Here is a 115,343-nt window from a genome sequence, read left to right on the forward strand (position 1 = left end):
GCCTTCACCCTGGGCCTGACCGCGATCGCCGACCTGATCGTCGTCTTTATGTTCACCCACCCGACCCTGCAGGTGCTGGCCCGGACCAAGTTCTTCGGTGAGGGGCACAAGTTCTCGGGCCTGGACCCGAAGCGGCTCGGCGCCGTTCCCCTGTACCGGGGTGCCGGACGGATCCGCACGCCGGAAGACAAGCCCGTTCCGGCGCCGCGCGCCAAGAACACCGGTGCTGCGGCCGAGGCCGAACGCCGGATGACCATTGCAGAACGACGCCTCGCGGAAAAGCAGGAGCAGCTTGCTGGCTCCTCCAAGAGCGCGTCCAAGGAAGGCAAGTAAATGGCCAGCTTCGCCACTTTCGGTAACGACCTCTACACGGGCAAGCGCTCCTACGACTTCGTCGGTTCCAAGAAAATCTGGTTCCTGATCGCCGCCGTCGCCGTCGCGCTGTCCATCCTGCTGCCGGTCGCCAAAGGCGGGTTCAACCTCGGCATCGAGTTCCGCGGCGGCTCCGAGTTCACGGTGTCCAACGTCAAGGACCGTGATGCCGGACTCGGCGAGAAGGCCGTCCAGGACGTCGTCTCCGGCAGCCTGCCGCGCGTCGCGAACGTCGCCGGCAACACCATGCGGATCCAGACGGACAAGCTCAACGACGAAGAGGTACTCAAAGTCAAGGAGGGCCTCACCAAGGCCTACGGCGTGACCGACAACGAGGTGACCTCGACGTTCGTCGGCCCGACCTGGGGCGCGGACGTGACCAAGCAGGCCCTGCTGGGCCTTGCGATCTTCGTCGGCCTTGCCGCGGTGCTGATGGCGCTGTACTTCCGGACCTGGAAGATGTCGCTGTCCGCCCTCGCCGGCATGGCCGCGACGATGTTCGTCACCGCCGGGGTGTATTCGCTCAGCGACTTCGAAGTGACACCGTCGGCCATCATCGGGTTCCTCACCGTGCTCAGCTACTCGCTGTACGACACGGTGGTGGTCTTCGACAAGATCCGTGAAAACACCTCCGAGCTGCAGTCGTCCACCCGGCGTACCTTTGCCGAGGAGGTCAACCTCGCCGTCAACCAGACCCTGGTGCGGTCCATCAACACCATGATGGTCGCCATCCTGCCGGTTGGCGCCATCCTCTTCATAGGCGCCGGACTGCTGGGCGCGGGTACGCTTCGGGACCTCTCGCTGGCACTGTTCGTGGGTATCCTGATCGGCACGGCGGCGACCATCTTCGTCGCCGCCCCGCTGTACGCCTGGCTGCGCCAGGGCGAGCCTGACCTGGTCAAGCAGGCCAAGCGCGTCGAGCAGCGGCGCGCCGACAACGCCGCCAAGGCGGCCCCGGCCCCGGCCTAGCCGCCACGGCCTGCCCTATGCGCCCGACGGGCCGGAGGACGTCCCCGACGTTCCCCGGCCCGTCGGGCGTTGGGCGCCGGTTACAAAAGTATCCTGCCGCGGGAATAGACTTGAATAATTAACGGGTCGTGAGAGGTGCTTCATTGGAAGAACGTTCGACGCCGGTGCCTGCAGCTCCGGCGGATAAGGCTGCCGGCCAGGGGTCGCAAACTGGCTTGGCGGCTCCCGGACGCCCTGACGCGGCCGTGCCCGTGGACAACTCCGGAACCCGCCCCACCTTCCCGGGGCGCCGGGAACGCACCCGCTCCAGGCTCGCGCGCCTGACCGGCCGCGGAACGCCCTCCTATTCGCCCATCCTGGAGCCGCTGCTGCGCACCGTGCGCGCCAATAACCCCAAGGACGACTTCGAGCTCATCCAGCGCGCGTTTGTGGTAGCGGAACGCTGCCACCGCGGACAAAAGCGCAAGAGCGGCGATCCCTACATCACGCACCCGGTAGCTGTCGCCACCATCCTGGCCGAGCTGGGCCTGAGCGGGACGACGCTGGCCGCGGCGCTGCTGCACGACACCGTGGAGGACACCTCGTACACACTCGAGGACCTGAAGGGCGAGTTCGGCCCCGAAGTCGCCATGCTGGTGGACGGCGTCACGAAGCTGGACAAGGTCAGTTTCGGCGAGGCGGCCCAGTCCGAGACCGTCCGCAAGATGGTCGTGGCCATGGCCAAGGACATCCGCGTCCTGATGGTCAAGCTCGCCGACCGGCTGCACAACGCGCGCACCTGGCGCTTCGTCTCTGCCGAATCCTCGGCCCGCAAGGCGCGGGAAACCCTGGAGATCTTCGCCCCGCTCGCCCACCGGCTGGGCATGAACACGATCAAGTGGGAACTCGAAGACCTCTCCTTCGCCGCGTTGTACCCCAAGGTGTACGAGGAAATCGTGCGGATGGTGGGGGACCGGACGCCGGAGCGGGAAAAGAACCTCGCCGTCATCCGCAACCAGATCACCGATGACCTGCGGGCGGCCAAGATCAAGGCGACCATCACCGGCCGGCCCAAGCACTATTACTCGATCTACCAGAAGATGATCGTCCGCGATAAGGACTTCGACGACATCAACGACCTGATGGGCGTGCGCGTGCTCGTCGACTCGGTCCGGGACTGCTACGCCGCGCTGGGTGCCATGCACTCACGCTGGAACCCGCTTCCGGGCCGGTTCAAGGACTACATCGCGATGCCGAAGTTCAACATGTACCAGTCGCTGCACACGACGGTGATCGGCCCGGGCGGCAAGCCGGTGGAAATCCAGATCCGGACCCATGAGATGCACCGCCGCGCCGAGTACGGCGTCGCGGCGCACTGGAAGTACAAGGACCAGCCCAACCGGACCGCAGCCGGGCCGGGAAGTCCGCGCGACGGCGATATGGGCTGGCTGCGGTCGCTCGTGGACTGGCAGCAGGAAACCTCCGACCCGGGTGAGTTCCTCGATTCGCTGCGCTTCGAGATCAACGCGCGGGAGGTCTTTGTCTTCACCCCCAAGGGCGAGGTGATGGCCCTTCCCGCAGGATCCACGCCGGTGGACTTCGCCTATGCGGTCCACACCGAGGTGGGGCACCGGACCATCGGTGCACGCGTCAACGGCAAGCTGGTTCCGCTCAACAGTGAACTGAACCACGGCGACTGGGTGGAGATCTTCACCTCGAAGGCCGAGGGCGCCGGTCCCAGCCAGGACTGGCAGCACTTCGTCAAGAGCGCCCGGGCCCGCAACAAGATCCGGCAGTGGTTCAGCAAGGAACGCCGCGAAGAGGCCATCGACCGGGGCAAGGAACTGCTGACCAAGGCGATGCGTAAGCAGAATCTTCCGCTGCAGCGCCTGATGACCCACGACGCCCTCGCGGCGGTTGCCGAGGACTTCAAGTACACGGACATCTCCGGGCTCTATGCCGGGGTGGGCGACGGGCACACCTCGGCCCAGTCCGTGATGGAACGGCTGGTCGAGAGCCTCGGCGGCAATGACACGCCCGAGGACGACCTGACAGAGGTCTCGATCCCCACCCAGGTCACCAAGACCAGATACTCCGACTCGGGTGTTGTGGTCCGCGGCGTCGACGACGTCTGGGTGAAACTGGCACGCTGCTGCACCCCGGTGCCGCCGGACCCGATCCTGGGCTTCGTGACCCGCGGCTCCGGAGTCTCGGTGCACCGGACCGACTGCACCAACGTCTCCGGCCTGATGGACCAGCCGGACCGGATCGTCGAGGTCGAGTGGGCGCCGACGCAGTCCAGCGTGTTCCTGGTGGAAATCCAGGTCGAAGCGCTGGACCGCAAGTCGCTGCTCTCCGACGTCACCCGCGTCTTGTCGGAAAACCACGTGAACATTCTGGCCGCGAGCGTACACACCTCCACGGACCGGGTGGCGATCTCCAAGTTCGCCTTCGAGATGGGCGATCCGAAGTACCTCAGCCACGTGCTCAGCGCCGTGCGGCGCATTGACGGCGTTTTCGACGTCTACCGCACCACCGGCAACCGCCGCCGCAGCTAGCCGCGCCCCGCGGCGTGGCGGCCCGGCCCGGCCGGCAGGGCCGCAAGCTTGGCAAGTGCCGCCTTCTTGAACGGCATCCGCGGAGTCGCTTCGACAGCCCGGACGAGCAGCCGCAGCGGCACGTCGAGCTCCGGTGCGGCCAGGAGGGCTCCCAAGGCGGGCAGGGCGCGCTCGGGATCCACATGCAGGGCAATGTCCACCGCCGTCCGCAGCGGACTGGACACCATGAGCCCGCCGAGGCTGACGACGTCGAACGGTCCCAGCCTCACTTCGTGGAAGCTGCAGCCTCGGGTGGCCCGGAGGCTGGAGACCCGCCGGCTTGCGTCCACCAGCAAAGCGATCCGGTCCGGCTCCGGGGCGCACCCGTAGATCCAGGCTGCCGTCATCCGTCCGGCGACAACCCGTTGCCTGATTGGCGGCGGGATGGTGGAGGCCGCGGCCCGGGCCCGCAGTTGAGGAGTGGACGCGGCGCCGGGCGGGAGATAGCCGCGCTGCGAGAGCCGCGTCAGCACGCCGTCGGCAGCCATGGCCTGGAGCTCGGCCCAGGAGAACAGCGACCCGGGGGAGTAGAGCACCTCCGGCGGCGATCCGGTGGGCTCGTGCGAAGGCTGGCGGGCAGCGGGTCCGGACGCAGAGAGGCCGGACCCAGGGAGACCGGAAGCGGGGTAGCCGGGCAGGGGGACCATCCAGCCATCGTGCCGCTTTGTTCGGAAAGCGGAACAGGCCCCGCCCCGGTCATGTGGATAACCGGGGCGGGGCCTGTTCCGGCCGGCCGTGAAGGCCGGCGGCAGATGCTCTGCGGCTGGGGCTAGGAGAGCTCGCTGGCGGAGCGCTCGAGCTGCTCCAGCCAGGCCTGGCGTGCCTCGAGGGCCTCCTTGGCCGCCTTGATCTTGCGCTCGTCGCCGGCCTTCTCCGCCTTGGCCAGGTCTTCCTTCAACCCGGTGATGGCCGACTCCAGCTGCGACAGGGCACTGTTGGTGCGTGCCTTCGTTTCCGGGTTCGAACGCTTCCAGTTCTCATCCTCGGCGTGGCGGACCGCGTCCTCCACCTTCCGCAGGCCGGCCTCAATCCGGCCCATGTCGGCGCGGGGAACCTTGCCGGCTTCCTCCCAGCGGTCGCGGATGGATTGCAGCGCCTTCTTGGCGGCGGCGAGGTCCTTGATGGGGAGCAGCTCGTTGGCTTCCACCAGCAGGGCTTCCTTCACCACGAGGTTCGCACCGTACTCCTGGTCGATCTCCTCGTTGGCTGCCTGCCGGTTCGTGAAGAAGACGTCCTGCGCGGCCCGGAACCGGGCCCAGAGCGCGTCGTCGTCCTTACGGCTGGCGCGGGGGGAAGCCTTCCACTGGTCCATCAGGCGGCGGTACTCGCCGGCGGCGTAGCCCCAGTCGGTCGAGGACGACAGGGCCTCGGCCTCGGTGATCAGCTTCTCCTTGGCGGCCTTGGCGGCGGAGTTGTTGCTGTCCAGCTGGGAGAAGTAGGCGCGGCGGTGGCGGTCGAAGACCGTGCGGGCGGCGCGGAACCGCTTCCACAGCGCGTCCTCGTTGCTGCGGCCGAGCCGGACACCGCTCTTCTGCGCGGTCTTCCAGCTCTCGAAGAGCTCGTTCATCCGGGCGCTGGAGGTCTTCCACTGGATCTGCGCCGGGTCGTGCCCGGCGATCTCCTCGGCCTCGGCGACGATCGCCTCGCGGGCGGCCAGTTCGGCGGCCCGCACGGCGTCGTGCTCGGCCTTTTCGGCCTTTTCCAGTTCGGTGATCTGGCCGGACAGCGTGTCCAGGCGGCCCTCGGCGGCACGGAGGTCGCCCACCATGTTCCGTTCGGCCAGCTGCTCGCGCAGGTGCGTCACGGTCTTCTGCATGTCCGCGGCCGGGGCCTTGGAGGCCACGCGCTGTTCGAGCAGGACGATCTGCGCCAGGACGTCGTCGTACTTGCGGGCGAAGTAGCCCAGCGCCTCGTCATCACTGACGCCCGGGTACTGGCCGACGGCGTGCTCCTCGCCGTCAATGGTCAGGAACACCTGGCCATCGCCCTCCACCCGGCCCCAACGTGCAGCCTCGGCAAGCGACGCCGCGCTGGAGGCGGGCGTGGCGGCCGGCGCGGCGACGGACGGTGATGCCTTCGGCCGGGCCGCAAAAGCAGCGGGCGACGGCGCCGGACGCGGCGCAGGTGCCGGCGCCGGTGCAGGCGAAGATGCCGGTGCGACGGCGGGCTCCGCGGCAGGAGCGGACGGCGCCTCGAGCTCGGCCGTAGCCTCGACCTCGGCCGTAGCCTCGACCTCAGCCGGGGCGGCCGCCGGGTCCTGCTCGGCTGCGGGCTCGGCTGCGGGCTCCGCGGCCGGGATCGCCTCGTTGGCCGCTTCGGTCACCGCAACCTCGGCTTCGGTCTCGTTGGCAGCTGCTGCCACTGTTTCGTCGGATTTCTGACTGTCTGTCACCGCTAGAAGTCTTTCGCTTGGAGGGAAATACCGGCACCGCGGCCGCGAGGGCCCCGGCAGGTTACTTCAGAGAGAACGAGTCTATCGTGACTGGTTCCACAGGTGCGCCGTCGGTGGCGCTGGCTCCCGGTTTAACGCCGGCCGCCGCGATCTTGCCCACCACGTCCAGCCCGGACGTGACCTTGCCGACCACCGTATAGCCGCCGGCGGCATCCGCCGGGATCACGGTGTCCTTGTAGACGATGAAGAACTGGGTTCCGTTGCCGTAGGCGTTGCCGCCGGTCCGTGCGACGGCGATGGTGCCGGCCGGGTATTTGTTATCGGCGGGGGTGTTCTCCAGCGGACCCCAGGTGAACGCGGGATCACTGTTGCCGTCCCCGGACTTGGAGCCGCACTGCAGCACACCGAACGAGTCGGCGGTCGTGAGCCGGTGGCAGTTGACGCCGTTGAAGAAGTTCTGGTCTGCGAGCGATTTGAAGACCGCGGCCGCCTGCGGGGCCTTGGTACCGTCAAGTTCGACGCCGACGGTGCCCCGGTTGAGCGCAAGCTCGCCGGTGAAGGTCTTTCCCGCCGCCGTTTCCGGTTTCGGAATGTTCGGGCCGTTGCTGGCGCTGGCGGACGGCGTGGCGGACGCCGACGGGCTCTTCAGCCCGGCCTCCGCCGCCTTGAACTCGTCCTCGGTCGGGTTGCCGGAAAACACCGTCAGCTGCAGCACGATCGCCAGGACCAGGGCGGCGGCGCCGCCGGCGGTAGCGAGGACATTGTCGCGCTTCCGGCGTTTGTCCTGCTCCCGGCGCAGCTCGCGCTTTGCCTCCATCTGCTGGACGCGCCGCTTGGCTTCGCGGGCGCTCCTTGAACTGGCCGCCAAAGGTCCTCCTGGGTATAGGGCCGCACCCCGGACGCGCGCCTGGGGCGCCGTCCGCTGTGCAGCGCGCAAGCTGCCGGCAGCCCCGCCGGCAGCAGCCGCTTCAAAGGTGCGCATTAGAGATGCGCGCGGCAAAAAGCATAAACTGACTGCCGCACACAGTTTATGCACGACTGGCCGGTCTGCGCGCGACGCCGCGGCCGTTGTATCCGCCGTCGTAATCAGAGGAGAAAATTCCACCATGGCACGCACCGCCTCCCTGTCCGGATTCCCCGAGTGGCTTCCCGAGGAACGGCTGGTGGAGCTGCATGTGCTGGACACCCTGCGGCGGACCTTTGAACTGCACGGCTTTTCCTCGATTGAGACACGCGCGGTGGAGACTGTCGGGCAGTTGCTCCGCAAAGGCGAAATCGACAAAGAGGTCTATGGACTGAGCCGGCTGCAGGACGATGAGGGCGCAGAGTCCCCGTCGCACAAGGCCGACCCGCACGCCCTTGCCCTGCACTTCGACCTCACCGTGCCGTTCGCCCGCTACGTGGTGGAGAACGCCGGCTACCTGGCCTTTCCGTTCCGCCGCTACCAGATCCAGAAGGTCTGGCGGGGCGAGCGTCCGCAGGAAGGCCGCGCCCGCGAGTTCACCCAGGCGGACATCGACATCGTCGGCGACGGCGAACTGCCGTTTCGGTACGACGTTGAAATCGCGCTGGTGATCGCCGAGGCCCTCAGCGCCCTGCCGATCCCGGACTTCCTGCTCCGGATCAACAACCGCAAGCTGGCCGAGGGCTTCTACAACGGCGTCGGCCTGGGCGACACCGCCGGGGTGCTGCGCAGCATCGACAAGCTCGAAAAGATCGGCCCCGCCAAGGTGGCGGAACTGCTCAAGACCGAGCTCGGAGCCACCGAGGAACAGGCGCAGGCTGCGCTCAAGCTGGCCGCGATCCGCACCGGGGACACCTCGTTCGTGCAGCAGGTCCGTGCCCTCGGCGTGAGCAACGAGTTGCTGGAGGAAGGCCTGAACGAGCTGGAGCAAGTCATTGCCGCCGCCGTCCAGCGCGCCCCGGGCAAGGTGGTCGCCGACCTCAGCATCGCCCGCGGCCTGGACTACTACACCGGCACCGTGGTGGAAACCGTGCTCGTGGGCCACGAACAGCTTGGCTCGATCTGCTCCGGCGGCCGCTACGACGCGCTGGCCAGCAAGGGCAACCGCAGGTTCCCCGGCGTCGGACTGTCGATCGGCGTGACCAGGCTGGTCTCCCGCATCCTCAGCCAGGAGCTGGCCAAGGCGTCCCGCGCGGTGCCCACCGCCGTGCTGGTGGCCCTTAGCAGCGATGACAGCTGGGGCGCCGCGCAGGATGTCGCCGCGCAGCTGCGCGCCCGCGGCATCTCCACGGAGGTGGCGGCGAAGGCCGAGAAGTTCGGCAAGCAGATTAAGTTCGCTGACCGCCGCGGCATCCCCTTCGTCTGGTTCACCGACGACGACGGCAAGCACCAGGTCAAGGACATCCGCAGCGGGGAGCAGGTCGACGCCGACCCGGCAACCTGGGCACCGGCCGAGGAAGACCTGCACGTCCGGGTCCTGAAGGCTTAGCCGCCGGCTCTCCTACCCCGCCGAGGCGCTCCTGCGCCGCAGCACAAGGAACCGGGCCGCGATCCCCGCCGCGAGCACGGCGGCCATGCCCAGCGCCGAGGCCGGCGGCAGGGTCACCGCCAGCAGCAGGCAACCGAGGAACCCCAGCACATTGAGCCAGCGCGGGGCATGCCACGGGCGCGAGGTCAGGGTGAAGGCGGCGGCATTGGTCACTGCGTAATAGACCAGAACGCCGAAACTGGAGAAGCCCACCACGGTCAGGACGTTGGTGGTCAGCAGCAGCACGATGACCGAGGCCGCGACGGTCAGTTCGGCCGTGATCGGAACGGTGTGTGCCCCGCCCACCCGGGCCAGGGGTGCGGGCAGGTCCCGTTCCCGGGCCATCGCCATCGCCGTCCGGCCCACGCCCGTAATCAGGGCCAGGAGGGCTCCGAGGCACGCCGCCGCCGCCCCGGCCTGGACCAGCGGAGCGCCGGGGCTGAGCCGTGAGCTGCTGACGGCGTCGAGCAGCGGCGCCGTCGAGCCGGCCAGTTGGGCCGCGGGAAGGTGCCACTGCAAGAGAGCCGCGAGTCCCAGGTAGATCACGAAGGCCCCGCCGAGGGCGGCGAGGATGGCCCGGGGGATGGTGCGGCCGGGATCCTTGACCTCCTCGCCCAGCGTGGCGATCCGGGCGTACCCCGCAAAGGCGAAGAAGATCAGCCCGGCGGCCGGCAGCACGCCCCACACGTTCTGGCCGTCGGCGCTTCCGGCAGCCGCGGCGCCGGCCGCCGGGTGCGGGCCGGTCAGGGCTGCCGCCGCCACGAACGCGATCGTGGCAAGCACCATGGCGAGCAGGACCTTGGTCAGCAGCGCCGTGCGGGTAATGCCAAGCAGGTTCACTCCGGTCAGCACGACGACGGCGGCAACCGCCACCGGGGTGGCGAAGCCGGGTGCGAGGTAGTGTCCGAAAGTGAGCGCCATCGCCGCGCAGGACGCCGTCTTGCCCGTGACGAAACCCCAGCCGGCGATGAAGCCCGGCCATTCGCCCAGCTGCCGGCGGCCATAGACGTAGGTCCCGCCGCTGGAGGGGTACTTGGCGGCCAACTGTGCCGACGCGACGGCGTTGCAGTAAGCCACCACGCCGGCCACGGCCACCGCGAGCGTCAACAGCGGACCGGCCAGGGCCGCGGCGGGGGAGAACACCACGAACACGCCGGCGCCCAGCATCGAGCCCAGCCCGATCGCGGTGGAATCGACCACACCAAGGCGGCGCTGCAGCTGTCCGGGCGGGGGTGGAGGCTTTGCCATGGCGGGTGGGGCCTTTCCTACGGGTAAACTCGAACGGGACCGTTCCCGTAGCGGTCCCATTTAACACCACCCTGTTTTCCTTCTGAAAGGCGAGCTGTGCTGCGCACCCACGACCTCGGATCCCTTCGCTCCGAGCACATTGGACAAACCGTAACCCTCGCCGGCTGGGTCGGCCGGCGTCGTGACCACGGTGGTGTCGCATTCGTGGACCTGCGCGACGCTTCGGGCGTCGCCCAGGTGGTCGTCCGCGAAGAGGAGGTCTTCCACGGCCTCCGCAACGAGTTCGTGCTGCAGGTCATCGGCACCGTCGCCAAGCGCCCCGAAGGCAACGAGAACCCGGCGCTGGCCACCGGCGAAATCGAGGTCATGGCGGAGAAGGTCACCATCCTCAACACCTCCGATCCGCTGCCGTTCCAGATCGACGAGCACGTTGAAGTGGGCGAGGAAGCCCGCCTCAAGCACCGCTACCTGGACCTGCGCCGCCCCGGCCCGGCCCGCAACCTGCGCCTGCGCTCCGAGGCCAACCGGGTGGCCCGCGAACTGCTGCACCAGGACGGTTACGTCGAGATCGAGACGCCCACGCTGACGCGCTCGACGCCGGAAGGTGCCCGCGACTTCGTCGTTCCCGCCCGCCTGGCGCCGGGATCCTGGTACGCGCTCCCGCAGTCCCCGCAGCTGTTCAAGCAGCTCCTGCAGGTGGGCGGCTTCGAGAAGTACTACCAGATTGCCCGCTGCTACCGCGACGAGGACTTCCGCGCCGACCGCCAGCCGGAGTTCACCCAGCTCGACATCGAAGCCAGCTTCGTCGAGCAGGATGACATCATCACGCTCGGCGAAAGCATCGTGAAGGCGCTGTGGAAGCTGATCGACGTCGAGATCCCCACCCCGATCCAGCGCATCACCTACAACGACGCGATGGCCCGCTACGGCTCGGACAAGCCCGACCTGCGCTTCGGCCTGGAGCTCACCGAGCTGACCGAGTTCTTCAAGGACACCAACTTCGGCGTCTTCAAGGCGCCCTACGTCGGCGCCGTCGTTATGCCCGGCGGCGCCTCGCAGGCCCGCCGCGCCCTGGACGCCTGGCAGGAATGGGCCAAGCAGCGCGGCGCCAAGGGTCTGGCCTACGTCCTGTTCAAGGAAGACGGCGAACTTGCCGGCCCGGTGGCCAAGAACCTGACCGAGACCGAGCGTGCAGGCCTGGCCGACGCCGTCGGCGCCAAGCCCGGCGACTGCATCTTCTTTGCCGCCGGCGAGAAGACCCCGTCCCGCGCACTGCTTGGCGCGGCCCGCGTCGAGATCGGCCACCGCACCGGCCTGATCAACCCGAGCGACTGGGCCTTCTGCTGGGTCGTCGACGCGCCGATGTTCGAACCGGCGGCAGCCGCCGTCGCGTCCGGCGACGTGGCCGTCGGCGGCGGCAAGTGGACGGCAGTGCACCACGCCTTCACCTCGCCCAAGCCCGAATTCATGGACAGCTTCGACACCGATCCGGAAACCGCGCTGGCGTACGCCTATGACATCGTGTGCAACGGCAACGAAATTGGCGGCGGCTCCATCCGTATCCACCAGGGTGACATCCAGGAGCGCGTCTTCAAGGTCATGGGCCTCTCGCACGAGGACGCCCAGGAGAAGTTCGGCTTCCTGCTCGAGGGCTTCAAGTTCGGCGCGCCCCCGCACGGCGGCATCGCGTTTGGCTGGGACCGCGTGGTTTCGCTGCTCGCCGGCGTCGACTCGATCCGCGACGTCATCGCGTTCCCGAAGTCCGGCGGCGGCTACGACCCGCTGACCCAGGCGCCGGCGCCCATCACGGCGCAGCAGCGCAAGGAGGCCGGCGTCGACTTCAAACCGCAGGACAAGAAGGACGACGGCACCAAGTAGCCGGACGTGCTCCGCAGCAAAGGCTCTCCGGCATTCCGGGGGGCCTTTGCTGTCGGCTGAAAACTCACGATCAGTAGCAGGAAGGGACACCCTGGTGGAACCGCCATCCGGACCCGCGTTGGAGGCGCTGATAGACGCGGCGTGGCCCGCCGCCGACCGGGAGGAGACCGGCGGCTGGCTGCTCCGCGCCGCCTCGGGCGTGACACAGCGGGCCAACTCGGTGTGGCCCCGTGAACCGGGAGCCGACGCCCACGCACAGCTCGCGGCGCTCCGGGCTGCCCGGCTCTGGTACCGGGCGCGACGCCTGCCGCTGATCTTCCAGGTATTCGACCACCCGCGCTACGCGCCGCTCAACGCCGTGCTCGACGCCGAGGGGTTCACCCACCAGTCCGAAACCCTGGTCCTGGTCCGGGACGGCGTTGGTCCTCCCGCGGCGGCCGACCGCGGCGTCGAGATCTCCACGGAGCCCTCGAGCGAATGGCTGCGGCTCTGGTGGAGTGTTGACGGCCGCGGCGACGACGCCGCCCTTGAGGTGGCCAGCGGCATCCTGACGGGCTGCCCCTCGCTGTACGCCCTCGTGCGGGACGACGACGGGAACCCGGCCGCCGTCGGACGGCTCGCTGTTCCGCACGGCGGGGCGGCCGGCGCCCGCCAACCCTGGGGCGGCCTGTACTGCATGGCAACCCGTCCCGATGCCCGGCGGAGCGGCCATGCCAGCGCGGTGCTGCATGCCCTGCTGGGGGAGGGGGCGAGACTGGGCCTTGCCGGCTACTGGCTGCTCGTGACGGCGGCCAACACCGGGGCGCGGGAACTGTACGCCCGGGCCGGCTTCGAGGAATCGGGCCGGTACCTGTACCGACAGGAACGGCCCAAGCGGCACCTGACCGGCTGCTGAGCTGCTGCTGACGATGCCCGCCGGTTCGACGGTTCCCTGCGCCCTAGACGTTCACCCGCATCGACCGGGCACGGAACCGTCTAAATGGCGCGGATCCTATGCCGGGGGATCAGTGACAACGATCCGCACCGCACAGGCGTCGGCGGCGGCCTTTTTCAAAACCGACGCCCGCGGGTCAGGGACGTCCAGGAACGGCAGCCGCACCAGCGCCGTGTAGCCCTTCAGCACGGGTTCGGCGAGGACCTGTTCGGCCAGGGTGCGGTCACCGCCGGGCACGAGGTATTCGACGCTCTGGTCGGCAAAAATCCGGGCGGCGTGTCCGGCCACGGCCTCCACCAAGGCGTCCGCCTGGTTGGCGCGACGCCGGGCGAAGCGCTGCTGGGACCAGCCGCCGGCCGCCGTTCGGGACTGCACGTGCCGGGTTCCGGTCTTGGCCGCGAGGACCCGGCCCTCGGCCACCACCGCGACGGAGTACCCGCCGCGGCGCACCAGGACCAGGCCGAGCCGCCGCGGCTGGGCGGCCAGGGACGCCAGCCGGGCTACGGAATCCGCGCCGCGGCCCGGACGCCCGCCGTCCGGCCAGGGCGGCAGCAGCAGGGCAGTGGCGCCGTCGGCCGCCAGGAACCGCAGGCCGCCGTCGTCCGGCACCTCATGTAGCTCCCCGTGGCTGGCGCCGAACCGTTCCACCCAGCCCGGCAGGTGGTCGCCGGAGATGAACGCCACACGGGTGTCGGGGCTGGCCATGGCGCGGATCTCCGTTGTGAGGCGATGGGGGATTGCCGCCGTGTCAGGGCGGGCGGGGAACTAGAAGTAGCCTATCTATGTGGATGATCTCTTTGGCGCAGGGCAGGACAACGCGTCCGCAAACGACGACGGCGACGCCGAAGAGTCGGGCGTCGGCAGCTCTCCGGGCGGCACCGCGGGACGTTCCGCGCCGCGCAGTCCGCTCGCCGTCCGGATGCGGCCGCGCAGCCTGGATGACGTCGTGGGCCAGCAGCACCTCCTCGGCCAGGGTTCGCCGCTGCGGCAGCTCGCGGCCGGCAGCGATGCCACCGGGCCGGCCGGGCCGAGCTCACTGATTCTCTGGGGACCTCCCGGCACCGGCAAGACCACCCTCGCGCATGTCATCGCCAAGGGCCCGGGCCGCAAGTTCGTCGAGCTCTCCGCCATCACCGCCGGGGTGAAGGACGTCCGGCGTGTGATGGACGAGGCCCTCACCGCACGCGACCTGTACAAGACCACGACCGTGCTGTTCCTGGACGAGATCCACCGCTTCAACAAGGCCCAGCAGGACGCGCTGCTGCCCGGCGTCGAGAACCGCTGGGTGGTCCTGGTCGCGGCCACCACGGAAAACCCCTCCTTCTCGGTCGTCTCCCCGCTGTTGTCCCGCTCGCTGCTGCTGACGCTGAAGCCGCTGACCGACGCCGACGTCGAAGGGCTGCTGCGGCGGGCCGCGACGGATCCGCGCGGCCTGGGCGGGAAGGTGGAGCTGGGCGACGAGGCCCTGGCCCACCTGGTCCGGCTCTCCGGCGGCGACGCGCGCCGTGCCCTGACGGCACTGGAGGCCGCGGCGGGCGTCGCGTTCGGGGACGCGGACGACGGGCCCGCCGGGGAAACTCCCGTGACGATCGAACTCAAGCACACCGAACGCGCCCTCGACGTCGCCTCGGTGCGCTACGACCGCGCCGGAGACCAGCACTACGACGTCGCCAGCGCGTTCATCAAATCCATCCGCGGATCCGACGTCGACGCCGCGCTGCACTATCTCGCCCGGATGCTGGAGGCGGGGGAGGACCCCCGGTTCGTGGCCCGCCGGATCGTGATCTCCGCGGCCGAGGACGTCGGCATGGCCGACCCCACGGCACTGCAGACCGCGGTCGCCGCGGCCCAGGCCGTGCAGCTGATCGGCATGCCGGAGGGGCGCATCATCCTGGCCGAGGCCGTTGTCCACCTCGCCACCGCACCCAAGTCCAACGCCGCGTACATGGGGATCAACCAGGCGATCGCCGACGTCCGCGCCGGCCTCGGCAACGGCATCCCGGCGCACCTGCGCGACGCCCACTATCCCGGGTCCAAGCAACTGGGGCACGGCAAGGGCTACAAGTACGCGCACGACGCGCCCCACGCCGTGGCCACCCAGCAGTACCCGCCGGACGACCTCGTGGGCCGCAACTACTACGAACCCACCGGCAACGGCGCCGAACGCGATATCTCGACCCGGCTGGAACGGCTGCGGAGGATCATCCGGGGCAAGTGATCCTCTGGTAGGATGGATCGTTGTCTGGCAAGGCACGGACGCACAATCCACCAGTTTTCGGCAGTTCCTGCTGATGTGAGGGGTTTGCCCTGTGCCCAGTAGCAAAAGGCAGCGGTTGGCCGATGCTCTCCATCGTGGAGGCCAGTAACACTGACACACCGCAGATATTGGAAGGACACAAGTGGCTAACAACACTCGTGCTCGCCGCACCGCACGCCTCTCGCGTGCACTCGGCATCGCTCTGACCCCCAAGGCCGCCAAGTACATGGAGCGCCGCCCGTACGGCCCCGGTGAGCATGGCCGTGCCCGCAAGAAGCAGGACTCCGACTACGCCGTACGTCTGCGCGAAAAGCAGCGTCTGCGCGCCCAGTACGGCATCCGCGAAGCCCAGATGACCCGTGCCTTCGAAGAAGCACGCCGCACCAAGGGCCTGACCGGTGAAAACCTGATCGAACTGCTCGAAATGCGTCTCGACGCCCTCGTGCTGCGTGCCGGCTTCGCCCGCACCATCGCCCAGGCCCGCCAGCTGGTTGTGCACCGCCACATCCTCGTTGACGGCATCCGCGTTGACCGCCCGTCTTTCCGCGTCGGTGAGGGCCAGCTGGTCCACGTCCACAGCCGCAGCGAGACCATGCCTCCGTTCCAGGTGGCAGCAGCCGGCGCACACCGCGACGTACTGCCGATGGTTCCGGCCTACCTGGACGTCAAGCTCGACGCCCTGCAGGCACGCCTGGTCCGTCGCCCCAAGCGCTCCGAAATCCCCGTGACCTGCGAAGAGCAGCTCGTCGTGGAATTCTACGCACGCTAGATCCAGCGCGACACCTTACAAAGAAGCCCGTGGCAAGCGCCGCGGGCTTCTTTGTATGTAAGGTACTTGGGGGAGTTCTCCGTGTGCCGCGCCCGGCAGCCGGAGGACCATGCAGGAATCCACGTAGTTTCAAGGAGATGAACGTCTATGTCTGGTGGCGATATTGCCGGCCTGATCGCGGCCGCTGTGTTTGCACTGCTGGTCCTGCTGCTCGCCGTGCCCATCCTCAAGCTCGGCGGAGTGTTCGACGAGGTGCGCAGCAGCATCCGCTCGATCAGCGACGGCGCCACCCCGCTCATGGATGAAGTCATCGCCACCGTCTCCACCACCAACCAGCAGCTGAAGAAGGTTGACGGGATCGCGTCCAACGTCTCCGACGCCTCGGCGAACATCTCGGCGCTCTCCTCGCTCGTCGCCGCGACCGTCGGCTCCCCGCTGATCAAGGTCGCCGCGTTCAGCTACGGTGTGCGGTCCGCCTTCTCCGCCCGCAAAAAGCCCGCCACCGGCCGCCGCAGCCGCTGAGCACCCTGACAGGAACTGACATGAACAGAATCATCTGGATGGGCATCGGCGTCGCGATCGGCGTTATCGCATTCCGCAAGCTCACCGAAGCGCAGTCCACGCTCGGCCCCGAAGGCCTGAACCGGGCGGTCGGCCGGCTCGCCGACGGAGTCTACGACTTCGCCGATGCCGTCCGCGTCGGCATGCGGGAGCGGGAGACTGAACTCCGCTCCGCCCTCGGCATCGACACTGACGTCGAGACGGGCGTCGCAGGCCGGGATGTAGTCCGGCGCTAGCCGGGGGACAATTGAGGAGAAGGCGGTGCCCATGACGGCCCGCCCACACGGCCGCAGGCCGCAACCAGACCGTTCCGCGGAGACGCGCGAACCGATAACGCAGTGAACGTAAGCACAGTGAACGTAAACACAGTGAACGTAAACACAGTGAACTTAAGCACAGTGAATGTAAACGCAGTGAACATAAGCAACACAGTGAATATTGAAGGGTAAGAAACCAGGTTATGAAGTCGCAGGAGATCACCAAGCGCTGGATCGACTTTTTCGTCAGCAAGGGCCACACGGCGGTTCCCTCCGCCTCCCTGGTCTCCAGCGACCCGTCCCTGCTGTTCACCGTGGCCGGCATGGTGCCGTTCATCCCGTACCTGACCGCGCGTGAGGAAGCCCCGTACAACCGGGCGACCAGCGTGCAGAAGTGCATCCGCACCGGCGACATCGAGGAAGTCGGCAAGACCGCCCGGCACGGCACGTTCTTCCAGATGTGCGGCAACTTCTCCTTTGGCGATTACTTCAAGGAAGACGCCATCAAGTTCGCCTGGGAACTGCTCACCACCAGCGTCGACGACGGCGGCTACGGCCTGCCGCCCGAGCGGCTCTGGGTCACTGTCTACGAAGAGGACGACGAGGCCAAGGAACTCTGGCTGAAGAACACCGGCGTCCCGGCCGAGCGGATCCAGCGGATGGGCAAGGCGGACAACTACTGGTCCACCGGCCAGCCGGGCCCCGCCGGACCCTGCTCGGAGATCTACTACGACCGCGGACCCGCCTACGGCATCGAGGGCGGTCCGCTGGCCGACGAGACCCGGTACATCGAAATCTGGAACCTCGTGTTCATGCAGTACCAGATCGACAACGTGCGCTCCAAGGTGGACTTCGACATCACTGGGGAACTGCCGAAGAAGAACATCGACACCGGCCTCGGCATGGAACGCCTTGCGATGATCCTGCAGGGCGTCGAGAACATGTACGAGACTGACCAGGTCCGCCCTGTGATCGACAAGGCCGCCGCGCTCTCCGGCAAGGAGTACACCTCCGCCGAGACCCCCGAGGACCCGCACCACACGGACGACGTCCGGATGCGCGTCGTGGCCGACCACATCCGCTCGGCCCTGATGCTGATCGCCGACGGCGTCACCCCCTCCAACGAGGGCCGGGGCTACGTGCTGCGCCGCCTGATCCGCCGCGCCGTGCGCTCCATGCGCCTGCTCGGCGTCGAGAAGGCCTGCCTGCCCGAACTGCTGCCCGCCTCCCGTGACGCCATGAAGGGCGTCTACCCGGTGGTGGAGACCGATTTCGACCGGATCAGCCGGATCGCGTACGCCGAGGAGAAGGCGTTCCTGCGCACCATCGCTTCCGGCACCGCGCGCCTCGAGGACGCCGTCAAGGAATCCAAGGCCGCCGGCCAGCCGCTTTCCGGCGCCGATGCCTTCGCCCTGCATGACACCTACGGCTTCCCGATCGACCTCACGCTGGAAATGGCCGAGGAAGCCGGGCTCAAGGTCGATGAGCCCGAGTTCCGCAAACTCATGCTGGAACAGCGCCAGCGTGCGCAGGCCGATGCCAAGGGCAAGAAGGGCGCACACGCGGACCTCAGTGCCTTCCAGGAGCTGCTGGCCGCGGGTGAGACGGTCTTCACCGGCTACACCGAGCTCGCAGGCGAGTCCAAGGTCCGCGGCATCCTGGCCGGCGGCCGGAAGGTCTCCCAGGCGTCCACCGGCGAGGAAATCGAACTCGTCCTCGCCGAGACCCCGTTCTACGCCGAGGCCGGCGGGCAGGCGGCAGACACCGGCCTGATCACCGGTGACGGCTTCGTCGTCGAGGTCCTGGACGTCCAGCGCCCCATCAAGGGACTGAGCGTGCACAAGGCCATCGTCCGCGAAGGCGAAATCGGTGTCGACTCGCTGGTTTTGGCCGCCGTGGACCGGGAACGTCGGCACGCCGCCGAGCAGGCGCACACCGGCACGCACATCGTGCACGCCGCCCTGCACCAGATCCTCGGCCCGGAAGCCCTGCAGCGCGGTTCCTTCAACAAGGCCGGCTACCTCCGCTTCGACTTCGCCTGGGGCGAGGGCCTCAGCGCCGCGACCCGCTCCGAAATCGAAGAAGTCTCCAACATCGCCATCCGCAATAACTTCCAGGTGCAAACCAAGGTGATGGGACTGGCCGAAGCCAAGGCCCTCGGTGCCATGGCACTGTTCGGCGAGAACTACGGCAACGAGGTTCGCGTCGTGGAGATCGACGGCGCGTGGTCGCGCGAACTCTGCGGCGGCACGCACGTGTCCAACACCTCGCTAATCGGCAGCCTGTCCCTGCTCGGCGAGCAGTCCGTCGGGTCGGGAAACCGCCGCGTCGAGGCCTTCGTCGGTATGGACGCGTTCCGCCACCTCGCCGCCGAGCGGGCCCTCGTGACCGAACTCACCGAGATGCTCAAGGTTCCCTCCGGCCTGCTCACCGAGCGGATCGCCGGGACCCTGGCGAAGCTCAAGGCGGCCGAGAAGGAGCTTGAGCGGCTGCGTAAGGAACAGCTCACCGCCGCAGCCGCCCAGCTGGTGGGCACGGCCAAGGACGCTGCCGGCGTCAAGGTCATCGCCCACGACGCCGGTGCGGTCAGTGGCGCCGATGACCTCCGCGGCCTCGCCCTGGACCTGCGGACCCGGCTCGGCTCGGAGGCCGCCGCCGTGGCGGTGGCCGGCGTCAGCAACGACCGTCCCGTCATCCTGATCGCCACCAACGAGGCCGCCCGCGCCGCGGGTGTTAAGGCCGGCGCCTTGGTCCGCCTCGCAGCTGGCATCCTCGGCGGCGGCGGCGGCGGCAAAGACGACGTGGCCCAGGGCGGCGGCACGGACGCGTCCAAGGTCGGCGCGGCCCTCGCGGCTGTCGTGGACGCCATCACCAAGCGCTAGCCCGCGAATGACTGACTCTGCCGTGCCCGGCGCCTACCCCCAGGGTGTGAAACTTGGGGTAGACGTCGGCACCGTGCGGGTGGGCGTCGCGGTCTGTGACCGGGACGGCATCCTCGCCACGCCGCTGCGGACGCTGGACCGCAACGCGAAGAAAAACACCGATGTGGCGATCCTCGCAAAGCTGGCCGTCGAGCTGGGCGCGGTGGAGATTTTTGTCGGCCTGCCGCGCACGATGAAAGGCGAGGAGCACGCTTCCGCACGAATGGCCACCGAGTATGCCAAGCTACTGATCGGTAAACTATTCGAGGCCGGATCCGAGGTGCCCGTGAGGTTGGTTGACGAGCGGCTGAGCTCCGTGACAGCCCACCGCAACCTGCACCAAGCTGGCATGAGCAGCAGGGACCACCGTAAAGTAGTGGATCAGGTTGCGGCAGCAGGTATCCTGCAGCATGCGATCGATATGCAAAAGGCCAGGGGAACGGATGTAGGTAGCCGCGTCAGCGCGGACCTCCCTCCGGGGCCGACCGGAAGCGGCGACCAAGCCGCCCCGGCAGTAAACACGCATTCTGCACAACGCATTCTGCACAAAACGGAAGGCTACAGTGAGCCCGGTCAACAATGACAACTCCTCTGGTGTTGCCAACAGCGGAGCCGGCCGTCCGCTGACGCGCAAGGAAATCAGGGCGCAGGAAAAGTCCCTGGCGACTCAGGGCCAGGACGTCATCCCGCCCCAGGCCTTCGAGACCGGCCGCGAAGCGCCCGAGGCGCAGGCTTCCCAGGCCCACGACGGCGGCCGGGAAACCGCCGCCGCCAGCCCGGAACTGCCGGAGGCCGCTCCGACGGTCCACGAACCGGTGCACGAACCGGTGCGCGAGGAACCCCTCCTCGAAGAGCCCGTCCGCCAGCCGGTGTACCAGGAACCCGTCCCCGCGGCCGCCCACGAGGAGCCGGCCCACGAGGCCGCCGAGGAGCCTGTCCACCACGAGCCCGCGCACGAGGAGCTCGTCCACGAATATTCCGGCGGGATGTCCCGCGAAGAAACCCTGCGCCGCGCCGACGAACTGCAGTACGGCTACGATTCCCACCACCCGGCCGACTACGCCCCGGCCTACGCTGCGCACCCCGACGACGAGGGCCACCACGCGTACGACGACGACGCAGACCACACACCGCTGGCCGGAGCCGCCTCCATCCCCACCGCCAAGGGTCCGTCCAAGAAGGTCCGCCGGCGCCGCCGCTTCCTCGCCCTGGTCCTGACCCTGGCCGTCTTTGTGGTCGCGATCGTCGTCGGCGCCCAGTTCATCAAGCCCCTGCTCGGCGGCGACACCGTTGCCGACTACCCGGGCCCGGGCACCGGCGAAGTGACCATCACCGTCCCGGCGGGTGCCGGCCCCAAGTCCGTCGCCGCCGACCTGCAGTCCAAGAAGGTCATTGCCAACTCGGATTCCTTCCTGAAGCAGTTCGCTTCCTCCGGCGGGGCGCTTAGCCCGGGGACGTTCACGATGCGCAAGGAAATGAACAACGCGGACGCCGTGGCCGCCCTGCTGAGCAAGGACCAGGGCAAGATCATGTACTTCGCGCTGAGCGCCGGCATGCGCATCGGAGAATCGCTGCAGGCCATTTCGGCGGGCACCGGGGTCTCGGTGTCGGAACTGAAGGCGCTCAGCGATTCGCCGGCCCAGTTCGGCGTTCCGGCCAAGGCCAAGAACCTCGAAGGCTTCCTGTTCCCCGGCGAATACCGGTTCCCGGTCGGGACCACCGGCAAGGAGGTGCTGACGAAGCTCGTCGGAAGCACGCTCGACGAGCTCAAGTCCCAGGGGGTCACCGATCCCGCCAAGCAGTACGACGTCGTCACGGTGGCCAGCATTGTTCAGGCCGAGGGCGGCCAGGCCGAATACGGGGACGTGGCCGGTGCCATCTACAACCGGCTCAAGCCCAACAACACCGAGACCAACGGCCTGATCCAGTCCGACGCCACGGTGACCTACGGGCTGGGAATCCGGAGCTTCCACATTGACGAGAAGCAGAAGGCGGACAAGGCCAACCCGTACAACACGTACGCAAACGTCGGCTTGCCGGCGGGACCTATCGGTTCGCCGGGCAAGACGGCCATCGACGCTGCCGCCAAGCCTAAGACCAACGACTACCTCTACTGGGTGACCATCAACCTGGACACCAAGGAGACGAAGTTCGCGAAGACCCTGGCGGAGCACAACGTCAATGTGGCCAAGTACAACGCCTGGTGTGACGCCAACCCCAACCGCTGCGTATGACCTTGCGGGCTGCCGTCCTCGGCCATCCCATCATCCACTCGAAGTCCCCGGCCCTGCACCGTGCCGCCTATGCCGAGCTCGGCGCCGATCTGGCGTATGAGGCCATCGACGTGACCGTCGACGCGCTCCCCGGCTTTATGGCCGGGGTGCGCGGGGACGGACGCTGGCGCGGGCTGTCCGTGACCATGCCGCTTAAGAGCGCGATGGCCGCCGAGGTGGACGAGATCCGCGGCGTGGCCCGCCAACTGGGCGTCATCAACACCGTCGCCTTCGAATCCGGCCCGGCCACGGCCCGGCTGATCGGCTACAACACCGACGTCGCGGGGATCGTGAACGCCCTCCGGTACGCCGGAGTGCCCGCGGAGCCGTCCGCCGCCATCCTCGGCGGCGGCGGAACCGCGGCGGCCGCCGTGGCCGCCCTGAAGGAACTCGGCGCCCCGGCCGCAGCGGTCTTCGTCCGGGACGTCGGCCGTGCCGTCGAAGCCCGCGCCGCGGCCGCCGCCGTCGGGCTCGACCTGCAGGTGTTGCCGCTGGCCGCTGCGGCGCCGGCGCTTGCGGCCGCCGACGTCGTGGTCAGTACCTTCCCGCCCCGTGCCGCGGACCCGCTGGCAGCGGAGCTCGCCGCAGCATTGGCCGCTAACAGCGGCACGGCCGGCAGGGTGCTCCTGGATGTCGCCTACGATCCGTGGCCCAGCCGGATCGCGGCGGCCTGGACGGAAGCGGGCGGAAGAGTGGTGCCTGGCCTCGAGATGCTGCTCTACCAGGCGGTCGAGCAGGTGCGCCTCTTCACCGGCTTCGCAGGCCCCCTCCCGGCCGAAGTCATAGATGTGATGTGTGACGCAGTCGGGGCGCCCCGACGGGTGTTCTAAGTGCCATGCATGGCAGGATGGATCGTATGTTGCGTTGGTTGACTGCCGGAGAATCCCATGGCCCGGCCCTGGTCGGAATTATCGAAGGCGTCCCCGCCGGTGTTGAGCTCACCAGCACCCGGATCGTCGAGGCGCTGGCCCGCCGGCGGCTCGGCTACGGCCGTGGTGCCCGGATGAAGTTTGAACAAGACGTCGTCACGGTGCTCGGCGGCGTCCGCCACGGGCTGACCCAGGGCGGCCCCGTCGCTATCCAGGTCGGAAACACCGAATGGCCCAAATGGGAGCAGATCATGTCTGCCGACCCGGTGGACCCCGAGGTCCTCGCCGACCAGGCCCGCAACGCTCCTCTCACCCGCCCGCGCCCGGGCCACGCCGACTTCACCGGCATGCAGAAGTACGGCTTCGACGAGGCCAGGCCGGTCCTGGAGCGCGCCAGCGCCCGGGAAACCGCCACCCGCGTCGCCCTCGGGGCCGTCGCCGCCGCCTTCCTCGAGCAGCTCGGCATCAAACTCGTCTCCCACACGGTCGCCATCGCCAGCGTGTCCGTCCCGGAAGGCCGGCCGTTGCCGGTACCGGACAACGTGCTGGCCCTCGACGCCGACCCGCTCCGCTGCTTCGACCGCGAAACCTCCGATGCCATGGTCGCCGAAGTGGACGTGGCGCACAAGGAAGGCGAAACCCTCGGCGGGGTCGTCGAAGTCCTCGCCTACGGGCTGCCCCCGGGACTGGGCAGCTACGTCCACTGGGACCGGCGCCTCGACTCGCGCCTGGCCGCTGCGCTGATGGGCATCCAGGCGATCAAGGGCGTGGAAGTCGGGGACGGCTTCCTCACCGCCGCGCGCCGCGGCTCCGCCGCCCACGACGAAATCGTCAAGGACGCTGACGGCCGGATCATCCGCACGTCGAACCGCGCCGGCGGGATCGAGGGCGGCATGAGCATCGGCGATGTGCTCCGCGTCCGCGCGGCCATGAAGCCCATCGCGACGGTGCCGCGTGCGCTCAAGACGGTTGACGTCAGCACCGGGGAGGCCGCCAAGGCCCACCACCAGCGCTCGGATGTCTGTGCGGTGCCGGCCGCCGGCGTCGTGGCCGAGGCGATGGTGGCACTGGTCCTCGCCGAGGCGGTCACGGAAAAGTTCGGCGGCGACTCCGTGCAGGAGACCGCCCGCAATATCAAGGGTTACCTGGACAACATTCCGGCGTCCCTGGACTCGATAGGGCACTAGTGCCACCGCACAAAAACAGGCGTAAGCCACAGAACCGTCCGGTTGTGCTGATCGGCCCGATGGCGGTCGGCAAGTCCGCGATCGGGCAGCAACTGGCCCAGCACCTCGGCGCCCGCTTCGTGGACACCGACGCAGAGGTCGTGGCCCAGCACGGGACCATCGCGGAGATTTTCGCCGGCCGGGGGGAGTGTGCCTTCCGCGAGCTGGAGGCCCGGGCCGTAGCGCACGCCATCGAGGAGGCGGCCGGCACCAACGCCGCAGGCACCAACGCCGCAGGCAGCAACGCCGCAGGCAGCAACGCCGCAGGCACCAACACAGTCATCTCCCTTGGCGGCGGGGCGGTGCTGGACTCGGGAACCCAGCAGCTGCTCGCCGGCTGCACCGTGGTTTACCTCGAATGCGATGCCGACACCGTCTCCGAACGGATCGCCCGGAACTCCGGGCGCCCGCTCCTGGCCGGGGATGCGATGGAGCGCTGGCGCGCGCTTTTCGCCACCCGCCAGCCGATCTACGAACGGCTCGCCGACCTGGTGCTCGACGTCCGGAGCGGTTCCGTCGCGGACCTCGCGCACCGGCTTGAAGATGCGCTGGAGCAGCTCGCTGCCGCACACGCCGCACCTGCACCCGCCCCAGCAGCGACAAAGGAAGTTGAAAAGTGAACAACGAATCAACCGTCATCAAAGTCACCGGACAGACCCCGGGGGAGAACTACGACGTCGTCGTGGGCCGCGGGCTGCTGGCCGGACTTCCCGGTCTGCTGGGCGAGCGCGTCAAGCGCGTCCTGGTCATCCACCCGCGCGCGCTGCGGCTCACCGGCGACGCAGTCCGGGAAGAACTGTCCACCGCCGGTTTCACGGCACTGACGGCCGAAATCCCCGACGCCGAAGAGGGCAAGCACATCGAGGTGGCCTCGTTCTGCTGGCAGGTACTGGGCCAGAACGATTTCACCCGCTCCGACGCGATCGTCGCCGTTGGCGGGGGAGCGGTGACCGACCTTGCCGGCTTCGTGGCCGCGACCTGGCTGCGCGGCGTCAAGGTCATCCACATGCCCACGAGCCTGCTCGGCATGGTGGACGCGGCCGTCGGCGGCAAGACCGGCATCAACACGGCCGAGGGCAAAAACCTTGTGGGCGTCTTCCACCCGCCGGCCGGCGTCCTCGCGGACCTGGACACACTGGACACGCTGCCGAAGAACGAAATGATCTCCGGCATGGCCGAGGTCATCAAGTGCGGTTTCATCGCGGACCCGGCCATCCTCGAGCTCATCGAGAAGGACCCCGCCGCCGTGTCCGATCCCCGCTCGGACACCCTGCGGGAACTGATCGAACGCGCCATCGCAGTTAAGGCCCGGGTGGTCTCCGAGGACCTGAAGGAAACCGGGCAGCGGGAGATCCTCAATTACGGCCACACGCTGGGCCACGCGATCGAACTCGCTGAACGCTACTCATGGCGCCACGGCGCCGCCGTCTCGGTGGGCATGATGTTCGCGGCCGAACTGGCCCGCAGCGTGGGCCGGCTCAGCGACGCCGACGCCGACCGGCACCGGGACATCCTGGAAAGCCTCGGCCTGCCCATCAGTTACCGCCGTGACCGCTGGCAGGCCCTGCTGGACGGCATGCGGCGGGACAAGAAGTCCCGCGGCGACCTGCTGCGCTTTGTGGTCCTCGACGGCGTCGGGCGCCCGGGCATCCTGGACGTCCCGGACACTTCGCTGCTGTTCGCGGCCTACCAGGAGATCGCGTCCTGATGGCCAGCGACAGCGCCGGCACCAGCGAGTGGCCCGACGGCGGGTTCCCCGGCATCCGGATCAACCCGAAGACCCTCATGCCGCAGCTCGTCAATGAGGAAGCCTGCGCCGCCGCGCTGGCCGCCTCCACCGATCCCACGGACCGGATCTTCGTGCGCCTCGTGGAGGGCCACCCGGGCGAAGCCGCCGAACTGCTGGCCGAGGCCCGGTACAAGGACCCCGACTCCTTCCGGCTGCGGATGTTCGAGGCCGAGGTCCTGCGCGTATCGCACCGCTTCGACCGCGCCGTCGAGCTCTACCGCCAGCTCCTCGCCGAGGCGCTGGGCACTCCGGAGGAGGCAACCGTGCGGCAGCATCTGGGCCGCTCGCACTTCGCCGCCGGCAACATTGCCGCCGCCGTCGAATCCTTCGCCAAGGCCCTGGACCTACGCGTGGCCGGCGCCGCGGACGCGTCGCTGATCTACTCGTCGACGGTGGCGCTGCAGCGCGCCCGGGACGTGCTGGACCTGGCCTGCTAGCCGCCCGTACGGCAGCAGCCCGGCAAAACCGGTAGAATAGTTCTTGGATTTTTGATAAATACGCGCTGGCAGGCCCGATCGGCAGGCCTGCCTGGCATAAGCGGCTGGCAGCTAGAACCAGTCCACGAGGAAACCTGAGGATACTGTGGCAACGACTAACGACATCAAGAACGGAACCGTGCTGAAGCTTGAGGGCCAGCTCTGGAACATCATCGAGTTCCAGCACGTCAAGCCCGGCAAGGGTGGCGCGTTCGTTCGGACCAAGATGCGCAACGTGATGTCCGGCAAGGTCGTTGACAAGACCTTCAACGCCGGACTCAAGATCGAGACCGCCACTGTTGACCGCCGCGACTACCAGTACCTGTACCAGGACGGCGCCGACTACGTGTTCATGGACACCTCGGACTTCGACCAGCTCACCGTGCCCGCCGCCACCGTCGGCGACGCCACCAACTTCATGCTCGAGAACCAGATGGTCAACATCGCCATCCACGAGGGCAACCCGCTCTACATCGAACTGCCGCCGAGCGTCGTGCTGGAAATCACCTACACCGAGCCGGGCCTGCAAGGTGACCGCTCCTCCGCCGGCACCAAGCCCGCCACGCTCGAGACCGGCTACGAGATCCAGGTGCCGCTGTTCGTCGAGAACAACACCAAGGTCAAGGTCGACACCCGCGACGGCAGCTACCTTGGCCGGGTCAACGACTAGTGAGCGCACGCGGTAAGGCCCGTAACCGGGCCCTGGATGTTCTCTTCGAAGCGGAGCAGCGCTCCACTTCGGCATTCGATGTGCTGCGTTCCCGTCGCGAACAGACGGACCAGATCATCAACCCGTACACCTTGGAAATCGTCGAGGGCGTCGTGTCCCACCAGGCGGCCATCGACGAGTTCCTGGAAACCTACTCGCAGGGCTGGTCGCTGGAGCGGATGCCGTCCGTGGACCGCATCATCCTGCGGATCGGCACCTGGGAACTGCTCTACAACGATGACGTCCCGGACGGCGTGGCGGTGAGCGAGGCCGTGGCACTGGCCAAGACGCTCTCGACGGACGAGTCGCCGCAGTTCATCAACGGCCTGCTGGGCCGCCTGCAGCAGCTCAAGCCGTCGCTGCTGGCCTGACAACCGGCTGGCTGCACGAACCACAACCAAGGGCCGGTGCCCGCCGCGAGGCGGGCACCGGCCCTTGGCGTTTCCGGCCTCAAATTCGGGCCGCCGCGGCGTCGACGGTCTCAGCGCAGCACAGCGTCGCGCAGGGCGCGGATCTCCGCGAGCTGCTGCTGCTCATCGAGTTGGTGCGCCGGAACGTCCCGTCCGCTGAGGATCCGCTGGCGGATAAAGGCCAGCCGGGTGGCGGCGTGCAGGAACGCCTTCATCTGCGGGGCCCGGCCAATCGACCTGGCCCAGCGCCGTGCCGAGCGGCGCCCCGCAGGGGTCGCCAGCATGGCCACCTCCGGTCCGGTGAACCAGCCGGCCGCGGCATACTCCTGGAGCCGTTGACGGGTCAGCCGGCGCTCTGCGACGCGCAACAGGACGACAACCAGCACCGCGAGCAGGAAGATCGGCACCTGGACCAGGAGGTACTGCGCGAGGAAATCCTGTCCCATGGAGTTCCAGCCGCTGTGCAGGAGCATGGCCGGGACCAGCCCCACCGGAAACGCGACGAGCGTCAGCCCGGAGTGCCAGCGGCGGGCGGCCAGGCCCAGGATGAGGCCGGTGCTCCCGGTGAAGATGGCGTGCGCGAAGGGCGACATCACCCCGCGGAGGAAAAAGACGACGGCCAGATCGGTGCCCGGGGTGCTGGACTCGGCGATGGCCCGGCCGAAATACAGGATGTTCTCGGTGAAGGCGAAACCGCCGGCAATGGTGAGTGCGAAAACGACGCCGTCAACCGGCCCGTCGAACTGCTTCCGGGCGAAGACCAGCAGCAGCAACAGCCCGAGCGATTTGGCGAACTCCTCCACCACTGGCGCCTGGACGGTGACGGCGAACGTCCGGTAATCCAGTCCGGACGCCGGGCCCGCGGCGAGCGAGAAGAACGGCTGGATCAGCATCGTCACGGCAACCGAGACGAGCGCGCCCCAGGCGAAGGCGAAGAACAGCAGGCGCTTGGGCTCGGGTTCCCAGCGGTCGATGTAGCGGACGGCCAGCAGGACCGAGCCGAGCGGCAGCAGCGAGGCGAGGAACCCCACCACGAAGCCGCCCGGCCCGGTGTTCTCCAGCAGATAGGGCAGCACCAGGAACAGGCTCACGAAGGCGAGGACGCCGCCCCCCAGCACCAACGCCGCCACCCCGGCCGAGGCGCGTGCCCGCGGCGCGGTGGCCGCCGGCGGCAGCACCGGCTGCGCCCGCGTGAAACCGTCCGGCCGGTTGCCCGGGGGCAGCTGCAGTGGTGCGTGGCCGAGGCCGGGCGCCGGCCGGTAGTCCTGCGGCTGGACCTGGCCGAGCCAACTGGGGTTTGCCTGCTGCGGGGGCGGGCCGTCCGGGGCCCGCCGGCCCGGCGGGGGGTCGAAGCTCGTCATGGCACGAGCCTATGGGGTTGGCGCCGGGGGGCCCAAGACGCGGGGCCGCGGATGTGACGCACGCCGCCCCGTCCGGGGCCGGGCGGCGGCTGCCCGTGTGGTAATTTGAAAGAGCAAATGATCCTTTTTTAATTCCGTCCCGTGAGGCGGGGAAAGGGGAGACGAGCGTTGACTTCTGTTCCAGAAGCACCGGTTCCGGCCAAGGTCCAGCTCAGCAGGGTTGTCCTCAACCAGGCTGACATCGACCGTGCACTCACTCGTATCGCCCATGAGATTCTTGAGTCCAACAAGGGCTCCCAGGACCTGGTCCTGCTGGGCATCCCGCGGCGGGGTTACCCGCTCGCCGTGCGTCTCGCCGCCAAGATCGCCGCCGCAGATCCCAGTGTGGACCCGGCCGCCATCGTCGGCCAGCTGGATGTCACCATGTTCCGCGACGACCTCTCGCACCAGCCCACCAGGCCGCCGTACCCCACCCAGTTGCCCCGCACCGGAATCGACAACAAAGTCGTGGTGCTGATCGACGACGTCCTGTACTCCGGCCGCACCATCCGCGCCGCGCTGGACGCGATCATCGACCTTGGACGGCCCCGGATCGTCCGGCTCGCCGTCCTGATCGACCGCGGCCACCGGGAGCTGCCGATCCGCGCAGACCACGTCGGCAAGAACCTCCCCACCTCCTCCGCGGAGAAGGTCCGGGTCCGGCTCGAGGAAACCGATTCCGCGGCCGGGGCCGACGGTGCCGCCGTGGACGAGGTCGTCATCGAGGCCACCGCATGAGGCACCTGCTCTCCACCGAGGACCTCGGCCGCGCCAACGCCATCCGCATCCTCGACACCGCCGAAGAGATGGCTGCCGTGGGGGAGCGCGAGGTCAAGAAGCTCCCGGCTCTGCGCGGCCGCACCGTGGTCAACCTGTTCTTCGAGGACTCCACCCGCACCCGCATCTCCTTCGAGGCGGCCGCCAAGCGGCTCTCGGCGGACGTCATCAACTTCGCCGCGAAGGGTTCCTCCGTCTCCAAAGGCGAATCGCTCAAGGACACGGCCCAGACGCTCGCCGCGATGGGGGCCGACGCCGTCGTCATCCGGCACTGGGCCTCCGGCGCGCCGCACCGGCTGGCGGCGACCGACTGGATCGACGCCGCCGTGATCAACGCCGGCGACGGCACCCACGAGCACCCCACCCAGGCCCTGCTGGACGCTTTCACCATGCGGCGGCACTGGTCCAAACTCGCCGGCACCCCCTCCGCCGGGGCGGACCTGACGGGCATGCGCGTCGCGATCGCCGGGGACGTGCTGCACTCCCGCGTGGCCCGCTCCAACGTCTGGCTGCTCCGGACCCTGGGCGCGGAAGTGACCCTCGTGGCACCGCCCACCCTGCTGCCCGTCGGCGTCGAACAGTGGCCCTGCACCATCAGCTACGACCTGGACGAGACCCTCGCCGGCGGCGTGGACGCGATGATGATGCTCCGCGTGCAGGGCGAGCGGATGAACGCCTCGTTTTTCCCGACCACCCGCGAGTACTCGCGGCGCTGGGGTTTTGATGACAACCGGCTCCGGGCCCTCGACAGCCTGGGGCTCAAGGACACCATCATCATGCACCCCGGCCCGATGAACCGCGGGCTGGAAATTTCCTCGGCCGCCGCCGACTCGCCCCGTTCCACCGTGCTGGCACAGGTGCGCAACGGCGTGTCCGTCCGGATGGCCGCCCTCTACCTGCTGCTCTCCGGTGACACCCGCGAACCAGCAACCTCACCCGCCGCCTACTCCAAGGAGAGCCACTGATGGCATCACAGCAACAGGACCAAGGCAGCGCCGGCGCCTACCTCATCCGGGGCGCCGCCATCCTCGGCGGAGCACCCGAGGACCTGCTGATCCGCGACGGCGTCATCGCGGCCCGCGGGCAGGACCTCGACGCGGACGGGGCCACCGTCATTGAGGCCGCCGGCCTCGTGGCCCTGCCCGGCATGGTGGACATCCACACCCACCTGCGCGAACCCGGCCGCGAAGACGCCGAGACGGTCGAGACCGGCACCCGTGCCGCGGCGCTGGGCGGCTACACCGCGGTGCACGCGATGGCCAACAGCACCCCGGTGGCGGACACCGCCGGCGTCGTCGAGCAGGTCCTCACCCTCGGCCGCACGGCCGGCTGGGTGGACGTCCGCCCGGTGGGCGCCGTCACCGTCGGCCTGGCCGGCGAGCAACTCGCCGAACTCGGCGCCATGGCCGACTCCCGCGCCCGGGTCCGGGTCTTCTCCGACGACGGCATCTGCGTCAGCGACCCCGTGCTGATGCGCCGCGCGCTGGAATACGTCAAGGCATTCGACGGCGTCGTCGCCCAGCACGCGCAGGAACCCCGGCTCACCGCCGGCGCGCAAATGAACGAGGGCGTGGTCTCCGCCGTGCTCGGGCTCACCGGCTGGCCCGCCGTCGCCGAGGAAAGCATCATCGCCCGCGACGTCCTGCTGGCCCAGCACGTCGGATCCCGGCTGCACGTCTGCCACGTCTCCACTGCGGGCTCCGTGGAAATCGTGCGCTGGGCCAAGTCGCGAGGCATCAATGTCACGGCCGAGGTCACGCCGCACCACCTGTGGCTGACCGACGAGCTGGTCCGCAGCTACGACCCGGTCTACAAAGTCAACCCGCCGCTGCGCACCGACGAGGATGTCCAGGCCCTGCGTGCCGCGCTGGCGGACGGCACGATCGACGTCGTCGGCACCGACCACGCCCCGCACCCCAGCGAGCACAAGGAATGCGAGTGGGCGCAGGCGGCGATGGGCATGACCGGGCTGGAAACCGCGCTCTCCGTGGTGCAGCACACCATGATCGAGACCGGGCTGATGGGCTGGGCGGACTTCGCCCGCGTGACCTCCACCACGCCCGCCGCGATCGGCCGGCTGGAGGACCAGGGCAGGCCGCTGGAGGCCGGCGAACCCGCCAACGTCACACTCGTGGACCCGGCTGCGCGCTGGACCGTGGACCCTTCTAAGATGGCAACCATGGGCCGTAACTCTCCGTTTGCCGGCCGGGAACTCCCGGGCAAGGTGGTGGCCACCTTCTTCAAGGGACATCCCACGGTCCTGAACGGCGAACTCAACACGCCGTACCGGTACCCGGCAGAGACCACCGACACCGCGGCAGCGGGCCGCCCCTGATGGTCAAGGAACTCTCCCTCCTGTTCACGCTGGTCCTGATCGGCGTCGCGCTGGTCCTGATCTGGCTCGGCTGGCGGAACCGGCTCCGGCGCCAGGCCGACGTCGAACCCCTGCCCGCGGTTCCCGCCGGGCTGGGCGGGCCGCTGGCCGCCGCCGACGGCCAGTACGTGGCCACCACCACCGCCGGCGACTGGCTGGACCGGATCGCCGTCCACCAGCTCGGCCTGCGCACCAACGCCGGGCTCAGCGTCCACCCCGAAGGCGTGCTCTTCGACCGTTCCGGGGCCGGCCCGGTCTTCATTCCCGCCGGCCGGCTCACCGGAGTCCGGCAGGAAAGCGGCATGGCCGGGAAGTTCGTCGAAAAAGACGGGCTCCTGGTGCTCAGCTGGATGCTCGGTGCCAAGGAGCTGGACACCGGCTTCCGGACCCGACGGGCCGAGGACAAGGCCCTCCTCCTGGCCACCCTCCAAGATTTGATCTCCGCAGCCCCTCAGGCAGAAGCCGATAGTGGAAAGTAACGACGTGACGGATCTCAACGAAGTGTCAGAAGAATCAGTGTCAGAAACAGCAGTGTCAGAAGAAACAGTGATCGAAAAAACAGTGACAGCAAACGCATCCACCCCCGCCGTGCTCGTCCTCGAGGACGGCCGGATCTTCCGCGGACGCAGCTACGGCGCCACCGGCACCACGCTCGGCGAAGCGGTCTTCGCGACTGGCATGACCGGTTACCAGGAGACCATCACCGACCCCTCCTACGCCCGCCAGCTCGTGGTGCAGACCGCCCCGCACATCGGCAACACCGGCGTGAACAAGGACGACGCCGAGTCCCGGCGCATCTGGGTGGCCGGCTACATCGTTCGCGACGCGGCCCGCCGGCCCTCCAACTGGCGCTCGGAACGCAGCCTGGACGAAGAGCTCGTCGACCAGGGCATCGTGGGTATCCAGGGCGTTGACACCCGTGCCATCACCCGGCACCTGCGCGAACACAAGACCATGCGCGCCGGGATCTTCTCCGGCGACGCCGCAGCCGCCACCGACAAGGAACTGGTGGACGCCGTGCTGGCCAGCGCGCCGATGGAAGGCTCCCGGCTCGCCGAGGAAGTCAGCGTCGACACTGCCTACACTGTCGAACCCGCTGATTGGGGCTGGGAGGGCGAGCCGCGGTTCAGCATCGCCGCGATCGACCTTGGCATCAAGCGCATGACCCCGATCCGCTTCGCCGAACGCGGCGTCCGGGTCCACGTCCTGCCTGCCACCGCCACGCTCGAGGACGTCCAAGCCGTCAACCCGGACGGCGTCTTCATGTCCAACGGTCCCGGCGACCCCGCCACCGCCGACAGCCAGGTCAACCTGCTCCGCTCCGTGCTGGACGCCAAGCTGCCCTACTTCGGCATCTGCTTCGGCAACCAGATCCTGGGCCGTGCCCTGGGCTTCGGAACCTACAAGCTCCGCTACGGCCACCGCGGCATCAACCAGCCCGTGATGGACCGCCGCACCGGCAAGGTCGAAATCACCTCGCAGAACCACGGCTTCGCCGTCGACGCCCCGCTCGAGGGCGCCACGCAGGCCCCGGAGGAGCGCTTCGGCCGCGTCGAGGTCAGCCACGTGAGCCTCAACGACGACGTCGTCGAGGGCCTGTCCTGCCTGGACATCCCCGCCTTCTCGGTCCAGTACCACCCCGAGGCTGCCGCCGGCCCCCACGACGCCGCCTACCTCTTCGACCGCTTCATCGAGCTGATGGCGGACACCAAGACAGCGGACATCAAGACTTCCACCGACTCCAAGACTGAGGACAAGAAGTAATGCCCAAGAGAACTGACCTTAAGAGCGTCCTGGTCATCGGTTCCGGCCCGATCGTGATCGGCCAGGCGGCCGAATTCGACTACTCCGGCACGCAGGCACTGCGCGTCCTCAAGGAGGAAGGCCTGCGCGTCATCCTCGTCAACTCCAACCCGGCCACCATCATGACCGACCCGGAGTTCGCCGACGCCACCTACATCGAACCGATCACCCCCGAGGTGGTTGAGAAGATCATCGCCAAGGAACGCCCCGACGCGCTGCTGCCCACCCTGGGTGGCCAGACCGCGCTGAACACGGCGATCGCGCTGGACAAGAACGGTGTGCTGGAGAAGTACAACGTGGAGCTGATCGGCGCCAACATCGCCGCGATCGAACTCGGCGAGGACCGCGAGAAGTTCAAGGGCGTGGTGGAGCGCTGCGGCGCCGAATCGGCACGCAGCCACATCATCCACAGCATGGACGAGGCCCTCACCGCGGCCGAGGACCTTGGCTACCCGATGGTCGTGCGGCCCTCCTTCACGATGGGCGGCCTCGGCTCGGGCCTGGCCTACAACGAGGGGGACCTGCGCCGGATCGTCGGCCAGGGCCTGCAGTACAGCCCGACCTCCGAGGTGCTGCTCGAAGAGAGCATCCTCGGCTGGAAGGAATACGAGCTCGAGATGATGCGGGACAAGAACGACAACGTCGTGGTGGTCTGCTCGATCGAGAACTTCGACCCGGTGGGCGTGCACACCGGCGACTCCATCACGGTCGCCCCGGCGCTAACCCTGACAGACCGCGAGTACCAGCGGCTGCGCGACATCTCGATCGCCGTGATCCGCGAAGTCGGCGTCGACACCGGCGGCTGCAACATCCAGTTCGCCGTCGAGCCGGACACCGGCCGCGTCGTGGTGATTGAGATGAACCCCCGCGTCTCCCGCTCCTCGGCGCTGGCCTCCAAGGCCACCGGCTTCGCGATCGCTAAGATCGCCACCAAACTCTCGCTCGGCTACACCCTGGACGAGATCCCGAACGACATCACGCAGAAGACCCCGGCCTCCTTCGAGCCGACCCTCGACTACGTCGTCGTCAAGGTCCCGCGCTTCGCCTTCGAGAAGTTCCCGGCCGCTGACTCCACCCTGACCACCACCATGAAGTCGGTGGGCGAGGCCATGGCAATGGGCCGGAACTTCACCGAGGCCCTCCAGAAGGCGCTCCGGTCGTTGGAGCAGAAGGGCTCGCAGCTGGACTTCAGCCCGGTCCCGGAATGGGAAGTCCCGGAACTGATCGAGAAGGCCAAGCGCCCCAGCACCGAACGCCTGCACCAGGTCCAGCGTGCGCTGCTTGGCGGCGCCACCGTGGAGCAGCTGTTTGAGGCCTCCAAGATCGACCCCTGGTACCTGGACCAGCTCCAGCTGCTGAACGAGATCTCGCAGGAGATCCGCCACTCCACCGCCCTGACCCAGGAGATGCTCCAGCGCGCCAAGCGGCACGGCTTCTCCGACGCGCAGATCGGCTCCCTGACGCACAACTCCGAGGACGTCGTCCGCGGCGTCCGGCAGGCCCTGGGCATCCGCCCGGTCTACAAGACCGTGGACACCTGCGCCGCCGAGTTCGCCGCGTACACCCCGTACCACTACTCCTCCTACGACGAAGAGGACGAGGTGGCGCTGCACGCCAAACCGTCCATCATCATCCTCGGCTCCGGGCCGAACCGGATCGGCCAGGGCATCGAGTTCGACTACTCCTGCGTGCACGCCTCGATGGCGCTGCGCAAGGCCGGCTATGAGACCGTGATGGTCAACTGCAACCCGGAGACCGTCTCCACGGACTACGACGTATCCACCCGGCTCTACTTCGAACCGCTCACCCTGGAGGACGTCCTCGAGGTCATCGCCGCCGAAGAACGCACCGGCGGTGTGATGGGCGTGTTCGTACAGCTCGGCGGCCAGACCCCGCTCAAGCTCGCCCAGCAGCTCGCCGACGCCGGCGTGCCGATCCTCGGCACCTCCCCGGAGGCCATCGACCTGGCCGAGCACCGCGGCGCCTTCTCCCGGGTGCTCGACGAGGCCGGACTGATCTCCCCGAAGAACGGCACCGCCGTCTCCTTCGAGGACGCCAAGAAGATCGCCGACGAGATCGGCTACCCGGTCCTGGTCCGGCCCTCCTACGTCCTGGGCGGCCGCGGCATGGAGATCGTCTACGACGAGCCCAACCTCTCCCGCTACATCGCCAACGCCACCGAAATCACCCCGGACCACCCGGTGCTGATCGACCGCTTCCTGGAGGACGCCGTTGAGATCGACGTCGACGCCCTCTACGACGGAAAGGATCTGTACCTCGGCGGCATCATGGAGCACATCGAGGAAGCAGGCATCCACTCCGGCGACTCGGCCTGCGTGCTGCCCCCGATCACCCTCGGCAACAACGTGATCGACCGCGTCCGGACCGCCACGCGGGCCATCGCCGAAGGCGTCGGCGTCCGCGGACTGATCAACATCCAGTTCGCCCTCGCCTCCGACGTACTGTACGTCCTCGAAGCGAACCCCCGCGCCTCCCGCACGGTGCCGTTCGTCTCCAAGGCCACCGGCGTCCAGATGGCCAAGGCCGCCGCCCTGATCGGCACCGGCGTCACCATCAACCAGCTCCGTACCGCCTACAAGATGCTGCCGGAATCCGGGGACGGCTCGACCCTGCCCCTGGACGCCCCCGTGGCGGTCAAGGAGGCCGTGTTGCCGTTCAGCCGGTTCCGCACCCTCGAGGGCAAGGTCGTCGACTCCCTCCTCGGCCCGGAAATGCGGTCCACCGGCGAGGTCATGGGCATCGACAAGCACTTTGACACCGCCTTCGCCAAGAGCCAGGCCGCGGCGAACAACGCGCTGCCCACCGAGGGCAAGGTCTTCGTCTCCGTCGCGAACCGGGACAAGCGCGCCGTCATCATGGCTGTCAAGCGCCTCTCGGACCTCGGGTTCGAGATCGTGTCCACCGGCGGCACCGCCGACGTGCTGCGCCGCAACGGCCTGCAGGCCACCACGGTCCGCAAGGTCGCGGAGGGCTCCAGCGCCGAGGGCGAGGGCACCATCGCGGACCTGATCGTCGCCGGCGAGATCGACATGGTGTTCAACACCCCGTCCGGCGGCGAAGCCCGCGGCGACGGCTACGAAATCCGTGCCGCCGCCACGTCGATCGGCATCCCCTGCATCACGACGGTTGCCGAGTTCAACGCCGCCGTCCAGGCCATCGAGGCCATGCGGACCTACGAGTGGTCCGTCACGAGCCTGCAGGAGCACGCCGCGGCACTGTTCGCTTCACAGGCACGGGTTGCGCAGGAAGCGAACACCGGTGCCTGAGGCTGCCGCTGACACGGCCGGCCGGGAGTCCTTCGGCTCCCGGCTGGGCCGGGCCATGGCGGAGCGCGGCCCGCTCTGCGTGGGCGTCGACCCGCATCCGGCGCTGCTGCAGCGCTGGGGCCTGGCCGACGACGCCCGCGGGCTGGAGCGCTTTTCGCTGACCGCCCTCGACGCCGTCGCCTCGCTCGCTGCCGCGGTGAAGCCGCAGGTGGCGCTCTTTGAGCGGCACGGCTCGGCCGGCATGGCAGTGCTGGAACGGGTCCTTGCGGCGGCCGCGGAGGCGGGGGTGCTCAGCATCGCCGACGCCAAGCGCGGCGACATCGGCTCCACCATGGCCGCTTACGCGGACGCGTGGCTGCGGGACGGCTCGGCCCTGGCCGCGGACTCGGTGACGCTGAGCCCGTACCTGGGCTTCGAATCGCTCCGCCCGGCCCTTGACCTCGCGGCGGAGGCCGGGAGGGGCGTGTTCGTCCTGGCCCTGACCTCAAACCCCGAGGGGGCGTCCGTGCAGCACGTCGGCGGCGCGGACTCCGTGGCCCGGCGCATTGTCCGGGCCGCCGCCGCGGAGAACAAGCGGTACGTCGTTGACCAGGACGCCGGGGACCTCGGTTCCGTCGGACTCGTCGTCGGCGCGACCGTCGGTTCGGCGCTGACCGACCTGGACCTGGACCTCGCGGCGGTCCGCGGCCCGATTCTGGCGCCGGGCCTGGGCGCCCAGGGCGCCACCGCCGCGGACCTGCGCCGGACGTTCGGCAGCGCCTACGGCCAGGTGCTTGGCACATCGAGCCGGGACATCCTCGGCGCCGGGCCGGGGATCCGGGAGCTTCGGGACGCCGCGCAGCGCACCCTCGACGAACTCCGCGGAGCGTAGCCGCCCCTCGGTTCGACCCTTGGGCCCGGTGGCGGGTCCACCAGTTGACGCAGGTGGCCGCTGTGGGCGCCAGTCTTCCGGCCATCTGCGGCAAACTGGCGCAGCAATCATCCATTGATTTCAGCCTGTGCCAGAAGGTAGGTTCAGGAGAAGTCCGTGGTCCGAGCCGGGGTGCTGTACGGTTCGCCCGGGCAGCGCTTTTGTTTGGGCCGTCCGACTATGCAGGGAGGACCTCAGTGAGCTTGCGACCCCTTACGCCGCAGGAGCGTGCCGATGCCTTGCATAAGGCCGCCGCGGCCCGGGCGGTTCGGGCGGCGGCGAAAGAACGGCTGAAGGCGGGGGAACTGTCCATCGCCGAGCTGCTGGGCACGGGGGAGACGGACGAGGCGATCGCCCGGATGCGGGTCGTGGAGCTGCTGGAGGCGCTGCCGGGCATCGGGCACGTGCGAGCCGCCGCGATCATGGACCGGCTCGGCATCGCGGCTTCCCGGCGGGTGCGGGGCCTGGGAATCCACCAGCGCCGGGCGCTGATAGATTTTATAGACGAGAAATAGCCCGGCCCGCCGAGCTTCCACCACCGCCCAAAGGAATACGTGAGCAAGAAACCCGGACTGACAGTCCTCGCCGGCCCGACGGCCGTCGGCAAAGGAACCGTGTCCACCTACATTCGGGACAACTATCCCGAAGTCTGGCTTTCAGTGTCCGCAACCACCCGCCCGCCGCGGCCGGGTGAGATCGACGGGGTGCATTACTACTTCAAGTCCAAGGAGGAGTTCGACGCCCTCGTCGCGGCAGGAGAACTGCTGGAGTGGGCTGTGGTGCACGGACAAAACACCTACGGCACCCTCAAGAGCACGGTCGACGCGGCAATTGCCGAGGGCCGGTCGGTGCTGCTGGAGATTGACCTGCAGGGCGCGCGCCAGGTGAAGAAGGCCGTTCCGGACGCGCAGTTCGTCTTCCTCGCCCCGCCCAGCTGGGAAGAATTGGTGCGCCGCCTGGTGGGGCGCGGCACTGAATCCGCCGAGGAACAGCAGCGGCGGCTGGAAACCGGTAAAGTAGAACTAGCCGCTGAACCGGAGTTCGATCACACGGTCATCAATGATGACGTGCGTCGGGCAGCGGATGAGCTTGTTTCACTCATGGGGCTAACGCCGCACCCGCACTAACCGCAGGGTCGGATTGGCCCGTTAGAATTTGGAGAATTCGTGTCCACGAACCTTGAAGGCATCATCAACCCGCCGATCGACGAGCTGCTGAAGGCCGCCGACTCGAAGTACGGACTGGTGATTTTCGGTGCCAAGCGCGCCCGCCAGATCAACGCGTACTACGCCCAGCTGCACGAGGGCCTGTTCGAGTACGTCGGCCCGCTCGTCGACACCAAGCTGAACGAGAAGTCGCTGTCCATCGCCCTGCGCGAAATCAACGAAGGCAAGCTCGTTTCCACGCCGATCGAAGCCGCAGCAGAGTAACTTCGCAGCTGCCTGACGGAGGTCACGTGCGCATAGTCCTCGGAGTCGGGGGAGGGATAGCCGCCTACAAGGTGGCGTCGCTCCTCCGGCTTTTTACCGAAGCCGGCCATGACGTCACCGTCATCCCCACGGAGGCTGCCACCCGGTTCGTTGGCGTCGCCACCTGGGAGGCACTGTCCGGGCACCCGGTCAGTAACAGCGTCTTCGACGAGGTACACACCGTCAACCATGTCCGGCTGGGACACGAGGCGGAGCTGATCGTCGTCGCCCCGGCGACCGCGGACCTGCTGGCCCGTGCCGCCACCGGCCAAGCCAACGACCTGCTCACCAACACGCTGCTGATGGCGGGCGGCCCGGTCCTGATGGCCCCGGCCATGCACACCGAAATGTGGCGCCACCCGGCAACCCAAGCCAACGTCGAAACCCTCCGCAGCCGGGGCATCACCGTCCTTGAGCCCGCCACCGGCCGGCTGACCGGCACGGACTCCGGTCCCGGCCGACTGCCCGAACCGGAGGCGATCTTCGCCGCCGCGCTGGCCCTGGCCGGCGCGCCCGCGGTCCCCAACGCACCGGACCTGACGACGTCGGACGAACACGCCTCGGGTGCAGCCCCCGCCGGCGGGCCGCTGGCCGGCCTCACCGTGACGATCAGCGCCGGCGGCACCCGGGAGCCCCTCGACCCGGTCCGTTTCCTGGGCAACCGCTCCTCCGGCAAGCAGGGCGTCGCGCTGGCCGTCGCCGCCCGCGAGGCCGGTGCCCGCGTCCGGCTGCTTGCGGCCCACATGGACGTCCCGGCGCCCGGCGGCGTTGAGGTGGTGCGGGTCGAAACCGCCCTGGAACTCCGCAAGGCCGCCCTGCATGCCGCCGCGGACTCCGACGTCGTGATCATGGCCGCCGCCGTCGCGGACTTCCGCCCCGCGGATGTCTCGGGAACCAAAATCAAGAAACGGGACGACAGCGCCGATCCCGTGATTTCTCTGGTCCGCAACCCGGACATCCTCCGCGAGCTCGTCGAGGTCCGCGACGCGGCCTCACGGAACCAGCTGATCGTCGGTTTCGCGGCCGAGACCGGCGACGCCGACGGGGACGTCCTGGAGTACGCCGCCGCCAAGTTGCGCCGCAAGGCCTGCGACCTGCTGGTGGTCAACCACGTGGGGCAGGACAAGGTCTTCGGCGAGGACACGAACGAGGTAGTCATCCTTTCGCGGTCCGGCTCCGAACCCCAAGAGGCGTCGGGTTCCAAATCCGACGTTGCGGCTGCCGTGATTGACCGCATCAGCGCCGAGTTGATCCGGGTTGTCCCGCCCGCTTGAGCGCTGGCGTAATCAAGGTCTCCTCAGCAGGGGGACACACGCCGCCGGACGCCCGTTTCCCAACCAGTAAGGTAGTTGAGTGACTTTACCGCTGCACATCCCAGACTTCCACGGGTCCACGCCCGCCTCGCTCCGGCTCTTCACGTCCGAGTCGGTGACCGAGGGACACCCCGACAAGATCTGTGACCAGATCAGCGATGCGATCCTCGACGCCCTGCTGACCAAAGACCCGGAGTCCCGCGTCGCCGTGGAAACCCTGGCGACCACCGGACTGGTCCACGTTGCCGGCGAAGTTACCACGGACGCCTACGTTGAGATCCCGCAGATCGTCCGCCAGACCATCCTCGGGATCGGCTACGACTCCTCCGCGAACGGCTTCGACGGCGCCCGCTGCGGGGTCTCGGTTTCCATCGGCCAGCAGTCCAACGACATCGCCGGCGGCGTGTTCAACTCCCTCGAAGCCCGCGAGGGCCGCCAGGAAGACGATTACGACCTCCAGGGCGCCGGCGACCAGGGCCTCATGTTCGGCTACGCCAGCGACGAAACCCCCTCCTACATGCCGGTCCCGATCTGGCTCGCGCACCGGCTGAGCGAGCGCCTCACCGAGGTCCGCAAGTCCGGCCTGCTGGAGTACCTGCGCCCCGACGGCAAGACCCAGGTCACCGTAGGCTACGACGGGGACCGCCCCGTGTCCGTCGAGACCGTCGTGATCTCCAGCCAGCACGCCGAAGGAGCCAGCCTCGACCAGCTCCGGGCCGACCTCGCCGAGCACGTCGTCAACCCGGTCATGGCGCTGTCCAACTTGGACACCTCCCGGTCCCGCAACATCCTCAACCCCGCCGGCGCCTTCGTGATCGGCGGCCCGGTGGGTGACGCCGGCCTGACCGGCCGCAAGATCATCGTTGACACCTACGGCGGCATGGCACGGCACGGCGGCGGCGCCTTCTCCGGCAAGGACCCGTCGAAGGTGGACCGATCGGCTGCCTACGCGATGCGCTGGGTCGCCAAGAACGTGGTGGCAGCCGGCCTCGCGAAGCGCGCCGAGATCCAGATCGCGTACGCGATCGGCCAGGCACGCCCCGTCGGAACCTACGTGGAGACCTTCGGGACCGAAACCGTGGACCCGGCCAGGATCAGCGCCGCCATCGCCGAGATCTTCGACCTGCGCCCGCGCGCCATCATCGACTCGCTCGACCTGAAGCGCCCGATCTACGCCAAGACGGCCGCCCACGGCCACTTCGGCCGCGACGAGCCTGACTTCACCTGGGAACGCCTCGACCGGGTCGACGAGCTGAAGGCATTCTTCAACGCCTGAGGCCCGGCCTCGCGGCTCCAGAGGCTATGAACGCCAGCTTTTGGATGCCAGCTTCTTGAATGTCTTAGCCCTGTGATGTGCTGTAGCCAGGCCGCCGAACGGCGGCCTGGCTACGTGCTTAACGGTCTTGCTCATCGCACTTGTCCGCGACCAGCCGCTGAAGGGAGGCAGGCACCATGACCCCAGCCCGGGGCGGCGCAACAGCGCCGGACGAACCACTGCAGCTCTCCTTGCTGCACGGCTTCCCCGCCTCCGCGGCGGCGGCCGGACCGGCCCTTGCCGCCGAACTGCCGGTTGCCCGGGTGCTGCTGGAGTCATCCCTCCCGCACCTGGACCGGCCGTTCGATTACAGCGTGCCGGCCGAACTGGACGCAGCAGCCCGGCCAGGCGTCCGGGTCAGGGTCAAATTCAGCGGCCAGGAGCTGGGCGGCTACCTCCTCGAACGAGCTGCGGCCTCCGATGCCGGCCACCCCCTGGTGCCGCTGTTCAAGGTCGTGTCCCCGGTGCCGGTGCTCACACCCGCGGTAGCCGAACTGGCCGGACGGGTGGCGGCACGCTACGCCGGGACCGTCAGCGACGTGCTGCGTGTCGCCGTCCCGCCCCGGATGGCGAAACTGGACAAGGAGTTCGCACCTGGCGGGCTGCTGGACCCTGCACTTTTCGCCGCAGACTCCGCCGCCGCGAACGCCGCTCCCGCAGCGCCGGAGGCCCCCGTACCGTCCGGCTGGGCGGAGTACCACAACGGTCCGGCGTTCCTGCAGCACCTCGGAGCGGGGGAGTCACCCCGTGCCGCGCTGAGTGCCCTCCAGGGGTTCGGCCCGGGCGGGTGGCCCCGCATGATTGCCGAAGCCGTTGCCGCTGTCCGCCGCTCCGGCCGGGGCGCCGTCGTCGTGGTCCCCGATTACCGGGACCTTGACCGCGTAGAAGGCGCGCTGCTGGAGCTGCTTCCGGCCGGTGATGTCGCCAGGCTCACCGCCGACGACGGCCCAACCCCCCGGTACCGCAGCTTCCTGCGGGTGCTCAGCGGCGCGGCCGGGGTCGCGGTGGGGACACGCTCCGCCGCGTACGCCCCGGTCCACAAGCTTGGCCTGGTGGTCTGCTGGGACGACGGCGACGACCTGCACATCGAACAGCGGTCCCCGTATGCCCACGCCCGCGAAGTCCTCCTGCTCCGGGCAGCGCACGAAGGGGCCGCCTGCCTCCTCGCGGGCCATGCACGCAGCACCGAGACGCAACGGCTGGTGGAATCCGGCTGGGCCCGCCCGGTCGAGGCGGAACGGACCGTGGCGCGCCGCACCGTGCCGCGCGTCCTCAACACCGCCGACAGTTTCGAGCAGGAGCGAGACCCGCTGGCCCGGATCGCACGGCTGCCCGGCGCCGCCTGGCGGGCCGCGAAGGAAGGCCTGGAGCGCGGCCCCGTCCTCGTCCAGGTCGCCAGGGCCGGCTACGCGCCGTCCCTGGCCTGTGAATGCTGCCGCGAGCCGGCACGGTGCACCGCCTGCAACGGCCCGCTGGCGATTGCCGGGCCCGGCGGCAACGCAGCCGTGCCCGTCTGCCGCTGGTGTTCCGCGGCCGCCCCGGAATGGCGTTGTGTGCACTGCAACGGGGTCCGGCTCCGCCGGGGAGCGACGGGCGCGTTGCGGACCGCGGAGGAACTGGGCCGGGCCTTTCCGGGCAAGCCCGTGGTCACCTCCTCCGGGGACCGTGTCCTGGCCACGGTCCCGGACTCCAAGGCCCTGGTGGTAGCCACGGTCGGGGCGGAGCCGGTTGCGGCCCGGGGGTATGCCGCCGCGCTGCTGCTGGACGGCGACTCGCTGCTGCGCCGCGAAAACCTCCGGGCGGGCGAGGACGCCGTCCGGCGCTGGTTCAACGCCGCAGCCCTGGTTAGGCCCGCGGCCGCGGGCGGCCTGGTGGTCATCACCGCCGAGGACACCGCCGGGGTGGGTGCGCTGCTGCGCTGGGACCCGGCAGGCTACGCCGGGCGGGAGCTCGCCCTGCGGCAGGAGCTCTCGCTGCCGCCCGCGGTCCGTATTGCGTCCGTCACCGGAGGCCGGACCGCCGTCGGGCATTTCACCCACGCCATCGAGGCCGCCCTGGCCAAGCAGCGCATCGTACTCAGGTCCGCCGGACCCGCGCCGCTGCAAGGCATCGGCGGTCCCGGGCCGGCAGCGTCACCGCCGGGCGCAGAGAGGCACGGCGGCGAGGAGGTCCGGACCCTGCTGTTCATTCCCTACGCCCAGGCCGCCGAAGCCACCAGGGCGATGCGCGCGGTCAAGGCCGCGGCGGCCGCCAAACGTACCGACGATCCGGTGCAGCTGCGGCTCGACGGCGTCGACGTCCTCTAACGGGGGCCCTTTCGACGATTCCCTGCGCATTAGACGTCCGTGCGCGTCGAATGGGCGCGGAACCAGCGAAACGGCGGCGCTTAGCGGCGCTTGCGTGCGCGCAGGGCCACGGCCTCCTCGGCGGCGGCCAGCAGGCGCTGCGCGGAGGCGTCCCAGCTGAACTCGGCCGCGCGCTGCACCGCACGGCCCGAACGGTCCTTCCACCGGTCCGGCTCCTCAAGGGCGCGGACGGCCGCGGCAAAGGCCGACGGGGAATCCGGATCCACGTAGCTGACCGCGTCCCCACCGACCTCGCGGAAGATCGGGATATCGCTGGCGATGACCGGCGTGCCGTGCGACATGGCCTCCACCAAGGGCAGGCCGTAGCCTTCCGCCTTGGAAAGGCTGACCAAGGCGGTGGTTCGGGCCAGCAGCTCCTCGTACTCGGCATCCGTCACCCCGTTGTGGAACACAATGTCGGCGCCGGCCGGGGCCAGGGCCTCCAGCTCCGCCCTGCGTTCGGGCGTGATCCGGCTCAGCAGGTGCAGGGTCATGTCCGGGAGCTCCGCCATGCCCCTGACCATGGTTTCCACGTTCTTGTAGGGCATAAAGGAGCCCATGTAGAGCAACGTCTCATCGGCGCCGGCCCCGGGATCCCGCGGCGTGAGCCCCGGCTGCGGGGCGTTGCCGACGATCCGCACCGGCCGCTTCGTCAGGCGGTACTTGGCCATCAGGGCTTCCGTGGTGGAGCTGATGGTGGCGACGACGTCCGCCCGGTTCAGCAAGACCCGCTGCGGCCAGAACGCCGTGTGGTACAGCCGCCACAGCACCCGGACTGGTGCGGGGAGGAACCCGGGAGGTGCCGGGTGTTCGTAGTAGATCAGGTCGTGCAGGGTCAGGACCAGGGCGTATTTCCGGCCCCAGCTGCCCATGGTCTGCATCGGGCACACCACCACGTCGGCCCCCAGCGGATTGACCTTGGCTGCGACGAAGAGCTCGGCCGGTGAGAGCGGGCTGTTGATCAGGGTGTAGGGGACGTCTGGCAGCAGCGCCAGCTGGCGCGTGTCGCTGATCAGCATGGAGACGTCCGCGATCTTGGCGGTCGCGGCAATGAGACTGGCACCGTAGCGGCTGATGCCATCGTGGTGGTCGAGCCTGGTGAAGCGGGCGTCAATGAGGATTTTCACGCGGCGTGGTCCTTCAGGAAGCGTCGGATGAAGCCCGCGGCGGGCGCCGGGGTTTCGTAGTGGATCAGGTGCCCGACGCCGGGAATGACTTCGAGAGTTCCGTCCGGCAGCAGCGGCAACAGCTTGTGCTGGTCCGGGAGGGTCGCGATCTCGTCCTTCTCGCCGGCCACCAGCAGTACGGGCAACGCGAGGCGCGGCGCCACCTCGGCGACGTTGCTGCTGACCGAGGCCTTGAAGGCTTCGAGAAGGCTGTCGCGGTCGGCGAAGGCGGAAAAGTACGCGCTGTGCTGGTCGTGGACGAACTGCCGCACCACCGGGTCCTTGGTCTTGGCCATGGTCTCGCTCATCACCCGGACGATCAGCTGGTTGCGCAGCAGGGCGTTTCCGAGGCGGCGGGGGAGCCGGGCGGCGGCCTCGTAGTACAGCACCGCAGCCTTGGTCATGAGTCCCTTGGGCCCCTCAAGGGCGGGCGCGGCGATGGGGTTGATCAGGATGAGTTCGGCGACCGCGCCGGGGTTGTCGGCCACAAAGTGGCTGGTGACGATTGAACCAAAGGAGTGGCCGAGCAGTACGGTGTCCGGGCCGAGCCCCAGGGCTGCCATGAAGTCCTTGATGAACCTGCCGTAGCCCTCGACGCTGTGGCCGCCGGCGCGGAAGGCGCCGGAGGCCCCGAACCCCGGCAGGTCCGGCATGATCAGGCGCATGTCGGGCAGTTGGTCGACCACGCGGAGCAGGCCGTGGTGATCGCCGCGGAACCCGTGGATCACCAGGATGGTCCGGGTCGCCGCGGTTTCGCGGACCGGCTCGTAGGTCCAGTAGGCGACCCTGGTGCCGCCCAGGTCCACGGCGGAGGCGCTGCTGCGGGACTCGAGTTCGGCGCTAAGCAGGGGAGGTGCGGGGGAGGATTCGGTGGCCACGTGTTCCATTCGATCGGATCCTAAATGACGTCGTCGGGGTTCGAGCCGGTGCGGAAGCCCCGCTCCAGGCCGGCCAGGGCGTCCAGGTCCGCGGTGCCGAGGCTGAAACCGAAGATGTCGTGGTTCTCGCGGATCCGGCTGTAAGAGCTGGCCTTGGGAATGACGACGTTGCCCAGTTCCAGGTGCCAGCGCAGGATGATCTGCGCCGCCGTGCGCCGGTGCGCGGCGGCGAGCTCCAGAACCACCGGGTCCTGCAGCACCTGGCCGCGGCCCAGCGGGCTCCACGCTTCGGTGGTGATGCCGAGCGAGGCGTGCAGGGCCCGCAGTTCGGCCTGCTGCAGCCACGGGTGGAGCTCGATCTGGTTGACTGCGGGCACCACTTCAGCCGTCTGGAGCAGGTGCTCCAGGTGCGCGGGCTGGAAGTTGGACACCCCGACGGCGCGGACCCGGCCTTCGCGGTAAAGCGTTTCGAGGGCGCGGTAGCTCTCGGTGTAGAGCCCGCGCCGGGCGCAGGGCCAGTGGATCAGGTACAGGTCCACGTATTCCAGGCCCAGCTTGGCGATGGAGGTGTCGAAGGCCCGGAGCGTGGCGTCGTAGCCCTGGTCGTCATTCCAGAGCTTCGTGGTCACGAAGAGGTCTTCCCGGGCGAGCGGGGGGTGCAGCTCGCCGGAGCCGCCGGCGGAGCCGTCGAAGGCTGACAGGGCGCCGATCGCCTTCCCGACGCCGGTCTCGTTCCCGTACATGGCAGCCGTGTCGAAGTGCCGGTATCCGGCCTCCAGCGCCATGGTGACGAGCCCGGCGGCGTCGGCGGGTGGAACCTTGTAGAGCCCGAACCCTAGGCGGTCCATCAACACACCGTTGTTCAGCGTCAGCCGGGGGGAAATTCTCATAGCACCGACTCTACCCATTCCGGCGGCCCGGCCGGCGCCGGCCGGCCGTCAGCTCGGGCCTTCGGTACCGACCAGCCGCCGGGCGGTGGCCTCGTCGAGGATCAGGTCCGTGGCCAGGCCGGCGGCCAGCGCCCCGCGCAGCCCGTTGATCTTGGACGCCCCGGACACGACACAGATCCGTCGCCGGACTTGCCGGAGCTGGGCCAGGTCCGGCCCGGTGGAACGCTCGTTGAGGGTGATGCCGTCGGAGGAGCCGTCGGCGCGGAAGAAGACGGTGGCAACGTCCCCCACGACGTCGGAATTGGCCAGGACGTTCAGGTCGTCCTCGTCCAGGTAGCCGCCGGCGTAGACGTGGCTGGGGTAGTCGGCGTCGACCGATCCCACCCCGAAGATTGCGATGCTCATCCGGGACTGCAGCCGCAGGATGCGCTGAACACTGCGTTCATTCCACATGGCTTTCTTGGTGGCCGCGTGGTCAAAGAACGCCGGCACCGGGAACTGTTCCACCCGCGCACCGTAGGCGCTGCCGAAGCGCCGCATGATGTCCGAGGCGTAGGTGATGCCGGTTGTCTGCATGTTTCCCGCCCCGTTGAGCTGGACGATGATGCTGTCGTGGGTGATCTTCCGGGTCAGGTGCCGGCTGACTGCGCTCAACGTGGAGCCCCACGCCACCCCGATGATGGCGTTCGAGTCCACGAGCGGGCCGATGGTGCGTGCAGCCTGCATCGCCACCCGGTCCAGCGTTTCCGCCTCGTTGAGTGTGTCCACCACAGGGACGACGTGCACATCGACCTTGTACTCGGCCCGGATCATGCTCTCGAGTTCGGGGCCGGTGTCGAGCGGGCTGCGGATCTGGACCTGCACCAGGCCGGATTCCCGGGCCGCGGAGAGGAGCCGGGAAACAGTCGAACGGGAGGTGCGGAGCTCACGGGCGATCGCGTCCATGGTCAGGTCCTGGAGGTAATACAGCTGGGCGGCCCGGAGGGCGTCGGACTGGCGGCTGGGCGACATTCCATTTCCAATCTGCACGTTTGTGCATAGTGCTTGACTCCATTTTCCATTAGTCCAAAGAATAGTGTTGAACGGCGACGTGCCAGACGGCGCGCCGCGCAGTACCAAGCCCCAAGGAGCAGTTTTGGGAAACAAGGTTTCATCCGGCCATCCGGCGTCGAACAGCCAGCGCACATCGGTGCAGCAGCTGCGGAACCGGCCGCACGCGCAGGTGCTGATCATCGGCGGCGGAATCAACGGAGTCGGGACCTTCCGTGACCTGGCCCTCCAGGGCGTAGACGTGGCCCTCGTCGAACGGGGCGACTTCTGCCAGGGCGCCAGCGGCGCCTCCTCGCACATGATCCATGGCGGCATCAGGTACCTCGAAAACGGCGAATTCCGCCTCGTCCAGGAGTCCGTGGTCGAACGCAACCGACTCCTGCACATCGCGCCTCACTACGTGAAGCCGCTGCAGACCACCATCCCGATCTTCAGCACGTTCTCGGGCATCCTCGCGGCGCCGCTGCGGTTCCTGACCCACAAGCAGCAGGGCGCACCCAAGGAGCGCGGCGCCTTCCTGATCAAGCTGGGCCTGAGCATGTACGACTTCTTCTCCCGCGACGGCGGCACCGTCCCGCGCCACCAGTTCCGCGGCCGGAAGCGCGCCCTGGCCGAGTTGCCGCGGCTGCACCCGGGCATCAAGTACGCTGCGACCTACTTCGACGCTTCCGTGCACAACCCGGAGCGGCTCACCCTGGACGTCCTCCAGGACGGCGAGAAGGCCGGCGAGGCGAGCGGCAACGGCGCCCGCGCCAGCAACTACCTTTCCCTCGTCTCCATGGACGCGGCGACGGAAGCCGGCGGACGGTCCGGCACGGTCCAGCTCCGTGACGAACTGACCGGCGAGGTCTTCGATTTCAGTGCCGACGTGGTGGTCAACACCACCGGCGCCTGGGTCGACCTGACCAACCAGGCCATGGGCGCCGCCTCGGCCTTTATGGGTGGCACCAAGGGCTCGCACATCGTGCTGGACCACCCGGAGCTGCTTGAGGCCTGCCAGGGCCGGGAGATCTTCTTCGAGCACACGGACGGCAGGATCGTGCTGATCTACCCGATGGGTGACCGCGTCCTGGTCGGCACCACCGACGTCGACGCCGACATGGCCGAGGACGCGGTCTGCACCGAAGCCGAGATTGACTACTTCTTCGACCTCATCGGGCATGTCTTCCCGGACGTGGCGGTGGACAGGGAACAGATCGTGTATACCTTCTCCGGTGTCCGCCCGCTGCCCCGGCACGACGCCACGCAGCCCGGCTTCGTCAGCCGCGACTACCGGATCGAACGCCGCGGCCCGGCCAGAAACGGCCAGCGGAGTGGCGGCGACCGGCAGCAGGCCGACGGCGGCGCCGTCGTGCTCAGTCTGGTGGGCGGAAAGTGGACCACCTTCCGGGCCCTGGCCGAGCACCTCAGCAACGACGTCCTGGCCGAACTCGGCCTGGAACGGAAAGTCTCCACCGCGAAACTCGCCATCGGCGGCGGTGCCGGTTTCCCCGCCACCGAGGACGGCGTCCAGCGCTGGATCAAGGCGCACATGGACGCCGGCCGTGGTGCGGACCGGACAGCGGGCCTGCTGACCCGCTACGGCACGCGCGCGGTGGACGTGATGGCCTACCTCGACGCCGGGCCCGACCGGCTGCTGCACTCCACCCGCGAACTGAGTGTGCGTGAACTGGAGTACATGGCGGAGAACGAACAGATCGGGCACCTGATCGACGTGCTGGTCCGCCGCACCTCGCTCGCGTTCCGCGGGCTGGTGACCGGGGAGCTGCTGAACGAAGCCGCCGAGATCCTGTCCGGCCCGCTGGGCTGGGACACCGCGGCCCGGGCTGCAGAAATCAACCACGCCCAGGAGGTGCTCGAACGGTTCCACGGAGTCCAGGTCCACAGCCTGGTCGCCTGATGCTTGCGTGCCCGGACGGGTTTGTCCGGGCGCAAAGACTGCAGGGTCCCTCGTGGGCCCGGCAGTGGCTGGCCGGCAGCGCGAAACCGCTGCTGGCCCAACGGCCCTTCAAACTCGCGAAGGGCTGACAACAGAAAATAGAGGAGTCAAAGATGTCTCTTGGAATAGTTTTCCTGTCCGAAGTATTCGGCACCGCAATGCTGACCCTGCTGGGTTGCGGCGTTGTGGCCAACGTCGCGCTCAAAGGCACCAAGGGCAACAACGGCGGGTTCCTGATGGTCACCTGGGGATGGGGCATTGCCGTCTTCTGTGGTGTCTTCGTTGCCGCCAAGTCGGGCGCGCACCTGAACCCTGCCGTAACCTTCGGCTTGCTGCTCAACGGCAAGAAGGAGTACGCCCCCGGTGTCGCGGTCGACTTCGGCTCCACCCTGACCTACTTCGGCGGTGAACTGCTCGGTGCGTTCCTGGGCGCCGTCGTGATGTGGCTGGCGCACAAGCAGCACTTCGACGCCGAACCCGAGCCCGCCAGCAAGCTGGGCGTCTTCTCCACCGGACCGGCCATCCGCTCCACCCCGTGGAACCTGATCACCGAAATCATCGGCACCTTTGTCCTCGTCTTCGTCATCCTGACCCTGGGCGGCACGCCCTCAGGGCTTGGCCCGCTGGCCGTGGCGCTGTTGGTTGTCGGCATCGGTGTTTCCCTTGGCGGCCCCACCGGCTACGCCATCAACCCCGCCCGTGACCTTGGCCCGCGCATCGCCCACGCCCTGCTGCCCATCAAGGGCAAGGGCTCCTCGGACTGGAGCTACTCGTGGATCCCGGTGGTCGGACCTCTCGTCGGCGGCGGACTCGCCGGCATTGTCGCTGCAGTAGTGCCGATCATCGCTACCGCCGCCGCTTCCTAGGAATCCCAGCCGTACGCATCAATTTCAACTGCAGGCCCAACCGACAAGGACGTCAGCATGAACCAGTATGTAATCGCCATTGACCAGGGAACCACGAGCACCCGCGCCATCGTGTTCGACCACAGCGGCAATATCGTTTCCTCCGGCCAGATGGAACACGAGCAGATCTTCCCGCAGGCCGGGTGGGTGGAGCACGACCCCGCCGAGATCTGGAACAACACCCGCGAGGTCATCGCCTCCGCACTGTCCAAGGCCAACCTGACCCGCCACGACATTGCCGCCGTCGGCATCACCAACCAGCGTGAAACCGCGGTGGTCTGGGACAAGACCACCGGCAAGGCGGTCTACAACGCAATCGTCTGGCAGGACACCCGGACGCAGCCGATCGTCGACGAGCTCGCCAAGGATGGCGGCCCGGAACGCTTCAAGCAGAAGGTGGGCCTGCCGCTGGCGACCTACTTCTCCGGCACCAAGATCAAGTGGATCCTGGACAACGTCGAGGGCGCCCGCGCCAAGGCGGAATCCGGGGACCTGGTCTTCGGCAACACCGACTGCTGGGTGCTTTGGAACCTCACCGGCGGGACCGACGGCGGCGTCCATGTCACGGACGTCACCAACGCCTCGAGGACCATGTTCATGGACCTCGAGACGCTGTCCTGGGACCAGGAAATCCTGGACGCCTTCGGTGTCCCGGCCTCCATGATGCCTGCCATCAAGTCCTCCTCCGAGGTCTACGGCACGGTCCACACGTCCCAGCTGCTGCGCGAGGTGCCGGTTGCCGGCATCCTCGGCGACCAGCAGGCGGCGACGTTCGGCCAGGCCGCCTTCGACGCCGGCGAGGCCAAGAACACCTACGGCACCGGCTGTTTCCTAATCTTCAATACCGGTGAGGAGATCGTCCACTCCAAGAACGGCCTGCTGACGACTGTCGGCTACAAGCTGGGCGACGCCAAGCCGCACTACGCCCTGGAAGGCTCCATCGCCGTCACCGGCTCGCTGGTGCAGTGGTTGCGCGACAACCTCGGCATGATCGGCAGTGCCCCGGAAGTGGAGACCCTGGCTGCTGCGGTCGAGGACAACGGCGGCGTCTATATCGTGCCGGCGTTCTCCGGCCTCTTCGCTCCGTACTGGCGTTCCGACGCCCGCGGCGCGATTGTCGGCCTGACCCGGTTCGTGAACAAGAACCACATTGCCCGCGCGGCGCTGGAGGCCACCGCCTTCCAGACCCGCGAGGTGCTCGACGCGGTCAACGCCGACTCCGGGGTGCCCCTGACGGAGCTCAAGGTCGACGGCGGCATGGTTGCCAACGATGCGCTGATGCAGTTCCAGGCCGACATCCTGGGTGTCCCGGTGATCCGGCCGAAGGTGGTCGAGACGACCTCGCTGGGCGCCGCCTACGCAGCCGGACTCGCCGTCGGCTTCTGGAAGGACCTGGGCGAATGCTCCGCCAACTGGGCCGAGGACAAGCGCTGGGAGCCGAAGATGGACCAGGCCGAACGCGAGCGCCAGATGCGTCTCTGGAAGAAGGCCGTCACCAAGTCCATGGACTGGGTCGACGAGGACGTGAAGTAGCCTTCACCCCGGGCGGTCAGCCGCACCGCGGAAGAGCTCCGGTCAGCCAGGCTGACCGGAGCTCTTCTGTGTGGGACGGGGCCACAGGCCGCGCCGGGGGCGGTCCCGCGCCCGTCAGGAGCCGGAACGCGGATACGCCACCACGGCGCGCGGCGTCTTGGCGTAGACGTCCTCGCTGACGGTGTAGCCGCGCCGGTCCAGTTTGAGCGCTTCGGCGTTCACGTGCTCCAGTTCGGAACGGTTCAGCTTCTTGATCTTGGCGAGGTCCATGAACTCCCGGCTGTCGCCGCCGGAAGCCGTGACCTTCACCAGACCGGTGCCTGGCGAGTAGTACTTCCGCTGATGGCCCGCGCTGGGCGGATCCAGCGGGTTGAACTCGTCGATCACCATCACATCGTTGTAGCAGCCCGTCGGGACGCAGACCCGCAGGTTCTTGTACAGCACGTCCCCGCAGTCCAGGAAGTCCACCTTGGGTGCGTAAGCCTGCACGTAGGCGGGGGTGTTCCGGTGCGGTTCGGCTTGCATGGCGATTCCTGCCCGTGCCCTGTCGATGCCGCTGATGAAGGTGCTCGGCGCACCGATGAGTTTTCCGTTCTCGTATACCTCGGGGTACTCGCCGAACAGCCAGACATCACCCTTGTCCGACTGGGCAAAGAAGGCGAGTTCGGACTCGGTGAGCACCCCGTCGGAGTAGTCCCGGTCCCACATCACGAGGGTTTTGACGCCGTCGATCACCTTGGTCAGGCCGGTGACGGTGTGGACCACCGAGTGGGCACGGGTGCCATCGGCGTCCGTGACCCTTCCGGCCGTCGTGAACTGCATGCCGGGCGTCAACGGGAACCACTTGTTGTCGATCCGCGGTGACGACGGATAGTCATCCCGGTCAAACCGGATCGCCGACCCTGGCCCGCAGAGCTCCTGGCGCGACGGCGCGGCGGCGGCCGCCGGCACCGACGTCGCGGTGAACGTCGCCAGCACCAGCAGGGCCGCCGAACCGTAGGCGGTGAACCGCCTTCGTCGCTGAAACATGAAACACACCTCTCTTTGGGGTTGTTTGCCGCGGCTAGCCAGCGGTGGCCGGCCGGGCCGCATGGTTCCCGTGCTCGCGTTCCGCGCGGCCCTTGGCGAACCGGAGGTAGAGCGAGGGGACGATGAACAGGTTCACCAGTGTCGAGGTGACCAGGCCGCCGAGGATGACGACGGCCATGGGGTGCTCGATCTCATGCCCCGGAATGTTGCCCATGACCACCAGCGGCACGAGGGCCAGGGCGGTGGCCAGGGTGGTCATCAGGATCGGGGACAACCGTTCGGCCTCCCCGCGGAGCACCAGTCCGGGGCCGAACCGCACGCCTTCGAACTGTTCGAGGTGCTGGCAGTGGTTGATGAGCAGGATGCCGTTGCGGGCGGCAATGCCCATCACGGTGAGGAAACCGACCAACGAGCCCAAGGACAGGATCCCACCGCTGAGGTGCGCGGCCAGGACACCGCCCACGAGCGCCGCCGGCAGGGTCAGGATGACCAGGGTCGCCAGCCGCCAGCTGCGGAATGCCGCCTGGAGCAGCAGGAAGATCACCGCGATTGCGCCTACCGCGAAGACAAGCAGGCGCTGTGAGGCCGCCTGCCGTTCCGCGTACTCGCCGAGGACGTCGGCGTGGTAGCCGGTGGGGAACTCCAGCGTCTCCAGGTTGCCCTTGAGTTCCTCCACGACTTTCACCAGGTCGCCTTCCTTGACGTTGGCGCTGACGTCGAGCCGGCGCGAGCCTTCCGAACGCTCAATAACGTTCGGGGTCGGCTTGACCGAGATCTTGGCCACGTCGGCCAGCTTGATTCGCTGCCCGCTCGGCGTGTCCATCTGAAGGTTCTCGATGCTGGTGACGCTGGTGCGCGTCTCCGGCGGGCTCCAGACCTGCACGTCGTACGCCTTCCCGTCGCGGTACACGTCGCCGACCTCCTCGCCGGCAACCAGCGTGGCCGCGGCCCGCCGCACGTCGCCGGGCTTGAGGCCATACTGGCTGGCCGCGGCCAGGTTCACCTCGACGTCGATCTGCGGCACGTCCACCTGCAGGGCAATCTTCGCGCCGATGGCGCCTTCGATGCCGCCGAGGATCTTCTTGACCTTGTCCGCCTCCTTCCGGAGGACCGCGAGGTCATCGCCGTACACGCGGACAACAATGGCGTAGCCGGTGCCCGTGAGCACTTCCCTGACGCGTTCCTTGAGGTAGGTCTGGACGTCCCGGTGGATGCCGGGGTAGCCGTCGACCAGTTCCTGGACCGAGGCCAGGGTCTTGTCGTAGTTCGCCGCGGGATCGATGCTGATCCAGTTTTCGCCGAAGTTGACGCCGACCACCTCGTCCGCAGCAAACGCCTGACCGATGTGGGATCCGCAGTTGCGCACCCCGGGCACCGTCATCAGCTCCTTGCAGGCCAGCTGGCTGACCCGGACCTCCTCGGCATTGGATGTGCCCGGCTGGGTGACCCAGTGCATCAGGAAGTCGCGTTCCTTGAAGGACGGCAGCAGCGACTGGCCCAGAAGGGGTGCGGCCACAATGCCCACCACACCAAGAGCGGCCAGCGACAGGTAGCCCGGGAGCGGGCGGCGGACCATCGGCCGCAGCCCGGCGCCGTACCAGCGCTTAAGGACCCGGACCAGGGGCGGGTCGCGGTCCTCGAGCTTCGCGTTGCGCAGGAAGATGTAGGCCATGGCCGGGGTAACGGTCAGGGCCACCAGCATGGACGCGAACACTGCCAGGGTGTAGGAGATGGCCAGCGGCCGGAAGAAGGATCCGGTCAGGCCGTCCAGGTAGAAGATCGGCACGGTGGCGGCCACGATGATCAGGGTCGCGTAGACGATCGGGCCGCGGACCTCCAGGGAGGCGTTGACCACCACCCGCGCTGCGCTGTCGGTGCCGCCGGCCGCCCGGTGCCGGCGGAGCCGGCGGACGATGTTTTCGACGTCGATAATGGCATCGTCCACCACCACCCCGACGGCGATCACCAATCCCGCAAGCACCATCGTGTTGACTGTTCCTCCTGTCCAGTAGAGGACGAGGGCCGCCGTCAGCAGCGAGAGCGGGATCGCCGCGACACTGACCAGGGCGGTGCGCCACTGGAACAGGAACACGCTGAGCACCAAAATCACCAGCAGGCAGCCCAGGAGCAGTGCCACGCTGAGGTTGCCCAGCGACTCCTCAATGAAGGTCGCCGGCCGGAACAAGGTGGTGTCCACCGCGATGCCGGTCAGCCCCGGCTGGAGCTGTTTCAGGGCCTCCTCGACGCCGCGGGTGACCTCCAGGGTGTTGCCCCACGGCAGCTTCTCCACGATCAGCATCAGGCCCGGGCCGCCGTTGATGACGGCGTCGCCGATCAGCTGCTGGTGATCCTCGAGTACGGTGGCGACGTCGGCGAGCCGCAACGGCTCCTGACCCTCACGCTGCTCCAGCGCAACCTGGGCCAGCTGCTGCGGACCGGTGATCGGCTGGACGTGGCGGATGCTCATGGTCTGGCTCGGCGTCTCGAGGGCGCCCCCGGTGCCGATCAAGGCGCCGGGGGAGTACTTCAGCAATCCGGCGTCCAAGGCGTCCGAGGTGGAATTCATCACGTTTTCCAGCGTGACGTTGTTGGCAGCCAGCTTCGCCGGATCCACCTGGACCTGCAGCATCTGGAGGCGTTCGCCCCAGATTGCCACGTTGGCCACGCCCGGCACCCGCAGCAGGTGGGCCCGGATGTTCCAATAGGAGATCATCGACATTTCGATCAGGGAACGGGTCTCCGAGGACAACCCGATCTTCATGACGCGGCTCGTCGAGGACAGCGGCTGGAGCATCACCGGTGGTGCGGCCCAGGTGGGCAGTGTCGGGATGACCGTCGCCATCCGCTCGGACACCATCTGCCGGGCGTTCAGGACGTCGGTCCCGGGCTTGAACTCGAGCACGATGGAGGAGAGCTGCGACACCGACTTGGACCGCATGTGGTCGAGGCCGTCGATGCCGTTGAACGCCTCCTCCATCGGAACAGAGACGAGTTCCTCGACCTCGGACGCCGTCAGGCCCAGGCAGGCGGTCTGCACCTCGACCTTGGGCGGCGCGAATTCGGGGAACACATCCACCGAGGCTGTGCTGAGCTGGGCACTGCCTACGATCATCAAGGCAGCGGCCATCGCAACAATGATGGACCGGAACCTTAGGCTCGTCGCAATGATCCGGCGCATGTCAATGCGCCGTATCAAACTCTGCGCCGAACAGTTCCGCCGCCCCGACGGTGACGATTGCGGTGCCGGCCGGAGGGCCCGCCGTGGCCGTCACGACGCCCGCCTCCACCTTGGCGACCGTGACTGCCTGGCGCTGGTAGACGCGTTCCTCCGGGTTCGTGTACACCCAGGTTTTGCCGTTCGCGTCGTACAGCAGGGACGCGTACGGGAACAGTACCTCTGTGCCGGTGGCCCCCGGTTTGACCGTGTCAGTCTTCAGCTGGAGCCGCTGGACGGCGCGGGCGTTGAGAGTGATCTTGGCGATGCCGGTGGAGGCGTTCTTCTCCACCTTGGCCGGGTCATTGGCCAGTTGGACGGAGGAGCTGCTGGCCGCCGGAGTCGCCGCGCAGGCAGGCAGGGAACTCAGGAGTGCTGCACAGACAGCGGCCGCCAGGGGCAGGCGCCGGAGGGGCTTTTGGCTGGTCATTTTACTTCCACCTTTTCCTGCAATACCGGAACTTCGGATTCGTTGACGGATTCCCACTCCTCGGGCCCTTCCTTCGGGCCGAACCAGAACATCAGCAGCGGGAACACAAAAAGCGAGCACAGCGTCGAGGTGACGAGGCCGCCGACGATGATCAGCAGCATTGGACCAAGAACGGTCTGGCCGATGACGCCGCCGAAGACGGCCGGCGGGATCAGCACGAGCGCGGTGACCAGGGCGGTCTTCAGGACGGGCGAGATCCGTTCGCGTGCAGCCGCCATGACGACCGTCGCCCGGGAAGCCGCTGGATCTTCGCGCCACAGTTCGTCGCAGCGTGTCGAGAGCAGTGCCGCGTTCCGGGCCGTGATGGCCAGCACCGCCGCGAAGGCTGTCAGCACGATCTGCGAGTTCACCGCTCCGAACAACCACGCCGCCACGGTGCCGCCGGCCAGTGCCCCCGGCAGCGACAGGAAAACCGCGAGCGCGAGCTTCCAGCTCCGCAGGGCCGTCTGCAGGAGGATCAGCACGGCCAGGAAGGCCGCGATCGCCAGTCCCGCCACCAGGGCGTCGGCCGCCTGGTTCTCGCTGAACTTAGCGGGAATCTCGGCGTGGTACTCGAGCGGGAAGTTGATCTTCCTTACGGCGTCGTTGATGTCCCGCTGGACGTCCGCCAGGGGGCGGCCGCCGACGTCCGCGACGACGTCGATCCGGCGGGAGGTGTCATCGTGCAGGATCACCACCTCGTTGGGAACGAGCCGTACCGCGGCGATCTCGCCGAGCGTGACGTGGCCGCCGCCGGGCGTGTCCAGCAGCAGTTCTCGTACGCTGGTCAGGTCGTCCCTGACGTCGACAGCGCCCCGGACCACAACCTCGAAGACCTTCTGCTGTTCGAAGAGGTTGCCGACGACGATGCCCTGCATCAGGGCCGCCGCGGCCCGCCGTGCGTCACCTGGTTTGATCCCGACCTTCTGGGCGGCCTCCAGGTTGACTTCGACCTCCACGATGGGTGTCTTGGGCGTTGAATAGATCCTCGGGTTACCCACGCCGCTGATGCCGGAGATGGCCTTTCGAACTTCCTCGGCCTTCTGCTGCAGCACGGTCATGTCCGTGCCGTAGACGCGGACCGCGAAGCCCGGGTCCAGCGTGGTGCGGAGATCACCGATCTGCTGCTGTGAGTAGTTGACGACGTTATTGGCGATGCCCGGGTAGCCTTTGACGACTTCGCGGACGGCGCTCTCGGTCGCGGCATAATCCGCGTCCGGTGCGATGGACACCCACAGTTCCGCGGAACTGTTGCCCACCACCTGGTCCGAGGCGATCGCGCGGCCGACGTGCCCGCCGACGCCGGAAACGCCAGGCACCGTCCGCAGTTCGTCCGAGGCGCGCGCTGCTATGCGGGTGACCTCCTCGTTGGAGGTGCCGGCCATGGCGTCCCACTGGACCAGCAGGGTCCGGTCCGGGAGGGTGGGAACCACCGGCCGGTTGCCGATCAACTGGGATGCGGCTGCCAGGCCCAGCACGCCGACGACGGCGACGGCGGCAACGCCGAGCGCCTTGCGGGAGCGGGCTGCTGTCAGCGTGTGCTGGTAGGACGCCCGGGCCCGGTTGAAGGCGGACGATTGCCGCCGGAACGAGGTGTCGCGCGGCAGCAGCATGTGCACCAGCACCGGCGTGACGGCGAGGCCCACAATGAGCGAGGCGAGCAGCGCCAGCAGCAGGGTCCAGATCAGCGGCCGGAAGAACGCACCGCCGATCCCGGTGGCAAACAGCAACGGCACCAGGGGGATCAGCATAACCAGCGAGGCGTGGAACAGAGCGGTGCGGACGCTGTGGACGGCGTGCCCGATCCGGGACCGGAAGTCGGCGGCGGGGTCTGACACATCGTGTGCGGCCCGGCGCCGCCGTTGGGCCTGGACGTCTTCGACGACGTCGCCCACCATCAGCGAGACCGCCAGGAAGATGCCGACCAGGACAGCCACGTTCAAGGTGGCCCCTTGCACCTGGAGGACCACGGCCGCCGTCGTCACCGAGGTGGCCAGGGCGACCAGGCCGATGACCGCGACCCGCCAGGACCGGAACAGCAGCCAGAACAGCGCCACCGCGATCAGCAGGCTGAACAGCAGTGCGAGGGCGAGGCCGTCCACGGAGTCCTGCAGTGCTGCGGCCGGCCGGAACACCGAGGTGTCCATCTGGACTCCGGCGAGGCCGGGTTCGAGGTCTTTCAGCGCTGCTTCAATGTCTTTGGTGACTTCGAGCGCGCTGGTTCCCGGGAACTTCTCGACGACCAGCAGCAGGCCCGGGTCCTGTCCGACGACGGCGTCGCCGATTAGCGGCTGGTGGTCCTCCCGGACCTTCGCGACGTCCCCCAGGAGCAACCGTGGGTTGGTGTCCTCCACGGCAACCTTGGAAAGGTCAGCCGGAGTGCGGATGGGAAGGACATGCTGGATTCCCAGCCGCTGGCTGGGGGATTCGACGAAGCCGCCGGTTCCCGGGGCGGAGGCTTCCAGGAAGCTCAGCGGCGAGACCCAGACGGCATTGCCGGTGGACTTGATCACCTGCTCCAGGGTGATGCCCTTCTCCTGCAGCTGCGTGGGGGTGACCTCCACCTGGAGCTGCTGTTCACGCTGGCCCCAGATGGCCACGTTCGCCACGCCCGGGATGCCGATCAGGCGCGGCTTGATCTTCCACCTCGCCAGGACGGACATTTCGATTCCGGAGAGCTGTTTGGAGCTCATCCGGACCATCATGACGCGGCTGGTCGATGACATGGGCTGCATGATCAGGGGCGGCGAGGACACATTCGGCAACGCATGTGCCTGGGTCATCCGTTCCGCCACCAGCTGGCGGGCCCGGAGCAGGTCGGTGCCCGGCCGGAAGACCAGCTCGATGGAGGACAGGCCGGGAACCGATTTCGAGCGGATTTCGTCCAGCCAGGCCACCCCGTTGAGGAGGTCGGCTTCCATCGGCGAGGTGATGAGCTGTTCGACTTCAGCAGCGGAGAGGCCCAGGGCCTCGGTCTGGATCTCGACCTGCGCGGGGGCGAACTCTGGCATGCTGTCCACGGCCATGTGGGGCACGTTCACAACGCCGAAGCTGACGAGTCCGGCCGCGAGCGCCAGAACCAGGATGCGGAATTGCATACTGAACCGGGTTATCCAGCCGAACATGGCTAGACCTTTTCCGGGCTGCTGCCGGCGGCGTGCGGGCGCGCTGGCAGCTGGGTGAATTGTTGCAGGGCAGAATCACGCAAACGATACATAACAGGCTCCTCAACCCGAGACCATTTACGAATCCCCCCCGAGATCTTGAGTGCATAGTGTCCCTGTTGGAAATTTTTAGCAAGCTCCCAGCTTTTTCCCCGCTGGGGGGCGGAAAACCCCTGTAATATGCGCCAGTGTTTTGCTGGAGAGTAGGGTGCGGATCGGCCGTAAATTTACCTGTCGAGGGGCCGGTGAATACTTATACAGAGGCGCCAAACTACTTGGATTTGAATTTGTTTTACTTACGGCGAATTTGCTTTCTACGGGACGCCGGCGGGCCGATATTGGCGTAAGTACAGACGCCAATTCATAAAGAATATGTAACAATTTGGTATCGGTGGCGCCGTTGGTGCGGATCGGACCGGGGCCGGCGTCGCCCCGGAGGCCGTTCAAAGGCGCTAAAGTGGTTACATGCGCGCGATCCTTCTGCTTAGCTAGCCGCCCGGCATCCCGGATTCATCTCGGATTGCCGAGCGGCAGCCCCTCCATGTCGAGGGGCTTTTGTGTGTCTGGGGGTTCCCCGGAACCGGCGGCAGGAGAGCCGCGGAGGATTAGCTGCCGGGGGTGGGCGACCGCCCCCGGCAGGGCGGAAGCTTGACAGGACCAGGGCTTGGGATTCACAAGCCTGAAGAGACAGAAGAGGCCAGCAGTGAGCGTTCAGCCGGAGACAGAGACCGGAACAGCAGCAGCCGCAGCGAACGAAGGCCCCGAGGAGGGCGCCTACAGCTTCGCCGCCATGGAGGCCAAGTGGCCGCAGGTTTGGGAGGACCTCAAGGTCTTCACGCCCCTGGATGACGGCTCCAAGGAACGCCGCTACGTGTTGGACATGTTCCCTTACCCGTCGGGTGACCTGCACATGGGCCATGCCGAGGCTTTCGCGATGGGCGACGTCGTCGCCCGTTACCTGCGCCAGCAGGGCTACGATGTGCTGCACCCGATCGGCTGGGACTCCTTTGGCCTGCCCGCGGAGAACGCCGCGATCAAGCGCAACGCGCACCCCAGCGAGTGGACCTACGCCAACATCGACACCCAGGCGGCCTCTTTCAAGCGCTACGCCATCTCCGCCGACTGGTCCCGCCGGCTGCACACCTCGGACCCCGAGTACTACCGCTGGACGCAGTGGCTCTTCAAGCGCTTCTACGAGCGCGGCCTGGCCTACCGCAAGGACTCGCCGGTCAACTGGTGCCCGAAGGACCAGACCGTGCTGGCCAACGAACAGGTGGTCAACGGCGCCTGTGAGCGCTGCGGAACCGCCGTCACGAAGAAGTCCCTGAACCAGTGGTATTTCAAGATCACCGACTACGCCGACCGGCTGCTGGATGACATGGACGAACTGCGCGGGCACTGGCCCGAGCGCGTCTTGGCGATGCAGAAGAACTGGATCGGCCGCTCCGAGGGTGCGCACGTCACCTTCGTTGTCGAGGCCGACGGCGGCAAGCCCGCCAAGGACGTCACCGTCTTCACCACCCGCCCCGATACCCTGTACGGTGCCACGTTCTTCGTGGTCGCCGCGGACGCGCCGCTCGCCGTCGAACTGGTCACCGACGAACACGCCGGTGCGCTGGACGGCTACCGCGAACAGGTCAAGGCGCTGTCGGAGATCGAACGCCAGTCCACCGAGCGGGAAAAGACCGGCGTCTTCACTGGCCGGTATGCCATTAACCCGCTCAACGGCGAGAAGCTGCCCGTCTGGGCCGCCGACTACGTCCTGGCCGACTACGGCACCGGCGCCATCATGGCCGTCCCGGCCCACGATCAGCGCGACCTGGACTTCGCCAAGACCTTCGACCTGCCGGTCCGGGCGGTCCTGGACACCGGTGAGGAGGACCCCGCGGTCTCCGGCACGGCTACGGCCGGCGAGGGAACCCTGATCAACTCCGGCGCGCTGGACGGACTGCCCAAGTCCGAAGCCATCCCGGCTGCCATAGCGATCCTGGAGCAGCAGGGCACGGGCGAGAAATTCGTGAACTTCCGCCTGCGGGACTGGCTGCTGAGCCGGCAGCGCTTCTGGGGCACGCCGATCCCGATCATCCACTGCCCGGCGTGCGGGGAGGTGCCCGTCCCGGACGAGCAGCTGCCGGTCACCCTGCCGGAGAACCTGCGCGGCGAGGACCTGTCTCCGAAGGGCACGTCCCCGCTGGCCGCCGCCGAGGCCTGGGTCAATGTGGAGTGCCCCAGCTGCCATGGCCCGGCCAAGCGCGACACGGACACCATGGACACCTTCGTGGACTCGTCCTGGTACTTCCTGCGCTTTGTCTCGCCGCAGTACACCGAGGGCCCGTTCGATCCGGCCAAGATCAATGACTGGATGCCCGTGGGCCAGTACGTCGGCGGGGTCGAGCACGCCATCCTGCACCTGCTGTACGCACGTTTCTTCACCAAGGTCATCCACGACCTGGGCCTGATCGAAGCGGACGAACCGTTCCGTGCGCTGCTGAACCAGGGCCAGGTGCTCAACGGCGGCAAGGCCATGAGCAAGTCCCTCGGCAACGGCGTGGACCTGGGCGAGCAGCTGGACAAGTTCGGCGTCGACGCCGTGCGCCTGACCATGATCTTCGCCTCCCCGCCGGAGGACGACGTCGACTGGGCGGACGTCTCGCCGTCGGGCTCCGCGAAGTTCCTGGCCCGCGCCTGGCGCCTGGGCCAGGACGTCACGAGCGAACCCGGCGTCGACTTCGCCACCGGGGACCGTGCGCTGCGCACCGTTACCCACCGCACCATCGCGGACGCCGAGGCCCTGCTGGAGCACAACAAGTTCAACGTGGTCGTGGCCAAGCTGATGGAGCTGGTCAACGCGACCCGCAAGACCATTGATGCGGCAGGCGGCGCCGGCGGTGCGGACCCAGCCGTGCGCGAGGCCGTGGAAGCCGTCGCGGTCATCCTGAGCCTGTTCGCCCCCTACACGGCCGAGGACCTGTGGAACGTGCTGGGGCACCCGGCGTCGGTCGCCAACGCGGGCTGGCCCACGCACGATGAAGCCCTGCTGGTGCAGGACACGGTGACCGCCGTCGTCCAGGTCCAGGGCAAGGTGCGCGACCGCTTGGAGGTGTCCCCGGGCATCTCCGAGGACGAACTGCGCGAACTGGCGCTGGCCTCGGAGAACGTCCGGCGCGCACTGGACGGCCGGGGAATACGCACCGTCATTGTGCGGGCGCCTAAACTGGTCAACATCGTCCCGGCCTAGCCGGACAGGGCCACTCTCGACCCGGCCGCCGGCAGAAGCCGGCGGCCGGACCATTTTCCAGGAGGTGCATCGTGCCGGACCGTGAGCCCCCGGGCTGGCCGTGGCTGCGCGAGCGCCTCGTCCGGCTCCGCCAGGCCACCCGGCCCGGTGCCGCCGAAACGGTGCCCGCACCCGCGGCGCGCACCGCGGTGGTCACCGACTCCGCGGCCGCCCTGCCGGCGGACTGGGTGCGTGACTTCACCGCCGACGGCCGCCTCGCGGTGGTTCCGATGCCCGTCATGGTGGGCGCAGAGATCTACGGCGAGGGCGAGGACGACATCGCGGAAACCATCGCCGTCGCCCTGGCCAGCGGGGTCCCGGTCCGGACCTCCCGGCCCTCGCCAGGCCAGTTCGAACAGGCCTACCTCGCCGCGGCGGCGCGGGGCTTCGAATCGGTGGTCTCAATCCACATCTCCGGTGAGCTCTCCGGCACGGCCGACTCCGCCAGGCTCGCCGCGGGCCGAGTGGGGATCCCGGTGCATGTCCTCGATTCCCGCACCGTCGGGATGGCGCAGGGCATGGGTGTGCAGAGTGCCGTCGTCGCCGCCGCCGACGGCCGGAGCGCGGAGGAGGTCAAGGCCTTTGCCGAAGAACGGCTGGCCAGGACCAAGGTCTACTTCTACGTCCCCAGCCTTGAACAACTGCGCCGCGGCGGCCGGATTGGCGCGGCCGCCTCGCTATGGGGCACCATGTTCGCGATCAAACCGATCCTCGCGGTCGACGGCGGCAAGGTCGTGCCGCTGGAAAAAGTCCGCTCCGCCGCCCGGGCCATCGCCCGGCTCGAGGAGATCGCCGCAGCCGATGCGTTGTCCCGGCCGGACGGGGAAGCCCGGATTGCGGTGCACCACTTCGGCAACCCGGCCGAGGCGGAGCAGGTTGCGGCCCGGCTGGCACTTCTGCTTCCGGATTGCCCGCCGGCGCAGATCAGTTCACTGCCTGCCGTGCTGGCCGCCCACGCGGGCCTCGGTGTGCTGGCCGTGATCGTGGGGGAGAGCAGCACCCCGCTTCCCGGGGCTGGCCCGACTCCCGGGGCGGGCGGCACTGCCGGCGGTTCCCGGACGCTTTCCACATAGCCGTTCCGGCTTCTGCCGCGGGAGCGGCGCCGTCCCTAGGCTGGGCATCATGTCGCGCCGATATAGGGGAGCCGAACCCCGCAGCGCAGTCCACCCGGCGACGGGCGCCGCCCGGCACCGCTGGGCCGCCAGCCTGGGCACGTCCGGGCGGGATGCGCTGATTGATGCTGCGCCGGCCGCGGCCGAGGCTGCCCTCGCCGACGGCGCGGCTGTGGGGATCCCGGCCGCACGATTCAGATGGCGCACCGGCCGTCGTGCCGCGGCGCTGCTTGCCGTGATGTCGGTCCTGCTGGGCGGCTGGTTCTGGTGGCAGGCGGCCGACGGCGCACCCCGGGTCCAGCCCCTGGGCGAACCGGCCGGGTCGGGCGCCGCGGAGGGTGCGGGGCCAGGCGGCTCAGCCGTCGGTGGGGCGCGGCCCGGCGGGCGGGATGCCGCCGGGGCGCCGCCCGTAGCGTCCTCAGGGGCAGCGGCCGGCGGCACGATCGTCGTCCACGTCGCCGGAGCCGTGGCGAGTCCCGGCGTCGTCGAGCTTCCGGCCGGCAGCCGGCTCCACGAAGCCGTCAAGGCCGCCGGCGGAAGCACCGGAACGGCGGACCTGGACCGGCTCAACCTCGCTGCCATCCTTGACGACGGCCAAAGGATCCTCGTCCCGGAGCGCGGAAGCGCGGACGCGGCCAGCCCCGACGCCGGAGCCGACGGCTTGGGTAGTCCCGGCGGCGCCGGACCCCCGGCCCCGAAGGTCAACCTGAACACCGCCGGCGTCGAAGAGCTGGCGACGTTGCCTCGCGTCGGACCGGTCCTGGCCCAGCGGATTGTGGACTGGCGCAAGCAGCACGGCAAGTTCCGGACCGTACAGGAGCTCGATGCCGTAGAAGGGGTCGGCCCGAAGCTGCTGGAGGCCCTGGTGCCGTTGGTGCGGGTCTGACGTGGCCGCAGAACAGCAAACGCGCCGCTGGCAGTCCCTCCGTGACGCGGCCGCCGGAACCATGCTCCGGGCCGCTGCCCCGGGAACCCCGGCCGCGGACGTTACGGCTCCGTCGGCCGCAGCCGCGGAGGCCGCGGCGCGCGGTCCAGGCGCCCGTGCGGCTGGATCGGTGCGGGCCGGCCTGTCCGGGCTGGATCACCGTGTCCGGGAGGCGCGGCGGGTCCGGAGCGCTCGGATCGCCGCGCCGGAGCTTCGGCGCCGCACCGACCTGCGGCTCGTTCCCGCTGCGCTGCTGGCCTGGGCGACGGCCCTCGCTGCCAGCATGCTCGAACCGCAAGCGATTGCAGGCCTGTGCGCCGGGCTGGCGGCGACTGCCCTGGGGCTGCTGGCGCCATCGTTCCGGCGCCGGACGCCTGCTGCCCGGAGCCTGCGTGCCACCGCCGCCGCGGCACTGCTGATCGCTTGCGCGGCCGGGGCCCACGCGGCGGTGGCCTCGGTGCAGCGGCATGAGGGCGCGGTGGCAGAGGCAGTCTCCGCTGGTGCCTCCGTGGTGGCAGAGCTCGATGTGGCAGGGGTGCCCAGGCGGCTCGCCGTGCCGGGCCGTTCGGGGGCGCCGGCACGCTGGGCGGTCCCGGCCACGGCCCTCGCCCTGATCTATGACGGCCGTCGTGTGGAGGCCCGGGCGGGGCTGCTGGTGCTGGGCGGAGACGACTGGGGGCGGGCCGAGCCGGGGCAGCGGTTCCGGACGACGGGCGTCCTCAAGGCGGCCGGGGCGGGCCAATCGGAGGCCGGAATCCTGGCCGCGTCGTCGGCCCCGGTCGCAATGCCGGCACAGGACGGCTGGGGGCGCACCCCGGCCGCCGTGCGAAGCGGCTTCAGCGCCGCGGCCGCCGGATTGCCGGGCGACGCACGTGGCCTCCTGCCCGGTATGGTCACCGGTGACACGGTGGCGCTGGACCCGCAGCTTGCCGCCGCCATGAAGACTGTCGGGATGACGCACCTGACGGCCGTTAGCGGCGCCAATTGCAGCCTGGTTCTGGGCGTCCTGCTGCTGGCGGCGCGCACCCTGAGGCTGCCCCGGCCGGTGGCTGCCGCTGCCGCATTGACCGGTCTTGGGTTCTTTACCCTGATGGTCGGGCCGGATGCCAGCGTACTGCGGGCCGCCCTGATGGGGGCGATCGGCCTCTCGGCCCTGGTTTTCGGCCGGGCCGGACGCGGTTTGAGCCTGCTGTGTGTTGCCTCGACGATACTCCTGCTCGCGGATCCGGCACTGGCAACCGACTTCGGCTTCGTACTTTCCGTCCTGGCCACCCTCGGCATCGTTGTGGCCGGCAGGGCGATGATGGGGTGGCTTCCCGGGGTCGTGCCCCGCTGGGCCGCCGCCGGCCTTGCCGTCCCGTTGTCCGCGCAGCTCTTCTGCGGCCCAGTGATCGTGCTGCTCCAGGCGCAGTTCTCCAGCTACGCACTGCCCGCGAACCTGGCGGCTGCCGTCCTGGTGGCACCCGTGACCCTCGTCGGCACGGCCGCCGTCCCGCTCGTCCTCCTTGCCCCTGCGCTTGCGGCAATACCCATCACCGTTGCCGGTACGTTTGCGGCCGGAGTGGCGGGCATCGCCCGGTACTTCGCGGCCCTCCCGGGCGCGGCGTTGCCCTGGCCGGAGGGCGCCTTCGGCGCGGCCACCATGGTGCTGCTTTCCGGGCTGTCCCTGGCGGGCATGTGGCTCGTGACCCACCCGGCGGCTGTGGTGCACCTGGCCGTGGCAGCACACGGACGGACCATCCTTCTCCTCGAAGGAATCCTCGACCGGGAGGAGCATCCAAACCCTCTGACGCTCCCGCGGAACGGGCCCGGCCGCCGCGGCTTGGTGGAGCGTCTCCGCCGTGGGAGGCTTAGATTCTGCAAACCAACTTCCCGGAGGATTCACGAGTGGCTGCTGCCCAGACCCAACGCACCCGGACCTCGGCGGCCAACACCGCCACCTGGCGCGATGTGACGCCGGCACCGGTGGTGCTGGTCGGCGGCCCCGAAGACTATCTGGGTTCCCGCGCCATGGACCGGATCCGCTCCCAGGTCCGGGCGGCCGCCCCCGACGTCGAAGTCACCCGGCTCAACGCCGGCAGCTACGAGCCCGGCGCCCTCGCCATGAACGTCAGTCCGTCCCTCTTCGGCGAACAGAAGCTGATCGAGGTGGAGGGCCTGGAAGCAATGAATGACGCCTTCCTTGCCGACGCCCTGAAATACCTGGCCCAACCCGAACCCGACGCCGTGCTGGTGCTGCGCCACGGCGGGGGAGTGCGGGGCAAGAAACTCCTCGACGCGATCAAGGCCGGCGGCTGGCCGGTGGTTGACTGCCAGCCGCTGAAGAAGGACGCGGACAAGGCCGCTTTTGTCACGACCGAGTTCAAGGCGGCCTCCCGCCGGATCGAGCAGGACGCCGTGCACGCCCTGGTCAACGCCGTGGGTGCGCAGCTGGCCGAACTGGCGGCCGCGTGCAGCCAACTGATCGCCGACGCCACCACGGCCGTGGATGCGGAAATGGTGGACCGCTACTACGGCGGCCGGGTGGAAGCCACGGCCTTCAAGGTCGCCGACGCAGCCATGGCCGGCAACGCACCGCTGGCGCTCTCAACCCTCCGGCACGCCCTCGATACCGGGGCGGATCCGGTACCGATCGTGGCGGCGCTTGCGTCGAAGCTGCGCTCCCTGGCCAAGGTCGCGGGAGCACAGGGGTCGTCCTCGCAGATCGCCAAACAGCTGGGCATGCAGCCCTGGCTGGTGGAACAGGCCCAGCGTGACGTCAGGCGCTGGACGCCCGAAGGCCTCGTCCGGTCCATCCAGGTCACCGCCGAGGCGGACGCGCAGGTCAAGGGGCTGTCCCGGGACCCGGTCTACGCCGTCGAGCACGCGGTCACCGTGATTGCAGGCTCGGTCCGCCGCTGACGTCTGACGCCGCCGCCCGACGTCGGGCGGTGGGCGGGCGGCGGTGGGCATCGGCGACAGGATCCCCGATGTTCCCGGGCCAGGAGACGAGCGCCTGCTTTAACTGGCTGTGGCCGGCACCCAGGGGGTGCCGGCCACAATCGTCAGTTCAATTGAACTGGAAAACCTTAGAGTGCGTTGACCTTCTTGGAGATCGCGGACTTGCGGTTTGCAGCGTTGTTCTTGTGAAGAACACCCTTGCTGACAGCCTTGTCGAGCTTCCGGCTGGCAGTAACCAGTGCAGCAGCAGCGGCATCCTTGTCGGTGGACTCAACGGCGGTGTTGACGGCGCGGATGGCCGTCTTCAGCTCGGACTTGACTGCGTTGTTGCGCAGGCGAGCCTTTTCGTTGGTCAGGATGCGCTTCTTCTGGGACTTGATATTAGCCACGTGTGAACTCTCTTTTTCAATGCGGAAAATGGTCTAGAGGGCTTTCAGATTGGCCATTGACTGAGCGGCGTGGGGATACCTATGGCGACCAACCATCTGTGGCCGTCGACCTGCACGGACACACAGCTGTCAATAATAGCAGAGACGCGCGGCTGGTGGCGATTTCCGACGGCTACCGCGGGTCGCGGGGGAGTCCCGTTGCCAGCGGACTCCCGGGCCGAGCCGGTCAGGACCAGCCGTGCCTGCTACGCAGGGCCGAGGAGATGGCCCGGAACCGTCCGGCGTCGAGGATGGCCCCCTCCCGGCGCACGTCTACGGGGTTGATCTGCAGGATGCGGTCCAGCCGCGCTTCGCTGGGACGCCACTGCCGGTCCCAGGGGCCGGTGCCGATGTCGACGTAGTCGTCGGCGCGGCGGTCGTCGCCGTCGTGGTCCTTGCTGGTGAGCATCAGACCGAGCAGGAAGCGGCCATTGCTCCCCACGAGCAGCACCGGGCGGTCCTTGCCCTTGCCGTGATCCTCTTCGAAGGGGACCCAGGTCCAGACGATCTCGCCGGGCTCGGGCCGGCCGTTGGCGGCCGGGCTGTACTGCACCTTGGCCTTGCCCCGGAAATCACCCGGGTACGTTCCGGTGAGGCCGCCAGTGAGGCCGGCGGAGGGGCCTGCTGTCCGCCGCTCGGACGTTTTGCCGGTCTTGCCGCCGGGACGCCGCGTTTCGGACGGTGCGCCGCCCAGCCGGTCGAGGAAACGCAGGGCACCGCGGACGGCGTTGCTGAGGGATCTGAGATTCAGGGCCATGGGGAAACCCTACCGGCCGCCGTGCGCCCGCCCCGACTGATGCAGGGCCACGCGCCGGGACGTGGGAGACTATAAGGAACGAGAAATGCGGCGTGCCGCAGCGCGGTGGAACAAGCAACATCGAACACCGGCTGCGTTCGTCCGTGGAACAGCCAGCCAGTACAGCTCCCAGGTATTGCCAACAGTAAGGACCCCTGCGTGTCTCCCATGGCCCGCACCGCCCCGGTGCCTGCCGCAACAGATCCGGCCCTCATCCGGAACTTCTGCATCATTGCGCATATTGACCACGGCAAGTCCACGCTGGCCGACCGGATGCTCCAGTACACCGGCATCGTGCAGTCACGCGACATGAAGGCCCAGTACCTGGACCGGATGGACATCGAGCGCGAACGCGGCATCACCATCAAGTCCCAGGCCGTCCGGATGCCGTGGGAACTCGACGGCACCAGCTACGCGCTGAACATGATCGACACCCCCGGCCACGTCGACTTCACCTACGAGGTGTCCCGGTCCCTGGCCGCCTGCGAAGGCGCCGTGCTGCTGGTGGACGCTGCCCAGGGCATCGAGGCCCAGACCCTCGCCAACCTCTACCTGGCGATGGAAAACAACCTCACCATTATCCCGGTCCTGAACAAGATCGACCTGCCGGCCGCGCAGCCGGAGAAGTACGCCGAAGAACTGGCCAGCCTGATCGGCGGCGACCCGGACGAGGTGCTCCGTGTTTCCGGGAAGACCGGCGCCGGCGTCGAAGTCCTGCTGGACAAGATCGTCCGTGACCTCCCCGCGCCGGTCGGCGATCCGAATGCCCCGGCCCGTGCCATGATCTTCGACTCGGTCTACGACACCTACCGCGGCGTCGTCACCTACGTCCGCGTGGTCGACGGCATGCTGCACCCGCGCGAACGCATCCAGATGATGTCCACCCGCGCCACCCATGAACTTCTGGAAATCGGCGTCAGCTCCCCGGAGCCTACCCCGTCCAAGGGCCTGGGCGTCGGCGAGGTCGGCTACCTGATCACCGGTGTGAAGGACGTCCGCCAGTCCAAGGTCGGCGACACCGTCACCAACCTGGCCAAGCCGGCCAGCGACTCACTCCCCGGCTACGCCGACGCCAAGCCGATGGTCTTTTCCGGGCTGTACCCGCTGGACGGGACGGACTACCCGGTGCTGCGCGATGCGCTGGAGAAGCTGATGCTCAACGACGCCGCCCTGGTCTACGAGCCGGAAACTTCGGCCGCGCTGGGCTTCGGCTTCCGCGTCGGCTTCCTGGGCCTGCTGCACCTGGAGATCACCCGCGAGCGGCTCGAACGTGAGTACAAGCTGGACCTCATCTCCACCGCCCCGAACGTGGAGTACGAGGTGACGCTGGAGGACAAGAAGGTCGTCCACGTCACCAACCCCAGCGAGTACCCCACCGGCAAGGTCGCCGAGGTCCGCGAGCCGATGGTGGCAGCGACCATCCTGGCCCCCAACGAATTCGTCGGCGCCATCATGGAGCTGTGCCAGAGCCGCCGCGGCGTGATGGGCGGCATGGACTACCTCTCCGAGGACCGGGTGGAAATCCGGTATCGCCTGCCGCTGGCCGAAATCGTCTTCGACTTCTTCGACATCCTCAAATCCAAGACCCGCGGCTATGGTTCGCTCGACTGGAAGGCCGACGGCGACCAGGTGGCCGACCTGGTCAAGGTGGACATCATGCTCCAGGGCGAACAGGTGGACGCCTTCAGCGCCATCACCCACCGCGACAAGGCCTACGCCTACGGTGTGATGATGACCGGCAAGCTGCGCGAACTCATCCCGCGCCAGCAGTTCGAGGTGCCGATCCAGGCCGCGATCGGATCCCGGATCATTGCCCGCGAAAGCATCCGGGCGATCCGCAAGGACGTCCTGGCCAAGTGCTACGGCGGTGACATCACCCGAAAGCGCAAATTGCTGGAAAAGCAGAAGGAAGGCAAGAAGCGCATGAAGATGGTGGGCCGCGTCGAGGTCCCGCAGGAGGCGTTCATCGCCGCCCTGACCACGGAAGAGTCCAAGGACAAGGCCAAGAAGTAGCCATGCCAAGCGCGCTTCCCCTCGGTGACCCCGCGCCGGCGGACGGGCTCCTGCCCGGCCAGGCGCTGGAGGGCGCCGCGGACCGGGCCTTCGGGCTCTATGTGCACATTCCGTTCTGCGCCGTGCGCTGTGGCTACTGCGACTTCAACACCTATACCGCCACGGAGCTCGGCGGCGGCGCCTCGCAGGACGCCTACGCCGGCACCGCCGTGGCCGAAATCGGTTTTGCCGGCGGCGTCCTGAAGGCGTCCGGCCTGCCGGATCGCCGGCTCAGCACGGTGTTCTTCGGCGGCGGTACGCCGACGCTCCTGCCGGCCGGAGACCTGGCCCGCATCCTCGCCGCCGCGATCGAGACCTGGGGCCTGGAAGCCGGCGCCGAGGTCACCACCGAAGCCAACCCGGACTCGGTCACCCCCGAGTCCCTGCAGCTGCTCGCCGACGCCGGCTTCACCCGCGTCTCGTTCGGCATGCAGTCCGCCGTGCCACACGTCCTGAAGGTGCTGGACCGCACCCACACACCCAGCCGCGTGCCCCAGGTGGTGCAGTGGGCCCGTCAGGCCGGCCTCGCGGTCAGCCTGGACCTGATCTACGGCACCCCGGGTGAATCACTGGAGGACTGGCGGTTCTCGCTGGAGACGGCCCTGTCCTACGGTCCGGACCACATCAGCGCCTATGCGCTGATCGTTGAGGACGGCACCAAACTCGCCGCCCAGATCCGCCGCGGCGAGGTCCCGGGGATCGACGACGACGACCATGCCGCCAAGTACGAGCTTGCCGACGAACTAATTTCCGCTGCCGGCCTGGGCTGGTATGAGGTCAGCAACTGGGCGCGCACTCCCGGGCAGGCCTGCCGGCACAACCTGGCCTACTGGCGCGGGGACGACTGGTGGGGCGTCGGGCCCGGCGCGCATTCGCATGTAGGCGGGGTGCGTTGGTGGAACGTCAAGCATCCCACCGCCTATGCCGCACGTCTGGGATCAGGGGTGTCGCCCGCCGCCGGCCGGGAAACCCTGGATTCGGAGACCCGCAACGTCGAGCGCGTCATGCTCGAGGCGCGGCTGGTTACGGGTTTGGAGATCCCGGGCCTGGGCGGGCTGGGGGATACCGGGCGGCACGCCGTGGCCGGGCTGATTGCCGACGGGCTGGTGGACCCGGTCCAAGCCTTCAAGGGACGCCTGGTGCTCACGCTCAAGGGGCGCCTGCTGGCCGACGCGGTGGTCCGCAGGATCCTGCCTGACTAGGTCGACGTTTTCCCGGGCCTGAAGTGGACGTTCGCGCTACTTGATCCAGCGGAGGTTGTACTCGTAACGGTGGGGCTGGCCGCGGTTGACGTGGATGCCGGCGGCAACGGAGAAGCAGGCGAGGGCAAGCCAGATGGCCGTGGCCAGCACGGCGAACAGGTTGCCGACCACGGGGACGAAGACCAGGAGATTGGCGAGCATCGCGGCAATCGTGGGCGGCAGCGTGAAGTTGAGGGCTTCCTTGGACTCCTGCGCCGTGAACGGGCCGCGGTCCTTGAAGATCAGGTAGATCAGCAGCGAAGGGATGCAGCCCAGAATGCCGCCAAAGTGCGCCAGGGTGGCCCACTGCCGGTCCTCGCTCGCGGTCAGCGGGAGGGCATTAGCGGGCACGCCGTGGTACTGCGACTCGCCATGGCCGGCCTGGTGGTCCGTGTGTTCGCGTGCATCTTCTGCCACGTTTCGTCCTTTGGATTGCGGTGGAGCATTAGTACTTGTACGGGCGGCGACCGCAACAAACACAGCGGGCGCCGCTCCAAGAATACTTGCTCGGGCCGCGAACTGAAGCACGGCGAGGCGGCTACGGCACCGTGAGGAAGTCGATGACCTCCTCCACCCGGCCCAGCAGCGACGGTTCCAGGTCCGCGTAGCTGCGGACCGCGCCGAGGAGTTTCTGCCAGCCCAGGCCGATGTCCTCCTTGGTGCTGTGCGGCCAGCCGAAGGCCGTCAGGATCCCGGTCTTCCAGTCCACCCCCCGCGGAATCACCGGCCAGCGCTCAATTCCCAGCACGGCCGGGCGGATGGCCTGCCACACGTCCACGTAGGGGTGCCCCACGATCAGCACGTTGCCGGCGGCACCGGGGGAGGCCATGACGGCGTCGGCGATCCGGGACTCCTTGGAATCCGGCACAAGGTGGTCCACCAACACACCAAGACGGCGGCCCGGGCCCGGCCCGAACTCCTTCACGGCCGCCGCGAGGTCGTCGATGCCATGCAGCGGCTCGACGACGATGCCCTCGACCCGCAGGTCATCACCCCAGACCTTCTCCACGAGTTCGGCATCGTGCTTGCCTTCCACCCAGATCCGGCTCGCCTTGGCGACCTGGGCGCGCTGGCCGGCCACCCGGACCGAACCCGAGGCCGTGCGGGCCCCGGCCCCGGCGCCCGCGGCGGCGGCCCGAGGGGCGGGCGGCATCAGCCGGATGGGCTGGCCTTCCAGCAGGAAGCCGAAGCCGAGCCGGAAGGAGCGGGACTTGCCGCGCCGGTCTTCGAGGGCCACCACGTGCATGCCGCCGGACTTCTCCACCCGGGTCACGGCGCCGACCCAGCCGGACTGCACATCCTCCAGCACCATGCCGCGTTCCACCGGTATTTCCGGCAGCTGGGCCTTGGCAGGGGCGGACAGATCCTGCGGGCCCCAATTCTGGTACGTCATCTGCTACACACTGCTTTGCACTCGGAAGTTTCGGGGGAGGGAACGGTCCCGCGGCCTGCGGTGTGCCCGGAAACACCTCTTCCGGCGGTCACGCCCGCAGCGAATCCAATGCTAACAACGGCGCGACTCATATTAGACTGGTTAGCACTTAGGCATGTCGAGTGCTAACAGCGGGTTTCCCGGGCGCGTCCCGCACCGCCCGCCGGCACCGGCTCAGCGGAAAACGGTTGATTGGAGGTGGGGCGTGAGCGAGCCACGCAAACTTGAAGTGCTGCGCGCCATCGTGGAGGACTACGTCCATTCCCGGGAACCGGTGGGGTCCAAGGCCCTCGTGGAGCGGCACCATCTTGGGGTCTCCAGCGCCACGATCCGCAATGACATGGCGGCCCTGGAAGACGAGGGCCTGATCACGGCGCCGCACACCAGCGCCGGGCGGATCCCCACCGACAAGGGCTACCGCCTGTTCGTGGACCAGATTTCCGCCGTCAAACCGCTGTCGCTGGCGGAGCGGCGCGCCATCCAAGCCCTGCTCGAGGGCTCCGACGACCTCGACGACGTGCTGGACCGGACGGTGCGGCTGCTCTCGCAGCTGACCAACCAGGTCGCCGTCGTGCAGTATCCCCTGTTGAGCAGGGCGAGGGTCCGGCACGTCGAATTCGTGCTGCTCGCACCGCGCAAGGTGCTGACCGTGCTGATCGCGGACACCGGCAAGGTGGAACAGCGGGTGATCGACGTCGGACAGAACCTCGGCGACGATGCCCTCGCGGAACTGCGCACCCTGTTCCTGGCCCGGCTTTCGGGGACCCCGTTGAGCCTGCTGCCGCAGTCGCTGCAGTCCGTCGCGGACAGCTGTCCGCCGGCCCGGCGCGGCGCCGCGCAGGCCCTCGCCCGGGGGCTCGAGTCGCTGGCGGCGAGCAGCCGGGAGGAACGGATGGTCATGGCCGGGACGGCCAACCTGGCCCGGTCCAACGTGGACTTCCCGCTCAGCATCGGCCCGGTGCTCGAGGCGCTCGAAGAGCAGGTGGTGATGCTGCGCCTGCTCAGCGACATGGCGCAGGACCCCCGCGGCGTCACCGTCAGCATCGGCCGGGAGAACCCCTACGACGGTCTTTCCGAAGCCTCGGTGGTGGCCACCGGCTACGGCCCGGATGCCACCGCCAAGGTCGGCGTGCTCGGACCCACCCGGATGGACTATCCCACCACCATGGCCGCCGTCCGTGCGGTGGCCCGTTACCTTTCGAGGATCCTCGGGCCCTGACAGCCCGGTCCCGCTACCAGACGTCTTGCCTGTCGCAGGCAGTGCCCCACCGGCAGTACAAAAAGGAAGAGATACACACTTTGAGCAGCCACTACGACGTTCTTGGAGTCTCCCGCGAAGCGACGGGGGAAGAAATCAAGAAGGCCTACCGCAAACTCGCGCGTTCCCTGCACCCGGACGTTAACCCCGGGGACGACGCTTCCGAGCGGTTCAAGGCGGTCACGCACGCCTACGAGGTGCTGTCCGATCCGCAGAAGCGCCGGGTCTACGACACCACGGGCAACGAGAACGGCACGGACAACGGCTTCGGCGGCGGCTACGCCGGCCAGGGCTTCGCTTTCCAGGACATCTTCGAGACCTTCTTCGGCGGCGCCGGCGGCCAGGGTGGCCCCGCATCCCGGGTCCGCCGCGGGCAGGACGCGCTGATCAGCGTCCGGATCGAGCTCCGCGACGCCGTGTTCGGCGTCAACAAGAAGCTCGAGGTGGACACCGCCGTCACCTGCCCCACCTGCGAGGGCTCCTGCTGCCGCGAGGGCAGCCACCCCGAACGCTGCGACATCTGCGGCGGCAGCGGCCAGGTCCAGCGCGCCGTGCGCTCCATCCTTGGCCAGGTCATGACCTCCGCCCCCTGCGGCAGCTGCGAGGGCTTCGGCACCGTCATCAAGGACCCGTGCAACGAGTGCGCCGGCCAAGGCCGGATCCGCAGCCGCCGCTCCCTGACCGTCAAGGTCCCGGCCGGCGTCGCCACCGGCACCCGAATCCAGCTCTCCGGCCAGGGCGAGGCCGGTCCGGCCGGCGGCCCGGCCGGTGACCTCTACGTCGAGATCCGGGTCAACAACGATCCGACCTACCTGCGGGAAGGCGATGACCTGCACGCGAGCCTCAACATCCCGATGACCGCGGCCGCCCTGGGCACGGAGCTGACCCTGGAGACCTTCGACGGGCAGCAGGAAATCGACGTCAAAGCCGGTACCCAGTCCGGCGAAGTCATCACGCTGCGCGGCCTGGGCGTGACGCACCTGCGCGGCTACGGCCGCGGCGACCTCAAGGTCCACCTGCAGGTGGACACCCCGGCCAAGCTCGACGCCGCCCAGGAGGAGCTGCTCCGCCAGCTCGCCAAACTCCGCGGCGAGCAGTTCACCGAAGGCAAGCTCGCCGCCAGCGGCGGCGTCTTCGCCAAGCTCCGGGACCGGCTCGGTAACCTGTAGCGGTGAGTAACCCGGTCTTCTTCACCCCCGCGGGATCCCTGGACCAGCAGGCCCCGGGCAAAACGTTCGTCCTCACGGGCGCCGAGGCGCGCCATGCGGTGACAGTCAAGCGGCTGGCCGTCGGGGAGGCGGTTGACCTCGCCGACGGCGCCGGCACGCGCATCACCGGCACCGTCACCGACGTCGCCCCGCAGGAACTGACGGTCGAATGCGTCGAGGCCAGCACCGAGGCCAGGCCCGACGTCAGGCTGGTCCTCGTGCAGGCGCTGGCCAAGGGCGACCGCGACGAACTCGCCGCCGAAACGGCCACGGAACTGGGCATTGACGCCGTCGTGCCCTGGCAGGCGGAGCGGTCGATCGTCCGGTGGAAGCCCGAACGCGCGGCCAAGGCTCACGCCAAGTGGCAGTCGGTGGTGACGGCAGCCGCGAAGCAGGCGCGCCGCGCCTGGATCCCGGAGGTCCGGGACGCCGTCGACGGCGGCGGGCTGCAGGCAGCCGTCGCGGCCGCGGACCTGGCCATCATCCTGCACGAGGACGCCGTGCGGCCGCTGCGGCAGGTGCTGGAAGCCTGGCTCGGAGACGGGCAAGGGGCAGGGGACGGTGGCAAGCCGCGCGAGGTGCTCCTGATCGTGGGTCCGGAGGGCGGCATCAGCCCCCGCGAGGTCACCCGGTTGTGTGACGCGGGCGCCGTGACCGCCCTGCTGGGCCACCTTGTGCTGCGTTCGTCCACGGCCGGGCCCGCCGCCACCGTGCTGGCGAGCGACATCCTCGGACGCTGGTAGCCGCCGGACGCTGGTAGCCGCCGGACGCTGGTAGCCACCGGGCGACGGGACTAGCGGACGGTGAACCCGCGGGTATCGACGTTCAGGTCCTGCACCGCGCCGGTGGGATCCACCTGCGATACCCGGGCCTCATAGCTCCCGGGCCCGAGGTTCAGCGAAAAGTTGAACAGGCCGGCCTGCGCGCCGTCGGCGGAGGCGGTCATATTGCCGTTCAGGTAAGGGGTCTTGGTGGTGCCGTCGACCCGCAGGATCTCCCAGCGCAACTTGCCGCCCGGGACCGTGCTGCGGCCGGAAAACTTCACGGCTCCGTCGGCTTCCTCGGTGCCCTCCTGCGGATCGATAATCCACACGGGCGCTACCATCCCGGCGCTGCGCGACGTCGGCGCACCAAGCCGCACCCGGTTGAAGGCCACATAGTCGGTGTGCCCGTCCACGAGGATGACGACCTGGATCTGCTGCCCGGCGTCCGTCAAGCCCGCGCTGGCCCCCGCCGCCGTGGCCGTGTAGACCAGCTGCTGGATGGCGCGTTCCGCCATGTCGGCGTCGACGTTGCTGTTGAACGCGTCTGCGGACACATCCACGGTGATGACGTTTTTGCCTGAAATCGAGGTGGCCAGCTTTTTCGGATTCTGCCACGGGGTGAAGAAGTCGGGGTCCAGCGGCTTCTCCGACATCATCACCCGCAGGGCCCGCGTGATGGGGTTGTCCTGCTCGGAGACGTCGCGGAATTCCCGGTACAGGAAGACATTGTTGTTGCTGCGTCCGATCCAGTAGACCGGTGCCTTGTTGGACGCCTGCGTGGATTCCAGCGGGGCGCTGGTGGTGGCGACGCCGGGGGCTGGACCCGGCACCGTCTGGGTGGGGGTACCCGAGTCGGTGATTCCGGGCTGGGGTGTGGCGACGCAGCCGGAAAGGGCCAGGGCGGCGGGCAGCACCAGCAGCAGGACCCCGCGGCGCGTACGCCGGCCTGCTGCCTTGATGACTCCACGCTGACTGATGGCCGCTGTCCCTTCGTTGTGTGTTCGCTCCGTGCCCGCAGGGCGTGTTCGACGGGCGGGTGTCCGCCGCGCCGGGATACCCGCGGGCCGTCACAGGAACGGCGGCGTCGGGCCCGGCAGGGCCGAATCCAGCATTACACAGGACGCCCGCGCTCCGGGCGGGTTTCCGCACCGGCCAGCGAACTGCAACGGGAACGATATGAGGACGATATGAAGTTGATACCTAATGGCGTTGCGGAGGCCCCCCGCGCCGGTACCGGGCAACGCTGGCGTAAGATGGAAGGACCCGCCGGAACCCGGCGCTGATGGCCCGGACGGCCGTCGGCCGGCAACGGCGGGCGACCATTTCCGAGCTGGAGGGGACCAGAGGCCCACGGGCCAACACCATGACTGAAGCAGCCAACGGCAAGGCCCGGATCAGCGCGGGCGAGCGCACCGCAGGGGAATTTCCCCACTCCCTACCAGGCCTGCGGACGGAGGTGGTGCTGTTCGACAACTCCGACCAGATGGTGCAGTCCCTGGGTAGCCACGACGAGGCCTTGCGCTTCATTGAAACCCAGTTCCCCGACGTCGACTTCCATGTCCGTGGCAACGAACTTGCCATCAGCGGCCCGTCCGCCGACGTGCCCCGGATCATGCGGCTGCTTAACGAAGTGCGCGGCCTGGTGGCCCGCGGCACCGTCATCACGCCGGCCGTGCTGCAGCAGCTGGTGTCAATGCTGCGCAGCCAGTCGCTGCAGAACCCCGTGGACGTCCTGACGCTCAACATCCTGTCCAGCCGCGGCAAGACCATTCGGCCCAAGACCCTGAACCAGAAGAACTATGTGGACGCCATCGACGCGAACACGGTGATTTTCGGGATCGGCCCGGCCGGTACCGGCAAGACCTACCTGGCCATGGCCAAGGCCGTCCAGGCGCTGCAGCAAAAAGAAGTCAGCCGGATCATCCTGACCCGTCCGGCCGTTGAAGCGGGGGAGCGGTTGGGGTTCCTGCCCGGCACGCTGAGCGACAAGATCGATCCCTACCTGCGCCCGCTTTACGACGCCCTGCACGACATGATGGATCCCGAGTCGATTCCTCGGCTGATGGCCGCCGGCACCATCGAGGTGGCACCGCTGGCCTACATGCGCGGGCGCACGCTCAACGACGCGTTCATCATCCTGGACGAGGCCCAGAACACCACACCGGAGCAGATGAAGATGTTCCTCACCCGGCTGGGCTTCGGCTCCAAGATGGTCGTCACCGGCGATGTGACGCAGGTGGACCTGCCGTTCGGCACCCGCTCCGGGCTGCGGATCGTTGAAGAGATCCTGCAGGGGATCGAGGACGTCAATTTCTCGGTCCTGGACGCCTCCGACGTCGTCCGGCACCGGCTGGTGGGTGACATCGTGAACGCCTACAGCATCTGGGACGACACACAAAGGAACCGGGTCAAGCACTCCGTCGCCCGGGAAAACCGGGGAGAACGCGCATGAGCATCGAGGTCAACAACGAATCCGGCGTCAGCGTCGACGAAGCCGAACTGGTGGCCCTGGCCCGGTTTGTCTTCGAACGGCTCTTCATCCACCCGCAGGCGGAGCTCTCCATTCTGCTGGTCGACGAGCCCGCGATGGAAAAGCTCCACATCGAACTGATGGACGAGCCTGGCTCCACGGACGTGCTGTCAGTGCCGATGGACGAGCTCACCCCGGGCACTCCGGACAAGCCGACCCCTCAAGGGATGCTGGGCGATATCGCGATTTGCCCGCAGGTGGCCGAGGTCCAGGCGAAAAACGCCGGCCACTCGACCCAGGACGAGATGCTCCTGCTCACCACCCACGGCATCCTGCACCTGCTGGGCTTTGACCACGCGGAACCGGAAGAAAAGGAAGAGATGTTCAGCCTGCAGCGCGAACTGCTCTCCGGTTTCACCGGCAAGGACGCCCCGGCAGAGACGATTCAGTGACCCCACTGATCCTGGCCGGCATGGCGCTGGTCTTCCTCAGCTTTGCCGCCGTGCTGACAGCGGCCGAGGCTGCCTTCAATTACCTTCCCCGGCACGACGCCGAACAGGCGATCCTGCACAGCCGTGGCACCGCGCTCAAACGGATCATGGGCCAGCCGGTGGCTCACATGCGCGCCCTGCGGTTCTGGCGGGTCTGGTTCGAGATGGCCTCCGCGGTTGCCGTCACCGTGCTGTTGCACAGCCTGCTCGACAACGCCTGGCTCGCTGGCCTGGCCGCCACCGGCATTATGGCCCTGGTCGGCTTCGTGATCGTTGGGGTGTCCCCGCGCCAGCTGGGCCGCGTGCACTCGGCCGGCCTGGTCCGTTTCTCGGCGCCCCTTATCCGCTGGCTCTGCTGGGTTCTGGGTCCGATTCCGGGCTGGCTGGTCACCGTCGGCAGTGCCGTAGCGCCCGGCGCGCCGGCGGACAACGAAGCCTTCTTCAGCGAAGAGGAGTTCCGCGAACTGGTCGAACGTGCGAGCGAATCCGACGTGATCGAGGACAACGAGGCCGAGCTGATCCAATCGGTCTTCGACTTTGGCGACACGCTGGTCCGTTCCGTGATGGTGCCGCGGACGGACATCCTCTGCATCGACTCCGGCTCCAGCCTGCACCGGGCGATGTCGCTGTTCCTGCGCTCCGGATACTCGCGGATCCCGGTCATCGGTGACAACACGGACCAGATCCTCGGCATCGTCTACCTCAAGGACGTCGCCGCCGTGGTCCACAACCTGGGCCCGGGCGAGGAGCCGCCGCTCGTCGACGAGCTGGCCCGCGAAGTGCGCTACGTTCCCGATTCGAAGCCCGTGAGCGAGTTGCTCCGCGAGCTGCAAAAAGAATCAACGCACGTCGCGATCGTGATCGACGAGTACGGCGGGACCGCCGGGCTGGTCACGCTCGAGGACCTGATCGAGGAGATCGTCGGCGAGATCGTGGACGAATACGACACCGAAGCCGCCGAAGCGGTGGAACTAGGCGACGGCAGCTACCGGGTCAGCGCCAAGATGAGCATCGACGACCTCGGCGAGCTCTTCGACCTCGAGCTCGACGACGACGAGGTGGACACCGTGGGCGGCCTCCTCGCGAAGGCGCTTGGCCGGGTGCCGATCGTCGGGAGCACCGTCGCCGTCGACGGCGTCACGCTCCGGGCCGACAGGCTCGAGGGCCGCCGGAACCGGGTCAGCCACATCATTGCGGCCGCAGTTCCAAAGGAAGAAACTGACCTTGAAGACCTTCTCGACGAGGCTGAACCAACGCAACAGGGAGTTCCACGTGAGCAAGCAGAATAAGTCCGACGGCGAAGCGCCCTACGGCGGTTACCGGGCCGGGTTCGCGGTGCTGGTGGGACGTCCCAACGCGGGCAAATCCACCCTCACCAACGCCCTGGTCGGCCAGAAAGTCGCTATCACGTCGGCCAAGCCGCAGACCACCCGCCACACCATCCGCGGCATCGTGCACCGCGAGGATGCGCAGCTGATCCTGGTCGACACCCCCGGGCTCCACCGCCCGCGGACGCTGCTGGGCAAGCGCCTCAACGAGCTCGTCGCGGACACCCTCGCCGAGGTGGATGCGATCGGCTTCTGCCTGCCCGCCAACGAGAAGATCGGCCCCGGCGATAAGTTCATCGCCGCGCAGCTCGCTGCCGTCGGGAACAAGCCGGTCATCGCCGTCGTGACGAAGTCCGACACCGTGGACCGGCAGGCCCTGACCGAGCAGCTGCTCGCCGTCGCCGCCCTGGGCCGCGAGGTGCTGGGCGAGGACGGCTGGAAGGACATCGTCCCGGTCTCCGCCACGGACGGCTTCCAGGTTGGCACCGTCGCCGACGTGCTGATCAGCCATATGCCGCCGTCGCCGCCGCTCTACCCGGACGGCCACCTGACTGACGAGCCCGAAGCGGTGATGATCGCCGAGCTCATCCGCGAGGCCGCCCTTGAAGGCGTCCGCGACGAACTTCCGCACTCCCTGGCCGTTGTGGTCGACGAGATCGTTCCGCGCGAAGGCCGGCCGGAGGACCGTCCGTTCCTGGACGTGCGGGTCAACCTCTATGTGGAACGGCCCTCGCAGAAGGCCATCATCATCGGCAAGGGCGGCGCCCGGCTTCGTGAAGTGGGCACCACGGCGCGCAAAGCCATCGAGGCCCTCCTCGGCGCCCGGATCTACCTGGACCTGCACGTCAAGGTCGCCAAGGACTGGCAGCGCGATCCGAAGCAACTGGTGAAACTGGGCTTTTAGGCCCCCGGCGGCGCCAAAGCGCGCGGTGCCCCCAGGCTGGCCGCGCGTGCGGCCGGCCCGCGGAACGCCGCCGCGGACCGGCACGCCCATCGGGATTTTCCCAGTTTCGGACACTAAAATGGTGAGACTCCCGCTCGCTAAGGAAGGCATCACCCGTGGTTCGACCCCGTGACAACCGTGCAGACGGAACCGGCCCCCCGGTTCGGTCCAACGCCGCTGCCCGGCACACGGAAGACACTTCCGTCGGCCCGGCCCGCCACTTGGGAGCCACTTCGCAGACCCCGATGTGGCTCAAGGCCACGACGCTCATCATTTCCGTCCTGCTCGTCGGAGTGATCGCCTTCGGTGCCTACTGGTTCATCCGGCTGCAGGGGAACATCACCAAACAGGCCTTGGGTGCCGGCAACAGCCGAACCGAGAACGCGGTCGACGAAGCGAAGGATCGGATGCAGATCCTGATCCTCGGATCGGACACCCGCGACGGCAAGAACTCGCAATACGGCAGCGCCGCCGATTCCACCGGCTACGGCCACTCAGACGTCATGATGCTGATGGACATCTCCGCGGACAACAAGCGCGTCAGCGTAGTCAGCTTCCCGCGCGATCTGCTGGTTGACATTCCCAAGTGCGTGGACCAGAAGACGAAGCAGGAATTCCCGGCCCAAAAGAACGTCATGATCAACGCGGCGATGTCCGAGGCCGGCATCGGCTGCGCCGTGGACACGGTCAATAAGATTACCGGCCTCGAGGTCGACCACTTCATGATGGCGGATTTCAACTCGGTCAAGGAGCTGTCCAATACCGTCGGCGGCGTGGACGTCTGCGTCAGTGACGCAATCTACGACCCCGACTCCGGACTCCGCTTGCCCAAGGGCACCTCCAAGGTCCAGGGCGAGCAGGCACTCTCCTTCGTCCGCACGCGGCACGCCTTCGGCGACGGCGGCGATCTCGGCCGGATCAAGGCCCAGCAGGGCTTCCTGTCTTCCCTCGTCCGCAAGATCAAGGACGACGGCACCCTCTCCAACCCCGGTCGGATGCTCGGCATCGCGGACGCGATCACCAAGAACCTGACGATTGACGAGGGCATGGCCTCCGTCCCGACGCTGCTCACGGTCGGAAACCGGCTCAAGAACATCGACGTCGGAAAGGTCGCCTTCGTCGCCGCCCCGACCGAGCCGGCGGTGTCCGACCCGAACCGCCTGCAACTGGCCCAACCGGCCGCCTCACAGCTGTTCGCGGCGATGCGCAACGACGTCGACCTGACGGATCCGGCCGCCAAACCGGCCGCCTCTGCCAGTGCCTCGGCCAGCGCGGAACCCCCGGCCAGCCAGAGCCCGGCCGCTCCGGCGTATAACAAGGCGCTGCAGCCCGTCACCGTGGCCAATGGGTCCGGGGACCCGGCCCGGGCCAAGGAACTCGTGGCCGCCCTGACCGCGGGAGGCTTCACCAAGACGGGCCAGTTGACCGCCAAGGCGGTGGCCACAACGGCGGTGTACTACGGTGCGGAATTTGCCGACGTGGCCGCCGACGTCGCCGCGCTGCTCGGCATCCCGGCCTCCCAGGTGCTCCCGGCGGCCGGTGTCACCGGCGTGCAGGTCTACGTGGGCCGCGACTACGCCGCCGGCGCTACCCAGCAGCCGAACGCCCCGGCGGCACTGCCGCCGAACATCGTCAACCAGACCGCGGGGGACACCGTCTGCCAGCAGGCCAATCCCGCACTGATCACGCGCTAATCACACACTAGGAAACAACACAACAAAAGGCGGGCCGGGTGATGTCACCCGGCCCGCCTTTTGCTGACCCTGCAGCAGGACGGTGGCCGCTACCAGATGCTGACCCGCTCGCCCGGCGCCAGCCACATGCCGTCCTGCTCCGCGGTTTCGAACGCCGAGTGGAAGGCATCGAGGTTCTTGGCGATGGCGTTGGTGCGGAATTCGTTGGGGGAGTGCGGATCCGTCGCGAGCCGCCGGACAGCTTCCTCGCTGCGGATTACCTGCCGCCAGCTTGCAGCCCAGGAAGCGAAGAAACGCTGGGCGCCGGTGAGTCCGTCCAGCACCGGCGGCTCCTGCCCCTCGAGGCTGATCTGGTACGCCTTGTAGGCGATGGTGAGGCCGCCTAGGTCGCCGATGTTCTCACCCAGCGTCAGCTTGCCGTTGACGTGGTGGCCGGCGGCTTCGGCAGGGGAGAGGGCATCGAACTGGGCTACCAGCTTGGAGGTCAGTGCCTCGAACGCGGTCCGGTCCGCCTCGGTCCACCAGTTCCGGAGCAGGCCGCTGCCGTCGTACTGGGAGCCCTGGTCATCGAAGCCGTGGCCGATCTCGTGGCCGATCACGGCCCCGATCCCGCCGTAGTTGACGGCGTCGTCGGCGTCGGCGGTGAAGAACGGCGGCTGCAGGATGGCGGCCGGGAACACGATCTCGTTGAGCAGCGGGTGGTAGTAGGCGTTCACGGTCTGCGGCGTCATGAGCCACTTCTCCCGGTCCACGGGCTTGCCCACCTCGTCCAGGTGCCGGTCGACGTCGGCGCTGTGGGCGCGCTCCACGTTGCCCAGCAGGTCAGCCTCGTCGATCACCACGGCGGAATAGTCGATCCATTTGTCCGGGTAGCCGATCTTCGCCCGGAAGGAATCGAGCTTCTGCAGCGCCTCCACCTTGGTCTCTTCACCCATCCAGGCCAGGTTCGTGATCGACCCGCGGTACGCCTCGATCAGGTTGGCCACCAGCGCGCGCATGTGTTCCTTGTGGCTTTCCGGGAAGTGCCGGGCCACGTAGATCTGCCCGACCGCCTCACCCAGGGCGGCCTCGACGACGGCGACACCGCGCTTCCAGCGGTCCCGGTTGCGCGGCGTGCCGCTCAGCGTGGTGCCGTAGAACGCAAAGTTCGCGTCAACGAAAGCGGCCGAAAGGTAGGGGGCGGCCGCGCCGACCACCCGCAGCGCAAGCCACTCCTGCCAGACGGCCAGCGGCACCGATTCCAGCAGGGCAGCGGCGCCCGCGAAGAAGTCCGGCGTGCTGACCACGAGTTCGGCGCGCTTGTCCGCTGCGATGCCGGCGGCGTCGAACCAGTCCGCGAGCAGCGGGAACAGCTGCGAAACCTCCTCTGCCGACTTCAGGTTGTAGGTCTTCTGCGGATTGCGCAGCGTCACCTTGTCCCAGTGATGTGCCGCCAGGGAAGTCTCCAGCTCCACGACACGGGCCGCCGCAGCCTCGGCGTCCGGGATGCCGGCCAGCCCGAACATGGTGCGGACGTGATCCCGGTAGGACTGCACCACCGGCGCGAATTTCTCTTCGCGGTAATAGGACTCGTCCGGCAGGCCCAGGCCCGCCTGGCCGGTGTAGAGCAGGATCCGGTCCGGATTGCCCGCGTCGGGCGCCGGGTAGATGTAGAACAGGCCGGAGACGTCGGCGCGGAACAGCCGTCCGGCGAGCCGGACCAGATCGGCAACGGACGCCGTCGCGAAAACCTCGGCCAGCCGGGCGCGGATCGGCTCCGCCCCCTTGGCCTCCACGGCTTCCTCGTCCATGAAGCTGTTGTACAGGTCCCCGATCTTGCGTTCGATGCCGGTTGCGTCCTCGCCGCGGCCGGCCGCCTCCAGGATGATCTCCTTGACCGCCAGTTCCGAGCCGTCGCGCAACGCTGTGAACGTGCCTTCCAGCGGCCGGTCATCCGGTATAGGGGTGTTCTTCAGCCAGCTCCCGTTGAAGTGCCGGTAAAGGTCGTCCTGGGGGCGGACGCCGGCGTCGATGGTGGACTGGTCAATCCCGGAAAGCGGCACTGTGGCTCCTTCGAGTGGGAAGCTGCACCGGGCCCTGGCACCGGTACAGCGTCTGCATGCTGGACGTTGCGGAGGTATGGCTCCTTCATCTTACGCACCCGTGTTAGTGTGAAAATGTGCGCGCAGAACTGCTTCTTCTTAGCTGCCGCGGCGAGGCCTCAGACGCGATCTAGCGCAAGGCCAAACCTCGCTGCGGAGTTTGTGTTGCCCGGCCACCCTTTCACCAGGAACCACAGAAAAGGCCCCGATAGTAATGCGAAACGCACAGCAGCCCTCAGGAATGCCGGTCCACCGCTATGTCCCGTTCCAAGACCTGATCACGGTCGAACTGCCGGACCGCACCTGGCCTGACAAGGTCATCACCAAGGCCCCGCGCTGGTGCGCGGTCGACCTTCGTGACGGCAACCAGGCCCTGATCGACCCGATGAGCCCGGCCCGCAAAATGAAGATGTTCGACCTGCTGGTCCGGATGGGCTACAAGGAGATCGAAGTCGGCTTCCCCTCGGCCTCGCAGACGGACTTCGACTTCGTTCGCCAGCTCATTGAGGGCAACCGCATCCCGGACGACGTCACCATCCAGGTCCTGACCCAGGCCCGGGAACACCTGATTGAGCGGACCTACGAGTCCCTGGTCGGCGCCAAGCAGGCCATCGTGCACCTGTACAACTCGACGTCGGTCCTGCAGCGCCGCGTCGTGTTCAACCAGGACGAGGACGGCATCCTCGACATCGCCCTGCAGGGCGCGCGCCTGTGCAAGAAGTACGAGGAAACCCTCCAGGACACCCACATCACCTACGAGTACTCGCCGGAATCCTTCACCGGCACTGAACTCGCCTACGCCGTGCGGGTCTGCAACGCGATCGCTGACGTCTTCGAGGCCTCCGCCGACCGCCAGGTCATCATCAACCTGCCGGCCACGGTCGAAATGGCCACCCCCAATGTGTACGCGGACTCCATCGAGTGGATGAGCCGGCACCTGCACCCGCGCGAAGGCATTATCCTCTCCCTGCACCCGCACAACGACCGGGGGACCGGCGTCGCGGCCGCCGAGCTGGGCTACCTGGCCGGGGCAGACCGGATCGAAGGCTGCCTGTTCGGCAATGGGGAGCGGACGGGCAACGTGGACCTGGTCACCCTGGGCCTGAATATGTTCGTCCAGGGCATCGACCCGATGATCGACTTCTCCGACATCGACGACGTCCGCCGCACCGTCGAGTACTGCAACCAGCTGCCCGTCGCCGAACGCTCCCCGTACGGCGGTGACCTGGTCTTCACGGCCTTCTCCGGCTCGCACCAGGACGCCATCAAGAAGGGCCTGGAAGCGCTGGAGAGGGACGCAGCCGCCGCGGGCAAGGACGTGGCCGACTACGCCTGGCAGGTCCCGTACCTGCCCGTGGACCCCAAGGACCTCGGCCGCAGCTACGAGGCCGTCATCCGGGTGAATTCGCAATCCGGCAAGGGCGGCGTGGCCTACCTGCTCAAGAACGAGCACAACCTGGACCTGCCGCGCCGGGCACAGATCGAGTTCTCCGGCGTCATCCAGCGCCGCACCGACACGGTGGGCGGCGAAGTCAGCGGCGGCCAGCTGTGGCAGCTCTTCCAGGACGAGTACCTGCCCTCGGCTGCCGCCGAGGCCCAGTGGGGCCGCTACGCCCTCGGCGCGGTCAGCACCGAGTCGGACGAGGACGGCACCATGACGCTGACCGCCGCGCTGAAGGTGGATGGCAAGCCGTTGCGGCGCACCGGGACCGGTAACGGCCCGATCGCCGCGCTGCTGAGCATCCTGCGCGAGGACGGCGTGGATGTCCGCGTGCTCGACTACAGCGAGCACGCCCTGTCCGAGGGCGGCAGCGCCCAGGCCGCTGCTTACGTCGAATGTGCCGTGGGGGAGCGGGTGCTGTGGGGTGTCGGGATTGACGCCAACACCTCCATGGCCTCGCTCAAGGCCGTCATCTCTGCTGTCAACCGTGCCATCCGGGACGCCCGCGCCTAGCAGCCCGGGGCGCCGCGCCGCCGGAGTTTCCGGCGGCGCGGCGCTGCGTCCCGGCAGCGCCGCTTTTCCAATGGCAGTGTTTCCCCAAAGTCAGTGCGAAGATTAACTGTGGCCCAACCTTCCTCCTTTGCTGCGCGCGCGTACCGCGACGACGCCGTCGTCCTGCGCACCCACAAGCTCGGCGAAGCGGACCGCATCATCACCTTGCTGACTAAGCACCATGGCCAGGTCCGGGCCGTCGCCAAGGGCGTCCGCCGAACCAGCAGCCGCTTCGGCGCGAGGCTGGAACCCTTCATGGTCGCGGACCTCCAGCTCATCTCCGGCCGCACCCTGGACGTCGTCACCCAGGCCGTCGCCAAGGGCGCCTACGGCTCCAACATCGCCGCCGACTACGGCCGCTACACTGTCGCCGCCGCGATGACCGAAACTGCTGAGAAGCTCACCGACGTCGACGGCGAGGCCGGAACCGCCCAGTACAACCTGCTGGTCGGGGCGCTGGCGTCGCTGAGCCGGGGCGACCACGCCCCCGAGCTCATCCTGGATTCCTACCTGTTGCGTGCCCTGTCCACCGGCGGCTGGGCGCCCAGCTTCACCGACTGCGCCCGCTGCGGCGCCCCTGGACCGCACACCGCGTTTTCCGCCTCGCTGGGCGGCATGGTCTGCGGGGAGTGCCGGCCGCCCGGTTCCCCCGCGCCCGCCGCGGAGACGGTGCTGTTGCTGGGGGCGCTGCTGACCGGTAACTGGACGGCGGCGGACGCCTCTGCGCCCGCCCACCGCCGGGAAGCAGCGGGCCTGGTGGCCAGCTACCTGCAGTGGCATCTGGAACGTGTCCTGAAATCCCTCAAACATGTGGAGCGAACATAGCCGTGGCCTTGGGAAAGAAGAAGAACCCGGTCCGCCGGCGCGCCGCCGAGGTAGTGGCGCCCTACCCGCACCCCTCCGGTGCCCTGCCGCCCGCCATCCCGGCGGAGTTCATCCCGAAGCACGTCGCGATCGTGATGGACGGCAACGGCCGCTGGGCGAACCAGCGCGGCCTGCCCCGGATTGAGGGCCACAAGGCGGGGGAGCCGGCCCTGCTGGATGTCATGGCCGGGGCCATCGAACTGGGCATCGAGCATGTCAGCGTTTACGCGTTTTCCACCGAGAACTGGCGCCGCTCGCCCGAGGAAGTGCGCTTCCTGATGGGATTTAACAAGGATGTGCTGCGCCGCCAGCGGAACCAGCTCGACGAATGGGGTGTGCGGATCCGCTGGTCCGGGCGGCGGCCCAAGCTCTGGGGCTCGGTGATCCGGGAGCTCGAGGAGGCCGAGGAGTACACCCGCGGCAACAGCACCTGCACCTTGAACATGTGTGTTAACTACGGCGGCCGGGCAGAGATCGCCGATGCCGTCTCCGCGATCGCCGAGGAGGTCGCCGCGGGTCGGCTCAAACCCGGCGCCATCACCGAGCGGACCATCCAGAAGTACCTCGACGAGCCGGACCTGCCCGACGTCGACCTGTTCCTGCGCAGCTCCGGCGAGCAGCGGCTGTCCAACTTCATGCTCTGGCAGTCCGCCTACGCCGAGTTCGTCTTCCTCGACACGCTATGGCCGGACGTGGACCGGCGGACCCTGTGGGACGCCGTCGAAATCTACGCCCAGCGGGACCGCCGGTATGGCGGAGCCGTCGACGCGGCCGCCCCGCTGAACCCGGCCTGAGCCCGGGGGACCGGGCCGCCTCAGCCGGCCGGGCCCGCTATCCGGGGTACAGGCTCAGCCAGAGCAGCAGATCCGCGTAGGCTTCCCGCCGCACCGCGGGGCGCGAGAGGAAGACGTCGTGGATCGCCCCCGGGTAGCGGAAGACGGCCGTCCGGCGGCCCAGCCCAAGCGCCCGGCGCGCCGTTTCCTCCACGTCGATCACGGCGTCGAGGTCCATCAGTCCCTCGGACCATTCGGCCTGGATCCGGGTGCGTCCGGACAGCATCACCAGCACCGGCGACGTGATGTCTAGTCTCCGCTGCACGGCCGCGTGACCGGCCAGGACCGCCTTGGTCCATCCCGGCCGGATCGGGAACGACGCCCGGGGCCGCCATTGCGGCTCCAGCTCCCACTCACCGTGGGCCGTGCGGCTGACGCTGTCCCAGTAGCCGGGCATGCTGGGCAGCAGCAACGGCCGCCGGGGGTCGGTGCGGGCCAGCGGTTCGACCAGCTGCATGGCGATGTTCCGGATCAGGCTGCTGCCCTGAAGTTCCAGCCACGGCGCGTTCAGGATGAGGGTGCCGAGGGCTCCAGGGTTCCGGTCGGCCCACAACGCGGCCACCAGGCCCCCGAAAGAATGCGCGAGCAGATGCACCGTCGGCACTCCCGGGATGCCCGTTCGGTTGGTGACGTCCGCCTTGACGGCGGCGAGGGCTGCGTCGAGGTCCTCGTCGTAGACCGCCAGGTCCGTGGTGTAGCCGGGCGTCTGCCAGCTCCGCAGGCTGCGCCCGAACTTCTGCAGGTCCAGGGCGTAGAAGTGGAAGCCGCCGGCCACGAGCTGGTCGGCAAGTTCGGCCTGCAGGAAGTAGTCGGCCCAGCCGTGCAGGTAGAGGACCACCTTTGCCTGCCCGGCCGGGCCGGGCACTTCCGGGTGCTGCCGTGGACGGACCAGGGTGGCGACGACGGGTCCCTCGTCATCCGGGCTCAAGGCCAGCTCCAGGGACTCAAAGCGGCTCCCCAGGACATCCCGCTGCCAAAGCTGCGCTGCGGGCACCGTCATTGCTGCCCGCCGTCGTCCGTGACATAGGCCCGGATCCAGCGGGCGAGACGGGCATAGGCGTCGGCCCGGACCCGTGGGGCGGAGAGGAAAACGTCGTGCAGGGCGCCGTCGATCCGTTCGAGGGTCACGGTGCGGCCCAGGCTGAGGGCGCGCAGGGCGATCGTGTTGACGTCCAGGACGGCGTCGGTGCGCCGCATCGACTCTTTCCAGAACATTCCGTTGGCGCTGGCGCCGGAGATCAGCACCAGGATGGGGACGTCGATATTCAGTCCCCGGGCGACGCGGGACTGGCCGGCGAGTACGGCGCTGAGCCAGCCGGCCCGAACCGGGAACGCCCGCGGCGGCCGGTAGTTGTCATCCAGGACCCATTCGCCTTCCGCGGCGCTGCTGATGCTGCGCCAGTAAAAGGCGCGCTCGGGGAGCCGGATCACGGATTCGGGCCGGAAGCGTGCCAGCGGCTCCACCATGGCCCGTGCGGCGCGGCGGACGGCAGGGCTGCCGTGCATCTCGAGCCAGGGGCTGTCGAGGACCAGCTGGGCGGCGCGGCCAGGGTGCCGGCTCGCCCAGAGCGCGGCGATGAGTCCGCCGGTGGAATGCCCCATCAGGGTTACCGGCGGGGGAGGTGCGCCCTTGGGAGCCAGGGACTCGATCATGCCGATCGCCGCCGTAATCTCGGCGTCGTAGTCGGCCAGGTCCGCGACGTAGCCGCCGTGGGTGCCGGGCCGCAGGCTCCGGCCGTGGTTGTGCATGTCCAGTGCGAAGAAAACGAAACCCTGGCCGGTCCAGAATTCCGCGAGCTCCTCGTTGAAGAAGTAGTCGCTCCAGCCGTGCAGGAACAGCACCGCACGCCGGGGTGCGCTCCCGGCGCCCGAGGCGGGAATGTGCCGGACCAGGGTGGCGGTGCGTTCGACGCCGTCCGGTCCGGTGGTCTGGAAGGGGCACGCCGCGAAGTCCTCACCCAGGATGTCGGTCTGCCAGTCCATCTGATCCTCCCGGTCGGCCGGCTAGAGGGCGGAGGCCGCGGCGCGGCCAGCCGCACGGCCGGAGAACAGGCACCCGCCAAGGAACGTTCCTTCCAGGGCGCGGTACCCGTGGATGCCGCCGCCGCCAAACCCGGCCGCCTCGCCGGCGGCGTAGAGCCCGGCCACCGGGCGGCCGGCGCCGTCCAGGACCCGCGAGTGCAGATCCGTTTGGATCCCGCCGAGGCTCTTGCGGGTGAGGACCGAGAGGCGGACCGCCAACAGCGGCCCGTGCCGGGGATCGAGCATCCGGTGCGGCGGCGCCACCCGCATGATCTTGTCCGTGGCGAAGCGCCGGGCGGCGCGGATCGCCGCGAGCTGCGGATCTTTGCCCAGCCCGCTGGTGAACTGCCGGTCCCTGGACCGGACCAGGCGGTCCAGCTCCGCGGCGTCGATGAGCGGCGCACCGGTGAGGGAGTTCATCTTCGCGGCGAGCTCCGTAGGGCGGCCGGCTTGCAGGAAGTCGACACCCCGGTCCAGGAAGCGCTGCAGTGGGCTGTCCCCGGCCGGTTTGAGGCGGCCGGCGAGCAGGCGGAGGTCCTTACCGGTCAGGTCCGGGTTCTGCTCGGAGCCGGAGAGCGCGAATTCCTTCATCGCGATGGTCTTGTTCAACACGAACCAGGAGTGGGTGTGCCCGGTGCCGAGGATGTGCCGGAGCGCGCCGAGCGAGTCGAAGCCCGGGAAAAGCGGGGCGGGGAGCATCCTGCCCGTGGCATCGAGCCAGAGCGCAGACGGTCCGGGCAGGATCCTGATCCCGTGCCGCGGCCAGACCGGGGAATGGTTGTGGATGCCTTCCGGATAGTGCCACATCCGGTCGCCGTTGATCAGCCGGCCACCGGCGCGGTCCACCGCGGCCAGGAAGTCGCCGTCCACCGAGGCCGGGACACCGCTGAGCATCGACGCCGGAGCGCCGCCACCAGGCCATTGCCGCCGGACCGCGTCGTGGTTCCCGCCAATGCCGCCGGTAGTGACGACGACGGCGCCGGCATCGGCCTCGAAAGCGCCGGCGGACGTGCGGGAGGACTGTTCGCCCCGGGCTTCGGCGCTGGTCACCAGGACCTCGCCGCGGACGCCGCTGAGCCGGCCCGCCGTCGTCGTCAGTTCGGTGGCGCGATGCCGGAAGTAAAAGGACACGCGTCTGGCGGCCACGCCTTCGCGGAGCTTGGCCAGGAAGGGCGCGACCAGCGCCGGGCCGGTTCCCCAGGCGACGTGGAAGCGCGGGACGGTGTTGCCGTGGCCGTCGGGGCCGTAGCCCCCGCGCTCGGCCCACTGCACCAGCGGGAACAGCCCGACGCCCAGGGAGGCAAGCCAGGCACGCTTCTCGCCGGCCGCGAAGTCCACGTAGGCCTCCGCCCACTGCCGGGCCAGGGCGTCCTCGGGCCGGTCGAAGGCGGCGGAGGAGAGCCAGTCCGCCAAGGCAAGCTGCGCGCTGTCGCGGACGCCCAGCCGGCGCTGCTCCGGGGTGTTGACCAGGAAGAGGCCGCCGAAGGACCAGTGCGCCTGGCCGCCCGCCGAAGCCTCGGGTTCCTGGTCCAGGACCGCTACCCGCCGGCCCGCGGCATACGCCTCCGCCGCGGCCACCAGCCCGGCCAGTCCGGCGCCGACAACCACCACGTCAGCCTCGATCCGTGCTTCGGAAGCCGCTGCCGGGCCGTTGCTGTGGACTGCATCATCGCTGGTCATGGCTTCATGCTAGCGCCCGCCGGGCCGAGGTTTTGTCTGGTTTTGGCGCGTTTGCCGGCGGCATTTTGGTTTGCGCGGCCGGAACCGGAAAACTAGGGGCATGCGCGTATATCCCACCTTCTTCCGGCTCGCCTTCTCCTGGATGGACGCCGAGCGCGCCCACAAGATCGGTTTTCGGGCCATCCGGCTGGCCAACAGCTGCGGGGCCGGACGGGTGTTGCAGCGGTTCACCGCCCCGGCAGCCTCGTTGCGGACCGAGGCCTTCGGCCTGACGTTCCCTTCGCCGTTCGGGCTGGCCGCGGGCTTTGACAAGGAAGGCCACGGCATCGAGGCGCTGACCGACCTCGGCTTCGGCCACGTCGAGGTCGGCACCATCACGGGTCAAGCGCAGCCCGGCAACCCGGCGCCCCGGCTGTTCCGCCTGGTCGAGGACCGCGCCGTGATCAACCGGATGGGTTTCAACAACGACGGCGCCGCCGCCGTGGCACCCCGGCTCCGCTCCGCACGCGCCGCCCTGCAACGCCGCTACCCCGGCGTCCGCCCGGTCATCGGCGTCAACATCGGCAAGAGCAAGGTCGTGGAGCTCGAGGACGCGGTGGCGGACTACCTGGTCAGCGCCCGCAGCCTCGCGCCCGCAGCCGATTACCTGGTGGTCAACGTCAGTTCCCCAAACACCCCGGGGCTGCGCCTGCTGCAGGACGTCAACACCCTGCGGCCGCTGCTGACCGCGGTGGGGGAAGCGGCGGACAGCGCCGCCGGGCGGCACGTGCCGCTGCTGGTGAAGATCGCCCCGGACCTTAGCGACGAGGACATCGACGACGTCGCCCGGCTGGCCCTTGACCTGAAGCTGGACGGCATCATCGCCACCAACACCACCATCGGCCGCGACGGGCTTGTCTCCAGCCCGGAACAGGTCGAGGCGTGCGGGGCCGGCGGACTCTCCGGCGCGCCGCTGAAGCAGCGGTCGCTCGAGGTGCTGTCCAGGCTCAAGGCCGCCACCGGCGGTGCCATCACCCTGGTCTCGGTGGGCGGTGTGGAGACGGCGCAGGATGTCCAGCAGCGCCTCGACGCCGGCGCCACCCTGGTGCAGGGCTACACGGCCTTCCTCTATGAGGGTCCCTTCTGGGCGGCGCGGATCAACCGGCTGCTCGCGAAGCACCCGTCCCGGCGCTAGGCGGCGCCGGGACGCCCTCCGCGGACCCCGGACGAACGAAAAGAGCCCCCGGTAGCTGCCGGGGGCTCTCCTTGTTGAAGGTGTGAATCAGGCGGGGAATTCGCCGCGCTTGACCTGGGGCTTGGGCAGCCGCAGGCGGCGGAACTGCAGGGAGCGCATGGAGCCGTACCAGACGGTGCCGCGCTCGACCTCGCCGAACTTCTCGGCAAGACGCTTCTTGAGCTTGCGGGAGAGGATAAAGACGTCGACGAAGACGGCCAGGAACATCACCCAGAAACCGCCGAGGACGTAGATCATCTGTTCGCTGCTCGCGGGGACCAGCAGGGAAATGACGACGAAGACGAGGGCGCCGAACATCAGGTACTCGCCGAGGCTGAACCGCGCGTCCACGTAGTCGCGCGCGAACCGCTTCTGTGGGCCCTTGTCGCGCAGCGGCAGGAACTTCTCGTCACCGGTGTCCATGGCCTGGCGCATCTTGAGGCGCTGCTCGGCGACGGCGGTGCGCTCGGCTGCCCTGGAGGCCTTGCGGTCCTCAGGAACAAGCGGCCGCTTGCGGGCGGCCACCTGGGCGCTGCGCTTGGGCGTGGGCGCGCCCTTGCCGATGGCGGTGTCCCGGGCTGCCGCTTCGGCTACCTGCTGGTCAACTACGTCCTGCGCCGAGGGCGCTTCTTTTCTACGTCCAAACACCCCTCCAGAGTACCCTGCCGTGGGCGGCGGGAGGCCCAGTCCACGGCACCGTGGCGCTGATGGTCGTGATGCCGGACACGGTAGTGTTTTGGCCATGACTTCATCATCCGCGGGGATCCCGCAATCCTCAGCCAGCGGCTCCATCGATGCCGCAGCCCTCCGCCAGGCCGTCACCGAATCCTTCGACGCCACCGTCGAACAGTTGAAGGAGCTGGTGGCCATTCCCGGCATCGCCTGGCCCAGTTTCGACCCCGCCCCGCTGAACGCCAGCGCCGAGGCCGTCGCCGAACTGGTCCGCGCCAGCGGATTTGAGGACGTCCAGATCCTGCGCTGCGACAAGGAGGACGGCACCCCCGGCGGCCCGGCCGTCGTCGCGACCCGCCGGGCCGCAGCCGGCAAGCCCACCATCCTGCTCTACGCCCACCATGACGTCCAGCCCACCGGCGACCTCGCGCTCTGGGAGACCGAGCCGTTCGCCGCCGTCGAGCGCGAAGGCCGCCTCTACGGGCGCGGCGCCGCGGACGACAAGGCCGGCATCCTGGCGCACGTCGCCGCCTACTCCGCCGTGACCCGCGTGCTGGGGGACGAGCTGGGCCTCGGCGTGACCTTCTTCTTCGAGGGCGAGGAGGAAGCCGGCTCACCGACTTTCCGTGCCTTCCTGGAAACCCACCAGGAACTGTTGCGCTCGGACGTGATTGTGGTGGCCGACTCCTCCAACTGGAAAGTCGGTATCCCCGCGCTCACCACCAGCCTGCGCGGCCTGGTGGATGGCACCATCGAGGTCAAGGTGCTGGACCACGCCGTCCACTCCGGCATGTTCGGCGGACCCGTTCTCGATGCTCCGACCCTGCTGGCGCGGCTGATCGCCACCCTGCACGACGCCGAAGGCAGCGTGGCGATCGAGGGCCTCGTCAGCCGGGACGACGTCGCCGTCGACCTCACCGAAGAGGAATACCGCAACGATGCGTCCGTGCTCGACGGGGTGAAGCTCGCCGGCACCGGTTCCATCGCGTCGCGCCTGTGGACCAAACCCGCGCTGTCCATCATCGGCTTCGACGCCCCCGCCGTGGATGTCGCGTCCAACACCCTGTTGCCGCGCGCCCGCGCCAAGTTCAGCCTGCGGCTCGCCCCGGGCCAGGACCCGGCCGAGGCCATGGAGGCCGTGAGGCGGCACGTTGAAGCCCATGCGCCGTTCGGCGCCGAGGTGGTGTTCACCCCGGGGGAGAGCGGCAATGCGTTCCTCACGGACACCACCTCCACCGCCGCCAGCATGGCGATGTGGGCGCTCGGCGAGGCGTGGGGAGTGCCCGCGGTCGAGACGGGCATCGGCGGCTCGATCCCGTTCATCGCGGACCTGACCGAGCTCTACCCGGACGTGCAGATCCTGGTCACCGGCGTGGAGGATCCCGATTCGCGGGCGCACAGCGCCAACGAGTCGCTCCACCTGGGTGACTTCCGGAACGCGATTATTGCCGAGGCGCTCCTGCTGGCCCGGCTGAACGCCGAGGGCCTTGCCTGAGGGCGCAGCGTGCGCGGGCCTGTCCTTCGGCGTTTCCGGGGAACATTCAGCCGGTACCGACGGTTACGCCAGGAGTTAGAGCTACACCGCTGATCGACGTAGCATGTAGCTATAGCCCATACCGTTTAAGTAGGGGCGGGCACCGCGCAGGCGGAGCCGCCACGACCGTCGTAAGAAGGTAGGCCATGAGCACTACAACCAATGAAAACAGCGCCGACACCACCGTCCAGGCGGACCAGGAACTGGCCAGCCACGAGGTCCAGCTGACCGACGTCGCCGCCGGCAAGGTCCGCAGCCTGCTGGAACAGGAAGGCCGCACTGATCTTCGCCTCCGCGTTGCCGTGCAGCCGGGCGGGTGCTCCGGGCTGATCTACCAGCTCTACTTCGACGAGCGGCTCCTCGAGGGCGACGCCGTCCGCGACTACGACGGCGTCGAAGTCGTCGTCGACAAGATGAGCGTCCCCTATCTGAGCGGTGCGAGCATCGACTTCGAGGACACAATCTCGAAGCAGGGATTCACCATCGACAACCCCAACGCAGGCGGATCCTGCGCCTGCGGGGACTCCTTCCACTAAGGTCTAAGGCCGGGCAATCAGCCCGGCCTTAGTGCCGTCCGGGGAGCGGTCGGCGGAAGCATTGAAACTGCCTCCGACGCACGGTGCGGACATGTGGGCGAAAACTCGCGGGGAGCGGTAAGCTCTACACCGAGTAGTAAAACTTTTAGTGTGCCCGGAACGCCATCGGCGGCCGGGCGACAGCAACAAGTAGGAAGGGCCGTCTGTGAGTTCGCAGAACCGAACCGGCAGCCGACGCAAACAGATCACTACGATCACTGGCTTGGCACTAGCCGGCGCGTTGGCATTGACTGGATGTTCACCAGAGGTACAGAAAGGGTGGCTGCCCACTGAGCGGGGCACCACCAACCACACTGACCGCATCATGGACCTCTGGGTCAACTCATGGATTGCCGCGCTGGTCGTCGGCATCATTACCTGGGGTTTGATGATCTGGTGCATCGTCGCCTACCGGCGGCGCAAGGGCACCGTCGGGTTCCCCCGCCAGAACAGCTTTAACCTGCCGCTCGAGGTCTTCTACCTGACGATCCCGCTCTTTATGGTCCTGGTGTTCTTCTACTTCACCGACCGCGACCAGCAGGCCATTGACAACCGGGACCAGCCGGCCGACGTCGTCGTCGACGTCCGCGCCAAGCAGTGGGCCTGGGACTTCAACTACAAGAAGGGCGACGTCGTCACCGGCGACGTCCACGAGGCCGGCGTCCAGGCGCACCTCACCGGCAACGAGGTGGACAAGGAAAAGCTGCCCACCCTGTACCTGCCGGTCAACAAGTCGGTTGACCTCGAGCTCAACGCCCGCGACGTCATCCACTCCTTCTGGGTTCCCGCCTTCCTACAGAAGCGCGACATGATCCCGGGCAAGACCAACTACATCCGGTTCACCCCCACCAAAGAGGGAACCTACGACGGCAAGTGCGCCGAACTCTGTGGTGAGTACCACTCCGAAATGCTGTTCCGTGTGAAGGTTGTCTCCGATGCGGAGTTCAAGGCCCACCTGGACAAGCTCAGCCAGGACGGCAACACCGGACTGCTCGGCGAAGAGTACGACCGCAACCCGGCCCCGACCGAGAACAAGTAAGGGGAGCGCGAAGTGGCAACGACCTACTCTCAGCCCTCAGGGATCCTTGAGGCTCCCGTAGTACCCAAATCCAAGGGGCGCATCGTCGTCAACTGGATCACCTCCACCGACCACAAGACCATCGGGTACATGTACCTGATCGCGTCCTTCGTGTTCTTCTGCTTTGGCGGCGTGATGGCGCTGCTGATCCGCGCCGAGCTCTTCGAGCCCGGCATGCAGATCCTGCAGACCAAAGAGCAGTACAACCAGCTGTTCACCATGCACGGCACCGTCATGCTGCTGATGTTCGCGACGCCGCTGTTCGCCGGCTTCGCCAACGTCATCATGCCGCTGCAGATCGGCGCCCCCGACGTCGCCTTCCCGCGGCTCAACGCGCTGGCCTTCTGGTTCTTCCTGTTCGGTTCCACGATCGCCGTGTCCGGCTTCATCACCCCGCAGGGTGCCGCGTCATTCGGCTGGTTCGCTTACGCGCCGCTGTCCAACACGACCTTCAGCCCCGGCGTCGGCGGTGACCTCTGGGTCTTCGGCCTGGCGCTCTCCGGCTTCGGCACCATCCTCGGTGCGGTCAACTTCATCACCACGATCATCTGCATGCGTGCCCCGGGCATGACCATGTGGCGCATGCCGATCTTCACCTGGAACGTTCTGGTCACCGCGATTCTGGTGCTCATGGCCTTCCCGCCGCTGGCCGCCGCCCTGTTCGCCCTCGGCGCGGACCGCCGGTTCGGCGCCCATATCTTCGACCCGGAGAACGGCGGTGCCGTCCTCTGGCAGCACCTGTTCTGGTTCTTCGGCCACCCCGAGGTGTACATCATCGCGCTGCCGTTCTTCGGCATCGTCTCCGAGATCTTCCCGGTCTTCAGCCGCAAGCCGATCTTCGGCTACAAGGGCCTGGTCTACGCGACGATCTCGATTGCCGCACTGTCCGTGACCGTGTGGGCGCACCACATGTACGTCACCGGTTCGGTTCTGCTGCCGTTCTTCTCCTTCATGACGATGCTGATCGCGGTTCCCACCGGCGTGAAGTTCTTCAACTGGATCGGCACCATGTGGCGGGGTTCCATCACCTTTGAAACCCCCATGCTGTGGAGCATCGGCTTCCTGGCGACCTTCCTCTTCGGCGGCCTGACCGGCATCATCCTGGCCTCCCCGCCGCTGGACTTCCACGTCTCCGACTCCTACTTCGTGGTGGCGCACTTCCACTACGTGGTCTTCGGCACCGTGGTGTTCGCGATGTTCGCAGGGTTCTACTTCTGGTGGCCGAAGTGGACCGGCAAGATGCTCAACGAGCGCCTTGGCAAGATCCACTTCTGGATGCTCTTCCTGGGCTTCCACGGCACCTTCCTCATCCAGCACTGGCTCGGCGTCGAGGGCATGCCCCGCCGCTACGCGGACTACATGCCGCAGGACAACTTCACCTGGATGAACCAGTTCTCTACCTACTCGTCCTTCCTCTTGGGCGCGTCGCTGATCCCGTTCTTCTGGAACGTTTACATCACCTGGCGCAGCAACGAGAAGGTCCTGGTCGATGACCCCTGGGGCTTCGGTGCCTCGCTCGAATGGGCGACGTCCTGCCCGCCGCCGCGTCACAACTTCACCTCGCTGCCGCGGATCCGCTCGGAGCGTCCTGCCCTGGACCTGCACCACCCCGAGCTCTCCCAGTACTACACCGTCGACACTCCTGCTCCGGCAGCAGCGACCCTCGGTAACGCCGACCAGAAGGATCAGGCCCAGTGAAAATCGAATCAAGGATTTTTGGACTGGGAGTCTTCTTCTTCGTCCCAGTTGCCATCGTCTACGGGATTGTGACCGGCTGGACTGAGCCGGTGGGCTACCTCGCCCTCCTGCTCGTAGCCGGCCTCGCCGGCATGATCGGTGCCTACCTTGGCTTCACCGGCCGTCGCGTGGGCATGCGCCCCGAGGATCGCAGCGATGCTGAGATCCACGAAGGTGCCGGCGAGCAGGGCCACTTTAGCCCCTGGAGCTGGTGGCCGCTGGTCCTCGGATTGGCATCTGCCGGCGGGTTCCTCGGCCTGGCCGTGGGTTTCTGGATCACGTTCATCGCCGGCGGCCTCGCCGTGGTGGCGCTCGTGGGTTGGGTTTACGAGTACAGCCGCGGTGACCACGCGCACTAGCTAGCTGCGCTGACAGCAACGACGTCGGGCCCCACCTTCTGGTGGGGCCCGACGTCGTTCGTGCTTGCGTTGGCCCGTGTTTTTCTGCTCAGCGCGCCTGCTCAACCCGCCTGCGACTCCAGCAGGGCGCAGAGCTCGGAAAGGGTACGCTCGGCGTCTGCGACGCTGGAGTCCGCCGGGACAGCGTCGGCCCGGACCTCCAGCTCCACCTCGCAGCCGCACGGGAAGTCCTCCGTCATGACCTCCAGGAGCGAACGGGCGTCGACGCCGGGCCGTCCGTCCCTGCTGATCGTGACCGGGAGACCGCTCTGCGTCACGGCGCGGACGAAGACTGCCGCCGGACGGGCATGTAGTCCGATGGAGGCCTGGACGATGGCCTTGCGTGCGGGCAATGGAACTCCTTCAGCCGGGGGCATTTCCAGCGTAGCCGGGGGAGGGGCGCCGGGCGAACCGCATCATCCGGTGGTCTAGACCTGCCGCCAAAGTGCCCTAGGCTTGAGGTATGAACGATTGCAGCAGGTTTTTCCGTGGGCTCTAATGCGAGCCGGATGGCCGGGGAGATTGACCGGCACAGCGGGGTCCCCATCTACGTCCAGCTCCGCGAAATCCTTCGCGCGCACATTGCTAGCTCCTGTCCGCCGGGTTCGGCCCTGCCGTCCGAGCGGGACCTCTCCGAGCGTTTCGGCCTGGCCCGGATGACCGTGCGCCAGGCTATCGACGCCCTGGTGGGCGAGGAAGTGATCGAACGTGTTGTCGGCCTTGGTACGTTTGTGCGCAAGCCCAAACTGGACCTCCAGGTAAAACTCACCTCCTATAGCGAGGAGATGCAGCGCCGCGGCATGGTGCCGGCCGCCAAGGTTCTCAGCTTCGAACAGATCAACGCCAGCGCCTTCCTGGCCCGCGAGCTCCAGTTGGAGGAGGGAACGCCGCTGGTGCGGTTCCGGCGCCTCCTGCTGGCTGACAATGAGCCGATGAGCGTGGACGAGAACTTCATTCCCGCGCACCGCGTGCCCGGCCTGCTCGACGGGGAGCCGCCGACGTCGCTCTACAACGTGCTGAGCGAGCGCTACGGGCTGGTGATGGAGTGGGGCGAGGACATGATCGAGGCGACGGCGGCGTCGCCGTCGACGGCCCGGCTGCTCAACGTGGAGGTAGGGTCGCCGCTGCTGAAGATCCAGCGGCATGCCTTCGTCGCCCGGGCCATGGTTGACTATTCGGTCTCCTATTACCGGGCTGACCGGTACAAGCTCTGGGTGCCCCTGCAGCGCCCCGGCGTCCGCCCCACCCGCAATTACGCCACGGGCTACCGCGCCTGACCAGCAAAAAGGCCCGGTCCTGATGGACCGGGCCTCTCTGTTGGCTAGTGCCGGGTGCTAGTGGCTGAGGCTCTTCTGCTCCGCAGCCTGGGCAACCGCCTCGTGCTCACCGTGGTGGCCGTGGGCCGCCGCGAGCTCGGCCGGGGTTGCCGGGGCGACCCGGTCCTCGAAGAACCACTTGGAGAGCAGCGCGCGGCGCTTCTCCTTGCGGTCCACGATGCCGTGGCTGTTCGGCTCGGCCGGGAGCGGCGACGGGGATTCGAAGCCGACCAGCTTGTAGCGCTTGTATTCGTCCAGCGGTGCGTGGACCTCGATGAATTCGCCGTGCGGCAGGCGCACGATGCGGCCGGTCTCGCGGCCGTGGAGGGCGATCTCGCGGTCCTTGCGCTGCAGGGCCAGGGCGACACGCTTCGTGACGATGAAGGCGATGACCGGGCCGATGAAGAACAGTGCGCGGAGCCAGTAGGTGACATCGTTCAGGGCCACGTGGAAGTGCGTGGCGATGAGGTCCGAACCTGCCGCGGCCCACATCACGCAGTACCAGACAAAGCCGGCCATGCCGATGGCCGTACGGGTCGGCGCGTTGCGCGGACGGTCGAGGACGTGGTGCTCGCGGTCGTCCTTGGTGATCCAGCGTTCAATCCACGGGTAGGTGAACATCACGGTGAACAGGATGCCCGCGGGGACCAGGGCCGGGAGCAGTACGTTGAAGGTGAAGACGTGACCGAACCAGACCTGCTCGACGTGCCAGTTGCCGAAGGTACCCGGCATCAGGCGCAGCGCGCCGTCAACGAAGCCGATGTACCAGTCAGGCTGGGTGCCGGCCGAGACGGGGGAGGGGTCGTACGGACCGTAGTTCCAGATCGGGTTGATCGTGAAGAAACCGGCCATCAGGGCGATGACACCGAACACGATGAAGAAGAACCCGCCGGCCTTTGCCGCGTAGACCGGGCCGAGGGGGTAGCCGACGACGTTGCCGTCGTTTCGGCCCGGGCCGGGGTACTGGGTGTGCTTGTGCACGACCACCATAAAGAGGTGCGCGGCGATCATCAGGAGGATCAGCGCGGGAACCAGCAGGATGTGGAGCATGTACAGGCGGCCGATGATGGCGGTGCCGGGGAATTCTCCGCCGAAGAGGAAGAACGAGATGTAGGTGCCGATCACCGGGATGGACTTGATCACGCCGTCGATGATGCGCAGGCCGTTGCCGGAGAGCAGGTCATCGGGGAGCGAGTAGCCGGTGAACCCGGCGGCCATGGCCAGGATGAGCAGCACGCTGCCGACCACCCAGTTCATTTCGCGGGGCTTGCGGAAGGCGCCGGTGAAGAAGACGCGCAGCATGTGCACGGATACCGAGGCCACGAACAGCAGGGCCGACCAGTGGTGGACCTGGCGCATGAACAGCCCGCCGCGGACATCGAAGGAGATGTTCAGCGAGGAGTTGTAGGCCACCGACATTTCGACGTTCTTCAGCGGCAGGTAGGAACCCTGGTAGTGGGTTTCCGCCATCGACGGATCGAAGAAGAAGGTGAGGAACGTGCCGGAGAGCAGCAGGATAACGAAGGAGTACAGAGCCACTTCGCCGAACATGAAGGACCAGTGGTCCGGGAAAACCTTGCGGCCGAATTCCCGGAGCATTCCGGAACCGCCCACGCGCTGGTCAACAAAATCGGTAATGCGGCCGCCCTTGGTCTTGGCGACAAAGGTGGGGGTGTCAGCTGTTGATGTTGCGCTCATGCTCATCACGCTCCCAGTAGCTAGGTCCAACAGGTTCTTTGAAGTCGCTCGTGGCGTAGAGGTAACCCTCGTCGTCGACGGCGATGGGCAGCTGCGGGAGCGGCCGGCTGGCCGGGCCAAAGATAACCTTGCATTCCTGGGTCAGGTCGAAGGTGGACTGGTGGCACGGGCAGAGCAGATGGTGGGTCTGCTGCTCGTAGAGGGCAACAGGGCAACCAACGTGGGTGCAGATCTTGGAGTAGGCAACGATGCCGTTGTAGCTCCAGTCCTCGCGGCCCGGGGAGGGCTTGAGGGATTCCGGGTTGAGGCGCATGAGCAGGACGACGGACTTCGCCTTCTCGTTCAGCTTGCCTTCTTGCAGCTCGTTCAGGCCTTCCGGGATGACGTGGAAGGCGGAGCCGATGGTCACGTCCGAGGCCTTGATGGGGGTGCCATCGGGGTCGCGGGTGAGGCGCTTGGTCTTGCCGTCCACCGGTGCCCACATGGTGTGCGCCAGCTTGTTGTCCGGACGGGGACCCAGGTCGCCGAAGACGGCCAGGGCCGGCAGCGGGGCCAGCGCTACGGCGCCCAGCAGGGTGTTGCGGATCAGCGGGCGGCGCTTGATGCCGGTTTCCTCGACAATGTCGTCGACGATCCGGACGGCGGCCAGGCGGTCCTCTTCGGTGCGGATGGCGTGGCGCTCTTCCGACACTTCGTGGTCCGGCATAAGGGCCTTGGCCCAGTGCACGATGCCGGTGCCGATGCCCAGCATGGCAAAGGCGGTGCCGATGCCCAGCAGTGTGTTCTGCAGCCGGATGGTGGCGATCGAGGAGTCAGCTCCAAGATCGATGGCGAAGTACGCCACCAGGAATATCAGGGTGCCAACGACCGAGGCGCCGAACAGAATGGCCACCTGCCGTTCCGCTCGCTTGGCGGCCCTCGGATCCGTGTCAGCCAGGCGCAAACGATGCGGGGGAATTCCAGGATCCTGGAACTTCTCCACCTCATTCTGACCAGCCGTAGCTACGGTGCCCGAGTGGCTCGGACTGCCGTCACTATGGTTGCCCATAATTCGCCTCATCCTTCTCTCGTCTCGGCCAATGCCGAGTTAGTTTTCAATTCAAACTGCTGACGGATCAGCAGAAAATTCTTACAGGTTCCGCGGCGCGCCTAGGACGTCCGCGAAGTCAGCCAGATCGTGAAGGCGATGATGACGCCCAATCCGGCGATCCAAACAAACAGGCCTTCGGAAACCGGACCCAGCGCGCCCAGGTCGTTACCGCCGGGGGAGCCGTTGGCTTCGATCTGCTTGAGGAACGTGATGATGTCGCGCTTGCCTTCGGGGGAGACGTTGGCGTCGGAAAAGACGGGCATGTTCTGCGGGCCGGTGACCATGGCTTCGTAGATGTGCTTGCCGGAAACGTCGGCGAGGGCCGGGGCGAACTTGCCCCGGGTCAGCGCGCCGCCGGCGGCAGCAGCGTTGTGGCACATGGCGCAGTTGGTGCGGAACAGCTCGCCACCCTTGGCGGCGTCGCCCTTCTCATCGAGCACACCAGCCTCGGGGATCGACGGGCCGGGGCCGAGCGAAGCGACGTAGGCCGCGAGCTGGTGGGTCTGCGCCTCGTTGAACTGGGCGGGCTTCTTGTAAGCCTGCGGGCCGTTCATCTGCATGGGCATACGGCCGGTGCCAACCTGGAAGTCAACGGCGGCGGCGCCGACGCCGACGAGCGACGGTCCGGCCTGCGAGCCACTGGCACCCATGCCATGGCAGGTGGCGCAGTTGGCGGCGAACAGCTTGCCGCCTTCTTCTGCGTCGCTTGCGCTGAAGCTTGTGGTGTCGGCCTTGGCCTGGTTGACGGTGGTGGCAACGGCGTACAGCCCACCAGTGATGAGGAGGCCCATAAGCAACAGCGCAACTGCTGCCAGTGGGTGACGTCGCTTCTGCGAGAGTGCCTTCACGTGGTGGTTCCTTTATTCGATCCTGCGTTGGCTCCGGGAGCCGCTTCTTGAAATTCTATCTCTTGTAGAAAGAGAGACAAGTGGGGCTACTTGAGGACGTAGATGACCAGGAAGAGGCCAATCCACACGACGTCGACGAAGTGCCAGTAGTACGAGGTGACGATCGCGGAGGTTGCCTCAAAGTGTCCGAACTTCTTCGCTGCGAAGGAACGTCCGATGATGAGCAGGAAGGCAACCAAGCCGCCGATAACGTGCAGGCCGTGGAACCCGGTGGTCATGTAGAACGCCGAACCGTAGGCGTTGGAAGAGAGCGAGACGTGCTCGGAGACGAGCATGGCGTACTCGGTCGCCTGGCCGGCCACGAAGAACGAACCCATGATGAATGTGAGTGTGAACCACTCATTCATTCCCCAGCGGGTAAAGCTCAGCGGGCCGCCGAGCCTGCGCGGCTGGAGCCGTTCGGCGGCGAAGACGCCCATCTGGCAAGTGAAGGAACTGGCCACGAGGACGATCGTGTTGACGAGCGCAAAGGGGAAGTTGAGCTTGGCTGTCTCTTCGGCCCACATCTGTCCGGAAGTCGAACGGAGTGTGAAGTACATGGCAAAGAGACCGGCGAAGAACATCAACTCACTGGACAGCCAGACGACGGTTCCAACGGAAACCATGTTCGGGCGATTCAGCGTCGGGTGCGCCGGGGTACTGGGGGCATGGGTCGCAGATGTCACATAGACATTATGTCTGCAAAAGTCCCTCCTGCCCAACGCAAACCGCGTTTCGGCAGGACTTTTTCTACAAAGCCGCGAAATCGAGCGGAAAAGTTCCCGGTCTCTTCGCATTGGGCATTGCGGCCCGCGGCTCGATAGCATCAGGACGTGACTTCTCAGGCATCAGCACAGGCGGTAGGTAAGACCTGGCCGCGCCTCATCGGCGCCCTTATCAACGGCAGCAACCTCACTGCCGGCGACACTGAGTGGGCAATGAACTCCATCATGTCCGGCGAGGCGACGCCTGCCCAGGTTGCCGGCTTCCTGGTGGCGCTGCGCGCCAAGGGGGAGACGGTGGAGGAACTCACCGGCCTGGTGGAGGCGATGATCGACTCCGCAAACCCGATCGAGATCGCGGGCGAAAAGCTGGACATTGTCGGTACCGGTGGTGACCAGCTGAACACGGTTAACATCTCCACCATGGCGGCCCTTGTCTCTGCCGGGGCCGGCGCGAAGGTGGTCAAGCATGGCGGCCGCGCGTCGTCGTCGACCTCTGGCTCCGCCGATGTGCTCGAGGCCCTGGGGGTCCGGTTGGACCTGCCCATTGCGCGGGTGGCCAGGAACGCCGAAGAAGCCGGCATCACGTTCTGCTTTGCCCAGGTGTTCCACCCTTCGATGCGGCATGCCGCCGTGGCGCGGCGTGAGCTGGGCGTGCCCACGGCCTTCAACTTTCTGGGGCCAATGACCAACCCGGCCCACGTCCAGGCGTCCGCCGTCGGCGTCGCGAACGAGCGGATGGCGCCGCTGGTGGCCGGAGTGCTCGCGCAGCGCGGCAGCCGGGGCCTGGTTTTCCGTGGCAACGACGGGCTCGATGAGCTGACCACCACGGGCCCGTCCCGGATCTGGGAAATCCGCGGCGGCCAGGTGGCGGAAGAAGTCTTCGACCCGCGCGAGCTGGGGATCCGCCAGGCGACCGTCGAGGAACTGCGCGGCGGGAACGCCGAGGCCAACGCCGCCGTCGTCCGATCGGTGCTGGCCGGCGAGCCCGGCCCCGCCCGTGACGCCACGCTGCTCAACGCCGCGGCCGGCCTGGTCTCCTTCGACCTGGACGCAACGGCTCCGCTGATCGACCGGATGGCCGCCGCAATGAAGCGGGCCGAGGAATCGGTTGAGTCCGGCGCCGCGGCCGCGGTACTGGACCGCTGGGTCGCACTTTCCCGCGACTGACGCGCTTCCTACTGTTCGAAGCCCAAGGCAAACGCAGCGTCGAGGTCGTGCTGTGAGTACGCGCGGAAGGCGATGTGCGTCGTGGTGTGCACCACCGCCGGGACCTTGGAGAGCTTGTCCGCGATGACGTCCGCGAGGTCCTCGTGCTTGGCAACGCGCGCAATCGCGATCAGGTCCCATTCGCCGGTCACCGAATAGACCTCGCTGATGCCGGGAATCGCGGAGATTTTTTCAGCGGTTTCCGGAATGGCGGAAGCGTCTGTCTTGATCAGGACGAAAGCGGTGATCACGTGGGGACCTTTCGGATCTGGTGCGCCGTTGCCGGCGTCGTGAGGGGCCCGGGAGGGCAGTGCCGTGTGCTTGCAAGCCTAGTCCATCAGCCCCGCAGGCGGCGTGCCCGGAACCGGCGAGCTGCCGCGGCCAGCAGGCGGTAGCCGAGCAGGAAAACGGCCAGGCTGAGCAGTGCCACGATCACGAACGGCAGGACCACGGTCTGCCCGGTCAGCGCCCGGAGCAGCATGCCGACGGCCACCGTTCCGATCCAGACGGCGACGCCGGCCGGCCACAGTGCGAGCGGCCCGCGCCACAGGCGCAGCGCCAGCCAGGCCAGGGCGGCGCCGGCCAGGAAGGGCCACGCCGTTGCTAGGACCCCGGTGATGATCTCGCCGCGCTGGTGGGAATCCCGTCCGATTGCGGCGAAGAGCAAGATCAGGATTGCGTCGGCGGCCGCGGCCAGTAGCGCTGTGCGCAGGGTCGACGGCGGGTGGGGCAGCGGGGGAGCGGTGGCTGGCATACTTCCAGCCTAGCCGCCGAAAGGCATGGATCCAGGCAGCCTTCAGGCCTACCATGGGGCGCGGAACATTCGAGCCGCGAGCCTGAGGAGATGCCCATGACAACGCTTGCCGGTCGGCCGCACACCGCCTTGATGGTGATCGACGTGCAGCAGGGTGTGGTCGAGGGGGTGCACCGGCGTCACGCCGTGATTGCGAACATCGCCGAGCTGGTGGACAAGGCCCGCGACGCCGCGGTGCCGATTGTGTGGGTCCAGCATTCCGATGCCCAGCTGGAACGGGGGAGCGAGGCCTGGCAGTACGTCCCTGAGCTGCCCCGTCAGGAATCGGAGCCGCTGGTGCACAAGTCCTACGGCGATTCCTTCGAGGGCACCGACCTTGAAGAAGTCCTTGCCGCCGCCGGCGTGGGCCGCCTCCTGGTGGCCGGCGCGCAGACGGACGAATGCATCCGGTCCACCATCCACGGCGCGTTCGTGCGGGGCTACGACGTGACCCTCGTGGCCGATGCCCATAGTACCGAGGACCTGACGGCTTGGGGCGCGCCTCCGCCGGAGCTTGTCATTGCGCACACCAACCTTTTCTGGGAGAACCAGTCGGCTCCCGGGCGGACGGCAGGCGTCGTCAAGACGTCAGAGGTGACCTTCGGCAGCGAGGAATTTAACCGGGACCCCAGTTGAACCGTCAGTGCGGGCGGTACTCCTTAGGCGGTGCAGCTTTCGGTATGACGATATCGCCGCTGCTGGCCAGGTGTTCAGCGATGTCCCTCAGTTTGGTATTGGACCTGGTGCTGGCCCGGCTGAGGAGGATAAACGCCTGTTCGGCGTTAATTTTGTAGCGCTCCATGAGGATGCCTTCTGCCTGCCCAATCAGCTGTCGGGCCAACAGCGCCTCGCCGAGTTGGCTGATCTTCTTGGAGTCGGCGAACGCGACTGCCGCGTGTGCCGCGACTAACAACCCGACCTGTTCCGACTCGTCACTAAATGCGTTGGGTCCGTCCCCGTAGAGGTTGAGTGCTCCCAGCCGGTCACCCGCGACAAATAGCTGGATCGACAACATGCTGCGGGCGCCAAGCTTGACGGCGCCCCGCGAGAACTCAGGCCATCGCCGCTCGCTACTGAGGTCGGGTACGCGTACGACCGGCTGTTCGTACGCCGCGTCCAGGCAGGGACCCTGGCCGGTGGAGTTCTGCAGGGCATCCACGAGTCGGGGCAATTCTCCCGAGGCGACCTCGGAATCGACTTTCTTACGGCCCGTGACCAGGCTGATGGACGCCTGCGCGGTTCCGGGGATCAAATGAAGGGCGGCGTCGACGATGCCCGAGAGAACCGAATGGACGTCTTCCTCTTGCTGCAGTTCCCGCGCCAGATCACTGAGCTGGGTCGCGAGCAAGGCGCTGATCGGGCTTTCGTCCTGCTCGGCTATGCCACGTAGGGTTTGTGGATCAGTTGCCATCGTTGGCCTCCGCTACTCGACGCTATTTAGATTCTAGGGTGACGGAGTAACTTTGAAGCAGTGCGGATATGGTCCCCCCAAAATCTTGGACCATATCGACGCCGCATTCGGTCAACAGAGCACAGCCGGGGCCTCCGCAGTCAGTCGGGGGTGAAGGGCACGGCTTTCCACTGGACGAGGTTCCTCGGATTGGGATCGACGCTGAAGCGGCACAGTCCAGTGCACCGCAGACCCGGACAGGCACTCATGCGGCGTGCAGGTGGCTGGGGGAGTTCCCCTGCCGGGGAAGCACGACGGCGCCGGAATCCCGTAGGTGGTCGATGGCACTCCGGGACTGAGCGAGCAGGTGCTCCAACTCCAGTTGGACCGAAAATCCTGGGAGGGTGCGTTCGGCACGGTGCACCACCGCCAGTAGTCCCCGCACGTTCTCGGAAGTCAGTGTGCCTACGGGGCGAACCGTGACACAAGCGGCGTCCAGATCGACGGCAACGGTCACGCTGAGACTGGCGGTCTTTGCGAGTTTTTCAGACATAGACGGTCCTCTGAGTAAAACGAGAGGCCGCGTCTTGACCTTCTTCGAGCGTACGCCCGTTACGCGCGGGTTGGTTAAATATCTGTGACATTTGTTAAAACTCGACGTCGCCGGCTGACAGAACGCCCGCACGGGTCTGCTGGCCGCGCCGGCCTGCGGGTGATCCGTATGGATTGATCCATCTGGATGAGCGCGCTGACCGTCCTGGCACTACGGGCGGGGGTGAGGGGGAAGCACCGCGCAAAAAGCATAACTGGGGAACCTAGTTATCAGTTTTCGGCTATGGGTCTGACCTCGATCGACCGTCCAGCCGGCGCCAAACCTGCAGCCTATGAACCTGATCTCGCGGCGCCTCTGGATAATTACGCATTCCGGCTGGCCGAACTCGGACGCCCACAGGCAGCTGCGTCCGCCAGGCACGAAGCTCGCAACGCCATCCGAGGGCTCCATCAATATTCCTGACGCCGGCAATACTGCCCTAGGCTGCCACTCCAAGGCTGCTGACAGGTGGCTAAGGTCGGGAGAGTAACAGGTTGGCGGTGTCCCGGAACCAAGGAAGTTGGACACCCCTGAATTGGGATGTGGAGGCAACCAGATCTATCCGTCGTGGCGGGGATGGCCATGCGTTTTGCCTGCCGCAGTGCATGGATGGCTTCACGCTTTGGTCCAGTTGTCGGCGGAGGGGTCGTTTGCGAGCCAGGAGCGAATGAGCGGTGCTGCCGCGACTAGGTCCGGCGCAATTTGATCGGCTTTATCGAGCTCTCGAACATCATGAGTCGCAGCGATCGCCAGCACTTTCATCCCGGCCGCTTTTCCGGCGTCCACCCCGGCCGGAGCATCCTCTACGACGAGGCAATCAAAGGGGTTGGCGTCAAGTATGCTCGCTGCGAGCAGGTAACCGTCGGGTGCCGGTTTGCCGTTCTTTACATCGCCGCTGTCGACTAAGACGCTAGGCGTCGGGATTCCTTATCGTGCAAAGCGAGCGAGAACTGTTTGCCTCTGCCCACTGGTGACAACGCCCCACTGTTCGGATGGCAGGCCGGTTGTCAGCTTGGCGGCCCCGGGCATCGGCGGAAACCGATCACCAATCCGGCCCATTAGCTGCCGCAAAGCAGCGTATTCCACGCTGGCGTCCAGATGCGGGGCGATGTCGGCGATCGTGTCGACGGGACGGCGGCCGTGCGTTGCGGCCCACACCAATTCGGCATCCAGTCCCCGGGATTCGCTGCACCGGTTCCACACCATCCGGTATCCGGCATACGAGTCGATCAAGACGCCGTCGACATCAAAAAGCAAAGCCCTCACCCAGGCACCCTATCGCCTGGAGATTCCAAATCAGTGATGGCCCGGCCTGGCTCCGATACACCTGTCCCCGGGCGTCTCGGGGCACACGGGCGGAGCGCCCGGCCGAGGTCAGGTGCGACATGTCCTCGCGAGGACCGAGTACTGTGCCTTCGTATGATTGACTCCGAGATTGAGATCACCCCGGACCTGGTTCATGGCCTGCTGCAGGAGCAGCATCCAGACCTTGCAGGGCTGGCCATTCGTGAGGTATCGGGCGGGTGGGATAACCAGCAGTGGCGACTGGGGGATGAGCTCGCCGTGCGTATGCCGCGTTCAGAGCGTGCCCCGGACCTCCAGCGTAAGGAGTGCCGGTGGCTGCCTGTCCTTGCCCCGCGACTGCCGCTTCCGGTCCCGAATCCTGTCCGGATCGGCGTGCCGTCCGCGCTCTTCCCGAAGCCGTGGACCGTTATGACGTGGGTTTCTGGTGAGCCACTGGACTATGCCCAGATCAGCCGTGCAAACCACGCAGCGGAAACTTTAGCTGGATTCCTTAAAGCGCTCCACGCGGAGGCGCCTGCCGAAGCGCCGGACAGCACAGACCGTGGTGGACACCCTAAAAGGTGCACGGAGGTGTTCGATCACTTCTTTGACGCTGTGGTCCCGTTAGACGTTGCCGATGATCTCCGGGCCGTCTGGGCTGACGCCGTTACGGCGCCGGAATGGGAGGGGCCGCGGGTTTGGGTTCACGGTGACCTCCATCCAGCGAATGTCGTAGTTTCGAACGGGACGCTCTCTGGCGTGATCGACTTCGGTGGTTTGTTCGCCGGTGATCCGGCCTTGGACCTCGCGGCCGCATGGGTAATCCTTCCTGCGGGCACCGCTTCCCGGTTCTTCGATGTGTACGCTCACGCGGATGAGGCAACAGTCCGGCGCGCGCGTGGGTTAGCCGCTTTGAAGAGCCTGTTTCTCATGCAGATGGGACAAAACGGCGATCGCGGCCTTCCGGGAGGAAAACCGGCGTGGGGACCGGCCGGACGAGCAGCACTCGATCATGTCCTGGAACACGGATTCTAAACAGAAGTCCTGCTCACGCAGTCGCCGCGCCGGCCCCGGCTCCCCCTTCTAGGCGTTCGGTGAAGGATCGGCTTGCGGGCAGGCCGCGAATGTCTTTCGCGGCCGAGCCTTGTGGGTCGCGGAGTTTTCTGGGTTATTTTGGCAGCGTTGCTTGGCGGCGTCCTGGTGCCTGCACCCCACGGGCCGCGCTCATCGGGCGCGAGGTCCCGCACAAATCAACCCAGCCAGTGCCTAACCCAGGCTGGACCCCCGACCGCTTTCTCATGCTCGCTGCAGCAGCGAACTCGCGCGTCGTAGGCGGGCCAACCCTTACAGCAATGCTGCGGTCATCACGGCCACAATCGCTAGGATTCCGATGACGATCACTGGCGCGTTCCACTTGGAGACAACAACCCCATGTGTGGAGGCGAATCCGGCGGCTCGGGCATCCTGCCACGCGGCAACAATGTGGTCACGTCCGGTTCTCGTCTCCGGCTGGCTGAACCGTTCGTTGCTCGGAAGTACCGTGAAAGGACGACTCTTGAGGTTTACTTCATTCTGAAATCCGGGGCCGAATGCGGAGGGCGGGGTCGGAGCGCCCCAGCTCACGTACTTTTTGCCGGCCGCCCAGATCGCTGTGGCGTACCGGACCTGGATGTCCTGAACGGTCCCGAAAGGTATCTGGTGGTCGCGCAGTCCATTGATCACCTCAAACCCAGAGCCGTCGATCCGCAGGCACGGCCTCCACTGGGATGCATAAACAAACCAGGAAAGCAGCGCCAGCCAGGGCGCAGCATGTATCGCGGCATCGAGGTTTCCGGCAACCACCAACCATGCCAGCAATCCGGCGGCGCATATCCACACGCCTACAGCCACCGGGCGGCCCGACGCCGACCGGTGCGTTATTGCCGGTCGCACCGACGCATAACGGTCGGAGCCCCCAGCTGGCTTTCCCGTTCCCGGGCCCTCGTTTGATGTCTGCAATGGTCCCCCTTCATGGCCGGGCAACCGCCCGGTGAAAGCAACCTATCCTATGAATCGTCCCGCGCTCGATGCGTCCGCGTTGCTAGGGTGGCACCAGCCAATATCCAACCGCCAAGAAGGACTGCCATGCCGCGCGCGATCACACTTATACGTTCGGGCGCACTTGCCGATGATGCGCGGTACGCCTAAGCGGCAACCGCTCCCAGCAACGCGCGACTCATCTTCTTAGCTGGAGCGTGCCCATTGAATGAGGATGGATCGACGGCTGGTGTCGGGGACTACTCGGCACAGGCTGAGAAGGCTGTCCAGAATATGCGCCTTGCTCTGGAAGCCGCCGGTGCCGGCATTGGCGATGTGATTTCCACCCGCATCCTCGTCGCGTCCGCCCACCACGCTGATCTGGTAGCGGCGTGGGACGTGGTCCGGGAGGCATTCGGCGGCCACGATGTGCCGAGCACGCTGATGGGTGTAACTGTTCTTGGCTACCGCGACCAACTCGTCGAGATTGAGGCCATCGCCGCAGTTGTCGACTGACGTGGCCATTGTCCGCTCAAGGACCCCTCAGCGTGGGGATGTTAGTAGCGCTTTCAACCAAAGTTCCTGATTGTGCTCTGCATACCGGGTTGCGGCCCGCCAGTGGTCGCCATGGCCTTCCGCGTACATCGAGCCCCACGGTTCGCGCCCCGCGTCATAGGAAGACTCTAGAAGGTAATACAT

101 protein-coding genes and 1 pseudogene (2 of these 102 only partly in view) are annotated in these 115,343 nt (G+C 67.8%); 65 read left to right on the top strand and 37 right to left on the bottom strand.

Annotated features, from left to right (window positions below; genetic code table 11):
• From secD to ACZ5Z0_RS00590, 3 genes are all read left to right on the top strand, one after another.
• Nucleotides 1-333 carry the end of a protein translocase subunit SecD gene (gene secD / locus ACZ5Z0_RS00580; protein WP_464109432.1) on the top strand. It extends 1,428 nt beyond the left edge of the window, so only the last 333 of its 1,761 coding nucleotides appear in the window; its start codon lies beyond the left edge, outside the window; the stop codon is at nt 331-333.
• On the top strand, nt 334-1,341 hold the full coding sequence (gene secF / locus ACZ5Z0_RS00585; RefSeq protein ID WP_464109433.1) for a protein translocase subunit SecF: 1,008 nt from the start codon (nt 334-336) through the stop codon (nt 1,339-1,341).
• Between the two features lie 143 nt (nt 1,342-1,484).
• Entirely contained in the window at nt 1,485-3,878 is a 2,394-nt protein-coding gene (locus tag ACZ5Z0_RS00590; RefSeq protein WP_464109434.1) for a RelA/SpoT family protein, read from the top strand.
• Here ACZ5Z0_RS00590 and ACZ5Z0_RS00595 read toward each other — a convergent pair.
• From ACZ5Z0_RS00595 to ACZ5Z0_RS00605, 3 genes are all read right to left on the bottom strand, one after another.
• Nucleotides 3,875-4,564 (bottom strand): hypothetical protein, encoded by a 690-nt coding sequence (locus tag ACZ5Z0_RS00595; protein WP_464109435.1) that lies wholly within the window; start codon nt 4,562-4,564, stop codon nt 3,875-3,877. The genes ACZ5Z0_RS00590 and ACZ5Z0_RS00595 overlap by 4 nt on opposite strands.
• A 122-nt stretch (nt 4,565-4,686) precedes the next feature.
• Nucleotides 4,687-6,309 (bottom strand): DUF349 domain-containing protein, encoded by a 1,623-nt coding sequence (locus ACZ5Z0_RS00600; RefSeq protein ID WP_464109436.1) that lies wholly within the window; start codon nt 6,307-6,309, stop codon nt 4,687-4,689.
• 61 nt (nt 6,310-6,370) lie between these two features.
• Nucleotides 6,371-7,177: a peptidylprolyl isomerase gene (locus tag ACZ5Z0_RS00605; protein ID WP_464109437.1), complete on the bottom strand. Its 807-nt coding sequence runs from the start codon at nt 7,175-7,177 to the stop codon at nt 6,371-6,373.
• A 238-nt stretch (nt 7,178-7,415) separates the two neighbouring features.
• On the opposite strand from ACZ5Z0_RS00605, the gene hisS reads away from it, so the two are divergent.
• A complete protein-coding gene (gene hisS, locus ACZ5Z0_RS00610; RefSeq protein ID WP_464109438.1) occupies nt 7,416-8,762 on the top strand; it encodes a histidine--tRNA ligase in 1,347 nt (448 codons plus the stop codon).
• 12 nt (nt 8,763-8,774) lie between these two features.
• Here hisS and ACZ5Z0_RS00615 read toward each other — a convergent pair whose 3' ends face one another.
• Nucleotides 8,775-10,049, bottom strand: a complete 1,275-nt coding sequence (locus ACZ5Z0_RS00615) for an APC family permease (protein WP_464109439.1) — start codon at nt 10,047-10,049, stop codon at nt 8,775-8,777.
• Between the two features lie 96 nt (nt 10,050-10,145).
• On the opposite strand from ACZ5Z0_RS00615, the gene aspS reads away from it, so the two are divergent.
• Both aspS and ACZ5Z0_RS00625 read left to right on the top strand, forming a co-directional pair.
• The gene (aspS, locus tag ACZ5Z0_RS00620; RefSeq protein WP_146337463.1) at nt 10,146-11,927 is read left to right on the top strand and encodes an aspartate--tRNA ligase; all 1,782 of its coding nucleotides are present in this window, start codon (nt 10,146-10,148) and stop codon (nt 11,925-11,927) included.
• Nucleotides 11,928-12,021: 94 nt separating this feature from the next.
• Entirely contained in the window at nt 12,022-12,822 is an 801-nt protein-coding gene (locus ACZ5Z0_RS00625; protein WP_464109440.1) for a GNAT family N-acetyltransferase, read from the top strand.
• Between the two features lie 96 nt (nt 12,823-12,918).
• On the opposite strand, the gene ACZ5Z0_RS00630 is transcribed toward ACZ5Z0_RS00625, so the two are convergent.
• Nucleotides 12,919-13,566 carry an acVLRF1 family peptidyl-tRNA hydrolase gene (locus ACZ5Z0_RS00630; RefSeq protein ID WP_464109441.1) on the bottom strand — a complete coding sequence of 216 codons (648 nt, stop codon included), beginning with the start codon at nt 13,564-13,566 and terminating at the stop codon, nt 12,919-12,921.
• A 79-nt stretch (nt 13,567-13,645) separates the two neighbouring features.
• Between ACZ5Z0_RS00630 and ACZ5Z0_RS00635 the strand changes: the two genes are divergently transcribed.
• The 14 genes from ACZ5Z0_RS00635 (at nt 13,646) to nusB (ending at nt 27,339) form a co-directional block, all read left to right on the top strand.
• On the top strand, nt 13,646-15,079 hold the full coding sequence (locus ACZ5Z0_RS00635; protein WP_464109442.1) for a replication-associated recombination protein A: 1,434 nt from the start codon (nt 13,646-13,648) through the stop codon (nt 15,077-15,079).
• A gap of 181 nt (nt 15,080-15,260) precedes the next feature.
• On the top strand, nt 15,261-15,887 hold the full coding sequence (gene rpsD / locus ACZ5Z0_RS00640) for a 30S ribosomal protein S4 (RefSeq protein WP_091251848.1): 627 nt from the start codon (nt 15,261-15,263) through the stop codon (nt 15,885-15,887).
• Nucleotides 15,888-16,034: 147 nt separating this feature from the next.
• On the top strand, nt 16,035-16,409 hold the full coding sequence (locus tag ACZ5Z0_RS00645; protein ID WP_464109443.1) for a DUF948 domain-containing protein: 375 nt from the start codon (nt 16,035-16,037) through the stop codon (nt 16,407-16,409).
• A 20-nt stretch (nt 16,410-16,429) separates the two neighbouring features.
• The gene (locus tag ACZ5Z0_RS00650) at nt 16,430-16,684 is read left to right on the top strand and encodes a DUF6167 family protein (RefSeq protein ID WP_261375034.1); all 255 of its coding nucleotides are present in this window, start codon (nt 16,430-16,432) and stop codon (nt 16,682-16,684) included.
• Between the two features lie 224 nt (nt 16,685-16,908).
• The gene (gene alaS / locus ACZ5Z0_RS00655) at nt 16,909-19,587 is read left to right on the top strand and encodes an alanine--tRNA ligase (RefSeq protein ID WP_464109444.1); all 2,679 of its coding nucleotides are present in this window, start codon (nt 16,909-16,911) and stop codon (nt 19,585-19,587) included.
• Nucleotides 19,588-19,594: 7 nt separating this feature from the next.
• Nucleotides 19,595-20,209, top strand: a complete 615-nt coding sequence (gene ruvX, locus ACZ5Z0_RS00660; protein ID WP_464109445.1) for a Holliday junction resolvase RuvX — start codon at nt 19,595-19,597, stop codon at nt 20,207-20,209.
• Nucleotides 20,190-21,860, top strand: coding sequence for an endolytic transglycosylase MltG (gene mltG / locus ACZ5Z0_RS00665; RefSeq protein ID WP_464109446.1), 1,671 nt, complete (start codon nt 20,190-20,192; stop codon nt 21,858-21,860). Before ruvX ends, mltG begins: the two co-directional genes overlap by 20 nt.
• Nucleotides 21,857-22,729: a shikimate dehydrogenase gene (locus ACZ5Z0_RS00670; protein WP_464109447.1), complete on the top strand. Its 873-nt coding sequence runs from the start codon at nt 21,857-21,859 to the stop codon at nt 22,727-22,729. Before mltG ends, ACZ5Z0_RS00670 begins: the two co-directional genes overlap by 4 nt.
• Nucleotides 22,730-22,755: 26 nt before the next feature.
• Nucleotides 22,756-23,955, top strand: coding sequence for a chorismate synthase (aroC, locus tag ACZ5Z0_RS00675; RefSeq protein ID WP_464109448.1), 1,200 nt, complete (start codon nt 22,756-22,758; stop codon nt 23,953-23,955).
• Nucleotides 23,956-24,014: 59 nt separating this feature from the next.
• Nucleotides 24,015-24,614 carry a shikimate kinase gene (locus tag ACZ5Z0_RS00680; protein WP_464110669.1) on the top strand — a complete coding sequence of 200 codons (600 nt, stop codon included), beginning with the start codon at nt 24,015-24,017 and terminating at the stop codon, nt 24,612-24,614.
• On the top strand, nt 24,611-25,702 hold the full coding sequence (gene aroB, locus ACZ5Z0_RS00685) for a 3-dehydroquinate synthase (protein ID WP_138769229.1): 1,092 nt from the start codon (nt 24,611-24,613) through the stop codon (nt 25,700-25,702). Before ACZ5Z0_RS00680 ends, aroB begins: the two co-directional genes overlap by 4 nt.
• A complete protein-coding gene (locus tag ACZ5Z0_RS00690; protein WP_464109449.1) occupies nt 25,702-26,220 on the top strand; it encodes a tetratricopeptide repeat protein in 519 nt (172 codons plus the stop codon). Before aroB ends, ACZ5Z0_RS00690 begins: the two co-directional genes overlap by 1 nt.
• Nucleotides 26,221-26,365: 145 nt before the next feature.
• Nucleotides 26,366-26,929, top strand: coding sequence for an elongation factor P (gene efp, locus ACZ5Z0_RS00695; protein ID WP_138769231.1), 564 nt, complete (start codon nt 26,366-26,368; stop codon nt 26,927-26,929).
• Nucleotides 26,929-27,339 carry a transcription antitermination factor NusB gene (gene nusB / locus ACZ5Z0_RS00700; protein WP_464109450.1) on the top strand — a complete coding sequence of 137 codons (411 nt, stop codon included), beginning with the start codon at nt 26,929-26,931 and terminating at the stop codon, nt 27,337-27,339. The genes efp and nusB overlap by 1 nt, the downstream gene beginning before the upstream one ends.
• Nucleotides 27,340-27,449: 110 nt before the next feature.
• Here nusB and ACZ5Z0_RS00705 read toward each other — a convergent pair whose 3' ends face one another.
• A complete protein-coding gene (locus ACZ5Z0_RS00705; RefSeq protein WP_464109451.1) occupies nt 27,450-28,739 on the bottom strand; it encodes a PrsW family intramembrane metalloprotease in 1,290 nt (429 codons plus the stop codon).
• Nucleotides 28,740-28,907: 168 nt separating this feature from the next.
• On the opposite strand from ACZ5Z0_RS00705, the gene pyrR reads away from it, so the two are divergent.
• The 13 genes from pyrR to ACZ5Z0_RS00770 all read left to right on the top strand — a co-directional run bounded on the left by pyrR (nt 28,908) and on the right by ACZ5Z0_RS00770 (nt 44,332).
• On the top strand, nt 28,908-29,516 hold the full coding sequence (pyrR, locus tag ACZ5Z0_RS00710) for a bifunctional pyr operon transcriptional regulator/uracil phosphoribosyltransferase PyrR (protein ID WP_138769234.1): 609 nt from the start codon (nt 28,908-28,910) through the stop codon (nt 29,514-29,516).
• Complete coding sequence (locus ACZ5Z0_RS00715) at nt 29,513-30,520, top strand: aspartate carbamoyltransferase catalytic subunit (RefSeq protein WP_464109452.1); 1,008 nt, start codon at nt 29,513-29,515, stop codon at nt 30,518-30,520. The genes pyrR and ACZ5Z0_RS00715 overlap by 4 nt, the downstream gene beginning before the upstream one ends.
• Nucleotides 30,520-31,890, top strand: a complete 1,371-nt coding sequence (locus ACZ5Z0_RS00720; protein WP_464109453.1) for a dihydroorotase — start codon at nt 30,520-30,522, stop codon at nt 31,888-31,890. The genes ACZ5Z0_RS00715 and ACZ5Z0_RS00720 overlap by 1 nt, the downstream gene beginning before the upstream one ends.
• The gene (locus ACZ5Z0_RS00725; protein ID WP_464109454.1) at nt 31,890-32,408 is read left to right on the top strand and encodes a PH-like domain-containing protein; all 519 of its coding nucleotides are present in this window, start codon (nt 31,890-31,892) and stop codon (nt 32,406-32,408) included. Before ACZ5Z0_RS00720 ends, ACZ5Z0_RS00725 begins: the two co-directional genes overlap by 1 nt.
• A gap of 52 nt (nt 32,409-32,460) precedes the next feature.
• Nucleotides 32,461-33,693, top strand: a complete 1,233-nt coding sequence (gene carA / locus ACZ5Z0_RS00730; RefSeq protein WP_464109455.1) for a glutamine-hydrolyzing carbamoyl-phosphate synthase small subunit — start codon at nt 32,461-32,463, stop codon at nt 33,691-33,693.
• Complete coding sequence (carB, locus tag ACZ5Z0_RS00735; RefSeq protein ID WP_464109456.1) at nt 33,693-37,019, top strand: carbamoyl-phosphate synthase large subunit; 3,327 nt, start codon at nt 33,693-33,695, stop codon at nt 37,017-37,019. The genes carA and carB overlap by 1 nt, the downstream gene beginning before the upstream one ends.
• Before the next feature lie 55 nt (nt 37,020-37,074).
• Nucleotides 37,075-37,890 (top strand): orotidine-5'-phosphate decarboxylase, encoded by an 816-nt coding sequence (gene pyrF / locus ACZ5Z0_RS00740; RefSeq protein WP_464110670.1) that lies wholly within the window; start codon nt 37,075-37,077, stop codon nt 37,888-37,890.
• 236 nt (nt 37,891-38,126) lie between these two features.
• A complete protein-coding gene (gene mihF / locus ACZ5Z0_RS00745) occupies nt 38,127-38,444 on the top strand; it encodes an integration host factor, actinobacterial type (protein ID WP_138769240.1) in 318 nt (105 codons plus the stop codon).
• Between the two features lie 39 nt (nt 38,445-38,483).
• On the top strand, nt 38,484-39,056 hold the full coding sequence (gene gmk / locus ACZ5Z0_RS00750) for a guanylate kinase (RefSeq protein WP_138769241.1): 573 nt from the start codon (nt 38,484-38,486) through the stop codon (nt 39,054-39,056).
• A 39-nt stretch (nt 39,057-39,095) separates the two neighbouring features.
• On the top strand, nt 39,096-39,359 hold the full coding sequence (rpoZ, locus tag ACZ5Z0_RS00755) for a DNA-directed RNA polymerase subunit omega (RefSeq protein WP_138769242.1): 264 nt from the start codon (nt 39,096-39,098) through the stop codon (nt 39,357-39,359).
• Between the two features lie 26 nt (nt 39,360-39,385).
• A complete protein-coding gene (locus ACZ5Z0_RS00760; RefSeq protein WP_464109457.1) occupies nt 39,386-40,672 on the top strand; it encodes a bifunctional phosphopantothenoylcysteine decarboxylase/phosphopantothenate synthase in 1,287 nt (428 codons plus the stop codon).
• A 79-nt stretch (nt 40,673-40,751) separates the two neighbouring features.
• The gene (gene metK, locus ACZ5Z0_RS00765; RefSeq protein WP_464109458.1) at nt 40,752-41,987 is read left to right on the top strand and encodes a methionine adenosyltransferase; all 1,236 of its coding nucleotides are present in this window, start codon (nt 40,752-40,754) and stop codon (nt 41,985-41,987) included.
• 176 nt (nt 41,988-42,163) lie between these two features.
• Nucleotides 42,164-44,332, top strand: a complete 2,169-nt coding sequence (locus ACZ5Z0_RS00770; RefSeq protein WP_464109459.1) for a primosomal protein N' — start codon at nt 42,164-42,166, stop codon at nt 44,330-44,332.
• A gap of 80 nt (nt 44,333-44,412) precedes the next feature.
• On the opposite strand, the gene ACZ5Z0_RS00775 is transcribed toward ACZ5Z0_RS00770, so the two are convergent.
• From ACZ5Z0_RS00775 to ACZ5Z0_RS00790, 4 genes are read right to left on the bottom strand one after another with little or no spacing between them, the layout of a single operon-like run.
• Nucleotides 44,413-45,498: a glycosyltransferase family 4 protein gene (locus ACZ5Z0_RS00775; RefSeq protein ID WP_464109460.1), complete on the bottom strand. Its 1,086-nt coding sequence runs from the start codon at nt 45,496-45,498 to the stop codon at nt 44,413-44,415.
• Nucleotides 45,495-46,424 carry an alpha/beta fold hydrolase gene (locus tag ACZ5Z0_RS00780; protein ID WP_464109461.1) on the bottom strand — a complete coding sequence of 310 codons (930 nt, stop codon included), beginning with the start codon at nt 46,422-46,424 and terminating at the stop codon, nt 45,495-45,497. Before ACZ5Z0_RS00780 ends, ACZ5Z0_RS00775 begins: the two co-directional genes overlap by 4 nt.
• An 11-nt stretch (nt 46,425-46,435) precedes the next feature.
• Nucleotides 46,436-47,305, bottom strand: coding sequence for an aldo/keto reductase (locus tag ACZ5Z0_RS00785; protein WP_464109462.1), 870 nt, complete (start codon nt 47,303-47,305; stop codon nt 46,436-46,438).
• 48 nt (nt 47,306-47,353) lie between these two features.
• Nucleotides 47,354-48,316: a sugar-binding transcriptional regulator gene (locus ACZ5Z0_RS00790; protein ID WP_464109463.1), complete on the bottom strand. Its 963-nt coding sequence runs from the start codon at nt 48,314-48,316 to the stop codon at nt 47,354-47,356.
• Between the two features lie 124 nt (nt 48,317-48,440).
• Here ACZ5Z0_RS00790 and ACZ5Z0_RS00795 point away from each other — a divergent pair, with 124 nt between their 5' ends.
• The 3 genes from ACZ5Z0_RS00795 to glpK all read left to right on the top strand — a co-directional run bounded on the left by ACZ5Z0_RS00795 (nt 48,441) and on the right by glpK (nt 52,732).
• Nucleotides 48,441-50,255, top strand: a complete 1,815-nt coding sequence (locus ACZ5Z0_RS00795; protein WP_464109464.1) for a glycerol-3-phosphate dehydrogenase/oxidase — start codon at nt 48,441-48,443, stop codon at nt 50,253-50,255.
• Nucleotides 50,256-50,407: 152 nt separating this feature from the next.
• Nucleotides 50,408-51,160 (top strand): MIP/aquaporin family protein, encoded by a 753-nt coding sequence (locus tag ACZ5Z0_RS00800; RefSeq protein ID WP_464109465.1) that lies wholly within the window; start codon nt 50,408-50,410, stop codon nt 51,158-51,160.
• Nucleotides 51,161-51,217: 57 nt separating this feature from the next.
• Nucleotides 51,218-52,732: a glycerol kinase GlpK gene (gene glpK / locus ACZ5Z0_RS00805; protein WP_464109466.1), complete on the top strand. Its 1,515-nt coding sequence runs from the start codon at nt 51,218-51,220 to the stop codon at nt 52,730-52,732.
• Between the two features lie 114 nt (nt 52,733-52,846).
• On the opposite strand, the gene ACZ5Z0_RS00810 is transcribed toward glpK, so the two are convergent.
• The 4 genes from ACZ5Z0_RS00810 to ACZ5Z0_RS00825 are packed head-to-tail and all read right to left on the bottom strand — an operon-like array spanning nt 52,847 to nt 60,542.
• Nucleotides 52,847-53,761 (bottom strand): hypothetical protein, encoded by a 915-nt coding sequence (locus ACZ5Z0_RS00810; RefSeq protein WP_464109467.1) that lies wholly within the window; start codon nt 53,759-53,761, stop codon nt 52,847-52,849.
• A 34-nt stretch (nt 53,762-53,795) separates the two neighbouring features.
• The gene (locus tag ACZ5Z0_RS00815) at nt 53,796-56,939 is read right to left on the bottom strand and encodes an efflux RND transporter permease subunit (protein ID WP_464109468.1); all 3,144 of its coding nucleotides are present in this window, start codon (nt 56,937-56,939) and stop codon (nt 53,796-53,798) included.
• Nucleotide 56,940: 1 nt separating this feature from the next.
• A complete protein-coding gene (locus tag ACZ5Z0_RS00820) occupies nt 56,941-57,405 on the bottom strand; it encodes a hypothetical protein (RefSeq protein WP_464109469.1) in 465 nt (154 codons plus the stop codon).
• Nucleotides 57,402-60,542 (bottom strand): efflux RND transporter permease subunit, encoded by a 3,141-nt coding sequence (locus ACZ5Z0_RS00825; RefSeq protein WP_464109470.1) that lies wholly within the window; start codon nt 60,540-60,542, stop codon nt 57,402-57,404. The genes ACZ5Z0_RS00820 and ACZ5Z0_RS00825 overlap by 4 nt, the downstream gene beginning before the upstream one ends.
• 769 nt (nt 60,543-61,311) lie before the next feature.
• Here ACZ5Z0_RS00825 and leuS point away from each other — a divergent pair.
• The 5 genes from leuS (at nt 61,312) to holA (ending at nt 68,823) form a co-directional block, all read left to right on the top strand.
• A complete protein-coding gene (leuS, locus tag ACZ5Z0_RS00830) occupies nt 61,312-63,846 on the top strand; it encodes a leucine--tRNA ligase (protein WP_464109471.1) in 2,535 nt (844 codons plus the stop codon).
• Nucleotides 63,847-63,917: 71 nt separating this feature from the next.
• Nucleotides 63,918-64,958, top strand: coding sequence for a DegV family protein (locus tag ACZ5Z0_RS00835; protein ID WP_464109472.1), 1,041 nt, complete (start codon nt 63,918-63,920; stop codon nt 64,956-64,958).
• 49 nt (nt 64,959-65,007) lie between these two features.
• Nucleotides 65,008-65,883, top strand: a complete 876-nt coding sequence (locus tag ACZ5Z0_RS00840; RefSeq protein ID WP_464109473.1) for a helix-hairpin-helix domain-containing protein — start codon at nt 65,008-65,010, stop codon at nt 65,881-65,883.
• A 1-nt stretch (nt 65,884) separates the two neighbouring features.
• A complete protein-coding gene (locus tag ACZ5Z0_RS00845) occupies nt 65,885-67,876 on the top strand; it encodes a ComEC/Rec2 family competence protein (RefSeq protein ID WP_464109474.1) in 1,992 nt (663 codons plus the stop codon).
• Nucleotides 67,810-68,823 carry a DNA polymerase III subunit delta gene (gene holA, locus ACZ5Z0_RS00850; RefSeq protein ID WP_464109475.1) on the top strand — a complete coding sequence of 338 codons (1,014 nt, stop codon included), beginning with the start codon at nt 67,810-67,812 and terminating at the stop codon, nt 68,821-68,823. The genes ACZ5Z0_RS00845 and holA overlap by 67 nt, the downstream gene beginning before the upstream one ends.
• A gap of 167 nt (nt 68,824-68,990) precedes the next feature.
• Here the strand turns inward: holA and rpsT are convergent, their stop codons facing one another.
• Both rpsT and ACZ5Z0_RS00860 read right to left on the bottom strand, forming a co-directional pair.
• Nucleotides 68,991-69,251 (bottom strand): 30S ribosomal protein S20, encoded by a 261-nt coding sequence (gene rpsT / locus ACZ5Z0_RS00855; RefSeq protein WP_056739236.1) that lies wholly within the window; start codon nt 69,249-69,251, stop codon nt 68,991-68,993.
• 226 nt (nt 69,252-69,477) lie between these two features.
• Nucleotides 69,478-70,047: a type II toxin-antitoxin system PemK/MazF family toxin gene (locus ACZ5Z0_RS00860; RefSeq protein ID WP_464109476.1), complete on the bottom strand. Its 570-nt coding sequence runs from the start codon at nt 70,045-70,047 to the stop codon at nt 69,478-69,480.
• A gap of 198 nt (nt 70,048-70,245) precedes the next feature.
• Here ACZ5Z0_RS00860 and lepA point away from each other — a divergent pair, with 198 nt between their 5' ends.
• Both lepA and hemW read left to right on the top strand, forming a co-directional pair.
• A complete protein-coding gene (lepA, locus tag ACZ5Z0_RS00865) occupies nt 70,246-72,099 on the top strand; it encodes a translation elongation factor 4 (RefSeq protein ID WP_464109477.1) in 1,854 nt (617 codons plus the stop codon).
• Between the two features lie 2 nt (nt 72,100-72,101).
• A complete protein-coding gene (hemW, locus tag ACZ5Z0_RS00870; RefSeq protein ID WP_464109478.1) occupies nt 72,102-73,340 on the top strand; it encodes a radical SAM family heme chaperone HemW in 1,239 nt (412 codons plus the stop codon).
• A gap of 36 nt (nt 73,341-73,376) precedes the next feature.
• Here hemW and ACZ5Z0_RS00875 read toward each other — a convergent pair whose 3' ends face one another.
• Nucleotides 73,377-73,796 (bottom strand): DUF4870 domain-containing protein, encoded by a 420-nt coding sequence (locus ACZ5Z0_RS00875; RefSeq protein WP_464109479.1) that lies wholly within the window; start codon nt 73,794-73,796, stop codon nt 73,377-73,379.
• A gap of 121 nt (nt 73,797-73,917) precedes the next feature.
• Complete coding sequence (locus ACZ5Z0_RS00880; RefSeq protein WP_464109480.1) at nt 73,918-74,772, bottom strand: DUF3097 domain-containing protein; 855 nt, start codon at nt 74,770-74,772, stop codon at nt 73,918-73,920.
• Nucleotides 74,773-75,016: 244 nt separating this feature from the next.
• On the opposite strand from ACZ5Z0_RS00880, the gene hrcA reads away from it, so the two are divergent.
• The 3 genes from hrcA to ACZ5Z0_RS00895 all read left to right on the top strand — a co-directional run bounded on the left by hrcA (nt 75,017) and on the right by ACZ5Z0_RS00895 (nt 78,020).
• Nucleotides 75,017-76,030 carry a heat-inducible transcriptional repressor HrcA gene (gene hrcA, locus ACZ5Z0_RS00885; RefSeq protein WP_464109481.1) on the top strand — a complete coding sequence of 338 codons (1,014 nt, stop codon included), beginning with the start codon at nt 75,017-75,019 and terminating at the stop codon, nt 76,028-76,030.
• Nucleotides 76,031-76,110: 80 nt separating this feature from the next.
• Nucleotides 76,111-77,238, top strand: a complete 1,128-nt coding sequence (gene dnaJ, locus ACZ5Z0_RS00890) for a molecular chaperone DnaJ (protein ID WP_464109482.1) — start codon at nt 76,111-76,113, stop codon at nt 77,236-77,238.
• A gap of 2 nt (nt 77,239-77,240) precedes the next feature.
• Entirely contained in the window at nt 77,241-78,020 is a 780-nt protein-coding gene (locus tag ACZ5Z0_RS00895) for a 16S rRNA (uracil(1498)-N(3))-methyltransferase (protein WP_464109483.1), read from the top strand.
• Nucleotides 78,021-78,070: 50 nt separating this feature from the next.
• Here the strand turns inward: ACZ5Z0_RS00895 and ACZ5Z0_RS00900 are convergent, their stop codons facing one another.
• Nucleotides 78,071-78,955, bottom strand: coding sequence for a GerMN domain-containing protein (locus tag ACZ5Z0_RS00900; RefSeq protein WP_464109484.1), 885 nt, complete (start codon nt 78,953-78,955; stop codon nt 78,071-78,073).
• Between the two features lie 449 nt (nt 78,956-79,404).
• Between ACZ5Z0_RS00900 and ACZ5Z0_RS00905 the strand changes: the two genes are divergently transcribed.
• From ACZ5Z0_RS00905 to ACZ5Z0_RS00925, 5 genes are all read left to right on the top strand, one after another.
• On the top strand, nt 79,405-80,493 hold the full coding sequence (locus tag ACZ5Z0_RS00905) for a PhoH family protein (protein WP_464109485.1): 1,089 nt from the start codon (nt 79,405-79,407) through the stop codon (nt 80,491-80,493).
• Nucleotides 80,490-80,963: an rRNA maturation RNase YbeY gene (gene ybeY / locus ACZ5Z0_RS00910; RefSeq protein ID WP_464109486.1), complete on the top strand. Its 474-nt coding sequence runs from the start codon at nt 80,490-80,492 to the stop codon at nt 80,961-80,963. Before ACZ5Z0_RS00905 ends, ybeY begins: the two co-directional genes overlap by 4 nt.
• On the top strand, nt 80,960-82,291 hold the full coding sequence (locus ACZ5Z0_RS00915; RefSeq protein WP_464109487.1) for a hemolysin family protein: 1,332 nt from the start codon (nt 80,960-80,962) through the stop codon (nt 82,289-82,291). Before ybeY ends, ACZ5Z0_RS00915 begins: the two co-directional genes overlap by 4 nt.
• The gene (era, locus tag ACZ5Z0_RS00920) at nt 82,275-83,234 is read left to right on the top strand and encodes a GTPase Era (protein WP_464109488.1); all 960 of its coding nucleotides are present in this window, start codon (nt 82,275-82,277) and stop codon (nt 83,232-83,234) included. Before ACZ5Z0_RS00915 ends, era begins: the two co-directional genes overlap by 17 nt.
• A gap of 155 nt (nt 83,235-83,389) precedes the next feature.
• Entirely contained in the window at nt 83,390-84,967 is a 1,578-nt protein-coding gene (locus ACZ5Z0_RS00925; RefSeq protein ID WP_464109489.1) for an LCP family protein, read from the top strand.
• A gap of 89 nt (nt 84,968-85,056) precedes the next feature.
• Here ACZ5Z0_RS00925 and ACZ5Z0_RS00930 read toward each other — a convergent pair whose 3' ends face one another.
• Entirely contained in the window at nt 85,057-87,009 is a 1,953-nt protein-coding gene (locus ACZ5Z0_RS00930) for a M13 family metallopeptidase (protein WP_464109490.1), read from the bottom strand.
• 253 nt (nt 87,010-87,262) lie between these two features.
• Between ACZ5Z0_RS00930 and leuA the strand changes: the two genes are divergently transcribed.
• The 3 genes from leuA (at nt 87,263) to ACZ5Z0_RS00945 (ending at nt 90,699) form a co-directional block, all read left to right on the top strand.
• A complete protein-coding gene (gene leuA, locus ACZ5Z0_RS00935; protein ID WP_464109491.1) occupies nt 87,263-89,002 on the top strand; it encodes a 2-isopropylmalate synthase in 1,740 nt (579 codons plus the stop codon).
• A 108-nt stretch (nt 89,003-89,110) separates the two neighbouring features.
• Nucleotides 89,111-89,866, top strand: a complete 756-nt coding sequence (recO, locus tag ACZ5Z0_RS00940; protein ID WP_138769275.1) for a DNA repair protein RecO — start codon at nt 89,111-89,113, stop codon at nt 89,864-89,866.
• Nucleotides 89,867-89,868: 2 nt separating this feature from the next.
• Complete coding sequence (locus tag ACZ5Z0_RS00945; RefSeq protein WP_464109492.1) at nt 89,869-90,699, top strand: isoprenyl transferase; 831 nt, start codon at nt 89,869-89,871, stop codon at nt 90,697-90,699.
• A 37-nt stretch (nt 90,700-90,736) separates the two neighbouring features.
• Here ACZ5Z0_RS00945 and ACZ5Z0_RS00950 read toward each other — a convergent pair whose 3' ends face one another.
• Genes ACZ5Z0_RS00950 through ACZ5Z0_RS00960 form a run of 3 tightly spaced genes read right to left on the bottom strand, consistent with a single transcriptional unit; the run spans nt 90,737 to nt 94,440 of the window.
• Complete coding sequence (locus ACZ5Z0_RS00950) at nt 90,737-91,738, bottom strand: alpha/beta hydrolase (protein WP_464109493.1); 1,002 nt, start codon at nt 91,736-91,738, stop codon at nt 90,737-90,739.
• Nucleotides 91,735-92,721 (bottom strand): alpha/beta hydrolase, encoded by a 987-nt coding sequence (locus tag ACZ5Z0_RS00955; RefSeq protein WP_464109494.1) that lies wholly within the window; start codon nt 92,719-92,721, stop codon nt 91,735-91,737. The genes ACZ5Z0_RS00950 and ACZ5Z0_RS00955 overlap by 4 nt, the downstream gene beginning before the upstream one ends.
• 21 nt (nt 92,722-92,742) lie before the next feature.
• Nucleotides 92,743-94,440 carry an FAD-binding dehydrogenase gene (locus ACZ5Z0_RS00960; protein ID WP_464109495.1) on the bottom strand — a complete coding sequence of 566 codons (1,698 nt, stop codon included), beginning with the start codon at nt 94,438-94,440 and terminating at the stop codon, nt 92,743-92,745.
• Nucleotides 94,441-94,540: 100 nt separating this feature from the next.
• Between ACZ5Z0_RS00960 and ACZ5Z0_RS00965 the strand changes: the two genes are divergently transcribed.
• Nucleotides 94,541-95,614 carry a quinone-dependent dihydroorotate dehydrogenase gene (locus tag ACZ5Z0_RS00965; protein WP_464109496.1) on the top strand — a complete coding sequence of 358 codons (1,074 nt, stop codon included), beginning with the start codon at nt 94,541-94,543 and terminating at the stop codon, nt 95,612-95,614.
• Between the two features lie 87 nt (nt 95,615-95,701).
• On the opposite strand, the gene ACZ5Z0_RS00970 is transcribed toward ACZ5Z0_RS00965, so the two are convergent.
• Complete coding sequence (locus ACZ5Z0_RS00970; RefSeq protein ID WP_464109497.1) at nt 95,702-96,301, bottom strand: DUF3043 domain-containing protein; 600 nt, start codon at nt 96,299-96,301, stop codon at nt 95,702-95,704.
• A 94-nt stretch (nt 96,302-96,395) separates the two neighbouring features.
• On the opposite strand from ACZ5Z0_RS00970, the gene ACZ5Z0_RS00975 reads away from it, so the two are divergent.
• The 5 genes from ACZ5Z0_RS00975 to ACZ5Z0_RS00995 all read left to right on the top strand — a co-directional run bounded on the left by ACZ5Z0_RS00975 (nt 96,396) and on the right by ACZ5Z0_RS00995 (nt 101,608).
• Entirely contained in the window at nt 96,396-97,820 is a 1,425-nt protein-coding gene (locus tag ACZ5Z0_RS00975; protein ID WP_464109498.1) for a M20/M25/M40 family metallo-hydrolase, read from the top strand.
• A gap of 185 nt (nt 97,821-98,005) precedes the next feature.
• A complete protein-coding gene (locus ACZ5Z0_RS00980) occupies nt 98,006-98,395 on the top strand; it encodes a HesB/IscA family protein (RefSeq protein ID WP_138769282.1) in 390 nt (129 codons plus the stop codon).
• Between the two features lie 205 nt (nt 98,396-98,600).
• Entirely contained in the window at nt 98,601-99,473 is an 873-nt protein-coding gene (gene ctaC / locus ACZ5Z0_RS00985; RefSeq protein WP_464109499.1) for an aa3-type cytochrome oxidase subunit II, read from the top strand.
• 12 nt (nt 99,474-99,485) lie between these two features.
• Entirely contained in the window at nt 99,486-101,210 is a 1,725-nt protein-coding gene (ctaD, locus tag ACZ5Z0_RS00990; protein ID WP_464109500.1) for an aa3-type cytochrome oxidase subunit I, read from the top strand.
• A complete protein-coding gene (locus ACZ5Z0_RS00995; RefSeq protein WP_464109501.1) occupies nt 101,207-101,608 on the top strand; it encodes a cytochrome c oxidase subunit 4 in 402 nt (133 codons plus the stop codon). Before ctaD ends, ACZ5Z0_RS00995 begins: the two co-directional genes overlap by 4 nt.
• Nucleotides 101,609-101,709: 101 nt before the next feature.
• Here ACZ5Z0_RS00995 and ACZ5Z0_RS01000 read toward each other — a convergent pair whose 3' ends face one another.
• The gene (locus ACZ5Z0_RS01000; RefSeq protein ID WP_464109502.1) at nt 101,710-102,000 is read right to left on the bottom strand and encodes an HPr family phosphocarrier protein; all 291 of its coding nucleotides are present in this window, start codon (nt 101,998-102,000) and stop codon (nt 101,710-101,712) included.
• Nucleotides 102,001-102,156: 156 nt separating this feature from the next.
• On the opposite strand from ACZ5Z0_RS01000, the gene ACZ5Z0_RS01005 reads away from it, so the two are divergent.
• Entirely contained in the window at nt 102,157-102,924 is a 768-nt protein-coding gene (locus ACZ5Z0_RS01005) for a GntR family transcriptional regulator (protein ID WP_349414299.1), read from the top strand.
• 57 nt (nt 102,925-102,981) lie between these two features.
• Here the strand turns inward: ACZ5Z0_RS01005 and qcrB are convergent, their stop codons facing one another.
• From qcrB to ctaE, 4 genes are all read right to left on the bottom strand, one after another.
• Nucleotides 102,982-104,661 carry a cytochrome bc1 complex cytochrome b subunit gene (qcrB, locus tag ACZ5Z0_RS01010; protein WP_464109503.1) on the bottom strand — a complete coding sequence of 560 codons (1,680 nt, stop codon included), beginning with the start codon at nt 104,659-104,661 and terminating at the stop codon, nt 102,982-102,984.
• A complete protein-coding gene (gene qcrA, locus ACZ5Z0_RS01015) occupies nt 104,639-105,709 on the bottom strand; it encodes a cytochrome bc1 complex Rieske iron-sulfur subunit (protein WP_138769289.1) in 1,071 nt (356 codons plus the stop codon). Before qcrA ends, qcrB begins: the two co-directional genes overlap by 23 nt.
• Before the next feature lie 101 nt (nt 105,710-105,810).
• Nucleotides 105,811-106,599, bottom strand: a complete 789-nt coding sequence (gene qcrC, locus ACZ5Z0_RS01020; RefSeq protein WP_464109504.1) for a cytochrome bc1 complex diheme cytochrome c subunit — start codon at nt 106,597-106,599, stop codon at nt 105,811-105,813.
• Nucleotides 106,600-106,685: 86 nt separating this feature from the next.
• Nucleotides 106,686-107,360, bottom strand: coding sequence for an aa3-type cytochrome oxidase subunit III (ctaE, locus tag ACZ5Z0_RS01025; protein WP_464109505.1), 675 nt, complete (start codon nt 107,358-107,360; stop codon nt 106,686-106,688).
• A gap of 111 nt (nt 107,361-107,471) precedes the next feature.
• Here ctaE and trpD point away from each other — a divergent pair, with 111 nt between their 5' ends.
• Complete coding sequence (gene trpD, locus ACZ5Z0_RS01030) at nt 107,472-108,530, top strand: anthranilate phosphoribosyltransferase (RefSeq protein ID WP_464109506.1); 1,059 nt, start codon at nt 107,472-107,474, stop codon at nt 108,528-108,530.
• Nucleotides 108,531-108,538: 8 nt separating this feature from the next.
• On the opposite strand, the gene ACZ5Z0_RS01035 is transcribed toward trpD, so the two are convergent.
• Both ACZ5Z0_RS01035 and ACZ5Z0_RS01040 read right to left on the bottom strand, forming a co-directional pair.
• Nucleotides 108,539-108,820, bottom strand: coding sequence for an Lrp/AsnC family transcriptional regulator (locus ACZ5Z0_RS01035; protein ID WP_138769293.1), 282 nt, complete (start codon nt 108,818-108,820; stop codon nt 108,539-108,541).
• A gap of 86 nt (nt 108,821-108,906) precedes the next feature.
• On the bottom strand, nt 108,907-109,323 hold the full coding sequence (locus ACZ5Z0_RS01040; protein ID WP_464109507.1) for a DUF3054 domain-containing protein: 417 nt from the start codon (nt 109,321-109,323) through the stop codon (nt 108,907-108,909).
• 96 nt (nt 109,324-109,419) lie between these two features.
• Here ACZ5Z0_RS01040 and ACZ5Z0_RS01045 point away from each other — a divergent pair, with 96 nt between their 5' ends.
• Complete coding sequence (locus ACZ5Z0_RS01045; RefSeq protein WP_464109508.1) at nt 109,420-109,998, top strand: cysteine hydrolase family protein; 579 nt, start codon at nt 109,420-109,422, stop codon at nt 109,996-109,998.
• A gap of 4 nt (nt 109,999-110,002) precedes the next feature.
• On the opposite strand, the gene ACZ5Z0_RS01050 is transcribed toward ACZ5Z0_RS01045, so the two are convergent.
• From ACZ5Z0_RS01050 to ACZ5Z0_RS01065, 4 genes are all read right to left on the bottom strand, one after another.
• Nucleotides 110,003-110,773 (bottom strand): GAF and ANTAR domain-containing protein, encoded by a 771-nt coding sequence (locus ACZ5Z0_RS01050; protein ID WP_464109509.1) that lies wholly within the window; start codon nt 110,771-110,773, stop codon nt 110,003-110,005.
• A 244-nt stretch (nt 110,774-111,017) separates the two neighbouring features.
• A complete protein-coding gene (locus tag ACZ5Z0_RS01055) occupies nt 111,018-111,305 on the bottom strand; it encodes a hypothetical protein (protein ID WP_464109510.1) in 288 nt (95 codons plus the stop codon).
• A gap of 654 nt (nt 111,306-111,959) precedes the next feature.
• Nucleotides 111,960-112,268: an HAD family hydrolase gene (locus ACZ5Z0_RS01060; RefSeq protein ID WP_464110671.1), complete on the bottom strand. Its 309-nt coding sequence runs from the start codon at nt 112,266-112,268 to the stop codon at nt 111,960-111,962.
• Between the two features lie 3 nt (nt 112,269-112,271).
• Nucleotides 112,272-112,610, bottom strand: coding sequence for an HAD family hydrolase (locus tag ACZ5Z0_RS01065; protein WP_464109511.1), 339 nt, complete (start codon nt 112,608-112,610; stop codon nt 112,272-112,274).
• 153 nt (nt 112,611-112,763) lie between these two features.
• On the opposite strand from ACZ5Z0_RS01065, the gene ACZ5Z0_RS01070 reads away from it, so the two are divergent.
• Nucleotides 112,764-113,663 carry an aminoglycoside phosphotransferase family protein gene (locus ACZ5Z0_RS01070; RefSeq protein WP_464109512.1) on the top strand — a complete coding sequence of 300 codons (900 nt, stop codon included), beginning with the start codon at nt 112,764-112,766 and terminating at the stop codon, nt 113,661-113,663.
• A 309-nt stretch (nt 113,664-113,972) separates the two neighbouring features.
• On the opposite strand, the gene ACZ5Z0_RS01075 is transcribed toward ACZ5Z0_RS01070, so the two are convergent.
• Nucleotides 113,973-114,518: a hypothetical protein gene (locus tag ACZ5Z0_RS01075; RefSeq protein ID WP_464109513.1), complete on the bottom strand. Its 546-nt coding sequence runs from the start codon at nt 114,516-114,518 to the stop codon at nt 113,973-113,975.
• 234 nt (nt 114,519-114,752) lie between these two features.
• On the opposite strand from ACZ5Z0_RS01075, the pseudogene ACZ5Z0_RS01080 reads away from it, so the two are divergent.
• Nucleotides 114,753-115,160, top strand: a pseudogene (locus ACZ5Z0_RS01080) (RidA family protein).
• Between the two features lie 27 nt (nt 115,161-115,187).
• Here the strand turns inward: ACZ5Z0_RS01080 and ACZ5Z0_RS01085 are convergent.
• Nucleotides 115,188-115,343: the final stretch of a phosphotransferase gene (locus tag ACZ5Z0_RS01085; protein WP_464109514.1), read on the bottom strand. 603 nt of this gene lie beyond the right edge of the window; 156 of the gene's 759 nt are visible here — the last part of the coding sequence; the start codon falls outside the window, past its right edge; its stop codon occupies nt 115,188-115,190.

It is taken from the genome of Arthrobacter sp. T2-23, assembly GCF_055398325.1.

Excerpts from the sequence above, each read along its gene's own strand:
- secF (WP_464109433.1), top strand. The coding sequence starts at position 334 with ATGGCCAGCTTCGCCACTTTCGGTAACGACCTCTACACGGGCAAGCGC.
- ACZ5Z0_RS00595 (WP_464109435.1), bottom strand. The coding sequence starts at position 4,564 with ATGGTCCCCCTGCCCGGCTACCCCGCTTCCGGTCTCCCTGGGTCCGGC.
- hisS (WP_464109438.1), top strand. The coding sequence starts at position 7,416 with ATGGCACGCACCGCCTCCCTGTCCGGATTCCCCGAGTGGCTTCCCGAG.
- ACZ5Z0_RS00615 (WP_464109439.1), bottom strand. The coding sequence starts at position 10,049 with ATGGCAAAGCCTCCACCCCCGCCCGGACAGCTGCAGCGCCGCCTTGGT.
- ACZ5Z0_RS00630 (WP_464109441.1), bottom strand. The coding sequence starts at position 13,566 with ATGGCCAGCCCCGACACCCGTGTGGCGTTCATCTCCGGCGACCACCTG.
- ACZ5Z0_RS00645 (WP_464109443.1), top strand. The coding sequence starts at position 16,035 with ATGTCTGGTGGCGATATTGCCGGCCTGATCGCGGCCGCTGTGTTTGCA.
- ACZ5Z0_RS00650 (WP_261375034.1), top strand. The coding sequence starts at position 16,430 with ATGAACAGAATCATCTGGATGGGCATCGGCGTCGCGATCGGCGTTATC.
- alaS (WP_464109444.1), top strand. The coding sequence starts at position 16,909 with ATGAAGTCGCAGGAGATCACCAAGCGCTGGATCGACTTTTTCGTCAGC.
- ruvX (WP_464109445.1), top strand. The coding sequence starts at position 19,595 with ATGACTGACTCTGCCGTGCCCGGCGCCTACCCCCAGGGTGTGAAACTT.
- ACZ5Z0_RS00670 (WP_464109447.1), top strand. The coding sequence starts at position 21,857 with ATGACCTTGCGGGCTGCCGTCCTCGGCCATCCCATCATCCACTCGAAG.
- aroC (WP_464109448.1), top strand. The coding sequence starts at position 22,756 with ATGTTGCGTTGGTTGACTGCCGGAGAATCCCATGGCCCGGCCCTGGTC.
- ACZ5Z0_RS00680 (WP_464110669.1), top strand. The coding sequence starts at position 24,015 with ATGGCGGTCGGCAAGTCCGCGATCGGGCAGCAACTGGCCCAGCACCTC.
- ACZ5Z0_RS00690 (WP_464109449.1), top strand. The coding sequence starts at position 25,702 with ATGGCCAGCGACAGCGCCGGCACCAGCGAGTGGCCCGACGGCGGGTTC.
- ACZ5Z0_RS00705 (WP_464109451.1), bottom strand. The coding sequence starts at position 28,739 with ATGACGAGCTTCGACCCCCCGCCGGGCCGGCGGGCCCCGGACGGCCCG.
- ACZ5Z0_RS00715 (WP_464109452.1), top strand. The coding sequence starts at position 29,513 with ATGAGGCACCTGCTCTCCACCGAGGACCTCGGCCGCGCCAACGCCATC.
- ACZ5Z0_RS00720 (WP_464109453.1), top strand. The coding sequence starts at position 30,520 with ATGGCATCACAGCAACAGGACCAAGGCAGCGCCGGCGCCTACCTCATC.
- ACZ5Z0_RS00725 (WP_464109454.1), top strand. The coding sequence starts at position 31,890 with ATGGTCAAGGAACTCTCCCTCCTGTTCACGCTGGTCCTGATCGGCGTC.
- carB (WP_464109456.1), top strand. The coding sequence starts at position 33,693 with ATGCCCAAGAGAACTGACCTTAAGAGCGTCCTGGTCATCGGTTCCGGC.
- pyrF (WP_464110670.1), top strand. The coding sequence starts at position 37,075 with ATGGCGGAGCGCGGCCCGCTCTGCGTGGGCGTCGACCCGCATCCGGCG.
- ACZ5Z0_RS00770 (WP_464109459.1), top strand. The coding sequence starts at position 42,164 with ATGACCCCAGCCCGGGGCGGCGCAACAGCGCCGGACGAACCACTGCAG.
- ACZ5Z0_RS00780 (WP_464109461.1), bottom strand. The coding sequence starts at position 46,424 with ATGGAACACGTGGCCACCGAATCCTCCCCCGCACCTCCCCTGCTTAGC.
- ACZ5Z0_RS00785 (WP_464109462.1), bottom strand. The coding sequence starts at position 47,305 with ATGAGAATTTCCCCCCGGCTGACGCTGAACAACGGTGTGTTGATGGAC.
- ACZ5Z0_RS00790 (WP_464109463.1), bottom strand. The coding sequence starts at position 48,316 with ATGTCGCCCAGCCGCCAGTCCGACGCCCTCCGGGCCGCCCAGCTGTAT.
- ACZ5Z0_RS00800 (WP_464109465.1), top strand. The coding sequence starts at position 50,408 with ATGTCTCTTGGAATAGTTTTCCTGTCCGAAGTATTCGGCACCGCAATG.
- glpK (WP_464109466.1), top strand. The coding sequence starts at position 51,218 with ATGAACCAGTATGTAATCGCCATTGACCAGGGAACCACGAGCACCCGC.
- ACZ5Z0_RS00810 (WP_464109467.1), bottom strand. The coding sequence starts at position 53,761 with ATGTTTCAGCGACGAAGGCGGTTCACCGCCTACGGTTCGGCGGCCCTG.
- ACZ5Z0_RS00815 (WP_464109468.1), bottom strand. The coding sequence starts at position 56,939 with ATGCGCCGGATCATTGCGACGAGCCTAAGGTTCCGGTCCATCATTGTT.
- ACZ5Z0_RS00820 (WP_464109469.1), bottom strand. The coding sequence starts at position 57,405 with ATGACCAGCCAAAAGCCCCTCCGGCGCCTGCCCCTGGCGGCCGCTGTC.
- ACZ5Z0_RS00825 (WP_464109470.1), bottom strand. The coding sequence starts at position 60,542 with ATGCAATTCCGCATCCTGGTTCTGGCGCTCGCGGCCGGACTCGTCAGC.
- ACZ5Z0_RS00840 (WP_464109473.1), top strand. The coding sequence starts at position 65,008 with ATGTCGCGCCGATATAGGGGAGCCGAACCCCGCAGCGCAGTCCACCCG.
- ACZ5Z0_RS00860 (WP_464109476.1), bottom strand. The coding sequence starts at position 70,047 with ATGGCCCTGAATCTCAGATCCCTCAGCAACGCCGTCCGCGGTGCCCTG.
- hemW (WP_464109478.1), top strand. The coding sequence starts at position 72,102 with ATGCCAAGCGCGCTTCCCCTCGGTGACCCCGCGCCGGCGGACGGGCTC.
- ACZ5Z0_RS00880 (WP_464109480.1), bottom strand. The coding sequence starts at position 74,772 with ATGACGTACCAGAATTGGGGCCCGCAGGATCTGTCCGCCCCTGCCAAG.
- ACZ5Z0_RS00905 (WP_464109485.1), top strand. The coding sequence starts at position 79,405 with ATGACTGAAGCAGCCAACGGCAAGGCCCGGATCAGCGCGGGCGAGCGC.
- ybeY (WP_464109486.1), top strand. The coding sequence starts at position 80,490 with ATGAGCATCGAGGTCAACAACGAATCCGGCGTCAGCGTCGACGAAGCC.
- leuA (WP_464109491.1), top strand. The coding sequence starts at position 87,263 with ATGCGAAACGCACAGCAGCCCTCAGGAATGCCGGTCCACCGCTATGTC.
- ACZ5Z0_RS00950 (WP_464109493.1), bottom strand. The coding sequence starts at position 91,738 with ATGACGGTGCCCGCAGCGCAGCTTTGGCAGCGGGATGTCCTGGGGAGC.
- ACZ5Z0_RS00955 (WP_464109494.1), bottom strand. The coding sequence starts at position 92,721 with ATGGACTGGCAGACCGACATCCTGGGTGAGGACTTCGCGGCGTGCCCC.
- ACZ5Z0_RS00960 (WP_464109495.1), bottom strand. The coding sequence starts at position 94,440 with ATGACCAGCGATGATGCAGTCCACAGCAACGGCCCGGCAGCGGCTTCC.
- ACZ5Z0_RS00965 (WP_464109496.1), top strand. The coding sequence starts at position 94,541 with ATGCGCGTATATCCCACCTTCTTCCGGCTCGCCTTCTCCTGGATGGAC.
- ACZ5Z0_RS00975 (WP_464109498.1), top strand. The coding sequence starts at position 96,396 with ATGACTTCATCATCCGCGGGGATCCCGCAATCCTCAGCCAGCGGCTCC.
- ACZ5Z0_RS00980 (WP_138769282.1), top strand. The coding sequence starts at position 98,006 with ATGAGCACTACAACCAATGAAAACAGCGCCGACACCACCGTCCAGGCG.
- ACZ5Z0_RS01005 (WP_349414299.1), top strand. The coding sequence starts at position 102,157 with ATGGCCGGGGAGATTGACCGGCACAGCGGGGTCCCCATCTACGTCCAG.
- qcrB (WP_464109503.1), bottom strand. The coding sequence starts at position 104,661 with ATGAGCGCAACATCAACAGCTGACACCCCCACCTTTGTCGCCAAGACC.
- qcrA (WP_138769289.1), bottom strand. The coding sequence starts at position 105,709 with ATGGGCAACCATAGTGACGGCAGTCCGAGCCACTCGGGCACCGTAGCT.
- ACZ5Z0_RS01040 (WP_464109507.1), bottom strand. The coding sequence starts at position 109,323 with ATGCCAGCCACCGCTCCCCCGCTGCCCCACCCGCCGTCGACCCTGCGC.
- ACZ5Z0_RS01045 (WP_464109508.1), top strand. The coding sequence starts at position 109,420 with ATGACAACGCTTGCCGGTCGGCCGCACACCGCCTTGATGGTGATCGAC.
- ACZ5Z0_RS01050 (WP_464109509.1), bottom strand. The coding sequence starts at position 110,773 with ATGGCAACTGATCCACAAACCCTACGTGGCATAGCCGAGCAGGACGAA.
- ACZ5Z0_RS01055 (WP_464109510.1), bottom strand. The coding sequence starts at position 111,305 with ATGTCTGAAAAACTCGCAAAGACCGCCAGTCTCAGCGTGACCGTTGCC.
- ACZ5Z0_RS01070 (WP_464109512.1), top strand. The coding sequence starts at position 112,764 with ATGATTGACTCCGAGATTGAGATCACCCCGGACCTGGTTCATGGCCTG.